We start from the raw sequence: 115343 nt of genomic DNA, 5'->3' as shown, positions 1-115343 counted from the left end.
GATTGCGCCGATAGCCATCTGTGCGCCCATATCGAGATCAAGCGCCTGCTTGAACGAGCGCCACATCTGCTTCATGGACGTTTCGGTGTGCGGTCTGCCGGTAGTCGGCTGCGTAAAAAGATAGCCGCTACTCTTTTCCTCGACCTTGTGCCAGAGATCGCGCGCGGTCTTTACCCGGACGGAGTACCGCTTGCCATTATAGCTAAACGTTTTGCGGAAACATCCGTCTAATGTGTTTGTTTTTATTGCAAAACATCTTTGGTTGTAAAATAAGAGGGTAGAATGCACTCGCTAACGCTCATCGGTTGCAGCCGGTGGACGTAATTTTTATATTTAGAACGCGCGTATCAGTACGCGCGGGATACCGATAATACGGTATCTTTCCGGGTCGGTGCCCTCGATCCGTCTGGGCGGGTAAGACGGGGTTCAGGGGTGCAAGCTCCAGCCAATCCTCGCTCTGAGCGTAGTTGATGCGTTTGATGGTCATTTCGTCATCGCCATAGCTGATGATTCCGATTTCGCCGCTGTGGTTCATGGTGTTCTGCTTGAGCACCAGCACGATATCACCATCACGGAAATCAGGATACATACTGTCACCGCGGACATGCATAGCGCAGAAATCCTCCGGCTTGCGGCCCTTGAGATAGGTGTCGGGAACTTCGACCATTTTCTCTTTTGATTCGTTCTCCTAATGTCAGAACAAACACCCTTACTTTATATCAAACATTCGATTGCTTGTGATTAGTGTACCACCTGTGTGATTATAAATCACACAAGGAGGTGTGAAACATAAACGCCTGAACCTATCAGAAACTCCGTCTTTCCCGACAAGCACAAAGCCAAGCGCATAATCGGCGCACCGAGAGCGTCCGGCGAGCATCGCGTGATGTACTATCTTGGCTACGCTGCGACCGACATCGTCAAGCGGCGTATTGGCATTGTACGATAAAATGCACAAGAAAGAAGATTCAATGTAAAACAACAACTTCGCAGCCAATCTGGCTGCAGTCGAGAAGCACAGCTGCGGCATCAAGCCGAGCAAGCGTCTTCACTTCTGCTGGACGGAGGAGCAGCTCGAGCAGCTGACCGCTCTGTGGGATACGGCGTGAAGAACCTGTGGAAGGGCAGCCGTCCGCAGATGCGTTATCCGGTCCTCTATGACGGCGATGGCACCCGCCCGTCCGGTGAGCCGTTCGGCCCGGAGTGCAAGGGTCACTGGGTCATCACCGCCTCCGGCAAGCAGAAGCCGCAGTGCGTGCATATTTCCAACGTCCATGCCGACCTGCTGCCGACCGACGTTTACTCCGGTATGTATGCCCACGTGACCGTCAACTTCTTCCCGTATGATGCTTCCGGCAACCGCGGCGTAGGCTTCGGTCTGGGCAACGTGTGCAAGTCCCGCGACGGCGAACCGCTCGGCGGCCGTGCAAATGCTATACGGCAGCGTACCCCGGTACGCTTTCACAGTTGGTGCGGACGGCACTGGTGCCCAAGTCCGGCTACAAATTCGTGGACGCGGACTTTTTCGCTATCGAGGCGCGTGTGGTTGCGTGGCTTGCGGGCGAGGAATGAGTCTTGCAGGTTTTCTGCACGCACGACAAGATCTGCGAGGCAACCGAAATCCCGTACACGCGAGTGCATTACCAAGAATGAGGTGAACTACATCAAACTGCGGTCGCTGGAACGGGCAGGCTTTATGATCGGGTATGACCCGATTCGCAAGCTGCTGAGCGTCACCGTGCAGGAGCTTGCCGGTCTGAAGGAGCTTGCCGGTCTGAAGGAGCAGACCATCGAGTACCTGCTGCGGTATCAGTACGGCGAGGAGCTCGTGAAGAAGCTGGCGAAGGCTATGGAGAAGTAAAGCGAAACCCCTATGGGAACTGGTTTTATACCGGCTCTCAGAGGGGCTGTTTTTATTCGGTTGGCTTCGGCGTATCTCCATCAAAGACTACATGAGCAAAGCGAAAACGCTGCGTAACATCAGGGTACTTCTCACGATCCACTTCGGAGGCGAACATATCATACGGTCGCGCATAAATTTTGAAATCGCCGTAGAGTGCCTGATAAATTACCAGCGATTCGCCGGTTTCTGTGTGCGTGGCGATGGCAAGAACCTGATATAGTTTGTTTTTGAAGTGCAGGTATTTCTCACTGACCAGAATTTTTCTGGAATCCATTCATATTTCCTCCAATCCTATGTTTTTATTATAACAGAGATGAGGGCAAAGAAAAAGAGCACACCCGCAATCAGGTGTGCTCTATTCTGATGGCTAACGCGAAAACATTCCGAACTACGAAAAAGAGTTCGTATCTTCGCATTATGGTGGACTTGAAGGGGATCGAACCCTCGACCTCTCGGATGCGAACCGAACGCTCTCCCAAACTGAGCTACAAGCCCGAATATATGTTGTCAAGAAAAGTGTTTTGACCAAACTCAACAGAACAGGGAAGACGGAGACTGCTTTCCGCACTGCTTGCAACTGAGCGAATCGCCCGAATGTCAGCTTTTCGCAAGCAATTTACCGATCAAACCAAACTCTATTCGTTTAATTAGCTAAACTACCCTTGACAATTATTAATTATAACGGTAGAATAATTTCATGTCAAGCACTTTTTTCGGGTGCAAAGCAAAAACAGCGTGCAGCAGCCAGCTGTGCCAAAAGGAGAATTTAACATGAAAAACAGCGAAAAAACAATGGAAAAGATCGTAGCGCTCTGCAAGGGCCGCGGCTTCGTATACTCCGGCTCGGAGATTTACGGCGGTCTTGCAAACACCTGGGACTACGGTCCGCTCGGCGTTGAGTTCAAGAACAACGTCAAGGCAGCATGGCGCAAGAAATTTGTGCAGGAGAGCCAGTACAATGTAGGTCTTGACTCCGCGATCCTGATGAACCCGATGACCTGGGTTGCTTCCGGTCACGTTGGCGGATTCTCTGACCCGCTGATGGACTGCAAGGAGTGCAAGGAGCGTTTCCGTGCCGATAAGGTAATTGAGGACTGGTGTGCTGAGAATAACTACGATCTCGGCAAGAGTGTTGACGCGCTCAGCCAGGCTGAGATGAAGGCATTCATTGATGAGCATGAGATCGCATGCCCGACCTGCGGCAAGCACAACTGGACCGACATCCGTCAGTTCAATCTGATGTTCAAGACCTTCCAGGGCGTTACCGAGAACGCGAAGAACGAGCTGTATCTGCGTCCGGAGACCGCACAGGGCATCTTCGTAAACTTCCAGAACATCCAGCGCACCACCCGTAAGAAGATTCCGTTCGGCGTTGGTCAGGTAGGCAAGTCCTTCCGCAACGAGATCACCCCGGGCAACTTCACCTTCCGTACCCGCGAGTTTGAGCAGATGGAACTGGAGTTCTTCTGCAAGCCGGGCACCGACCTTGAGTGGTTCAAGTACTGGAAGGATTACTGCCACAACTTCCTGCTGTCTCTCGGCATGAAGGACGAGAACCTGCGTCTGCGTGACCACGATCCGGAGGAGCTGTCTCATTACTCCAACGCTACCACCGATATTGAGTTTATGTTCCCGTTTGGCTGGGGCGAGCTGTGGGGCATTGCCGACCGCACTAATTTCGACCTGACCCAGCATCAGAATACCTCGGGTGTTTCGATGGAATACTTCGATCAGGAAGCAAACGAGAAGTATATTCCGTATGTTATCGAGCCTTCGCTTGGTGCTGACCGTGTTGCACTGGCCTTCCTGTGCGACGCTTACGACGAGGAAGTCGTAGGTCAGGACAAGAACGGCAAGGACGATGTTCGTACCGTTCTGCGTCTGCATCCGGCTCTGGCACCGTTCAAGGCTGCTGTACTGCCGCTGTCCAAGAAGCTGACCGACAAGGCTATGCCGATCTGGCAGGAGCTGGCTAAGCAGTTCTCTGTTGATTTTGACGATGCAGGCTCTATCGGTAAGCGCTATCGCCGTGAGGACGAGATCGGTACACCGTACTGCGTAACCGTCGATTTCGAGACCGAGCAGGACGGCTGCGTAACCGTTCGTGACCGCGACACTATGGAGCAGGAGCGCATCAAGATCGAGGACGTTGCTGCTTATATCGCAAAGAAGATCGAGTTCTGATTTTTTTCGCTGCTGAACATTGATCATCAAAACCGCTGCACAATCCCTGTGCGGCGGTTTTCTTTTATTTGGATGGAGAACAGAAAACACCACCAATAGCCTATCGAAAATGTAGGGATTGAGCTATCGGAAATTGGGCACTCTGCCGGAATGAAAAAAGTTTGTCGGAAAGGGTTGACAGAAGAGGGGGAGTTTAGTATAATCATAGCAATCCCAGCGAAATAATATGAATTTAGGAGACGCGGTTATGCGATACTACTTTGTAAAGCTGCTCCGCTCGAATTTCCGATTTGGGCGAATGTGATCCTTCTTTTTAGTACACGAAACGAATCAATCACTTCAAACATGTATATAAAAAGGAGATTATTATCATGGCAACTATCAAGAATACCGAAAACTGGTCCTTTGAAACCAAGCAGCTGCACATCGGTCAGGAGACCGCTGATCCGGTTACCGATTCTCGTGCAGTTCCGATCTACCAGACCACTTCTTATGTTTTCCATGACAGTCAGCACGCGGCAGACCGTTTCGGTCTGGCTGACGCAGGCAATATCTACGGTCGTCTGACCAATTCTACGCAGGATGTGTTCGAGAAGCGCATTGCAGCGCTCGAGGGCGGTGTTGCCGCTCTGGCTACCGCTTCCGGTGCCGCAGCGATCACTTACACCATTCAGGCACTTGCTCAGGCTGGCGACCACATCATAGCACAGAAGACCATCTACGGCGGCAGCTACAACCTGCTGGCACATACTCTGCCGCAGTTCGGCGTTGAGACCACCTTCGTTGATGCACACAATCTGGAAGAGCTGGAAGGCGCTATCAAGGACAACACTAAGGCTGTTTACATCGAGACTCTCGGCAACCCGAATTCCGATATTCCGGATATCGAGGCTATTGCAAAGATTGCGCACAAGCACGGTCTGCCGCTCGTAATTGACAACACCTTCGGCACTCCGTACCTCATCCGTCCGATTGAGTACGGCGCTGATATCGTTGTTCACTCTGCTACCAAGTTCATCGGCGGCCACGGCACGACCCTCGGCGGCATCATTGTTGATTCCGGCAAGTTCGACTGGAAGGCATCCGGCAAGTATGCACCGATTGCTGAGCCGAACCCGAGTTATCACGGCATCTCTTTTGCAGATGCAGTCGGTCCTGCTGCTTTCGTAACCTACATCCGCGCTATCCTGCTGCGTGATACTGGTGCTACCATTTCTCCGTTCAACGCATTTTTGCTGCTGCAGGGCACTGAGACTCTGTCTCTGCGTATCGAGCGTCACGTTGAGAACACCAAGAAGGTCGTTGAGTTCCTGACCAATCACCCGCAGGTTGAGCATGTGAACCATCCGTCTCTGCCGAACCACCCGGATCATGCTCTGTACGAGAAGTACTTCCCGAACGGCGGCGCATCTATCTTCACCTTCGATATCAAGGGCGGAAAGGAAGCAGCATTTAAGTTCATTGACAAGCTGCAGATCTTTTCTCTGTTGGCAAATGTTGCTGACGTTAAGAGCCTGGTCATCCATCCGGCAACCACCACTCACTCGCAGCTGACCGCAGAGGAACTGGAGGATCAGGGTATCCATCAGGGCACCATCCGTCTGTCCATTGGCACCGAGAATATCAATGATATTCTGGCTGACCTCGAGCAGGCATTCAACTAAGCTGAATATCGCGTATTCCTATTTTATCTCTTATTGACGAGAAAAGACCCGCTGAAAGCGGGTCTTTTCCTATCTGTACAGCAGTTTCATCCCTTGATGATGGCAAAAATGAGTGCAATTTTATCAATCGGCATAATACCCCCTTTTTCGGTTTGCAGTTTATATAACCGGAAAAGGGAGCTTTATTTTTACAGCTGCGAGAAAACCTCGCCGATTGGCGCGTGAATGACCAGATCAGCACGGCGATCCGCAGGAGTAGGGGACTTATTGACCAAAACCAGCTTATTGCCGCGGTAATAGTCGATCAGACCAGCGGCCGGATACACAGCCAGCGATGTGCCGCCGATAATCAGAATATCAGCCTTGGAGATGTAGTCTACGCTCTTGTTGATCGTGTAGCTGTCGAGTCCCTCCTCGTACAGCACGACATCTGGCTTGATAATGCCGCCGCAGGAGCATCGCGGAATGCCGGTGCCTTTGGCGATATCCTCAACCGGATATGGCTTGCGGCAGCGCATACAGTAGTTACGCAGTACTGAGCCGTGCAGCTCAAGCACTTCCTTCGAGCCTGCCTTCTGGTGCAGACCGTCGATGTTCTGCGTTACAACGGCACGGCACTTGCCCTCGCGTTCCCACTCGGCCAGCTTGAGGTGAGCCGCATTCGGCTTTGCATCAAGAGCCAGCATTTTCGCCCGATAGAAGCGATAAAACTCCTCGGTTTCGCTCAAAAAGAACGTGTGGCTGAGAATGGTCTCCGGCGGGTACTTGTACTGCTGGTTGTATAGACCGTCCACCGAGCGGAAATCCGGAATGCCGCTCTCGGTCGATACGCCTGCACCGCCGAAAAAGACAATGTTGTCGCTGCCGTCGATCCACTCTTTTAATTTAGCAATCTTCTCATCCATGATATTAGCTCCTTTCGTCGCTAATGAATTGAAAATTAAGGTATTTGGCACAGCCGAATGATTTAATGCACGCAAGAATAGCGGCATTTTCAATTCTCAATTTTCCATTGTTTCGATTATTCGGTAATCGAAACTAAGCCCTCATGACGCGGCTTTGCCGGCGTTTCCTTCTCGATGTAGCCGATGGCTGCGGAGCAGACAACAATGTGGTCCTCCGGTACGCCGTACTCGGTCAGCAGTGCACGAACCTCGGGTACGTCGCAGGTCTCGCGCAGCTGGTTGATCCAGCAGGAGCCGAGGCCAAGCTCGGTAGCCATCAGCAGCAGATTTTCCATTGCAGCAGCGCCGTCTACCAGAGCGTGGTGCTCATCCCGCTTGTAGGAAATGATGATGTTGACCGGTGCACCGTAGAAATTGTACTCCGGACCGCGATTGTCTGCCTCAGCAACGGCACGAGCCAGCTTGAGTGACTTCTCTGCATTATAAACCACGGTAAAGTGCCACAGGTACTTGCCCATGCCGGAAGGTGCCCATTCAGCAGCTTCAACAATCTGCATGATCTGATCCTTCGGCGGCAGCTCGGACTTGAACGCGCGCGTAGAGCGGCGGGACTTGATAACTTCCATCAGGTTAGACATAGGAAAAACCTCCTGAAACAAATAGGGATTGATATTTATAAATATAGTATATAGCATTCTGGGTGCTGTTTCAAGACAACATGAACAAAAATGCGGCTGCACCTGTAAATTATCTGTGAAAACAGCGGTTTGTGTGGTATACTGATTCTAATTGAAAAATAATGCGGGAGGAATCTCTTTCATGATCAATATCAGCGATCTTAGCTTAAACTTCAGCGGCGAGCCGCTGTTCAAAGATGTAAACCTGAAATTCACCCAGGGCAACTGCTACGGTGTTATCGGTGCAAACGGTGCAGGCAAGTCTACCTTCCTGCGCATTCTGTCCGGCGATCTGGACCCGTCCACCGGCACGGTTTCGATTGCGCCCAAGACCCGTATGAGCGTACTCAAGCAGGACCACTTTGCCTTCAACGAGGAGACTGTTCTCAACACGGTTCTCGGCGGCAACGAGCGTCTGCTTGAGGTCATGCACGAAAAGGATGCGCTCTACATGAAGGACCCGTTCACCGAGGAGGACGGCAACAGGGCTGCCGAGCTGGAGTCCGAGTTTGCTGAAATGGGCGGTTGGGACGCCGAGACTGAGGCCAGCCAGCTGCTGAACGGTCTGGGTCTGGATGCAGATGCCATCCTGTACACCGAAATGAAGAACCTCGGTGACGTCGAGAAGGTCAAGGTGCTGCTGGCGCGTGCGCTGTTCGGCAAGCCGGATATCCTGCTGCTGGACGAGCCTACCAACCATCTGGACATTCAGGCAGTCCGCTGGCTGGAGGACTTCCTTGCTGATTTCGAAGGCACCGTCCTCGTTGTATCGCATGACCGTCACTTCCTGAACAATGTATGTACCCATATCGTTGATATCGATTACGGCAAGATCAAGCTGTATGTCGGCAACTACGAGTTCTGGTATGAGTCCTCTCAGCTGGTTCAGCGCATGATCAAGGATCAGAACCGCAAGAACGAGGAAAAGATCAAGGAACTGCAGAACTTCATTCAGCGTTTTGCGGCAAACAAGTCCAAGTCCCGTCAGGCGACCAGCCGCCGCAAGCTGATCGACAAGCTGTCCGTCGAGGAAATGCCGGCTTCGTCCCGCCGTTACCCGTGGGTAGCGTTTGACGCGGACCGTGAGGCAGGCAAGGATATTCTCGAGGTGCGCGGCATCTCCAAGACCATCGACGGCGAGAAGGTGCTCGACAACGTATCCTTCATCGTTCGCCGCGGCGACAAAATTGCGTTCATCTCGGATAACGAGTTGGCAATGACTACGCTGTTCCAGATTCTTATGGGCGAGATGAAACCGGATGAGGGCAGCTTCAAGTGGGGCGTTACCACCTCGCAGAGCTATTTCCCGAAGGACAACAACGAGTTCTTCGAGGGCCACGAGGAAAACATGCTCGACTGGATCGCACCGTATTCCCGCACGGATACACTGGAATCCACGCTGCGCGGCTTCCTCGGCCGTATGCTGTTCTCCGGCGACGATGTTTACAAGCCGGTTCGCGTACTGTCCGGCGGTGAGAAGGTTCGCCTGATGCTGGCGCGCATGATGCTGTTCGGCTCGAACGTGCTTGTCATCGACCAGCCGACCAACCACCTCGATCTGGAATCCATCACCGCAGTCAACAACGGCGTTCGTGATTTCAAGGGCACGGTATTGTTTGCATCGCACGACCATGAGTTCGTGCAGACCATCGCGACCCGTATTATCGAAATTCGTGAAAAGGGTGTTCTGGACAAGGAATGCACCTACGACGAGTTCCTCGAGTTCCGCGAGACCTACAAGGGCTGATGCCGGAGCGCTTTCGGCGCGGTCTGAACGGTCTGCTCGTGCTGCTGATACTGGGTGCACTGGCATACGCCTCGGCGCTGTTGTTTGGCTGGAACTGTCCGATCAAATACTTGACCGGCGTGCCATGTCCCGGCTGCGGACTGAGCCGTGCACTTGCCGCTCTGCTCCGGCTGGATTTTCGTGCGGCACTGCGGTTTCACCCGATGGTTTTCGTGCTGCCGACAGTCGTTTTGTACGCACTGTTTGGCAAAAAGCCGCTTCTCGGCTCCAAAAAACTCGAACGCGTGCTGTTGTGGAGCGTTATTGTGCTGGATATTGCAATTTGGCTGATACGTATCGCGCTGCATGACCCGCTGATTTTTTGAAGATTTCCCGCTCGAACTGTACTGCACGGTTCGAGCGGATGTTGTTTTATTCGACATTTTGTGCAATATGCAAAAATTAACCGGAAATTTGATCGGGTTTTGCTGTACTTTTTCGTATGCACATGCTATACTGTTGCCAAGGGAGGGGATAGTTTATGATGTTTGGAATTGACAGCCTGTATATCTGGCTGGCTGTCATTATCATCAGTGTAGCGGTAGAGGCGTTTACACTCACGCTGTGCGGCATCTGGTTCGCTGCCGGCGGTGTCGCGGCACTCATTGCAGCCAGCCTTTCGGTCGGGCTGATGGGGCAGTGGATTGTGTTCATCGTGTTCTCCGCGCTGTTGCTTGTACTGGTGCGTCCGCTCTGCCGCCGTTTTCTCGGCAGTCGGCAGCAGGCGACCAACGCAGATCGTATCATCGGACAGACGGCTGTTGTTACCGAACCGATTGACAATATTCTGGAGACCGGTGCGGTGAAAATCAACGGAAAGATCTGGACAGCCCGCAGTGCGACTGACGCGCAAATTGCAATCGGGACAAGAGTCACGGTTGTGGAGATCCGCGGCGTCAAGGCGATTGTAAAACCGAACCAACTGTAAAGGAGCGTTATCATGGATTATATTATTGTACCCATCATCTGGATTGTGCTGATTATTCTGCTCATCGCGTTCATTGCAAGCAATATCGTGATCGTGCCGCAGGCGAAGGCATATGTTATCGAGCGTCTCGGTACCTACCGCGACACATGGAGCACCGGCCTGCATTTCAAGGTGCCGCTGTTTGAGCGCATTGCCCGCAAGGTAACCCTCAAGGAGCAGGTAGTCGATTTCCCGCCGCAGCCGGTTATCACCAAGGATAACGTAACCATGCAGATCGACACGGTCGTGTACTTCCAGATCACCGACCCGAAGCTGTTTGCATACGGTATCGAAAGCCCGATGGCGGCAATCGAAAATCTGACTGCAACCACACTGCGAAACATCATCGGTGATCTCGAGCTTGACCAGACGCTGACCAGCCGCGATATCATCAACACCAAAATGCGCTCCATCCTCGATGAAGCGACCGACGACTGGGGCATTAAGGTAAACCGCGTGGAGCTGAAGAACATCATTCCGCCGGCAGCTATTCAGGAATCTATGGAGAAGCAGATGAAGGCCGAGCGCGAACGCCGCGAGTCCATTCTGGTAGCGGAAGGTAAAAAGCAGTCCGCGATTCTGGTGGCTGAAGGTGAAAAGGAAGCAACCGTTCTTGCTGCAGAGGCAAATCGCCTTGCCAAGATCAAGGAGGCCGAAGGTGAAGCGGAAGCGCTGCTTACCGTGCAGAAGGCACTGGCAGACTCCATCAATCTGCTGAATGAAGCGGCACCGACTGAGCAGGTTATCAAGCTGAAATCCCTCGAGGCATTCAGCAGCGCCGCCGACGGCAAGGCCACCAAGATCATCATCCCGAGCGAGATTCAGAGCCTTGCGGGTCTGGCAACCTCGTTCAAGGAAGTTATGACCGATCCGAAGCGTGAACAGCCCGAAAAGTAAAAATTACGTTCAAGTCCTGCAGACCGTATCCGGCCTGCAGGACTTTTTTGCACGCAAAATTGTCATTTGTGTCCGACTCGATTCTTGACAGAAGTGGACTGGAATGTTATCATAAGTTGAATAGATATGCACATATTGCGGGAGGGATCAAATTGTCGGCAAAGCATACAGACGCAGAACTGGAGTGCTGCGAGGAGTATATCGTCCATACAGATGCAGTTATGGCAGCGCGCAGCGCAATGCCGGCAGAGGAGATCACTACAGCCGCATCAGATTTTTTCAAAGCGTTTTCCGACAAGACCCGCTTGCGGATACTGGCGGCGCTTGTGTCCGCGGAGCTGTGTGTCTGTGATATTGCATCGCTGCTGAACATGAGCCAGTCCGCGATATCGCATCAGCTTCGTTTTTTGAAGCAGGCGCGGCTGGTCAAGAGTCGGAAAAACGGAAAAACAGTATACTATGCGCTGTGCGATGATCATATTCAGACCATTTTGGCACAGGGAATCGCGCACGTGCAGGAGGGATAAACGGAATGAGCGAAAATAACCGCCCTGATTCGGAACAGAAGAAGGACCAGACAACGGCGGAAGATATTTTAGCACAGGTCGATTCGATTTTAGCGGATCTGGAAAATTCGGCAGTAGCGCAGCTGTTTGCCGCTCCGGAAAAGCCTAAACCCGAAGAGAACAAAAAACCGCCTGAAAAAGAAGAATCAGCGCCGCCCGGCGAGCCTGAGCCGCCGGACAAGAATGCGGAGCAGCCGGAGACTGAACCGGAAGCCGATACATCGCACCAAAGTGTAAGCGAATCTCCGGAGGCGGAAACGCCGCCCGAGGAAGCGGCGGCAGCTGAGCCTGCAAAGCCCTCGGAGGAATCAGACGCAGCTGAGGAATCGCCGGAAGATTCGGAAGACGAATTTGACGAAGAAGAAGATTCGCCGAATGAGGCTGAAGACGAGGGCGACTGGGATGAACCGGAATTTGACGACGAAGGTATAGAGGACGAGCTTCCTGAGGAAGAACAATCGCAGGAAGCGGAGTTCGAGCCTATCGTAGAGGAAAAGTCGGACAGGCTGCAGAAGCTAAAAGAAAAACTGAAAAACCATGAAAAGGACAAGGCGGAGAAAAAGGAACAGGCAAAATCCGCACCTAAGGAGAAGCCTAAACCAAAGGATGAAAAAAAGCCGGAGGAAAAGAAGCCGGAACCGTCAGTAATCGAAGCTCCGGAGGACGCGGACGATACCACCGGTATGAATTTCGTGCAGAAGGCACAGTACCGGGCGAAAATGCGTCGGCGTGAGCAGACCCGTCTGCGGCGAGAAAATGCACGCCGTATACAGGAAGGCGCTGAAGTGACCTATCAGCCGATGACACGGTTGGATATGCAGAGCACAGGCGCACGGCTGGCTGCCGCGGCAATTGTTCTTGTGGCCGGAATCGCGATGGGAGGTTCGAGCGCGGCATTGCCGCTCTGCCTGTTGGCGTTTTTGATCACAGCGCTGCCGATTGCAGCGCATGTGCTGACCAATCTGACACACGGTTCATTTTTCGATGAATATCTGCTCGTGCTAATGGCATCCATCGGCGCATTCGCGCTCGGCAGCCGTGCAGAAGCAACGATCGTGCTCATCCTGTTTGAGATTGGCAAAATTGCAGGTGATATCGTTCTATCATCCACCTATCAGGCATTGCCGCAGCAGCACGATTTCATGCCGGAAAAGGCAACGGTCGTCAACATGAAGGGCGAACAGCGTCAGGTTCCGCTGGCAGATATCCGTCTGGGCGAGCTGGTTCTGGTACACTCGGGTGAGCGCGTACCGATTGACGGCGTTGTACTTCGCGGAGACGGCACGGTAGATGACAGCGTGCTTACCGGTGAAAACGTGCCGATGGCAGTTGATAAGAACACGCGTGTGCTGGCAGGCAGCCGGTATAACGGCTCTCTGATGCTGATTCGTGTGATCTCGCGCTATGAAGACTGCGCGGTTCGTCAGATTCGCCGTGTACAGAATGCGGCCGCCGAACACAAGGCAGCGTTGGAAAACAGTGCGCAGCGTAATGCCAAGCGTCTGGTTCCGGTTGTGATCGTCATTGCCGTACTGGCAGCCGCACTTCCGCCGCTGTTCATGCCCGGTTCAGATATGACCGGCTGGGTGTATCGCGGACTGACGCTTCTCATCGCCTGCTGTCCAACCGCACTGGCGCTGGCTGTACCGCTTGCTTTTGTATGCGGCGGCGGCCGACTTGAGAGTGAAGGCGTTCACATGAAGGGCAGCGAAGCGATGGAACGGACTGCAGACCTGCGTCTGGTCGTGTTCAACAAGACCGGCACAGTGACCACCGGCAATCTGCAGATTAAAAAGATTTATCCCACACAAGAGTTTTCCGAAAAGAACTGTCTGGCACTTGCCGCAGCAGCCGAGCAGCTTTCACAGCATCCGATTGCGCGCGCAATCGCAAGTGCATGCCAGGAAAAACTGCCAAAGATCGAGGAATTTGAGGAATTCCCGGGCCGTGGCGTGCGCGCCCGTATCGGTGATCACGTTCTGCTGGTAGGCAACCGCAAGCTGATGGTCTCCCGCGGTGTCAAGGGCTTGCCGGATATCGACGGCACGGTTGTTTACATCGCCTGTGAAGGGGAGCACATCGGTGTGATTGAATTGGAGGATACGGTTCGTCCGTCCGCTGCTGACGCGATCAAAAAGATCAAGGATCAGGGTGTTGAGCGCACGGTGCTTATCACCGGTGACGCTGAGACACCAACTCAGCGAATTGCAAATGCCGCCGGCATCGACACCGTTCACTGCGGTTTGATGCCCGAGGAAAAGCAAGCGAAGCTGGACTTTATGATGCGCACGATTCCGACAGACGGCACGACCGCCTATGTCGGCGACGGCGTAAGCGATATCGAGCAGCTCAAGATGGCCGATGTCGGTGTGGCAATGGGCACGCGCGGCTCCCGCTATTCAGCGGATGCGGCGAATATACTGATTACCGCAAATGATCTGAGCGGTCTCGGCGAGGCTGTTCAGGTCTGCAAGACTACACACGGAGTTGCAATGCAGAATCTGACACTGCTGGCCGCCATCAAGCTGGTGCTTGCTGTACTGGCGCTGATCGGTCTGGCGCAGATGTGGATGGCAGTTATCGTCGATGCTGTACTCACGGTGCTGACCGTGTTCAATACGACTCGACTGCTCGGCAGCAAGCCGGAAATTCCGGAGGAATAAGCAAAACGCGAAGGAAGTGTAAAAGCTTTCTTCGCGTTTATTTTTTTGTTTCATGTACTTTCTGCGCGAAAACGGTCAAAAACGGTATGGTTTTTTTCGGAAGGATATGATACAATAATCTGTATGAATGAAAATGGAGGAATACGTCTTGCATAAAAAGATGGAAGCCATTTTGTCCCGTGTACAGAAGCCGGCACGCTACGTCGGCGGTGAATGGGGCTCGGTGATGAAAGATAAAAAGAACATCGATCTGCGATTTGCGTTCTGTTTTCCGGATACCTATGAGGTTGCCATGTCTCACCTCGGTTCGCGTATCCTGTACGGTCTGCTCAACGACCAGAAGGGCATCTGGTGCGAACGCGTCTGCGCGCCATGGATTGACATGGAGGCCGAAATGCGCGAGGCAGGGCTGCCGCTGTACGGTCTGGAGAGCGGTGACCCGTTGTCGGACTTTGATATTATCGCTTTTACGCTGCAGTATGAGCTGTCGTTTTCCAACATTCTGAATATGCTGGATCTCGGCGGTATTCCGGTGCTGGCAAAGGACCGCACCGAACTCAAGCATATTGTAGCCTGCGGCGGTCCGTGTGCCTACAATCCGGAGCCGCTCGCTGACTTTGTTGACCTGTTCATGATCGGCGACGGCGAGGAGATCATGTTGGAGTTTACCGATCTGTACCGCAAGGCCAAGCGCGAAGGCTGGTCTAAGCAGGAATTTCTGATTGCGGCAGCACAGATCGAGGGCATGTATGTACCTTCGCTGTACGAAGTCAAGTATCACGAGGACGGCACAATCGAGAGCGTCACACCGACGCACAGTGCACCGGCTCTCGTGCAGAAGCGCATCGTCAAGGATCTGGATACCATGTACTATCCGGAGTCCTTTGTTGTGCCTTCGACCGACATCGTGTTCGACCGTGCGATGATCGAGCTGTTCCGCGGCTGTCCACGCGGCTGCCGATTCTGTCAGGCCGGTCACACTTATCGTCCGCTGCGTACCAAGTCCAAGGAAGTGCTGCTCAAGCAGGCGCAGGCGGTGCTCAAGAACTCCGGTTACGAGGAAATCTCTCTGTCCTCGCTGTCTACGAGCGACTACGGTGAGCTGTCCGGTCTGACCGAGTGCATGCTCGACTATTGTGAGCCACGTCATATCAGTCTGTCACTGCCGTCTCTTCGTGCGGACAGCTTTTCCGCCGAACTGATGGAGCGCGTACAGAAAACCCGCAAAAGCGGCCTGACGTTCGCATGTGAAGCCGGTACGCAGCGCCTGCGCGATGTTATCAACAAGAACATCCGCGAGGAGGACGTGCTCCATGCCTGCGAGATTGCCTTTCAGGGCGGTTGGAATAATGTCAAGCTGTACTTTATGATGGGTCTGCCGACCGAGACCTACGAGGATCTGGACGGCATTTCCGACATTTGCAAAAAGGTCGCCTATTGCTGGCGTGAGAACACGCCCAACCGTGCGCGCGGCGTGCGTATCACAGCGTCGGCTTCGTGCTTTGTGCCCAAGCCGCAGACCCCGTTCCAGTGGGACGCGCAGGACACGCTCGAGCAGTTCCGCGAGAAGCAGGCGCATCTCAAGGTGGTCATGAAAACCAAGAATGTCACCTACAACTGGCATGACGCTGAGACCTCGGTACTCGAGGGCGTTATTGCACGCGGCGACCGCCGTCAGGGCAAGGCGATTCTGCTGGCGTGGCAGCGCGGCTGCAAGATGGATGGCTGGGATCAGTGCTTTGATTTCGACAAGTGGATGCAGGCGTTTCGCGACTGCGGACTGGATCCCGCGTTCTACGCATCCCGTCAGCGCCCGATGGACGAGATCTTTCCGTGGGATCACATCGGCTGCGGCACGCGCAAAGAGCACCTCAAGCGTGAGTGGGAGCGTTCCCGCGAAGCGGCTATCACGCCGGACTGTATGCACCAGTGTGCCGGCTGCGGTGCAAGCGCACTGCTGAAGGGAGGCAAGTGCCATGTTTAAGGCAAGAATGAAGTTTGCCAAGGAGGGACGCGCCAAGTATATCTCCCACCTTGATCTCATGCACGCCATGCAGCGCTCGATGGCGCGCTGTCAAATGCCGCTGTGGTTTACCGAGGGCTTCAACCAGCACGCCTACGTTTCGGTGGCGCTGCCGCTCTCGACCGGCTACTCCGGCGAGTGCGAATTTCTGGATTTCAATATAACGGCGGAAGCCGTACCGGAAAACGCGGTAGAAGCGCTCAATGACGTATTTCCCGAGGGCCTGCGTGCAATCGAGATTTACCCGCTTGCCGACGGCGGCATGAAGGTCGGTTCGATTGAATGGTCGCAGTACCGCATCACATGGGGTTTTGAGGATGGTACGCCCAAGGGCTTTGCCGACGATGCGCGCAATCTGTTCCGCCGCCCGGTGGTCGAGATCGTCAAGCGCTCCAAGCGCGGCGAAAAGACGGTCAATATGCGTGAGCTGATGCGCGATCTGACTGTCACCGACGGCCCGGACGAGGTGACAGCCGTTGTCACCACCGCGGCCGGCAACAACAACATGAGCCCGGAATACCTGACCCGTGCCATCCGGCAGTATCTGCCGCAGTACGAGATCCCGTTCAGCGCATACCACCGCATGAATGTGTTCACCGCTGACGGCACTCCATTTCGATAAAAGGAGAGTTTCATGGCAACCCAGAATGTTTCCGAAGAACAGCTGCAATCGCAGTTTACCTATATTGACGCAGTAGCCCGCCTGTTGGGGGACAAGCGCCCAAAAGCCTATACGCATACGTTCGGCTGCCAGCAGAACGAGGCGGATACCGAGCGTATCCGCGGCATGCTGTCCGAAATGGGCTACGAAATGACCGATACGCCCGACGAGGCAGATTTTATCCTGTTCAACACCTGTGCTGTGCGTGAGCATGCCGAGGATCGTGCGTTCGGCAACGTCGGCGCACTCCGCCATCTGAAAAAGGAGCGGCCGGGCATTGTTATTGCAATGTGCGGCTGCATGGCCCAGCAGGAGAAGAACGTCGAGAAGATCAAGAAAAGCTATCCGCAGGTCAACCTGCTGTTCGGCACGCATGCGCTCTGGCGGTTTCCGTCGTTGCTGTACCGCGTGCTGACCGAGAAAAAACGTGTATTTGACATCGGCGGCGAGGACGATATCGCCGAAGGCCTGCCGGTGCTGCGTGCCAAGGGCGCGAAGGCGTGGCTGTCCATCATGTATGGCTGCAACAACTTCTGCACCTACTGCATCGTGCCGTATGTGCGAGGCAGAGAGCGCAGCCGCCGACCGGAGGAAATCGAAAAGGAACTGCGCGAGCTGGTCGATGCAGGCTATAAGGAGATTACTCTGCTCGGGCAGAACGTCAACTCCTACGGCAAGGACCTTGGCATTGACGTGGATTTTGCCGATCTTCTGCGCCGTCTCAACGCCGTGCCCGGCGATTTCTGGCTACGGTTTATGACCAGCCATCCGAAGGATGCGTCTTCCAAACTGTTTTCTGCTATGGCAGAGTGCGATAAGGTTGCAAAGCAGCTGCATCTGCCGTTCCAGTCTGGCAGCGATGAGATCCTACACCGTATGAACCGCCGCTACACGGCAGAGCACTACAAATCGCTGATTGCGGACGCACGATCGAAAATGCCGGATATTACGCTGTCGAGCGATATTATCGTCGGTTTCCCGGGCGAAACGGAAGAGAATTTCGAGGACACCTTAAAGCTGGTGCAGGATACCCGGTTTGACCTGCTGTTTACGTTTCTGTATTCGCCCCGCGCGGGTACGCCCGCGGCCTCTTATGAGGATAACGCAACACAGCAGGACAAGCAGCGCCGCTTCGAGCGACTGCTCAAGGCGCAGGATGAAATCGTTGCTGAAAAGCAGGCGGCGTATCAGAGCAAAAAGCTGCGGCTGCTTGTAGACGGCAATGCCAAAGGACCGGAATATCCGTTTACTGCGCGTACCGAGGGCAACCTGCTTGTCTGCGTACGCGGTGACGATATCAAAATCGGTGAATTTATCGAGGCAGAGATCGAGAAAACCTCGCTTCGCTGTCTGTTTGCACACAAATTATAAGAAAGAGGTAAGAACATGGCTGAACTGACGCCCATGATGCAGCAGTATTTTGAGATCAAAAACAAAAATAAAGATTACATTCTGTTTTACCGTCTGGGCGATTTCTACGAAATGTTCTTTGACGATGCCAAGCTGGTCTCCCGCGAGCTGGAGCTGACGCTGACCGGCCGCGACTGTGGTCAGGGAGAACGTGCACCGATGTGCGGCGTACCGTATCACAGTGCGGAAGGCTATATTGCCAAGCTGGTGCAGAAGGGTTACAAAATTGCAATCTGTGAGCAGATGGAGGACCCGAAAAAGGCAAAAGGTCTGGTCAAGCGCGAGATCATCCGACGCGTGACACCGGGTACGGTCGTGGAAGCCTCCATGCTGGATGAAAATCGGAACAACTTTCTCGGCTGCGTATACGCAGCCGGTGGTTCTGTCGGCGTATGCTTTGCTGATATTACGACAGGTTCGGTGTACGCGACCGGATCGGATAACTGGAATGACATAACCAGTGAGTTCGGACGTTTTGTGCCGCGTGAGGTGTTGGTCGGCGGCGGAGCCATTTCGGCAGACAGCCTTCAGTCCTTTCTGAAGGAACGTCTGGAGGCGCTTATCGAGCCGATGCCGGAGGAGTGCTTTGAGGCACAGCGCAGTGCGGAACGCATTCAGGAGCACTTCAAGGTGCAGGACTTTGACGCTGTCGGTCTGACCGACCTGCCGTGCACTGTGCGGTGCCTCGGCGGTCTGTTGGATTACCTTGAACAGACGCAGAAGGCCAGCCTTTCCAGTCTGAATCAGCTGCAGGTGTACCATCAGGGTCAGTACATGGAGCTTGACCTGATCGCACGCCGCAATCTCGAGCTGTGCGAGACCATGCGGACCAAGGAAAAGAAGGGCACGCTGCTGTGGGTGCTTGACCACACGCGCACGGCAATGGGCTCGCGCCTGATTCGTCAGTGGATTGAAAAACCGTTGTATAATCCGCTGCATATTGCACGCCGTCAGCAGGCGGTAGGTGCATTGTGTGACGATGTAATTGCCCGCACGGCATTGACGGACGCACTCAAGCGGGTGTTCGATATGGAGCGCCTGATCGGGCGTGTAGCCTACGGCACTGCAAACTGCCGTGATCTGCGTGCGCTGTCGGCGGCAATTTCTTGTCTGCCGGAGATCAAAACGCAGGCTGCTCTGTTCGGCCAGTCTATGCTGCGCGAGCTGACCGGTAAGATTGATCTGCTCGAAGACATCCGCGCGCTGGTCGAGCAGGCCATTGTAGACGAGCCGCCGATTCTTCTTCGGGAAGGCGGCATGATCCGCAAGGGCTTCAACGAGGAGATTGACCGTCTGCGCGACCTTGCGTCCGGCGGCAAGGGCAAAATTGCCGAAATCGAGCAGGCGGAACGCGAGCGTACCGGCATCAGCAAGCTGAAAATCGGCTACAACCGTGTGTTCGGCTATTATATTGAGGTCAGCCGCTCCAATGCGGAGGCGGTTCCGGAGAACTATATTCGTAAGCAGACGCTTGCGAACAGCGAGCGCTATATCACCGAGGAGCTGAAACAGCTCGAGAGCACCGTGCTCGGTGCACAGGAGCGGCTGACCGCACTCGAATATGAGGTGTTCGTTTCTGTACGCGACCAGATTGCCGCTGAGGTACACCGCGTGCAGAAGACCGCGCAGGCTATCGCAGCGCTTGACGTTCTGTGTGCTCTGGCTGATGTGGCTTGTGATAACAACTATGTTTGTCCGGTGGTTGATTTTTCCGACCGCATTGACATCAAGGACGGCCGTCACCCGGTTGTTGAGAAAATGCTGTCCGACAGTCTGTTCATTCCGAACGACACCCTGCTCGACAGCAAGGAAAACCGCGTTGCTATCATCACCGGCCCGAATATGGCAGGCAAATCCACCTATATGCGGCAGGTGGCACTGATTACCATCATGGCACAGATTGGCTCGTATGTGCCGGCCTCGTCCGCGCATATCGGCGTGGCAGACCGCGTGTTTACACGTGTCGGCGCGTCGGATGATCTGGCAAGCGGTCAATCCACCTTCATGGTGGAGATGAGCGAGGTCGCGGACATTCTGCGGCACGCTACCAAGTCCAGCCTGATCATTTTGGATGAGATTGGCCGCGGAACCTCTACCTATGACGGCATGAGCATTGCCCGCGCAGTCGTAGAGTATGTAGCGGACAAGAAGCGCATCGGCGCACGCGCGCTGTTTGCAACGCATTATCACGAGCTGACGGTGCTTGAAGATCTGGTTAAGGGCGTCAAGAATTACAATATCGCAGTCAAAAAGCGCGGTGATGACATTACGTTCCTGCGCAAAATCGTGCGCGGCGGCGCGGATGACAGCTATGGCATTGAGGTTGCAAAGCTGGCCGGTGTGCCGAATCCGGTCATCAAGCGGGCAAAGGCTGTGCTGGCTGATCTGGAATCCACCATGCCGAAAATCGAGCTGCATGCCGTAGCCGAGGAACCGGAAGACGTTCCGCAGATTACGATGGATTCGCTCTCCGGCGATGCCGTAGCCGAACGTCTGCGTGCACTGCAGGTGGACACCATGACGCCGATCGAAGCGCTCAACGCACTGTATGAGCTGAAAAAGCTGGTTTAATCATTTATCAGGGCAGGAAAGACCAAGCATGATTTGTTCCGGAAAGGAAAACAAAGAAAAATGGCAGTGATTCATGAATTATCTCCGCATCTTGCGGATCTGATCGCGGCAGGAGAGGTTGTTGAACGGCCATCCTCTGTGGCGAAGGAGCTGGTCGAGAATGCGATCGACGCAGGTTCTACCCGCATTACAGTGGAGATTGAAAACGGCGGCATTACCTATCTGCGTATTGCGGATAACGGCTGCGGCATGTCGGCAGAAGACGCGCCCGTGGCTTTCCGCCGCCACGCGACCAGCAAGCTGCGCACCGAGGAAGATTTGAACGCCATCGGCACATTGGGTTTCCGCGGTGAAGCATTGGCTGCGATTTCGTCGGTTACGCGCATTGATCTGTTTACGCGTCAGGCAGGTTCGATTGCGGGTCTGCACCTGCATCTGGAAGCCGGTGAGATTCAGACACAGGAGGAAGCCGGCTGTCCGGAAGGCACAACAATCGTTGTGCGCGACCTGTTCTTCAACACACCGGCTCGCATGAAGTTTCTCAAAAAGGACTTCACCGAGGCGGGTTACATTCTCGGCGTAGTACAGCATGCGGCACTCTCACATCCAGAAATTGCGTTTACGCTTATTCGCGACGGCAAGCAGGTATTCTCGTCGGACGGCAAGGGCAAGCTAATTGCGCCGGTGTTCGGCGTATTCGGCAAGGAAATGACTGCCAATATGATTGAAGTGCCGATGACCGAGCGCAACGGTATGACCGTGCACGGCTACATTGTCAAGCCGCACGCCGGACGTGCCAACCGTTCCATGCAGCACTTTTTCGTCAATGGCCGCTATGTCAAGAGCCGTCTTATGCAGGCTGCAATGGAAGAGGCCTATCGCAATGCGATCATCACCGGCAAATATCCGTCTGGTGCGCTTTTCCTGGATTTGCCGCTGTCGGCGGTTGACGTCAACGTGCATCCTGCAAAAACCGAGGTCAAATTTTCGCAGGAAAAGCCGATTTTCGAGGTCGTGTATATTGCCTGCAAGAATGCACTTGCCGCAAACGACAATATGCCGCATCTGGAGCACAAGGAGAAGGAAGCGCCTGCCAAGCCGCGTGAAGATAATCTGACGCATGAGCAGCAGCGGTTTGCGATTCCAAAGCCGGTAGACCCTAAGCCGTTTGTCACGCCGAGTGTCAAGCCAACACCGATTGCACCGGTAAAGAACGACGAGGAAGCACCGGATTTAGAGGATTTCCTCGTGTCCATTCCGCCAAAGGCAGAGCGTCCGCGCAGTGCATCGAGTTATCTGTCCGCGCCGCGCATCCTGCAGGAGGAACCGCAGGAACCGATTCGTCCGCGAATGGCACAGCCGGTTAAGTCGTCGGTCGCAGAACCAACACCTGCCGTGCATACGCCGGAACCGGAGCCGGAAGATGAACCGATGGTTGTTGTGCCGCCTGTCAGCGCACCGGAGGTCAAGGATAAGCCGCAGATCCTGCAGCCGCTGGATGCCGGTGTGCGTGTAATCGGCGAATGCTTCCAGACGTACATTATTGCTGAGGACAAGGACGGCTTGATTCTCATCGACAAGCATGCCGCGCATGAACGTATTCTGTTTAACAAGCTGCGTGCGGAGACCGATATGCCGCAGCAGCAGCTTCTCACGCCTGTAATTGTAGAGCTGACCGGCGAGGAAGCCGCCGCTGTGCAGTCGCAGATCGAGGACATCCGTCAGGCAGGCTTTGCCATCGACAGCTTTGGCGAGAACAGCTTTGCCGTACGCAGCGTGCCCGCTTATCTGGATAGCGGCGATGTGCAGAGCGTCATCAGTGAATTGGCCGAAAAGGCGATGAACAGCCGTACCACCGTGCCGGATCGTCTGGACGATTTAATTCATACGGTAGCATGCAAGGCGGCTATCAAGGCAGGCAAACCGACCACGATGACCGAGCTGCAGGACCTGTGCGAGCGGGTGCTGAGCGATGACAACGTGCGTTCCTGCCCGCATGGCAGGCCGACGACCGTTCGTCTGACCAAATATGAGCTTGACAAGATGTTCAAGCGTGTAAATCAATAAAAAGTGAGGAAACAGCATGGAAAACCGTTTGATCTGCATCTGCGGACCGACTGCCAGCGGCAAAACCGCCTTATCGGTCGCATTGGCGCAACAACTGCATACCGAGATCATTTCTGCGGATTCCATGCAGCTTTATCGTGAAATGGATATCGGCACCGCCAAGCCGGATATGAGGGAACGACAGGACGTACCGCACCATCTGTTCGATGTATGCGAGCCCGGCGAAACGTTCTCAGTGGCGCGGTATGTCGAACTGGCAGACGCTGCTGCGCAGAATATTCTGTCGCGCGGGATGACACCGATCGTTGTCGGCGGCACAGGATTGTACATGGACGCATTCATCGAGTGCAGCGTATTCTCCGGCGACGAGACCGACCTGACCGTGCGTGAGAAATATCAGCGCATGGCCGCCGAGCAGGGCAATCAGGCGGTACATGACTGTCTGGCTAAGGTGGATCCGACCGGAGCGGAACGTCTGCACCCGAACAATCTCAAGCGCGTCATTCGTGCTCTTGAGGTGTATGAGCAGACCGGTATGACGATCGACGAATTTAATCGCAGGAACAAGCGCCCGGAGCCAAAGTATGATGCGCTCAAGATCGGTGTTTGCCCGTCTGACCGTGAAATTCTGTATGACCGCATCAACCGCAGAGTGGATCTTATGATGGAAAACGGTCTGCTGGAGGAGACGAAACGGCTGGTGGAGCGCGGTCTGCTGACCGGCACTGCTGCGCAGGCTATCGGCTACAAAGAGCTGCTCGGCTATCTGAGCGGCGAGCAAACATTGGAAGAATGTACCGAATTGCTCAAACGGCGCAGCAGAAATTATGCAAAACGTCAGCTTACCTGGCTGAAAAGGGATGACAGCATCCACTGGATATATTATAATAGTGGAGAAGAACTTCCTTTCGTCTTACAGGAAACGACAAAATATCTTCAAAACCACGGTGTACAATGATACCATAAATTGTAATTTCAACTGGAGGAATCATTGTGCGAAACGAAATCAACTTACAGGACAGAATGCTCAGTGCACTGCGTCAGCAGGCGCAGAACATCACCGTATTTTTAACGAACGGGTTTCAGATGCGCGGTATTGTCCGCGGATTCGACAGCTTCGTTGTGATTTTGGAGAGCGACGGAAAACAGCAAATGATCTATAAGCACGCAATCTCTACTCTGATCCCACAGCATAGAGTCGATCTCCATGCACCGAGAGGGGAGCGTGCGGAACAGTGAACATATACGAGGTCTTTACATGGGACAACAGACAAAAAGCACAAAATCCAAGCCGCGAAAACGGCGGAATGACGGCGGAAACCGCGTTGTATTTATCATTGCGGCGGTGCTGATGGTGATTTATCTGGGCGGCCGTCTTTCTAACGCTTTTTCGGCTGCACCGGAGACCACACCGGCTCTGCATGTCACAGTTAATGACAGCTTTACGAGCGATGGCTGGTTCTTCCGCGATGAAGAACCGATCGACAATGCCACGGGAAGCTCGGTCAAGCACATCGTGTACAGCGGTGAACGCGTACAGCAGGACGCACCGCTGGCGATCATCTATTCCGATCAGGAATCTATGGACCTGAGCCGACAGCTCGATCCGCTGGAGGAACGTATTTCTCTTCTGGATACGGCGCTGCAGTCCGCATCGGACAGCTCAAACATCGCAAAGCTGGATCAGGTCATCACGCTGACGATCGAGCAGCTGGCCGAGCAGGTGAAGGAAGGCAGCGGTTCTTCGGTCGCATCCGCCGCAAGTTCGCTGCGCACGCTGTCGCTGCGCCGAGAGGCAGGCAATGTGGATACCAACGAGGTATCTGCCGAACGTGACGCTTTGGTTTCTGAGCAGTCCTCGCTTGAGCATCAGCTTACCGGCCGGACCACGGAACTTACTGCATCTTCGTCCGGATATTTCTCCGAGGTAGTGGATGGATACGAGAGTATTCTCACACCATCCTCACTGGATGAGATGACCGTGGAGCAGTTTGACAAGACCGTTGCGCAGCAGCCGTCTGCTGAGAACAGCAATTCGCTCGGCAAGATTGTCAAGGGATTCAACTGGTATCTTGCAGCTAAGATTCCGGCCGAGCAGGCTGAGCGTCTGCAGGTCGGTCAGGAGTTGACGGTAAACTTTACACAGGCTTCGATGGAATCCAAAGTAACCGTACATTCCATCAACCATCAAGGTGACAGCGATACAGCTCTGCTGGTGATGGAAGGCACAGAATTCAGCAGTGAAATGGTTTCCATGCGCGAACAGCCAATCGAAATTATCATTGCGACCTACACCGGACTCAAGGTGCCGAAGAGTGCCGTCCGCGTGCAGGAACAAACAGACAGCGACGGAAAGACCACGCAAATCCCCGGCGTGTTCATCCTGAGCGGCTCGATACAGAAATTCAAAATGATTAACGAGCTGTTTGAGGCGGACGATTATTATGTCGTCAAACAGAGTGCGACCGACTCCGATATGCTGGTCGAGCGAGACCAGGTTATCGTTCAAGGTAAAAATCTGCAAAATAATATGGTGGTGAAAACATGACGGAGCAAGAAAAGAAAGAACTGCAGGAACGCGTAAAATCTGTGATCGAGCGCGTCAACAATGCCGCCGTGCAGGCAGGGCGCGATCCCAGTGAAATTACGCTGGTGGCTGCGACCAAAATGAATAACGCCGAGCGCGTGCAGGCAGCCATCGAAGCAGGCATCCGCGTGTGCGGCGAAAACCGTGTGCAGGAGCTGCAGGAAAAGTATGAACAGGACGCCTACGATGGCGCAGACCTTCAGTTTATCGGCACGCTTCAGACCAACAAGGTCAAGTACCTGATCGGCAAGGTTTCGCTGATTCAGTCAGTCGGCTCGGTTCATCTCGGCGAGGCTATCGCCAAGGAAGCCGAGAAGCGCGGTGTTTGTCAGGATATTCTTCTGGAGGTAAATATCGGCAGAGAAGCCGCGAAAAGCGGTCTTCCGCCCGAAGAACTGCACGATGCGATCGTGAAATTGAGCGCAAAAAAGTCACTTCATATCCGCGGATTGATGGCAATTCCTCCCGTTGCAGATGAAAAAACAAAAAATTCAAACTACTTTACCGAAATGCGTCAAGTATTTATTGACATTTTGACGAAAAAATACGATAATGTAGATATGGATTATTTGTCTATGGGAATGACGAATGATTTTGAAACGGCGATTGCGTGCGGAGCGAACATGGTTCGCGTGGGCACGGCGATCTTTGGCAAACGGCCGTATCAGATCGTTTCGCCTTAAAACATAAGGAGGAACTTGGCATGGGTTCGATCAAAGGCTTTATTGATTGGGTAAAGGGCAGTGAGTTGGAGGACGACTACGAAGACGAGATGCCCCGTCAGAGAAACGAAGAACCTGCGATGGATAGCGAGCCATCATCTTACAATAGAAGATCCTATGACCGTTCGTACGACAGTGATGCACAGGACGCGCCTCAGGTGCGCCGTCACGATCGCAGCGATAAGGTTGTAAACATCAATACTACTACACAGCTGGCTGTGGTTCTGGTCAAGCCGGATCGCTTTGAGGCGGCTGCAGAGATTGCAGATCATCTCAAGGACAAGCGTACGGTTGTCCTCAATCTGGAGCAGACCAACAAGGATATTGCCCGTCGCCTGGTGGACTTTCTCAGCGGTGTTGCATATGCAAACGAAGGCAAGATCAAGAAGGTTGCAAACAGCACCTATATTATCACACCCTACAATGTTGATATTATGGGCGATCTGATCGATGAACTGGAAAACAGCGGTATGTATTTCTAAGCGCAGATCGTGAGTACTATCGTGAACAGCTTGGTAATATATTTCGTAGGCAGCTTATTGCGCATTCTGCAGTTTATGTTTTTTGCACGGGCAATCATGAGTTGGTTCGTACAGGGCAGCGACTCGAAAATCTACGAGTTTCTGTGTCTTGTTACCGAGCCGCTCATTCAACCTTTTCGCAGTCTGCTGAGCCGCGTGAGTGCACTGCGGAATTGTCCGTTTGATTTTGCGTTTATGCTGGCATTTTTTGTTCTGATTGTTTTAGAACAAATGGTATATATGCTTTAAGCCTGCCGGACAAACGGCGCTGATTTTGGTCGGGCGCAGCCCGACCATTTTTCCGTGTCAGTACGGCAAATGATATAAAGACGGAGGAAAAACATATGACGGTGCAGGAAATACAAGAAATCGGCTTTGAAAAAGCAGTTTTCGGCGGATATGACATGAAGTCTGTCGATACTTTTCTCGAGCGTGTTGCAGAGGAATTTGCAGCGATGCAGAAGGAAAACGCTGCTATGAAGGCAAAAATGAAGGTGCTGGTCGATAAAATTGAAGAATACCGCGGTGTTGAAGAAGGAATGCACCGTACCCTACTGACCGCTCAGTCGATTGCACAGGAGACAATCGACAAGGCAAAGAAGGAAGCAGAGGAGATCATTGCTTCTGCGAAGGATGAAACCGCAAACAAGGTGAAAGACACCCAGGCGGAAATCAACACCGAGGAACAGAAACTGGAGACTGCCCGCAAGAACACTGCTGAGTTCATCGCTCATGTAGCAAAGCTGTATCAGTCGCAGGCAAGAGCACTGGCAGAGTTGGCGAAGGGCGAAAACCTCGCTCCGGTACAGCAGACTGAAGATGCAAAGAACACAAATGCGACTGGGAAGGGCGATGCACCAGTTGAAGATGCAACGCGTAAATTTGACTTCGGCGAACTGCAGTTTGGCACTGAATACGACCCGAAGGATGTTAAGTAAATAAGCGAAAGGACTGAACACTGCACAATGCAGCAGGATTACAACAATACGATCAATTTGCCCAAAACCGAATTCCCGATGCGTGCCGGTCTGCCGAAGCGCGAGCCGGGTTTTCTGGAAAACTGGGAGAAGAACGACCTCTACCATGAACTGATGAAGAAGAACGAAGGCAAGCCGCTTTTCGTTCTGCACGACGGCCCTCCGTATGCAAACGGCAATCTGCATATGGGTCATGCACTGAATAAGATCCTCAAGGATTTTATTCTGCGTTCGCGCAATATGATGGGTTATCAGGCTCCGTACATTCCGGGCTGGGATACCCATGGTCTTCCGATTGAGCGTCAGGCAATCAAGGCTTACGGCATGGATCGCAGCAAGGTTTCCACTGCGGAGTTCCGCTCCAAGTGTGAAGAGTTCGCACACAATCATGTCAATACCCAGCGTACCCAGTTTAAGCGTCTGGGCGTTATCGGCGACTGGGATCGTCCGTACCTGACCCTGACCCATGATTACGAGGCTGCTCAGATTGAGATTTTCGGCGAGATGGCTAAGAAGGGTTACATCTACAAGGGTCAGAAGCCGGTTTACTGGTGCCCGCACGACGAGACCGCACTGGCTGAGGCAGAGATTGAGTACAAGGATGTTCCGTGTAAGTCTATCTTTGTAAAGTTCGCTGTAACCGATGACAAGGGTGTTATCACCAAACTGCTTGGTACCAAAGAGAACGTATATTTCGTAATTTGGACCACCACTACCTGGACCATTCCGGGCAACCTTGCAATTTCTCTGAACCCAAACTTCGAGTATGATTTCGTTAAGGTCCCGAACGGCGAGGTTTATGTTCTGGCTAAGGAACTGGTTGCTTCTGTTATGAAGACTGCCGGTATTGACAGCTGGGAAGTTCTCGCAACCGTTCTTGGCTCTGATCTGGAGCTGATCAAGACCAAGCACCCGCTGTTCGACCGTGATTCTCTGGTTATCACCGGTGACCATGTAACGCTCGATGCCGGTACCGGCTGTGTTCATACCGCTCCGGGCTTCGGTGCTGATGACTTTATCGTTTGCCAGAGGTACAACATCCCGATCATCGTTCCGGTTGACGGCAAGGGACGCCATACCGCTGAATCCGGCAAGTACGAGGGTATGTTCGTGGATGATTCCAACGAGGTTATCCTCAAGGATCTGGATGACTGCGGTGCACTTCTCGCAACAGAGGACATCGTGCACAGCTATCCGCATTGCTGGCGCTGCAAAAATCCGATCATCTTCCGCACTACTGAGCAGTGGTTCTGCTCTGTTGATGCGCTCAAGGATGACGCAGTCAAGGCTTGTGAGGACATCAAGTGGATTCCCGGCTGGGGTCAGGAGCGCATGACCTCCATGATCCGTGAGCGTTCTGACTGGTGTATTTCCCGTCAGCGTGTTTGGGGTGTTCCGATTCCGATCTTCACCTGCAAGAAGTGTGGCAAGCCGCTGGTAAATGAGCAGACGATTAAGACCGTTGCTGATCTGTTCCGTGAAAAGGGCTCCAACGCATGGTTCGACATGACGGCTGCTGAGATTCTGCCGGCAGGCACCAAATGTGAGTGCGGCTGCAGCGAATTTGACAAGGAAACCGATACCATGGATGTATGGTTCGATTCCGGTTCCTCTTGGCGCGCTGTTATCGAGAACCGCGAAGGCCAGAAGACCCCGGTTGACGTATATCTGGAAGGCAACGACCAGTATCGCGGCTGGTTCCAGTCCTCGATGCTGACCTCTATCGCTACACAGGGCAAGGCTCCGTACAAGACGGTTATCACCCACGGTATGATTGTTGATGAGGAGCGCCAGAAGATGTCCAAGTCTCTGGGCAATGGTATTGCTCCGGAGGATATCCTCAAGCAGTATGGCGCAGACGTAATGCGTCTGTGGGTTGCTTCTTCTGACTACCGTCAGGATATGCGTATTTCCAAGGACATGCTCAAGCATCTGTCGCAGAACTACCTTAAGATCCGTAACACGGCTCGCTACATTCTGGGCAACCTGTTTGACTTTGATCCTAAGACCAACGCTGTTGCATACGCAGATATGCCGGAGCTGGATAAGTGGGCACTGATGAAGCTGAACGACCTTGCTGCAAAGGTTCGTGAGGGATATGATAGCTACGAATTCCACACCGTATTCCATGCAATTCATAATTTCTGTGTTGTTGATATGTCCAACTTCTACCTCGATGTGATCAAGGATCGTCTGTACTGCGATGAGACCGATGGTCTGAGCCGCCGCTCTGCACAGACTACGATCTATCGTATCCTGAGTGCGCTGGTTCGCATGCTGTCTCCGATTCTGTGCTTTACCGCAGACGAAATCTGGCAGGCTATGCCGCACGCTGCTGAGGATGATGCTCGCAACGTAGCATATAACGAGATGCCGCAGGCTGACGAGGCTTTGTCCTTCAGCGATGAGGATCGTGCTAAGTGGGACAAGCTGACCGCATTCCGCGATGACGTAAACAAGGCGCTCGAGGGTGCGCGTACTGCTAAGACCATCGGCAAGCCGTTGGAAGCATGCGTTACTGTTTACGCTGACGCTGAGCAGGCTGCATTCCTGAACGGCTGTGGTCAGGATCTGGCTGATCTGTGCATCGTTTCCGAACTTGATGTCGTTGCCGGTGACGGCGAGGGCGCTGTAAGCGAGAATCTGCCGGGTCTGAAGATTGCTGTTGCCCGCGCAGCAGGTGAGAAGTGCCTGCGCTGCTGGAAGCAGGCTAAGACCGTTGGTTCTGATGCAAAGCATCCGGGTCTGTGTGCTCGCTGTGCCAAGGTTGTAGGCTAAAAGAAGAATCCAAGGGGGAGCAGAGCAATTCTGTTCCTCCTTTTTGTTTTGGAGGTAGAAAATGCCGATTTATATTTGTGCAATCTTGCTGATGATCGCGGCAGATCAGGCAGTGAAATACTGGGCGTTTACATCCCTGCAGGCACAGCAGACCATTCCGTTGATCAATGGTGTGTTTCACTTGACCTATATTGAGAACCGCGGTGCAGCATTCAGCCTGTTCGCGCAGTTTGATTCACGTTGGATTTTTGTTGTATTGGCCATTGTGATTACAGTTGCCATTTTCACAGCGATTTACAGGAATATGCTGCAGACTCAGCTTGGCTGCTGGTCGCTGATTCTGGTAGCGGCAGGTGCACTCGGCAACGCCATTGATCGTGTAGCACGCGGTTTTGTTGTCGATATGTTTGACTTCCGTCTGATTCATTTCCCGGTATTTAATGTGGCAGATATCTTCATTTGTGTAGGTGGCGTACTGTTTGTGCTATATTTTATGTTTCAGCACAAGGAGACAAGCGAAGCGGAGAAGTAACCATGAGTGAATTACAATTTACAGTTTCGGCAGAGCAATCCGGCAAGCGTATCGACAGCTGGCTGGCAGAGCAGATTGAAGGACTGACTCGCTCTGCGGCGCAGAATCTTCTGTCGGAGCAGGCGGTAAGCTGTAACGGTCAGCCGCTCAAGAAAAATTACAAGCTGGTCGGCGGCGAGGCGGTTACGGTTCAACTTCCGGAGTTAAAGGAAGTTGATCTCAAGCCGGAGAATATTCCGCTGGATATCGTTTATGAGGATGCGGATATTGTGGTGGTCAACAAGCCGCGCGGCATGGTTGTGCATCCTGCGGCTGGCAACTGGGATGGTACGTTGGTTAATGCATTGATGTACCACTGTGGTGACAGCCTGTCTGGTATTAACGGTGAACATCGACCGGGCATTGTGCATCGTATAGATAAGGATACCAGTGGTCTGCTCGTTGTGGCGAAAAATGACGCCGCACATCAGAGTCTGGCGGCTCAGATTGCGGCGCATACGGCATATCGCGGCTATGAAGCGATTGTGGTTGGTTCTGTTAAGGATGATACAGGAACGGTGGATAAGCCGATTGCCCGTCACAAGACTGATCGAAAAAAAATGGCAATCGTGGAAGGCGGACGGGAGGCAATCACGCATTATACTGTCATCAAACGGTATAACGGCTACACACATATGGCGTTTCAGCTCGAGACTGGACGTACGCACCAGATTCGTGTACATATGGCGTCTATTGGTCATCCGATTATCGGTGATCCGGTGTACGGACTGAAAAAAGACCGGTTTTCCAATATCGGCGGTCAATGTCTGCATGCAGCGAAGCTGACGCTCACGCACCCGAGAACAGGGGAGCGGATGGATTTTTTGGCATCGCTGCCACAATATTTTACTGAAGTTCTTGATAAATTGGAGCGTATGCAATGAAAAAGTTTAAGGGTATGCTGTTGGCCTGCGATATGGATGGTACGCTGCTCGATGATTCAAAGCAAATTCCGGAAGAAAATCTGCGCGCATTACAATATTTTACGAAAAAGGGAGGACGGCTGTCGCTTGCGACCGGCCGTTCTCCTCATGCTATTGGCACATATATAGCTCAGTTGCCGGTCAATGCGCCATACAGTGTGATGAATGGTTCATTGATTTGCGATGAAAATCGCCAGATTTTGCATTGCTCCGGTATGCCGTACGAGACGAAGGAAATGATTGAGTATGTATTGTTAAATAATTCACAATTTGGATGCGAGATTTTTACCGCCGAAACAGCGCTGATTCGTCAAATGAGCGATCACACGCTGCAGCACATGCGCAAGCTGCATTTAGATTATCAGATGCTTTCTAATGAGCAGTTTGCAAAAAGCGCAACTGCGGATTGGTGTACGGTCAATTTTACCGGTGAACCAGCACCGATCACCGCACTGACGCAGGATTTACTGATTCGGTATCCGCATGTATTTGATGTGACATCCAGCATGCCGACATTCTGTGAAATCACAGCCGCTGGTGTGAATAAGGGTTCGGCTCTACGAAGTATTGTTGAATACTTACCGGATGTTGAACGTGTGTTTGCTATTGGCGACAGCTACAATGATGAATCCATGCTGCACGAAGCTCAGATTTCGTTTGCACCAGCCAATGCAGAGCCGGAAGTGCTGCGAAATGTAAATGTGATGGTAAGTTCTAATAATGATCGTGCTGTGGCTGATATGATAGAGTATCTGGAGAAAATAGGATGAAAACAGTTAATTACTAATTGTTATTAGATAGATGGTTTGCTAATTATACAAAATCTTTATTTTGTATAATTAGATTCCTATGTCTAAATTAGATTTTACACTACGAATGTCTACCTCGTCAACTGTTTTATACGGGTCATCGCTACGACATACTAGCCAATCACAAGTTATACCAAAAATGTACCCCAAATTCAACAGGACGCTGGACGAAAATAATGTTTCGCCACGTTCCCAGCGATAGACCGTATCACGGCAGATACCGAGCGCCGAAGCAATTTTAAGCGTTGAAACACCGGAACGTCGCCTTGCTTCACGAATACGATTAGGATTTCTTCTCTTTCTGCGGCACATAGACCAGAATATTCCGCATGAAATGCACCTTGCAGCGCTGCCATGAGGCGTCGGGAAAGGATTCACGAATTGCCGAAACCAGTTCGGCGTGTGCATCTGAAATGATAAGCCTGGGCGTGGACAGACTACGGTCCTCCAGATTCTGAAACAGCACTTCATAGGAGCTCCCGGATTCTTCGGCCATAGATTCAACGGCAATGATATCCCTATGACCGTTTTCATCCACACCGCACACGATAAGTACCACCATGCTGACAATGCGCTGACTTTTCTCTGCTCCTAGCTGCTGGTCCACCTCGACCTCCATGAGCTCTGTGCACAGCCATTCCAGCATACTCAGCATCGGATCCGGCTCCGTCACACATTTCCGTCACACATTGCAGTAGCAATGGAGTCCTAAGGACCTGTCTATTTTCTGTTGTATATGTGATAGAAACCTAGTTGCCGCTTAATGGGCAACTGGGTTTTTCGACAGACTGTAAGCGGCTCATACAGAGCCGCTTATTTTAGTTATCCTGCATTCTTCAACCGAAACTGCTCAACCATCCGAATGAAATGCTGATGCACCGTCAAATCCTTATCTAATTCCGGATGAAATGCGGTCACGAGCATATTATCCTGCTGCGCGGCAACAATATTACTGTCAACAATGGATAGCACCTCGACATTATTTCCTACGCTCTCAATATATGGTGCGCGAATGAATGTCATCGGTATTCTCTCGCTACCGCCAAACCGATCATCCGTGAAAAAACTGCCAAGCTGTCTGCCATAGGCATTACGTTTTACACGAATATCCATCACACTGAAGCATGGTATGCCGCCATCAATCTGCTTAGCCAACAGAATCAGACCGGCACAGGTTCCGAATACAGGAAGTCTGTTTTGAATCTGTTCACGCAGCGTATCATACAAATCCAGCTCGCGCAAGAGTTTATTCATTACTGTGCTTTCCCCACCCGGAATAATCAAACCATTCATCGGCTGATCCAAATCGCGCTTCTGACGAATTTCGAAGTGCGATACACCGAGTTTATCCAGCACTGCGGCATGCTCTGCAAAGGCGCCCTGCAGCGCCAGAATTCCAACTGCCATTTTACTTGCCTCGCTCTGCCATCAGCAATGCGATTTCGCTCTCGTTAATGCCAACCATTGCTTCACCCAGATCGGTAGACAGTTCTGCGATCAGCTTTGCATCGGTGTAGTTAGTAACCGCCTTTACGATTGCTGCAGCACGCTTTGCCGGATCGCCAGACTTGAAGATGCCCGAACCAACGAATACGCCTTCTGCGCCGAGCTGCATCATCAGTGCTGCGTCCGCCGGAGTTGCAACACCACCCGCCGCAAAGTTTACGACCGGCAGTCGGCCATTTTCATGCACACTTCTGAGCAGTTCAACCGGAACCTGCAGTTGCTTTGCGGCCTCAAACAACTCATCCTCACGCAGATTCTGCACACGGCGAATCTCTGCGTTCATAGCGCGCATGTGACGAACCGCTTGTACAACATCACCGGTGCCCGGCTCACCCTTGGTACGGATCATTGCAGCGCCTTCAGCGATGCGGCGCAGAGCTTCACCCAGATCACGCGCACCGCATACAAACGGAACCTTGAACTGTGTCTTATCAATGTGGTATACATCGTCCGCCGGAGACAGCACTTCACTCTCGTCGATATAGTCGATCTCGATTGCCTCCAACACCTGTGCCTCAACAAAGTGACCGATACGGCACTTTGCCATAACTGGAATGGAAACCGCTTCCTGAATACCGCGAATCATCTTCGGGTCGCTCATGCGGGAAACGCCGCCTGCTGCACGGATGTCAGCCGGAATGCGCTCCAGCGCCATAACTGCACATGCGCCCGCTGCTTCGGCAATCTTCGCCTGCTCCGGTGTGGTTACGTCCATAATGACGCCGCCCTTCAGCATCTGGGCCAGCTCCTTGTTCAGCTTATATTGTACGCTCATGTCGTTCAGACTCCTTTGTTGTTTGGTGTATGAACGCATTATACGCCTAATCTGAATATGTTAAAATACTCAGATTGCAATTATTTTGTAATGCCAGTTTGCAAGAGATAAAGAAAAGCACGATTTCTGTTCTAAAACAAAAGCCGTGCTTTATACTGCTTATCAGCTGTTATATGCTGTATTTTCCTCATCAGTTACCGCGTCTGATGTATTTGGTGTGGCATTCAGATAAACTGTTGCACCTTCATCGATGCCCCAGAAAATTTCGGTATTGTTCGCATCTGAAACGCCGGTTTCCACCGCTACCAGCTGATAACCTTCGGGTGCTTCCATGCCGTCCGGAATCGGCAGTGTATCATCGAACGGAATTTCGTTGCCGTCCTTGTCGATGAGCGTTTTGGTGAATACACCCGTACTGCCATCCGCCGTGTGAACGATAGCGGAAGTCGGTACCATCAGGCAGCTGTCCGATTCGGCAACTGCAATTTTGTAATCGACCATCATGCCGCTGGAAATCGCCTGACCTTCGATAGAATCAACCGTGATAATTGCCTTAAAAGTCGTCAGACTGCCCTGACTGCCCGTGTTCTGACTCGGCTCCGGCGAAACCGAGTCAACCACACCGGTGAGCGGCAGCTCGGAACCATCCATTGTGTACATGTTCATTGTCACCGTCTGACCAGGCTCGACAGACTGCACTTCATCTGTCGTCAGCTCGGCCGTAACAACGGTATCGTTCAGGTCGGAAACAACAACCAGAGGCTCGGTACCATCGGTCTCCTCCCCTTCTTCTGCGTTCAGTGAGGTGACAACGCCGTCAATTGAAGCCGTCATCGTAGCATCCAGAATCTCCTGCTGCAGCTTGAGAATGCGCGTCTGAATTTCGCTCACCTTGGCCTGTGCGGCTGCAGCCGTGCTCTGTGCAGCCGTGAGACTGTTTCGCGCGTCCGAAGTATCCGGCGCTGCAACATTGGAAATTGACATAATGGCTGCACTGCTGCTGTATGTGCGGTTCGAGCCGTTATAGGCCGTGATTTCACCGCTGATCGGTGCCGTGATAATCTGCTCCTTGCTGTAGTCCAACGTGCCCGAACCGGAAGAGAAAATCGTGCCGGCGCTGTCGCTGTTGATCGTTGCGGTAGCACTCGTTCCCTGCGCCAGTGAACCGGAGGGATTCTGCACGGTTAATACGACAAGGAACGTACCTTTGCCGGAAGTGGAATCAATCGACGAAACCACAGCGGAAACCTGTCCGGCAGAGGTAGAGATCGTAGCCGTCTGACCGGCCTTGATATCTTTGGCATATTCCGAACTAAACTGTACAGCAAGCTGCATCTGGCTGTCGTTGACCATACGGCCGATGGTCTGTCCTGCACTTACCTTCTGCCCTACCGCAAATGTGCTTGATGCGATAAACTTGCCGCTGAACGGTGCCGTAGCGCTGCTGTGGGTGTACTGGCTCTGTGCCGAGGCAATGCGGCTCTGTGCCTGCGTGATCGCTGCCTGTGCGTTGGTCAACTCACTCTGCGCGGCCGTGAATTCGGCCTGTGCCGCTGTCAGCTGTTCGCGGATTCCGGTCGGATCGACAACGACCAGCGGATCACCGGCATGCACCTCATCTCCCTCGGAAACCAGCACCTGAGAGATTTTGCCCTCAAGTCCCAGGCCAAGTTCTTCCGTGTTGCGTGCAGCTGTTTCGCCGCTGCCCTCGATATAAGTGCCAATATCGCCATAGGTAACGACCGCAGTCGTCGGAACTGTGTCCTCCATGCCGGTATTGCGCGACTGAATAACAGCAAATACCGAACCGCCGACCAGCAGAATAATCAATCCTGCTGCAATGATAACGCGGACGCACTTGCTTCGATTAAATCTTTTGCGAAAGGATTCAGCTAGCTGCTCTGCCTTCTCGTTTTTTTCGTCAGCATCAGCTTTTTCGGATGCTTCTTCCAGTGCAGTATTGTCCTCCGTCTGAACGATCTTGTCAGCAGTGTTTTCTGACATCGACGGAAGCGTCTGTGTCTGCTCAAGCTCCTGTTCATGCTTGTGTTTGCCGAAGAACTTCTTCTTGTTCTGGCTCATATTTTGATGTTCCTTTCTATGCGCTGTTCCTGTAAAACAGAGCCGTGCCCGATCTTGAAAGTTATCTCTCGATCAGAGCCTGTAAAAAGTCATGTACTTTTGCGGGCAGTTCTTCCAGCGAACCGTCGTTGAGGAATTCCGCATCATAGGCGTACGCTGCAACGCCGTCATCCGAGCGGTTGCCAAGCTGTCCGCGTGCCTGCTCAAGTGTCGGTCGACGCACGAGAATGGTCTTGCAGTTTACGCCTGCCGCCTGACGGAAGCGCTCGATCTCCTCCGGCTCTCGGATATGGACGAACAGCAGTTCTGCATCATTTTCAGCAAATATCTGCAGCTGTTCTGTGCAGTAGCGGAACGGAAGGTCGTTGAATTCTGTGCAGTCTGCCTTCAGCTGCGAAAGAAAACGGCGTGCCGCCGGTGTTTTGGTGCCGTCCCATCCGGCGGCTTTGGCCACCTGCAAAATGGGTGTGATGGACGAAATGTTCTGCACCTTCCAGCTTTGCGCGGCAGCACTGCATACGGTATCCTTGCCGACACCGCCGCTGCCGTTTATGATAAACACTTGTTTGGTCAAGTAAAAGTCTCCTTCAAATGCGCATTTCTATACACTATACATTTTAGCACAGCAAATCGACCTTTACAAGCGGACAGTCTTTACAATTCTGTTAAAAAAGCGTGCCTGTTTTTGGCAGGCACGCCTGATTTCACAGGATGATGCAGATGAGTCCTCCTGCGCTTTCGTTGATGATCTTTTCCAGTGTTTCACGGATTTTACCGCGAGCATCATCCGGCATACGGCTCAATTTGTGCGACAATTCCTCACGCACGAGTTCATTGAGCGACTTTCCGAAAATATTGGTCTCCCAAATCTTCTCCGGCTGTTCCTCAAACTCGCTGAGCAGATAGTGTACCAGTTCTTCCGACTGCTTTTCCGTGCCGACGATCGGATTGACCTCGGCTTTGATGTTGGCCCGCATCATATGGATGGATGGTGCAGAAGCCCGCAGACGCACGCCATACCGCCCTCCCTGCCGAACGATTTCCGGTTCCTCGAGCGACAACTCCTCCACCGACGGCATCACAATGCCGTAACCGGTCTGATATACCTGATCGAGCGCACCATGCAGCCGTTCGTACTGCTGTTTCACTGCAGCGAAATCCTCAAGCACATGAATCAAATCTGCGTCATCCCGCACCTGAATGCCGGTCTGCTCGCCGACAATGCCATAGAATACGGTTTCCGGTACGTCCACATGCACGACCGCCGAGCCGCTGCCGAGCGCCATATTGTCCACACTCGCCCGCTCGACGTATTCGTTCTCTTCGAGGGTACGGCATAGCTTCTGTACATCGCGCATTTTTTCTCCGCCCTCGGTGGCTGTGCGGATGCACTGGTAAATGCTGTTCTGCACCGGATGATACAGCGGCAGAGTACCGATATAACGCGGAAGGACAAAACCAATCTCGCAGACCGGAAATTCATACAGCACCTGCTGCAGAATATCTGCAATGCCGCTCTCATCCAGTTCAAGACAGTTCACCGTAATCGGTGCAATCCCGTACTGCGACTGCAGCTCGGCGCATACACACTGTGCTGCTTCGCCGTTCGGCTCTGACGAGTTTACCAGCACGAGAAACGGCTTGCCGAGTGACTGCAGTTCCTCGATTACGCGTTTTTCTGCCGGTATATAGGCTTCACGCGGCAGATCGGTAAAGCTGCCATCGGTCGTCACCACCAGTCCGATGGTAGAGTGTTCACCGATAACCTTGTGTGTGCCAATCTCTGCCGCTTCGGCCAGTGTCATGGGTTCCTCCTGCCACGGTGTAGATACCATGCGCGGTGTATCTCCCTCCATGCCGCCGAGTGCGCCCTCTACCAGATAGCCTACGCAGTCCACCAGCCGTACCCGGCATGCGCCGCCTTCCGGCAGAGCGATCTCCGCCGCTTCTTCCGGCACAAATTTGGGTTCGGCAGTCATAATTGTCCGTCCGGTGCCGGACTGCGGCAATTCATCCCGTGCGCGCTCCCGCTTGTAGGGATTCTCCATATCGGGCAGCACCATAGTCTCCATGAACCGCTTGATAAATGTGGATTTGCCCGTACGAACCGGACCGACAACACCAATATAAATATCACCGCCGGTACGGCTGCTGATTTGATCGTAAATCTGGTTTTCCATTCTCTTCCCGCCTTTCAGTCCTGAATCGGAATCAGCAGCATGGCATTCTGCACATACTCTGCCTCTGCCGGCAAGTCGTTCGCGCAGCGGATCGCCTGCTCGGTCGTATCGCAGTTTTTGGCAATGTCCCATAGCCGTTCTTCGCCGGTGATTTGCCTGAGCACCAGCGTTACGCCGTTATGTCTGCTCTCCTTTGGCTTGATCTCCAGCGCAGAGATATAGCAGAACGTCACGCGCTCCTGTGTTGCAGCAGTGCCGTTTGCGTTGACAGTCAAAAGCAATCCGCGCTCACCCGCCGCTGTGGTGCGTGCTGAAAGTGTAAGATCTTCCGGCTCTCCGACTTCACTATACGGCATGGTCAGCGGTACAATACGCTGCACTGCGCAAAGCTGCTGTTCATCACTCAAATACAGCACACGAACACCGGCTTTGACCTGCAGCTCGCTCTCCGATACGCGCTTTGCGCCGCAGCAGACCGCCTGCGCGGAAATCACATGAGAAACATGCTGTGCAGTCTGCAAAGTCTCACTGCCTTCGGCGGTAAACGGCTGCGCGGACGGCATATTCTGCAATACAGGATGTTCTGCCTGCGCAGCAAGTACCTTGCCGGGCAGATACATATCCTCGATGCAGCGCAGCTTACGCTCCTGCCGCAGCAGTACTATTGCTTGTGCGCTGATGGTGCAGGACAACATGCCATCGGATTCCAATCGGCAGTCTGCCTCGGATACGGTCATATGAACTGCGGTCAGGGCGCCTTCTTCTGCTTCCGGCAACTCGAGAATCTGCGTGAACGGCGTGCTGTTGTTCAGTACGCGCACAGCATCATCCTCCTGCATGGCAAGACAGTGCAGTATCGCTTCACCTTTCACGATGATTCTGCCATGCATGGCGCGGCACTCGGATACCTGCATCGTGCAGTCGGTGTGCAGAAGGGACAGCTCCGCTGCATCCGCAAGCTGTATGTCGTCCAGTATTGTCACCGGATAACTGCGCACCTGCTCCAGCAGCGTTATGCTCTGCAAATGGCTCAGGCATTCTATGCCGTCCAGTTCGACCGATTCTGTCACGTCGCACTCTGCTTTGCAGTAGCCTTCGGTTAAAAAGCAAAGCTGAACGCTGACGCATACCTTGCGGCTGTTCATAGCTTCGGCCTCTACCGCAGCAATGCGGCACACGGTGCTGCAGACAGATTCTGCCGAGACACCCTCGCATTCCTCAATATGCGCAAACGTGACCGGCACGGAGAGCCGACGCAGTTTACCGCCGTTTTCCGGTTCGTACAGTACAGTCGTCTGCACGGTGCCGGATACCAACAGGCGGCCATTCTGCGGAGTCTGGTCCTTGATGGTCGCCGTACCATACGCGCACACGATTCGTCCGATATCCGGAAATGTGTCCGGCACAATCGAATCCGCACTCTCTGTCGCCACAGAGATATGCGCTAATTTCTTTTCATAGTAGCAGATGCTTGTTTGATTCAGTTCCATTGATGCTGCCTCCTTTGGTTTCACCGCTGCTCCTGCATTACCATATGAAGCGCTTGTGTAAAATATGAGCAGATCGTTTTCGCTTTGCTGTCACATTTTCCATCCTCGCTGCTTATACTGGTAACAGGAGCGTGATGCGCTATGTTCTGCCGTGGTCAGGCGATCGGTCTTGCCGTATTTATGTTTGGAACAGGCTTGCTGCTGGGCAGTCTGCTCCCATCCTGTCTGCCGGTGTGGCTGATTGCACTGGCAGTGATCGCGGCAGGGCTGTTCCTGCTGCAGTGCTGAAGGAGGGTAAGGCATGATGAAGGTTGTTGTATGGAAAAGTCCCAAGTGCTTACGCGGGATCCTGTGCTGCCTGTTTCATGTAAACAGGGCATAAGAAAAAGCGCATTCGCAGATAAATCTCTGTGAATGCGCTTTTGGCTGTTTATGGAATTGTTACTTCTTTTCAGTCGTGCTGCCGAAGCCACCGGTGCGTTCACCGTCAGCCTCATCGTCCACGGTGATACCGAACGGCAGGAAAATACCCTGTGCAAAGCCGTCGCCTGCGGCAACCGAGAGGGTTTTGCCCTTGTGATCGTCGCTGGTCATCTTAATGAGAATGTGTCCTTCATTTTTAGCCTCAAAGTAGTCGCTGTCGATAATGCCAACCGTATTGTCAAGCTGCAGACGGTGACGGAAGCCCAGACCGGAACGCGGGTACAGGCTCAGCACCCAGCCGTCCTCGATCATAACGCGGATACCGGTCGGAATAAGGATGGTCTCATGCGGAACAAGCGTAAAGCTTTCCGGCGCAAAAAAATCATAGCCGGCAGAGCCTTTGGTCGCGCGGCGCGGCAGCCGGATGTTCTGATAGACCTTCTTGGCCTCATCCGCGCTGCGGCGGGTAGCCGCGCACCAGTCACGGACAAACTGTTCCTCGGATACCTTGAAAAACTGTGCGATCTGTTGCATAATTCAGCACTCCTTTTTACTTATCGTCATGCAGGACGATACTGTTAGCCGCAAGCGTGCGCGGAACATCGATCACGCGCTGGTTGGCACTGCCGCGCCAGTGAAGCTGCGGATCGGCCTGCACCTGTACAAAACGACCGTCGATCAGCACGTCAATCTGATCGAGAAACGGCAGCCACTTGATTTCCTCCCAGCGATAGCCGGTGTACAGCCAGATGGTCTTGTCCGGAAACTTCTGCCGAATCTCGCGGCACAGCTCGCTGACCTCCTCACGGTTGCCGGGGAAAAGCGGATCGCCGCCGGAAAACGTAATGCCGGAGATATAGTCCTTGCCGAGCTCGGTGAACAGCTCATTCTTTGCTGCCTGATCAAACAGCAGACCGCCTTCCGCATCCCATGTGATGGGGTTGTGACAGCCGGGACAGGCATGTCCGCAGCCGGCCACCCACAGCACAACACGCAGGCCGTCGCCGTTGAGCATATCGTCCTTGGTTATATTGTGATACTGCATTCGTGTTACATACTCTTTCTTTCAGCAATTTCGGCCATCTTGGCATCGTTCAGGCGCGTATCGCCCTTCACGCGAGAGTAGGAAAGATAGCCGTTCATTCTCTCGATTTTGGTAAGGTTGCGGCTGCCGCACTTCGGGCAGACATCCATAGACAGCTCCTCATGACCGCAGTCATCGCAGTACGCGAGTGACAGATTGACACCCTCATAGAAGCCCTTTGCCATGGCGCGGCGCACCAGAGAGCGAATCGCCTCATGGTTGTAGTCAATCGGGTACTTGACATACTGGATCTTGCCGCCGTTGCACAGATTCCAGAAACGCCCCTCAAGATCCTGCTTCTGAATCGGTGTCAGGTCCTCGGTAACGTGGCAGTGGAAGCTGTTGGAGACATACGGACGATCGGAAACGCCCTCGATGATGCCGTATTTCTTGCGGAACTGCTCGACCTGCAAACCGCACAGACTCTCTGCCGGTGTACCGTAGATAGCATACAGATTGCCGTCCTCGTTCTTGAACTGCTCGACCTTATCGTTGATATACTGCAGTGTTTCGAGGGCAAACTGACCGTCCTCGGCAAGCGATTTACCGTTGTACAGTTCCTGCAGCTCGTTGAGTGCAGTAATGCCGAACGACGCAGTAGCGGTTTTCATGATCGGCTTAATCTTGTCCGACGGCTTGAGATGCCCGCCGTAGAAGCCGCCCTCGCAGTACGCCAACGGATTGGTAGATGCACGCATCTCCCCCAGGTATGCATAGGTGCGGATGTGCAGCTTGCGGATAAGCTCCAGATAGTAGTCCAGCACCTCGCGGAACGGACGGCTCTCCTGCTGTGCCTTAGCGTAGATCATCGGCAGGTGCAGCGATACCGCGCCAATGTTCCAGCGGCCGACAAATACCGGCTTGTCGCTCTCATCAGCGGGCTTCATGCCTCCGCGCTCGTACCACGGAGACAGGAACGCGCGGCAGCCCATCGGACTGATGATCGCGCCGTACTTCTTATACATGCTCGGCACATAGCCTTCACCGGTCAGCGACAGCCAGTCCGGATACATTGCACGGGACGAGCACAGGATACCGGCTTCAAATACATCCTCAAGCAGCTTGCCGGGACCGTGCAGGTTCTCATCGTACAGGAATACGATCTTCGGGAACAGGACCGGCTTTTTCTGGCCTTTTTTGCCCTGCCCCTTGCGGCGTACATTCAGCATGGTAATGGAGGCCAGCTTGGCAAAACGACCAGTGCCGGTTCCCATTGTCATGGTGATGAACGGATAGTCGCCGCGGCTGGATGCTACCGTGTTGAACTTGTACTCCCAGCCCTGGAAGCCCTGCTCAAAGTCGTTGAGAATGTCCGCCATAACTTCCTTCTCGACCGTATCAGCATCCAGTCCCAGACGAGTATACTTCTCGGTCAGCATTTTGTAGCTGCGCTCGGCATACGGCTCGAGCAGCAGATCGACCGACGGCACGGTAAAGCCGCCGTACTGCTGACTTGCAGCGGAAAGCACGATATCACCGATCACGTCAAATGCAACATTAAGTGTTTTTGGCTCGTTGTACCACAGATTGCCCATCTCAAAGCCGTCCTTGAGGACACTCGCTACATCAAACAGGCAGCAGTTCATGGTATCGCGGCGTGCCGACATATCGTGGACGTAAATGTAGCCGTCCCGACAGGCCTGCAGTTCCTCGGTGTTCATAAAGAACTTCTGGTACAGCTCCTTGTTGAGCTGATTGAAGATCAGGCTGCGCTTAGTGGAGACCAGCGCGGAATCCGTGTTGGAATTTTCCTTATCGCCGATATACATGATGGACTGGCTTTTCTGGTATACGCTGTCCAGCATGCCGACAAAATCCTGCTTATAGTTGCGGTAGTCGCGGTAGCTTTTGGCAACCTCCGGCTGCACCGACTCAAGTGCAGACTCAACGATGTTGTGCATTTGCCAGATCTGAATCTCGGTCATGTGATGGTCACGGATATAACCCTCGACATGATTGCAGATCGACTTCAACTCATCCTCTGTAAAGTTGTAGAGGACACGGTTTGCCGACTTATTAACGGCGATAACAACCTTCTGGATGTTAAACGGTTCTTTGGTGTGATCCTTTTTGACAACTCGAACCATGTGTTGTTCTTCCTCTCTAAATTTCATATGTTCATCATTATATCATATTGTCCGATAAAAAGCGAACAAAAAAGCACTGCTGTTTACAGGCAAAGCGTAAAAGTGCATACCCATATATCATGTGCCGCTATTGCATTGTACCATACAAGATATAGATTTGGAAGGATAAAATTCGACAAAAATATCATACATATTTTTGCGAAAATAATTCTTTGCATAAAATCGTCGGTTTTGCTTGCGGGTCTGCCGACTATCCTCTATAATAGATGTAGCGATCCTGACAGTAAGCCTCTGCGTCCGCAGATTCTGCATGAAAGGAGCCGTCCATATCGTATTGCAGCGTTTCCTGCACGGAAGCGCCGTTTATATCTGTATCGGACTGCGTCTTTCAGAGGACGCAGTTATTTTTTGTTCCGAGGTGTTTTTATGCAAACAAGAGTTGCCGTAATGGGAATCGTGGTAGAGAACACGGATTCTGTGGAACGGCTCAATACCCTGCTGCATGAGTACGGCAGCTATATCATCGGGCGCATGGGTATTCCCTATCGAGCGCGCAATATCAACATTGTGTCCATCGCCATTGATGCGCCGCAGGATGTGATTTCGGCTTTGTCCGGCAAAATCGGCAATCTGGACGGCATCAGCGTCAAGACCGCGTACTCCAATGTGCAGAGCGATGAATAAGGCGAAGCAGCTCATTGACCGGCTGGAAGCGCAGCACAGCCTGTCAATAGAGGAATACGAATATCTAATCGAAAACCAGAGCGATGAACTGGCAGCCTATGCCGCAGAGAAAGCGGTTGCCTTACGAAAACAGGTATATGGTACGGATGTGTACATTCGAGGACTGATCGAAATCGGCAATATCTGCCGCAACGACTGCTATTACTGCGGTATCCGGCGTTCCAATCCTGCGTGTGACCGCTATCGACTGAGCGAGGCGCAGATACTGGACTGTGCCCGGGAAGGCTATGTGCTCGGCTTCCGCACTTTTGTCATGCAGGGCGGCGAGGACAGCGCATTCTCAGTCGATGTGGTTTGCCATCTGGTACGACAGATCAAAGCCGAGTTTCCGGACTGTGCAGTAACGCTGTCGCTCGGAGAGTTCCCTCGTGAAGCCTATCAGGCGATGTTCGATGCTGGCGCGGACCGTTATCTGCTCCGTCACGAAACCGCCGATAAGGCACATTATGAAAAGCTGCATCCGGCGCAGATGTCGTTTGACAACCGTATGCGCTGCCTTCGTGATTTGAAAGACATCGGCTACCAGACCGGCTGCGGCTTTATGGTCGGCTCGCCGTATCAGACGGCACGAACACTCGCTGAGGACTTAAAGTTCATCGAAAAATTTCGGCCGGAGATGTGCGGTATCGGCCCGTTTATTCCGCAGAAGGACACACCGTTCCGCGATTTTCCGGCCGGAACGTGTGAGCAGACAGTGTATCTGCTGTCACTGCTGCGGCTGATCCAACCGAATTTGCTGCTGCCCGCTACAACGGCGCTCGGCACCATCCGGCCGGACGGCCGCGAGCGCGGACTGCAGGCTGGTGCAAACGTAGTGATGCCCAATCTGTCTCCGCTTGGGGTGCGAAAAAAATATGCACTGTACGACGGCAAACTATGTACCGGTGAGGAGGCTGCACAGTGCATCGGCTGCCTGTCGCGCCGTGTGGCATCGGTCGGCTGCCGGATTGTTACCGCACGCGGAGATATTATCCGATAAGTGATACATTTTAAGGGACTCTGACGGAAAGAGTAATCCTCTGACCGCAAGATAAGAAAGGAAAACGAAAAAATGGCTCAGTACAACCCGAAATCACTCCATGCAGAGGAGTTTATCAACCATGAGGAAATCCTTGAAACGCTGAAATACGCCGAGGAGAACAAACACAACATCGAGCTGATCGACAGCATTCTGGAAAAGGCCCGTCCGCAGAAAACGGCTACCGGCGTACACTGTGCCGGTCTGACGCATCGCGAAGCCTCCGTGCTGCTGGCCTGCGATATCCCCGAGAAGATCGAGGAGATGTATCAGCTGGCCGAGGAGATCAAGCTGGCGTTCTACGGCAACCGTATTGTTATGTTTGCACCGCTGTATCTGTCGAATTACTGCGTAAACGGCTGTGTTTACTGTCCGTATCACGCAAAAAACCGCCATATCACCCGCAAAAAGCTGACGCAGGAAGAGGTTGCCCGCGAGGTTATCGCACTGCAGGATATGGGGCACAAGCGCCTTGCCATCGAGGCCGGTGAGGACCCGGTCAACAACCCGATCGAGTACATTCTCGAGTGCATCAACACCATCTACTCCATTAAGCATAAAAACGGTGCAATTCGACGTGTCAACGTCAACATTGCGGCGACCACAGTCGAGAATTACCGCAAGCTGAAGGACGCCGGCATCGGCACTTACATTCTGTTTCAGGAGACCTACCACAAGCAGAGCTACCTCAAGCTGCATCCGGCAGGTCCGAAGCACGATTACGACTACCACACCGAAGCAATGGATCGCGCGATGGACGGCGGCATTGATGACGTTGGTCTGGGTGTTCTGTTCGGTCTGGAAATGTACAAGTACGAGTTTGCCGGTCTGCTCATGCACGCCGAGCATCTGGAGGCTGTACACGGCGTTGGCCCGCATACTATCAGCGTACCGCGTATCAAGCGCGCGGACGATATCGATCCGAACGTATTCGACAACGGCCTGAGCGACGAGCTGTTTGCAAAGGTTATCGCGTGCATCCGCATTGCCGTGCCGTACACCGGCATGATCATCTCCACCCGCGAGAGCCAGCAGGTGCGTGAGAGGGCACTTGGTCTGGGCATTTCGCAGATCAGCGGTGCTTCCCGTACCTCGGTCGGCGGCTACGAGGAAGAGGAGCGTCCGCACGACTCTGAGCAGTTTGATGTATCCGATCAGCGCTCGCTCGATGAGGTTGTTCACTGGCTCATGCAGCTTGGGTTTATTCCGTCGTTCTGCACCGCCTGCTACCGTGAGGGGCGCACCGGCGACCGTTTCATGAGCCTGTGCAAGAGCGGCCAGATCCTCAACTGCTGCCACCCGAACGCATTGATGACACTCGCGGAGTATCTGGTCGATTACGCAAGCGAGGACACCAAGCGCGTCGGCATGGAGCTGATTCAGGAGGAACTTAAAAAAATCCCGCGCGATAAGGTACGCGAAATTGCAGCCGAGCATATCAAGGATATCTGCAGCTCCAACCGCCGTGATTTCCGCTTCTAAGGAGGGTTTCCTATGGGACTGAACGCACAGCCCTCCGGCGAGCGTGTACACATCGGCTTTTTCGGTCTGCGCAATGCGGGCAAATCCAGCGTGGTGAACCGTGTGACCGGACAAACGCTGTCCATCGTGTCCGATATTAAGGGCACTACGACTGATCCGGTGCAGAAAGCGATGGAACTCCTCCCTATCGGTCCGGTGGTTATCATCGACACGCCGGGCATTGATGATGAGGGCACGCTCGGTGAGGAACGTGTCCGCCGGGCGCTCCGCGTGCTGGAAAAGACGGATATTGCGGTTCTTGTCACGGACAGCACGCGTGGTTTGCAGCCTGCCGAGCAGGAGCTTATCGAGCTGTTCCGCAAGCGGGAGATTCCGTTTGTCATCGCGCACAACAAGGCGGATTTGACTTCGGTTCCTGTCGCTATGCCGGAAAACGAGATTTACGTCAGCGCAGCAGCCGACAGCAACATCCGTGAACTCAAGGAACTGATCGCACGAGCCGTCAAGCCGACCGAGCCGGAAAAACGTCTGGTTGCTGACCTGCTTGCGCCGAATGACACAGTCGTACTGGTCGTGCCGATCGACTCAGCTGCACCGAAAGGCCGGCTGATCCTGCCGCAGCAGCAGACCATCCGCGATATTCTGGAAGCAGGCGCAATTTCGCTTGTCACCCGTGAAACCGAGCTGACCCGCACGCTGGAATCCTTGCGTGAGCCGCCGCGGCTGGTTATCACGGACTCGCAGGCGTTCGGCATTGTGGACAAGCTGGTGCCGAAAAATGTCCGGCTGACCTCGTTCTCCATCCTGTTTGCCCGATACAAAGGCAATCTGCGGCAGGCGATTCTCGGTGCTGCACAGTTGAATTCTTTGCAGGATGGCGATACTGTGCTCATCTCCGAAGGCTGCACGCATCACCGCCAGTGCGGCGATATCGGCACGGAAAAACTGCCGAACTGGATTCGCAGATTTACCGGTAAGGATGTGCAGTTCTCGTTTACCGCGGGTAATGAGTTTCCTGAGGACGTGAGCAAGTACGCACTTGTCGTGCACTGCGGCGGCTGCATGCTGAACGAGCGGGAAATGCAGTATCGTCTGCGGCACAGCGCCGAGCGGAATGTGCCGATGACCAACTATGGCATTGCCATCGCTCATATGCACGGCATTCTCGATCGTGCACTTGCTCCGTTCCCTGATCTGCATCAGGCATGGAGCAGCACCGCAAACGGATAAAACATGGGGCGCGCTGAAAACAGCGCGCAAGAAAAGACGAGTAAGTTTCTCCGAATGGGGTTTGCTTACTCGCCTTTTTGCTTTAGATTAAGGTGTAAAACAACACCGGTGCAGTGTAAATGAGTGCAGGGACAAGAAGCCTTTTTCAGCCTTTTGTCCCTGTATTCTTTGCACTTTTTCCTGCTTACATTTTGAAAAATTGAAATGCTTGGCCTGCGTCGGGAATGCACCGCAGTTCACGCATGCCGGTTCTCCCAATCCGCAATGCGGTGCTGCAGCGGACCGGAACCGTGACCAAGATCCAGTTTGAAGTCAATGCAGGCGGTCAGATATCGCTTGGCTCGCTTGACGCTGCCGATGAGCGACACGCCCTGTGCCAGTCCGCATGCGATTGCACTGGATAGCGTGCAGCCGGTACCGTGTGTGTTCGGGTTGTCAATACGCGGCGCGGGAAGCCAGTGCATTTCTGTGCCGTCAAACAGCAGATCATCTGCGCAGTCTGCCAGATGACCGCCCTTGACCAGAACAGCGCCGCCGGTCTTGCCGACGATTTCGCGTGCCGCCTGCTCCATATCTTCACGGTTGGTGATGTTATGGCTGCAGACAGCGGCTGCCTCATGCAGATTAGGCGTTACCAAGGTACACAGCGGGAACAGCTCCTCCTGCAGAACCTTTGCCGCATCGTGATGCAGCAGCGCGGTACCGCTTGAGGACATCATCACCGGATCGAGTACGATATTTTGGGCGTGGTACGCCTTCAAGCGCTCCGCTACTGTGTGAATAATCTCTGCGTCATACAGCATGCCGACCTTGACGGCATCCGGGCAAATATCGTCAAACACACAGTCAATCTGTTTGCCAACCAGTTCAGCGGAAACCGGCTGCAGACCGAATACACCAGTGGTATTTTGTGCACACACGACAGTGATAACGGCCATGCCATACACGCCGAAGGCTTCAAAGGTTTTCAGGTCGGTCTGAATACCTGCGCCGCCGGTCGGGTCGGTGCCTGCAATGCTGAGAACGGTTTTCATGTTAGTTTTCCTCCAATCCTGTGCCGTCAAAGGCGGGAATAAAGCTCTCGCTGATGGATTCATCTTGCTGAAAAAAGCCGCCGAGTCCAAGCTCACCGAACAGCGTACAGGCATCTGCGTACTCCTCTGCGGTGATGGTGCGGTCAAGCTCGGGATAATCATGCATATCAAACGGCGTGTACTGCCGCATAAGACTGACAAGCACGCTGTCGCCCCATCGAGAGGCGATATCCCGAAGTACCTGCGCGGTGTCGCCGGCCAGTCCGGGCAGCATCAAATGCCGGATGACCGTGCCGCGCTTCAGCAGGCCATTTTTATCAAACTGCGGTGCACCTGTCTGGCGCACCATTTCATCAATAGCCGGAACGGCAAACTCACGGTAATCCTCCGCATGCGAGTACAGACCTGCGTAGTAGCTGCTGTAATACTTGTAATCCGGCAGATAGATGTCAATGTGACCATCGAGCAGCTGCAGCGTTTCCACTTGCTCATATCCGCTGGAATTGTATACAATAGGAAGCGAAAGTCCCTGTTTTCTGGCAATTTGCAGTGCTTCGATAATTTGCGGCACATAATGGGCGCCGGTAACAAGGTTGATGTTATGCGCACCTTTTTTCTCCAGAGAGAGAAAGGTTTTCGCCAGTGCATCTGCCGTAATGTTCTGTCCCTCGGCCTCTCTGCGGCTGATCTTGCGGTTTTGGCAGAACACACAGCCGAGCGAGCAATGAGAGAAAAACACCGTGCCCGAGCCATTTGTACCCGAAATCGGTGGCTCCTCCCACATATGCAGCGACGCGCGTGCGGCTTCGATTTCAACGCCTGCACCGCAGGCTCCGCGGTTCTTTGTACGGTCTGCGCCGCAGGCACGCGGACACAGCTGACAGTTCTTAAGCATATCGGTCAAAATAATCCCTCCGATACGGTATATTATATCGTATTTTTGTCTGGAAATAAAGTAGGGAAATGTGATATAATAAACACTACGGCTTTGGAACGTATAGAATTTTCGCGCGGATCAAAATCGTGTCTTTTATTAAACAGAAATACAAGTAGAAACATAGGAGATGCAATATGAAGGTTTCTCAACTTTTGAATCAGGACAAAGTAACCCTTTCTTTTGAGGTATTCCCGCCCAAGACCAACAGCAGCTATGAGTCTGTCGCACACGCAACGCAGGAAATTGCGGCATTGCGTCCGGACTTTATGAGCGTTACATACGGTGCAGGCGGCGGCACGAGCGAACACACTGTCAACATCGCGGCAGATCTCAAGAAGAAGTATGATGTTACCGTTCTGACCCATCTGACCTGTGTTTCGTCTACCCGTGAGCACGTTGCAGCGATGGTAAAAAAGTATAAGGATGCCGGTATCGAGAACATTCTTGCACTGCGCGGTGATATTCCGGAGGGCGGTGCTCCGCATTCTGACTACCACTATGCCGCTGAGCTGGTACGCGATATCAAGTCGCAGGGCGATTTCTGCGTCGGCGGCGCCTGCTACCCGGAGGGTCACGTTGAGGCAGCCAATAAAACCGAGGATATTCTGCACCTCAAGGAAAAAGTAGACGCAGGCTGTGAATTTCTGACTACGCAGATGTTCTTTGATAACAACATCATGTACAACTTCCTGTATCGCATTCGAGAAAAGGGTATTACGGTTCCGGTTGTTGCGGGCATTATGCCGGTGACGAATGTCAAGCAGATCAAGCGTATCACTTCCATGTCCGGCACCTACCTGCCCGAACGCTTCAAGGCCATCGTTGACCGTTTCGGCGACAATCCGGCGGCTATGAAGCAGGCAGGCGTTATCTACGCGACCGAGCAGATCATCGACCTGATTGCAAACGGCGTCAACCATATCCATGTTTACTCGATGAACAAGCCGGAAATTGCCGCAGGCATTCAGTCCAGCCTGTCGGAGATTCTCAAGTGATTGAACTGGACAGATCGGAAGCCATCCGCTACATGGGTTATCACGGCACGCAGCCGGATGAGGCTGTGCAGGCCAGCCTGACACGATGCGGTGAAGCACTGCAGCAGGCGGCGGAACCCAAGTCGATCTTCCGCGTGTTTCCGCTGCAGCATATTGACGCGCAAACGCTCGAGATCGCAGATGTACAAATTCACAGCAAAAATCTGGCACGTAATCTGCAGGGCTGCAGCGAGGTCTGTCTGATGGCAGCAACGCTCGGCATCGGACCGGATCGCCTGATTGCCCGCGCGTCTGCAGTCCGGATGAGCGACGCGGTGATCTATCAGGCGGCGGCAGCGGCCATGGTCGAGACCTATTGCGATGAGGTCAACGAATGCATCCGGCAGGAAGCCGCTCAGCGCGGCATGTACTGCCGCCCGCGGTTCAGTCCTGGCTACGGCGATTTTCCGATCGCACACCAGCGGGATTTCAGCCGCCTGCTGGATACGCCGCGCAAGATTGGCTTGACCGTGACCGAAAGCTGTCTTCTGGCACCTATCAAGTCGGTAACGGCGGTAATCGGTCTGTCTGAAACACCGCAGCCGTGTCACCGCAAGGGCTGTGAGGAATGCGGCAAGACGGATTGCGCTTACAGGAGATGAAAAGAATGAAACTGACCGAACGACTGGGAAAAGAATGGGTATTTTTCGATGGCGGCATGGGCACCATCCTGCAGGAGCACGGCTTAAAAGCCGGTGAACTGCCGGAAACATGGAATCTGTCCCATCCGGATGAGATTATTGCGCTGAACCGCAGCTACTTTGAAGCTGGCTGTGATGTGGTGAACACCAACACTTTCGGTGCAAATGCCCTTAAATATCCGGATAACCTGCAGGAAATCGTACAAGCTGCAGTTTCGCATGCAAAAACCGCGCGTCAGCAGGCAGGCCGAGAGGATGCCTATATCGCGCTTGACATCGGCCCGACCGGCAAGCTGCTCCAGCCGATGGGCGACCTGCCGTTTGAACGGGCGGTCGAGCTGTTCGGAGAAACCATTCGCATCGGTGCGGCGGCGGGCGCAGACCTCGTGCTCATCGAAACTATGAGCGACAGCTACGAGGCCAAGGCGGCTGTGCTGGCTGCCAAGGAAAACTGCGACCTGCCGGTGCTCGTAACGCTGATTTTCGATGAAAAAGGCAAGCTGCTGACAGGCGGCACGGTGGATTCCACGGTTTCCATGCTCGAGGGCTTGCGCGTAGACGCGCTCGGCGTTAACTGCGGTCTTGGTCCGAAGCAGATGCACCCGATCATCGAGCGTCTGACGCAGGTCAGCTCACTGCCGATCATCGTCAACCCGAATGCCGGTCTGCCGCGCAGCGAAAACGGCAAGACGGTATTCGATATCGCGCCTGCTGAGTTTTCCGACCTGATGGAAGAAATCGCAGGCATGGGCGTGCAGGCACTTGGCGGCTGCTGCGGCACTACGCCGGAGCATCTGCGGCTGACCATCGAAAAGTGCCGTAAGGTACCGTTCCGACCGCCGGTGGCCAAGCGCCGTACGGTGGTCTCCTCGTTCTCGCAGGCCGTGGAGATCGGTCCGAAGCCGGTTATCATTGGTGAGCGTATCAACCCGACCGGCAAGAGCAAATTCAAGGCAGCTCTGCGCGAGAATAACATCGAGTACATCCTCGGTGAAGGCATGGCGCAGGAGGACAGCGGCGCACATATTCTTGATGTCAACGTCGGTCTGCCCGAAATCGACGAACCCGTGATGATGGAGCGCGTTGTTACGCGCCTGCAGAGTGTTATCGCGCTGCCGCTGCAGATTGATACCTCGGATACCATCGCAATGGAGCGCGGCATGCGTCTGTACAACGGCAAGCCGATGATCAATTCGGTCAGCGGCAAGATGGAAAGCATGGAAGCCGTGTTCCCGCTTGTACGCAAGTACGGCGGTGTTGTTGTTGGTCTGGCACTGGATGAAAACGGCATTCCGTCCACGGCAGAGGGCCGCATCCGGATTGCAAAGAAGATTTACGATACAGCGGAGAAATACGGTATTCCGCATGAGGATATCGTGATTGACGGTCTGGCGATGACCATTTCGTCGGACAGCGGTTCGGCTCTCGTAACGCTTGAAACGCTGCGCCGCATTCGTGATGAGCTGCACGGTCACTCGATTCTCGGCGTATCGAACATTTCGTTCGGTCTGCCGCAGCGTGAGATTGTCAACTCGAACTTCTTCACAATGGCGATGCAGAGCGGTCTGTCCTGCGCGATCATCAACCCGAATAACGAGGCGATGATGAAATCGTATCGTTCCTATCTGGCGCTGGCCAACCTGGATGAGCAGTGCGCGGGCTACATTGCGGCCTACGGCAACCAGCCGGCAGCGGCTCCTGCGGCAGCAGGCGGCACGGCGATGCCGCTTGCGGAGAGCATTGAACGCGGCCTGCGTGAACGTGCGATCGACGCGGCAAAGGAAATGCTGCAGACGGTTCCGCCGCTCGAGGTTGTCAACAACGAGCTGATTCCGGCGCTTGACCGCGTCGGCAAGGGCTTCGAGAAGGGCACCGTGTTCCTGCCGCAGCTGCTCATGAGCGCAGAAGCAGCCAAGGCGGCTTTCGAGGTCGTAAAGGACGCGATGAAGGGCGAGAGCCAGCAGATCAAGGGCAAAATTATTCTTGCGACCGTCAAGGGAGATATTCACGATATCGGCAAGAATATTGTCAAGGTTCTGCTGGAAAACTACGCCTATCAGGTGCTCGACCTCGGCAAGGACGTTCCGCCCGAGGTGATCGTTGATACCGCTATCAAGGAAGATGTTCCAGTGGTCGGCCTGAGTGCGCTGATGACGACAACGGTTGTCAGCATGGAAGATACCATTAAACAGCTGCGTGAGAAAAAGCCGGGCACCAAGGTCGTTGTCGGCGGTGCCGTGCTCACACAGGAATACGCAGATTCCATCGGCGCGGACTGCTACGCGAAGGACGCTATGGCAACCGTGCATTATGCGGATTCCGTATTTGGCGTATAAGATAAGAAAAAGAGACTGTATCACCGATACAGTCTCTTTTTTACGAAATTAAGCGGCGTCTTCGAGTTCTTCAAGCGCCTCCTGCTTGGTGTCGGCAGAGAAAAGAAACGCGCCGGTTCCGTCATATACTTCAATGTGTCCGTTTACATATTCGAGAGTGCAGTTCATCTTGCGCATCCCCTTTCCTTTTGTTGTACATAGTATAACAAAAGGAAAGTACGTTAAACGGTACTTAGTCTATGAATTTGTGAATCTGCTTTTCAAACGCTTCGCAGACCTCCGGCGGGTTTACAATGCGCACATCGCCTTCCAGACTGAACACCCAGGAAAAAAACTGCGGACTGACGACAACATCCACATCCAGATAAAAATGTTCGTTATCCGCCGGAAACAGACGCAGACTGCTGCCGAAGCGGTCGAGCATGACACCGATAAAGCGGTTCAGGCATTTCAGCTTCACGGTTTTCTCCTCGCCGGAGAACATGCCGAACACCTTACGGGAGTAGGCTGCCGCGTCAAACCGATCATCGAACAGCTGTTTACCCTCACGAGGCAGGTCGGTCTGCACAAGTGAATCCATCTTATCTACGCGGTAGTGGCGGATTTCACCGGCATCGTGATCGAAGGCAATCAGATAGTAATTTTCATTGTCCCACGTCAGTGCCCACGGACTGACGCGGTAGCGCGCACCATCTCGGCGGTACTGCTTTTGAATGCGCGGACTGGCAGAGAAATTCAGCACCCAGTTGAAATAGTGAAACGTAATCTGGACATCGTTGGATATGGCCGCATGCAGCGCATCAATATTGTAGTAAATCTGCTCATTAAGCGTTTTCACACGTTCGGAAACATACACCTGACGCTGGAGCGTATGCGCTTCATGGTCACTGGTGAGGTGCTCGATTTTGCCGATGAGCTCGTTGGATTTTTTCTCGGTGATAAAGCGGGAGCACTGGATTGCATCCACGAGCAGCTTGAGCTCGGGCAGTTCAAATTCGCGTGACGCGACGTAATAGCCGCCGCCGGTACCTCTCTGACAAATTACATCCAGACCAAAATTCTGGAGTGCTTCGATGTCCGAATAAATACTTTTGCGCTCAGCGGTAATGCCGCAGCGCTCGAGCGCCGCACGCAGTTCATCTGTGGTAAGTTTATGGTTCTCATCCGTTCGCTGCAGCAGGATTTGGTATAAATACAGCAGCTTCAGCTTTTGATTCGGATTTTTAGACATGGTTAGCCTCCCGTTCAGAAAGCGCGTTTTGATACGCCGAAAGCGTGGTTCCATCAAAGCAGATCATGCTTACCTGCTCAATTTCTGCATGAGTTGAAAGATATTCCTCAATCGTACGGATAGCGATTTCAGCGGCACGATTCAGCGGAAAGCGATACACACCGGTGCTGATGGACGGAAACGCCACGGTTTTGCAATTTAATTCAGATGCAATGCGCAGGCAGTTTTGATAGCAGCCTGCCAGCAGTACCGCCTCACCCGCATGTCCACCGCGCCAGATCGGTCCCGGCGTATGAATGACATACCGACATGGCAGACGATATGCTCGTGTTGCTTTGGCTTCGCCAGTCCGACAGCCGCCGAGCGTGCGGCATTCCGCCAGCAGCTCCGGTCCTGCTGCACGATGAATGGCACCGTCCACACCGCCGCCGCCCAGCAGGGACGTGTTGGCAGCGTTTACGATCGCATCTGTCGTGCATTGGGTAATATCTCCGCGCTGAATAGAAATTCGGCTCATCAGCCATGCCCCTTCCATTAAGTTGTTGGCTTTATTATACGTTGTTTTTCCGAAAATTGCAAGTTTGACGCAAATTGCAGAATGCGTTATAATAAATACAGTATCACAGCAGGCGAGGAGAGCGCAGCAATGGACAAGCCGATGAACGAATACGCCGCAGACGCACCGCGCGTTTTGCGGGATTTTTTAACCTATATTTCCACAATACGCGGCAAATCCGCAAAAACCGCACACGAGTATTATCTTGATTTGCGGCTGTTTTTTCGCGTACTCAAGCACAACAAAGGCGCAGTCGATAAAAATCTTCCGCTTGATGAGATCGACATCAGCGACATTGATCTGGATTTTATCCGTGATATCACGCTGTCGGACACCTATGATTATCTGGAATACATGGCGCAGAGCCGCCCAACTCAGCAGAACAGCAACCACACCAATTACGGATTGAGTGTCAACTCGCGTGCACGCAAGGTCTCTGCGATACGCGCGTTTTTTCGGTATTTAACCGATAAACAGCATGTTTTAGAGGTCAATCCGGTCAGCGGACTGGAAGCGCCGACTGTCCGTAAATCTCTGCCGACTTATCTTACAACGGACGACAGCGTGCGGCTTCTGGAATCCGTCACCGGCCCGTATGCCGAGCGAGATTACTGCATCCTGACGTTTTTCCTTAACTGCGGCATGCGTGTTTCCGAACTGGTCGGACTGAATCTGACCGACTTCAAGGACGATACCGTGCGCGTGCTCGGTAAGGGCGGCAAGCAGAGGACGGTATTTCTCAATGATGCGTGTCTTGCCGCACTCGAGCAGTATCTGCCCAAACGCCTGGAGCCGAACGAGCAGGACGCGGACGCGCTGTTTGTCAGCAAAAAGCGCAACCGTATTAACGCACAGACAGTCAAGTGGCTGGTAAAGAAATATATCGGTCAGGCCGGTCTCGATCAGAAAAAATACTCTGCGCACAAGCTGCGTCACACAGCAGCAACGCTCATGTACCAGAACGGCGTGGATATCCGCACGCTGCAAAGCATTCTTGGTCACTCGAGTGTGGATACGACCATGATCTATACCCACATCGAGAATGAAAACATGCGTGAAGCTGCGGCAAGAAATCCGCTGGCGGAAATCCGGCCGAACGGTGAGCGTGTGCCTGTAAAACAGCCGAAAAACAGCGATAAGTAACAAAAGGGGCGCGCTGCAAAATAGTGCGTAAGAAAAGACGAGTAAGTTCCCTCGAAAGGGAGTGCTTACTCGTCTTTTTGCTTTATGATTAAGGTGTGAAACAAAATCAAACCACCCATTTCCGAAAACAGGCACAGGGACGAAATGCCTTATGCAGCCTTTCGTCCCTGCGCTCTTTGCGGACCTGTTCTGCAACAGCCCCTTTGTTTTTTATTACAGCTGCAGCTCTATCGCGGCATCGCAGTACGGACAGCGGTCACCGACCTTGCCGTGCAGCGGTACATACAGCTCGCTTCTTGTAATGCACTTGTGGTTGGAGCAGCGGATGCCAGGATCTGCACCGATTTCATGATGACCGGCACGCTCGAACGGCAGCTTGGACAGCGTCAGCAGCAGTGCCATACGGCCGAACATGCCGAATCGTGCCTGGCGGAAGTAGACCGCACGCGGATCATCATCCACGTCCTGTGCAATCTCATCAACACGCGGCAGCGGATGAAGCACCAGCATGTCCTTCTTGGCGCGCTTCATCTTCTCAGCAGTCAGCTGATAATTGCCTTCAAGGTTTGTGTACTCCTCTGCCGTGACAAAGCGCTCGCGCTGAATGCGGGTCATGTACAGCACATCCAACTCGGGAAGAACTTCATCAATGCTGTCTACCTCGCAGAACGGCATATTGTTGTCTTTCAGGAATTTTACCATATAGTCCGGCAGCTTGAGTGCATCAGGTGCAATCAGATAAAACTGTACATTATGATACCGCTGCAGAAAATGCAGCAGAGAATGCACGGTACGGCCGTACTTCAAATCACCGCACAGGCCAATCTTCATATCGTCAGCCGAGCCGCGCATACGCAGAATGGTAATCATATCGGCAAGCGTCTGGGTCGGGTGCAGATGACCGCCGTCGCCGGCATTGATGACCGGCACAGACGAGTACATTGAAGCTACCTTGGCTGCACCCTCTCGCGGGTTGCGCATGACGATCATATCCGCATAGCTGGATACCATGTTGATAGTATCCTTGAGCGTTTCGCCCTTAGACGCAGAAGTAGCGTTCGGATCGGAAAAACCGACAACACTGCCGCCCAGTCTCATCATCGCGGTGGAAAACGACAGGTTGGTACGGGTAGAAGGTTCATAAAACAGGCTGCCCAGCACCTTGCCGCGGCAGGCATCTACATAACCCTCCGGTCGGTCGATAATATTGCTGACCAGCTTGTACAGATCGGAAAATTCCTTTTCCGTTAAATCACATAAATCAATAATATGGCGCATGCAAACTCCATTCCTTTCTACGGTACAGTCGCCCTATTCGTTATTTGTCACTGTTAATGATAGCACAAATAAAGGCGAAAGAAAAGAGTTATTTGCATATTGCGTCGATTGGATCGAGAGCAGCCGCACGAACCGCCGGGAGCAGTCCGGCAGCGGCTCCGCTGAGTGTGGAAAGTATCAGCAATCCGGCAAACACACGGCCTTCCGGCAGGAGCAGTGCTGCTCCGAAGTGCAGGAGCGCACCTGCGGCTGCCAGACCGGCGGTTCCGCCGAACAGGCACAGCAGCACAGCCTGCAGGAGAAATGTCCGGCGAATATCATGCGGCTGTGCGCCGAGCGCCAGCAGAATGCCGATCTCCCCTGTTTTCTCGTGAGCGGCAGCCAGCATGCTTCCCATCACACCGATGAGCGCGACAAACAGTGTTACCGCACCGACGGCGGCAAACAGGCCGATTCCCATTTCGGCAAGCTGCTGTACGGTCTGCACCGCACCCGACATATTCTGTACATGCACGCCGCGCACCTGCTGTCGATCGGTCAGGTACTTTTCGATCTGAGAGCTGACCGAAGCAGTATCTGCCTGCGAAATGCACTGCACGAACACTTGATCCGTGCGTTCGGTTTGCGACGCGATACACACATACGGCACATAGACCAGATGCGGTGCAACCGCCGACAGCATTCCGCCGAATGCCCCCGTCTGTGCCCGCACAACACCGCATACCGTGAAATACCGGTCGGTGCCGTTTACCTTTAGCCGAATCTGCCGTCCGGTGATATTTGTCCGTCTGTACAGCGCCTGTGCCAGATCATCGCCGACCACGGCGACCGGCTCAGCGTTTGCACACTGCCATGCGTTCGGCAGTGTGCCTGCCAGCATCTCCATCTGCATGACTTCACCGAGCCGTTCGTCTGCACCGAGAAGTACCGCGTGCTCAGTTGTGTGTCCGACGCGCACGGTGCCGCTCTGCGCCTTGATCGGCATCAGCGTGCGAATGCCGTCCACATCCTGCTCTATCTCATCCGCCAGTGCTGCCGAGAGTATCGTTCCCGCGTGTCCGCTTTCCGTGTACACCGATAAACCGCTGACGCCGAGTGTCTGCAAACCGACGTCCACCTGTTTTCGCCCATACAGACCAATGGAAAGGATAAGCAGCAGTGCACCGCTTCCAACCGCAACAGAAAGCGCGCAAAGTGCCGTCCGCAGCGGACTTTCCCGCAGATTATGTGCCGCAAGTGACAGAATATCCCGCAGTCTCATGTCTGTACCTCCACCGGATCACCGTCAGTCAATTCATCGGGCGGCGACAGAATGACCGATACACCTGTTGGCAAGCCGTCTATAATTTCAACCGTATCCTCGAGCAGATAGCCGGTCTGTACCGCGCACTGCACGGCATGGCCGTCCTGCACGCAGAATACAAACTCTTGTTCTCCGCGCTGGCAAATTGCTTCATATGGTACAACCGCAGCATCGTCTCGATGGTCTGTGAGCACCTTAACGGTCGCGGAATAACCGGGGCGCAGATTTTCGGTTGAGCCGTTCAAATCGAGCAGCACCTCAACGGTTGCTTCGGCATCTTCGTTTGTCAGACTAAAGGTTTTCACAGCCGCAGGAGCAATTGCGGTTAATTCGGCGTGAAAGGTGCCGTCCACTGCCGAAAATGTGATGTTAGCGCGCTGCCCGACAGCAAGCTCTCCTACATATAGCTCGGGAGACTGCGCACGCACGCGCAGCTTATCCGGATTCGCAATTTGTATGCACGGCATATCGGCCGATACACTCTCGCCCGCCTGCGGAACGGTCAGCACAGTACCGTCCATCGGCGCATACAGCGCGTGAGCGTCCTCGGCGGTGACAGTGTTCACCGTGCCGGAAATTGCAAACACGCTCTGTGCGGTCTGCCAGTAATCCGCAGCTGTTTGCGATCTGCCGATATCAGTCAGCGTGCACAGAATATCACCCTTCTGCACGGTGTCGCCTGCCTCGGCATACACTGCACTTACTACACCATTTTTCGCCGGACAAACCGCTGTGCTCTCTGCGGACTCGACCGTACCGAAAATCGTCACACTATTGTAGATATCCTGCGTTTCGGCGGCCGCTGTGCGTACCAAAACCGCCTCCGGTGGACGGTGCTTCCACGACCAGAACAGCATTGCCGTCAGCACACCTGCCGTCGTAAGCAGCACCGCGCGGATCTTTTTCTCCAAATGCAAAACCTCCCCTGACGCAAACTGAGTTTAGTCTGCGGAGAGGAGGTGTAAATTATGCTCACAATACGGCACGAATCGCGTCACCGACGGTTTTCGCACGCACGATATTCATTTTCTGCAGCAGGTCCTCGTCCACATCCTGCATGGGCATGATGCAGGTGTGGAAACCAAGACGATATGCTTCATTGATACGCTGTCCCGGATTGGATACCGCGCGCAGCTCGCCGGTCAGACCGACCTCGCCGAAGCTCATGACGCCTTCCGGCAGCGGCTTGTCCCGAAAGCTGGATGCGATTGCCAGCACCATCGGCAAATCCACAGCAGGCTCGTCCAGCCGCATGCCGCCGACGACGTTGACGTACACATCGCTCGATGAGAGAAACAGCCCGCAGCGTTTTTCCAGAATGGCGAGCAGCAGCACCATGCGGTTGTAGTCCACGCCGGCAGCGGTGCGGCGGGGCACACCAAACTGCGTTTTCGCAGCAAGCGCCTGCACCTCGGCGAGCAGAGGACGGCTGCCCTCCATCACACAGGCAATGCAGTTACCTGACGCACCCTGCGGATGACCGGCCAGCATAGCCGCAGACGGATTCTGCACCTCGAGCAGACCGTGATCGCTCATCTCAAACACGCCGATTTCATTGGTCGAGCCGTAACGGTTTTTCGCCGCACGCAGACAGCGGAACGGACCGGCGGATTCCCCCTCGAAATACAGCACGCAGTCTACCATATGCTCGAGGATTTTGGGACCTGCCAGCGTACCCTCTTTGTTGACATGACCAACAATAAAAATCGTCACGTTGCGATTCTTCGCGTACTGCATCAGGCTCATCGCGCATTCCTTGATCTGCGTTGTACCGCCGGGAGCGGCAGTTAAATCACGCTTGTAGACCGTCTGGATAGAGTCCACGATCAGAATATCCGGCTCGAGCAGCTCGGTTTCGTTGATGATCTGCTCCATGTCGGTCTCTGCAAGGATGTACAGCTCGGGTGAAGAAATGTGCAGGCGTGCCGCACGAATTTTGATCTGCTTGAGCGATTCCTCGCCCGAAACATAGAGCACGCGTGCGTTTTTGCACATTTCCTGACACATCTGCAGCAGAAGCGTCGATTTGCCGATGCCCGGCTCACCGCCGACCAGCACAAACGAGCCGTGTACAGCGCCGCCGCCGAGAACGCGGTCAAGTTCACCGATGCCCGAATGGAACCGGCTCTCGTCTCCGGTATCAATATCCTTGAGCAGCGTCGGCCGCGATTCGCCGCGCTGAAATGTATTTGTGCCGCGTGCCGCCGAAACCGGCTTCTCCTTGAATTCGCTCATGGTGTTCCATGCGCCGCAGGACGGACATTTGCCGTACCATTTCGGACTTTCATATCCGCAGTCACCGCACAGAAAAACTGTCTTTTGCTTCATATTTCCTCCGTTACATTCCGCTCTGGCTGCGTAAATATCCGCAGATCACGGCGGCAGCAAGTTGTTTGTGATAGGCTTCGTCCCGCAGCCGCGCTTCTTCGGCCGGATTGGACAGAAAGCCGCATTCGATGATAACCGCCGGGCAGTCCAGCTTTTTCATCAGATAGATGGCGCTGTCTGCCTGTTTAGCCTTGCGATGATTCAATGGGTCGCAGCCGTCGATCAGGCACTGCTGTATCTGCTCGGCCAGCGGCTTGCTCTGCACATTCCCTGCCGAGTAGAACACCTGTGCGCCATGGTACTGTGCGTCACTGAATTTATTCAGGTGAATGCTCAAAAACACCGGTGACGGAATGCTGTTTACCAGCTTTTCTCTCGCCTTGATATCCGCGATTTTGTTCTCTCGCACCGTGCGGGAAGGGTCGTAATCAAGTGCATTTTCATCCGGCCGCGTCATAGCAGTCGGCACACCGAAGAAATTCGCCAGCACTTGCACCCGTTTTGCAATGCTCAAATTGATATCCTGCTCGGCGGTTCCATCCGCGCCGACCGCACCGCCGTCGAAGCCGCCGTGTCCGGCATCAATGACGAGCGTAACTTCGGTGTTCCCTGCCGTCTGCATTGCACGGGTTTTCTGCTCCATGCCAAAGCACAGCACCAGCGCGAGTGCCGCCGCGGCGCAAACGCCGCATTTCAGCCGTCTCTCCATCTCCGCACCTCCGTATCACACAAATATGCGAAAAAGGCGGAACTTATGCGTTTACTTGGGCGCGTTCAGCACAGCATCTGCACCGGTTTTATCCAGTGTGCTGATGATAACAGGCTCTGCCGTCATGCCGTCCAGCGTGAAGGCTGCGGAAACACTCTGCCTGCGAATCGTACCGCCGCTGACCGACTGTGTTACCGTGGTCGGCTGCAGCCGGACGGCTTCGTCTAAATCACCCAGTGCACTTTCGACCGACCAGAGCAGTTCGGTGTACGCATTCGGCGTATCGGCACAGGTAATGGTCCAGCTGCCTGCACGCTGGCTCAGCGAATCGACACATACCAGCGGTACGCGGCCATACATCGCGGCAAGGCCCTCCTGCTCAGCGGCAGTCACCAGCTCTGCCGACCATGAGCCGTTCAATTTGTGATACAGCGCACCGTCCGACAGATAACTCTGCGTCAGCAGCTGCTTATCCGATGTATTCGGCGCGGAAAGCGTCATTTTGCGGTCGGTGAGCAGTTCGTTCTTCTCACGGTCGAACACGGTGGTCTCGCTCGTCTGCACCTGCATGACCGTCCTGCCGTCATGGGTCACAGCCGCCGGAGACGCAAATTCGCTGTTGACCGAGTAATGCAGCAGAGCATCCATACCGGCGGTTGTCTCGCGGTACTGCGCGTAGGTCGAAAACAGATTCTGATACGATTTCGCGTTCGCTTCGGTTATCGCGTTTTCGCTGACAAGCTGATCGAGCAGCGTGCCTTCACTGTTCTTCGGTGAAACAGACAGCGCCGTGTAGCTTGCCGCTGCAGCATCGTCGCGCAGGAAATTCTGCACGTTGATGATACCGGTGTCGTAAATACCCTGCTCACGAGCAGTCTCTATCGCGTTCGCATAGCTGAAATCCGCCGTATCCGAGTAGCCGAGCGCACGCAGCAGGAACACCGCGTACATCTGCGCGGTGCACTTGCCGGTCGGATTGAAGGTCGTCCGGTTCGTGCCATTCGCCAGACCGTTGCTGTACAGATACTGCACATACGGCTTTTCCCATCCCTTGAGATCGGTAAACGGCGCGGTATAGGTCAGCGTCTTGGCTTCAGCCTCCTTGCCGAGCAGACGCACCAGCATGACAGACGCTTCCGCCCTGGTCGGCGTGCGGTCGAGGTCATAGCCGTTCTGCGTGCCCTGAAACAGCCCCATTTCGTGCAGTGAATCTGCACAATTCGTATAATTTGCCGCAAAGGCCGAAGCGGTCAGCATGGCAGCGGCAGCCGCGCCGACGCAGACAGCGCGTAACCATTTATTCATAGTCCTATCCTCCTGAACTGATATTGCCTATAAAAATACAGTATAAGTATAGCACAAAGCCATGTGTTTTCCAACAACAAAACGGATATACTACTCGCAGAAGGAGTGTATCCAATATGACGAATATTCAAAAATGCGGCGTGATCGGCGTGGGCTTTGTCGGCGCGACCTGCGCATACACATTGGCGGTTTCCGGACTGTTCTCCGATCTGGTACTCGTGGATATGAACCGCGACAAGGCTATCGGTGAAGCTGCGGACATCAATCATGGTGTGGCGTTCAGCAAGCCGTGCCGCGTCATGGCCGGAGACTATGCTGACCTCGCCGAATGCGGTCTTATCATCATTGCGGCAGGCGCAAACCAGAAGCCCGACGAAAGCCGTTTGGAGCTGCTCGGACGAAATAAAGGCATTCTGTCCTCCATCATAGCACGGCTTACGGCAGTCAATCGTGAGGCGATTCTGCTGGTTGTGTCCAATCCGGTCGATGTGCTGACCTGTCTGGCGCAGCAGCTGAGCGGCTTCCCTGCCGGACGTGTACTCGGTTCCGGTACCGTGCTGGATACCGCGCGGCTCAAGTATCTGCTCGGACAGCGGCTTGGCGTGGACAGCCGCAACGTGCATGCGTTCATCATTGGCGAGCACGGCGACAGCGAGCTGGCGGTATGGTCGAGCGCTAATATCTCCGGTGCCGATCTGGACGATTACTGCCGCATTGCCGGCATCACCAAGCCTGCAGATGAGCTTTCCCGCATTTACGAGCATGTGCGCGATGCAGCGTATCAGATTATCGACAGCAAAGGCGCAACCTATTACGGTATTGGCATGGCGGTGCGGCGCATCGCGGAGGCCATTGTACGCAATGAACATTCCGTGCTGCCGGTCACTTCGATGATTTACGGACACTACGGCGTGGACGGTATTTGTCTGGGTGTGCCGACTATCGTCGGACGAAACGGCGCGGAAGCTGTGCTGGATATTCCGCTCTCCGAGGAAGAACTGGCACAGCTGCAGCGTTCTGCGAACACAATGCGCGAGATGATCGACAAGCTGGACGGATAACACAAAAGGGACAGAGCCAATGCTCTGTCCCCTGTTCTATATGCGTATTTTTAGAAGTCGAGGTTTACCATAACGTCGGAAACATCCGGCTTCTCTGCGATCAGGCCCTGATCGTACATCCAGTCAATATTTTCCTGCCAGCACTGCTCGGTCTGAGAGAGGAACTTGGCGTCCTCGGTCTCCATGAGCGGCAGCAGCGTCTCACAGGACTTCTTCTCTACATCCGGGTCGAGTGCAAAGTTTGCCTCATCCTGATTGTCGAGCAGAACCTGCAGAACATCGTCGGTGTTGCTCTTGAAGTCCTCAAAGCCCTTGCTGCAAGCGCGCAGGAAGCCCTTCAGCGTATCGGAATTGTTCGCAATCATATCATCGCTTGCGAGGAAAATACCTTCGTAATACTTCGGCACACCGTAATCATCCGGGAAGAAGTAATTGACCTCGAAGCCTTCCTTCTCCATCTGCGGTACCTCGTGGTTGACCAGACAGCCGATGGTTGCATCGACGTTGCCGGTGGTCATCGAGCTCATCAGGTCGAAGCCAACGTCAACCATGTTCACGCTGTTCGGATCGGCGCCGTTGGACTGCATAATGCTGCGGACCAGTGCCTCGGAAAGCTCGGTGCCCGCGTAGCCGATAGTCTTGCCCTCGAGATCCTGCGGCTTGGTGATGTTCTTGTCCTTGAGCGACAGGATGATGTTCAGCGGACCCTGAACCACTGCACCGATGGACTTGATCGGCACATTCTGCTCTGCACGAGCCTGAATGACATCCTGCTGATAATACAGACCAATGTCTGCCTTGCCGGCGGCAACCATGCTCATAGCATCGTTTACGCCTGCCGGGGACTGGATATCCACATCCAGACCTTCCTCGGCGAAGTAACCCTTCTCCTGCGCTTCGTACAGAAATGCATGCAGGGCATTCGGATACCAGTCGAGCACAACGGTCAGGTGCTGCAGATCATCGCTGCCGCTGTTTGCCGCATCAGACTGTGCGGCGTTCTGTGCGCCGCAGCCGGTCAGCAGCATGGTGCCTGCTGCCAGAAGTGCAAGAATACGCTTTTTCATATATGTTTTTCTCCTTATGTTAGAACAAAAATTTCGTTTTTTCTTAAAATTGTGTTATCAAGTTTATAAGCTGCTGCGCCAGGTGATAATTTTCTTTTCCAACCAGCTTACAACGCCTACTGCGATCATCGCAACCACGCTCAGCAGTACGATCGGTGCAAACACGCCAGCGCCGTCCAGCTGCGTCATCATGCGGCGGCTGAAATAGCCGAGACCGGCCTGTGCGCCCAGCCACTCGCCGATCGCAGCTCCGATGATCGACATCGGGATCGCCATTTTGAGCGCCGAGAAAAAGTACGGCAGCGCTGCCGGAATCTTCAGCTTGAGGAAAATTTCCTTCTTGCCTGCACCGAAGGTCTTGAGCATATCGACCATATCGGTCTTCGCCGAGCGGAAGCCGTCAAACACGGTCATCGCGATCGGGAAGAACGTGATGAGCACGGTGACGAGCACCTTGCTCCAGATCGTGTAGCCGAACCAGAGCACAAACAGCGGCGCAAGTGCGGTTGTCGGAATGGTCTGTGAAGCGACGATGAGCGGGTACAGCATTTTCTCCGCCGACGGACTCGCGTCCATTACGATGGCGAGCAGCAGACCGAGCGCGATCGAAATCGCAAGGCCGACTCCGGTACACAGCATGGTGGCCGGCAGATGTGCGGTGAACAGCGGTTTGCGCAGCTCCCACAGGCGCACAAGCACCTGTGTCGGCGACGGCAGAATGTAGGCCGCATTCATGCCCATGGCTATGCACTGCCAGACGATGAGCAACGCGAACATAAAGATCAGTGCGGGCAGATTTGCATTCTTTTTCATGCCTGCACCTCTTTTCTGAGCAGAGAAATCAGATTTTCTCTCAACTCAAGCATCTTCGGGTCGGTCAGGCACGCACGCGTGCGCGGATACGGTGCAGGCACCTCAAACGAGTGCAGCTTGCGGATTGGTGTATCCTCCACGACCAGAACACGGCCAGACAGGAAAATAGCCTCCTCTACATCGTGAGTGATGAACAGGACGGTCTTGCTGTCCTGCTCCCACTGATCGAGCAGCCACTCCTGCATCGTGATGCGCGTGAGAAAGTCGAGCGCGGAAAAAGGTTCATCGAGCAGCAGCAGTTCCGAGCCGGTCAGCAGCGTACGCGCGAATGCCGCACGCTGACGCATGCCGCCGGAAAGCTCCTCCGGGCGCTTGTCGCCCCAGCCAGCCAGACCAACGTGCTCAAGCGTTTCCGCCACACGCTTGTCCATCTCCGCGCGGGAAATGCCGCCGCGAATCTCCATCGGCAGACGCAGGTTTTCGTTCACCGTGCGCCACGGAAACAGCAGGTCGCGCTGCGGCATGTAGCCGCAGTAGCCGCGCCGTCCGTCGATGCTCTTGCCGTCCACCAGAATTTCACCGCTCCTGCGCGGCAGAAGCTGGTTGGTCAGGCGAAAAATCGTGGATTTGCCGCAGCCGGACGGCCCGATGACCGACACAAATTCTCCCTTCTCAAGATGGAAGGACAGACCGTCAATGATGTTAAAATCCTCACTGTCGTACTGAAAAACGACGCTCTGAAACTCCAGCATGGCTTATATCGCCTCGTTCCAGGCCATGTCCCAGAACATGCTCTCGTAGCGCGAGCACGCGACGAAAATATCGGTCAGACGCGCAAGCTGCGACTCGGTATAGCCCTCACTCAGACGCTCCATATAAGCGACCAGCTTGCGGTTTTCTGCCGCATAGTCCTCGGATGCGTAGCCCTGTACCCACTCACCGTAGAACTCATGCTGATCGGCGTTCGGGTAGTTGGCGACGATCCACTTGGCGATGTATTCATAGCTGAGTGCACACGAAAGCACAGCCGCCATGATCTCCGCCGGACCTTCCTCGGCCGCAACAGCGCGCATGTATGAGGTGTAAGACTCGTTATTCAGCGATGGCTTGACGCGCTCTGCATCCTCCTCGGTGATGCCGAGACGGCCCATGTAGCCGCGGTGAATGTTCATCTCGCCGCCGAGAATATTCGCCACCGAGGTTGCGAACACGCGCATGATCTCGGGATCACGGGACTTGACAACGCCCTGCGCGAATACCTTTGCGTAATCAAACAGATAAACATAATCCTGCAGAAGATAAAAACGAAATTTTTGAATGTCGAGGCTGCCGTCGGCAATACCGTGGACAAACGGATGGTTCAGATAGCCTTCCCAGATGTCCTGCGTTGCGGCAAGCAGTCTTTCGGTGGTTTTGTTGTTCAAGGTGGTACCCCCAATGAAAGTATGTTGATGATTTTCCTAAGACTGACGGCAAAATTCTGCCGGCAGCACTTTTCCTGCTTACAGAATCTGCAAACAGAGGTTCGGCGTCAGCTCGTCCGCGTTCAGCAGACTTACCGCGTCGATCAGGCGCGTACGAAAGGAAGCGGTGCCCTCCATCTCTTTACGCACACGCGCCTCGGCTGTTTCTCCGCAATGCTTCATCACCTCCGATGCCGTGACTGCGGCTTCTAACAATGTATCTGGATTCGCACCGCAGTATACGCCGGTCAGCGAAGTGAGCATACAGCCCGCGCCGGTGATCCGCCGCAGATACGCACTGCCACCGCGCACCACTGCGGTACGGGTTCCATCGGTAATTACATCCATCGCGCCGGTGAGCATGACAACAGCTCCGGTCCGGCGGCTGAACGACCGCAGCCACGCTGCGGATTCCTGTAAATTGTCCTCGGTCACGCTGTCGAGCGCACTGGCTTCCACGCCGGTTTCCTGCTCGGCTCCTGCGGCGAGCGCCCGCACTTCGGATGCATTGCCGCGAATGACCGAAACAAGATTTTCACTTAACAGACGGGAACACATTTCACGCCGGAGCGTGCTGGCACCGGCGGCTACCGGATCGAGTACGACCGGATTGCCGTTTCGCCTGGCAATCTTGGCTGCACGCAGCATGGCCTCCTGCGCGCGGACAGCACCCATGTTGAGTACAAGCGCCTGCGCGTGCGAGGTAATCTCCTCGACCTCGCGCTCATCCTGCGCCATAATGGCCGTGCCGCCTGCCGCAAGGATGATATTCGCGCAATCGTTGATGGTAACATTATTGGTGATGGAATGCACCATCGGTGTGCGGTTCTGTGTATTTTCGAGAACGGTTTTAATGGTTTCGATCAATGCTTAGCACCTTCCAGTGTGCTGAGAACATGCGTGCGCTTGAGGGCACTCAGCACCAGAACAGAAATTGCGGCACCTACCGCAGTGGACACGAGGAAGGACGGCACAAAGGTGAACAGAGCTGCCTTGGTATTGCCCATCACGAATGCGGCAATCGGGTAGGAAGCCAGACCGCCGAGAATGCCGGTGCCGAATACCTCACCGATGTAAGCGACCGGCAGCTTCGGGCAGGCCTTGTAGGCCAGACCACACAGCAGCGCACCGATCATCGAACCCGGGAACGCCAGCAGACTTCCCAAGCCGAGCACATTGCGAATCAGTGCTGCTGCAAAGCCCATGCCAAGTGCGTACCACGGTCCAAGCAGAACAGCGCCGAGCACATTCACCATATGCTGCACCGGCGAGCACTTCGCGCCGAGCACCGGAATGGAAAACAGGCTGCCAACGACTGCTACCGCGACCAGAACACCTGCGATTGTCAGTTTACGGATAGAACTTTTCTTCATTTTCTCTTACTCCTCCGAAAAAATACGGCAAAAATGGCCCAGCGGACCGCAGCCATGTCCCAGACCGGGCGCATGGCGGATGGCATCGGTGACATACTCCTTAGCCAGCTTCACCGCCTCGGGTACACTGTGGCCGAGCGCCAGATTGGATGCGATCGCAGAGGACAGCGTGCAGCCCGTGCCATGCGTGCTGGTGGTGTCGATCTGCTCAATCTCAATGCGGTGACAGGTCTCGCCGTCAAACAGTACATCCACCGCGCCCGCGATGTTCTTGCCGCCCTTGACTAGCACGTTTCTGCAGCCCTTGGCATAGATGCGGCGTGCCGCCTCCTCCATGTCCTCCGGCGTGCGGATTTCCATATCTGCCAGATACTGCGCCTCCGGTACGTTCGGTGTCAGCACCTCGGCAAACGGCAGCACGGTCTCAATAAGTGCGCCGACAGACGCCGGATCCATCAGCGGATCACCGTTTTTAGCGAACATCACCGGATCAATCACAATGTGCGCCGGCTTGTACTGTGCCAGCTTGCCGGCTACCGCCTTCATGCACTCCGGCGAGGACAGCATGCCGATTTTAACCGCATCCGGCACGATGTCTTCAAACACCGCGTCAATCTGCTCCTCGATCATCCGGGGACTGATGTCCTGAATGTCGATCACGCGTGCGGTGTTTTCCGCTACGACTGATACGATAACGCTCATGCCGAACACGCCGTGTGCCGCCATGGTTTTCAGATCGGCCTGTACACCTGCACCGCCGGAGCAGTCCGAACCGGCAATAGTAAGCACTGTTTTCATTCCTGTTCCCTCCAATTTTATCATCGCTGCCGGGAAAATAAAAAAACGCCTCGTTTTCACCCTGCGGCAAAACCGAAGCACTCAATCCCAGCAATGCGACAGCTTCCCTACAATGGCATTAACCAACAGGTTCAAAAGGTTGGGTTTCTCGCCCTCTCAGCCGCTCATCACAGCACCCTTGCTTGTCTTTTACATAATATCAGTATAAGCCGTGTAAAATGCATTTGTCAAGTATAGAATCTTGCTGTATCTGATACGCCGTTAAAAAATAAACAAATTTTTATTTATCAATACTGCCTGATTTGCAGGTGTTGCCAAAATTGCATTTTTCGTCTCCTGTCCGGTTGACAAACGGCAAAAAGAGGTCTATCATACGAATCGTTCAGTAGCCAAATGCTTTGAACAGGACATGACGTATCCGTATCACCGCTCACAGAAAGCCGTCGGTCGTGCAAGACGGCAGCAAGGCACGGGTTCGCTATCCCCTGCGAGCAGCTTCGATCAAAGGCAATGCCGAGTAGTCGAGGCCGGATATCCACCGTTAACAGGAAAAGCCCTCCGGAAGAATGCGGTACCGGGCGGCAATGAGAGGTCGGCAGCGTACTGTCGGCAAGCAAAGTGGTAACGCGGAAGTAAATACAGCAATAGCAATGTATATGCCTTCGTCTTTGCAGGATCATCTTCGTGATCCTCCTGCATGGACGAAGGCTTTTTTGCGTCTTTGGCTGCGGAATCGCAAATCATTTCAAGAAAGAGACGAAAAAACATGAACACACTTGTAATCGTGCTGATCGCGGCTGTTGTTCTGTTCGGCGCGTACGTTTTCTACGGACGCTGGCTGGCGAACAAATGGGGTATCGACCCGAAAGCCAAGACGCCTGCCGTTGAATTTAATGACGGCAAGGACTTTGTGCCGACCAACGGCTGGACGGTATTCAGTCACCAGTTCTCCTCCATCGCGGGTGCAGGCCCTGTAACCGGCGCAATTCAGGCTGCGGCGTTCGGCTGGCTGCCGGTACTGCTGTGGGTGCTGATCGGCGGCGTATTCTTCGGCGCGGTAGCCGACTTCGGCGCGCTGTACGCTTCGGTTAAGAACAAGGGCAAGTCGATGGGTATGCTGATTGAGAAGTACATCGGCAAAACCGGCCGCAAGCTGTTCCTGATTTTCTCGTGGATTTTCTGCTGCATCGTTGTTGCGGCATTCGCAGATATGGTTGCGGGCACATTCAACGCCTACACTGTCACTGACGCAGGCGTTACCGAGCTGGCTGCTGCCGCAACCACCAACGGTGCGGCAGGCATGATCTCCATCATGTTTATGGTATTCGCGGTTGTGCTCGGCCTTATCCAGAAAAAGTTTAACCTGACCGGCTGGAAAGAAGCAGTTGTCGGCATTGTGTGCATCGTTGCCTCCTTTGCAATCGGCATGAACTGCCCGCTTATCTTCGGTAAGGCAGCATGGAGCTATATCACCTTCGTTTATATCTTCTTCGCCGCTGTCCTTCCGATGTGGCTGCTCAAGCAGCCGCGCGACTACATGACCACCTTCATGTTCATCTGCATGATCGCAGGCGCAGTTGTCGGTCTGGTTGTTGCACATCCGACTATGAACCTGCCGGTATTCACCGGTTTTACCAATGAGAAGCTTGGCACGATGTTCCCGATCCTGTTTGTAACCGTTGCATGCGGTGCGGTTTCCGGTTTCCACAGCCTGGTTTCCTCGGGTACGTCCTCCAAGACCATTGCGAACGAAAAGGACATGCCCAAGGTTGGCTACGGCGCGATGGTGTTGGAAAGCCTGCTGGCTGTTTTGGCACTGTGCGTTGCTGGTGCTGCTGCAGCAGCTGACGGTACGCCGGCAGCGGGCACGCCGTTTCAGGTATTCAGCAGCGGTGTCGCAGGCTTCTTCGAGATGTTCGGCGTTCCGGTTTATGTTGCCACTGCATTTATGACCATGTGCGTTTCTGCACTGGCGCTGACCAGTCTGGACGCGGTTGCGCGTATCGGCCGCATGAGTTTTCAGGAGCTGTTCTCCATCGATGACATGGAGCATGCCGAGGGCTGGCGCAAGCTGTTCTGCAACGTATATTTCTCCACGATTATCACGCTGGCATTTGGCTTTCTGCTTACCAAGATCGGCTACGCCAATATCTGGCCGCTGTTCGGTTCTGCCAACCAGCTGCTGAGCGCTCTGGTGCTTATCACGCTCTGCGTATTCCTCAAGGTTACCGGCCGCAGCAACAAGATGATCTTCCCGCCGCTGGTCATCATGCTGTGTGTTACCTTCACCGCGCTGGTGCAGCGTTTCCTTGCTATGGTAAAGGCGATCTCTGCTGCCGCCTCAACGGCTATTCCGGCCGGTGAGACCACTTGGGGAGCGGTATTCATCGCAAACGGTCTGCAGCTTATCCTTGCGGTACTGCTGATCGTACTCGGTCTGACGATCGTTATCCACTCGTTCAAGAGCTATGCCAAGAGCGAGAGAAACAGTGAGAACGCGTAAAGCCGATTCTCCATATAACAAAAACGGCTTCGAAAAACCGAAGCCGCGAGACTATCGAAAAACCCGGTTGCAGCCTAATCGCAACCGGGTTTCTTGATAGGAAAAATTCACGGAGTAATTACGGATTACTCATTCCTGATTATTCTTAAGGCAACACCGCACAATTAAAGCTGCTCGCGGATCAGTGCACCCATCTCGGAGGTGGACAGTACCTTCTCGCCCTTTGCGGCGATGTCCGCGGTGCGGTGGCCTGCGTTGAGGACATTCTCAACAGCGCTTTCGATGGCGTCTGCCTCGTCCTTCAGACCGAAGGAGTAGCGCAGCATCATCGCGCACGACAGGATGGTCGCGATCGGGTTTGCGATGCCCTTGCCCGCGATGTCCGGCGCGGAGCCGTGGATAGGCTCATACATACCCTTGCCGCTCTCATTCATCGAGGCGGATGGCAGCATACCAATGGAGCCGGTGATCATAGAAGCCTCGTCAGACAGAATATCACCGAACAGGTTGCCGGTTACGATAACATCGAACTGACCCGGATTGCGGACAAGCTGCATCGCGCAGTTGTCAACATACATATCGGTGTACTCGACCTCCGGGTACTCGTCCTTGATGCGGTGCATGGTTTCGCGCCATACGCGGCTGGTTTCGAGCACGTTTGCCTTGTCTACCGAGCAGACCTTCTTATTGCGCTTCATCGCCATCTCAAAAGCACGGCGGCCGATGCGCTCTACCTCATAAACCGAGTAGTTCATGTCGTCTGCACCGGTCTCGCCCCAGCCCTTGTCGCTCTCGCGGCGGTAGTGCTTGCCGAAGTAAACATCGCCGGTCAGCTCACGGCAAACGAGAATGTCGAAGCCGTCACCAATAATCTCAGGCTTGATCGGGCACGCATCCGCAAGTGCCTTGTGCATCTGCGCCGGGCGCAGGTTGACGAACAGACCCAGTGCGGCGCGCAGACCGAGCAGTGCCTTCTCCGGACGCTTTGCACTCGGCACATCGTCCCACTTCGGACCGCCGACTGCACCGAGCAGAACGGAATCCGCGTTCTTGCAGATCTCGATGGTCTCATCGGTCAGCGGGATGCCGTTCTTGTCGATCGAGCAGCCGCCTGCGAGGACCTCCTGAAAACCAAACTTGTGGCCGAACTTCTCGCCGACCTTATCGAGCACGAGCATAGCCTCGGATACGATCTCCGGGCCGATGCCGTCACCCTTGACAACAGCAATATTGTATTCCATGGGATTATGCCTCTCTCTCCTTGAGCGACTTGAGCAGGCCGCCTGCCTTGATGATGTTCTGGATAAACGGCGGGAATGCAGCTGCCTGCCAGCTCTCGCCCTTGGTAACGTCGGTGATCACGCCGGTGTCGAAGTTGACCTCTACCTCGTCGCCTGCGTCGATGCCGTTGGCCGCTGCCTCGCACTCGAGGATCGGCAGACCGATATTGATGGCGTTGCGGTAGAAGATACGCGCGAACGAGGACGCGATAACGCAGGAAACGCCGTTCTCGCGGAGAACGAGCGGTGCGTGCTCACGGGAGGAGCCGCAGCCGAAGTTGCGGGTTGCGACAACGATGTCGCCCGGGTGCATATTCTTTACGAAATCCGCGTCGATGTCCTCCATTGCGTGGGTGGACAGCTCCTTCGGGTCTGCGATATTCAGATAACGTGCGGGGATGATAACGTCGGTATCGACATTATCGCCGTACTTGAAAACCTTGCCTTTTGCGTTCATGGTATGTGTTTCCTCCCTTACTTCAGGTCGTCCGGTGCGCAGATATAGCCTGCTACCGCACTTGCGGCAGCGACGGCCGGGCTTGCCAGATAAATTTCCGAGGTGATATGACCCATACGGCCTACAAAGTTGCGGTTGGTGGTGGAAACCGCCTTCTCGCCGTGCGCCAGAATACCCATATGACCGCCGAGGCACGGGCCGCAGGTCGGCGTGGAAACGATAGCGCCGGCCTGAATGAAGATCTTGGTCAGACCCTCCTCGATGCACTGCAGGTAAACTTCCTGTGTTGCGGGGATGATGATGGTGCGCACATTCGGATTTACCTTGCGGCCCTTGAGAATTTCGGCTGCAACGCGCATATCGTCGATGCGGCCGTTGGTGCAGGAGCCGATGACCGACTGCTGAACCTCAATATGGCCGAGGTCGTCAATGGTCTTGGTGTTCTCCGGCAGGTGCGGGCACGCGATGGTCGGACGGAGTGCAGACAGGTCGATCTCGATGGTCTGCTCGTACTCGGCGTCAGCGTCGGCCTCGAATGCGGTAACCTCGCGGTTTACGCGGCCCTTGATGTAATTCATCGTCTTGTCGTCTACTGGGAAGATGCCGTTCTTTGCACCGGCCTCGATGGCCATGTTGCAGATGGTGAAGCGGTCGTCCATGGACAGCGCGTGTGCACCCTCGCCGACGAACTCCATCGACTTGTACAGAGCGCCGTCCACGCCGATCTTGCCGATGATGTGCAGGATGACGTCCTTGCCGGATACCCACGGGCTCAGCTTGCCGGTGAGCACAAACTTGATGGCGCTCGGCACCTTGAACCATGCCTTGCCGGTCGCCATGCCTGCGGCGAGATCGGTAGAACCGACGCCGGTGGAGAATGCGCCCAGTGCGCCGTAGGTGCAAGTGTGGCTGTCCGCGCCGATGATAAGCTCACCGGGAGCGGTCAGGCCTTTTTCCGGCAGCAGCGCGTGCTCGATACCCATTGCGCCAACGTCGAAAAAGTTTACGATGTTGTACTTCTTGGAGAACTCGCGGCACTCGAGGCACTGCTCTGCGGACTTAATATCCTTGTTCGGTGCAAAGTGGTCCATTACCAGTGCGATCTTGGTGTTGTCGAACACCTTATCGAAGCCCGCCTTCTCCATCTCTCGGATGGCAACCGGACCGGTGATATCGTTTGCCAGCGTGAGATCTACGTTTGCCTCGATCAGCTGACCTGCCGTTACGCTTTCCAGACCCGCATGCTTTGCGAGGATCTTCTGCGTCATTGTCATACCCATAACAGCGTTCCTCCTGCTGAATTAGTCGTTAAAATACTTGTTAATGCCGTTGATGTACGCCTTGATGGACGCCTCCATAACGTCAACCGATACGCCGCGGCCGGTAACAACCTCGTTGCTGCCGTCTACGCGGATCTTGACAATAGCCTCGCTCTGTGCGTCCTCGCCGTCGGTCAGTGCGCGCAGCGAGTAGTCCTCCAGAACGATTTCCTTGCCGATGATCTTGTCGATTGCATGGAACGATGCATTGATCGGGCCGTCGGAAGCGGCAGCACGCTCAAACATCTCGTCGCCCTTCTTGACGCGGATAACAGCGGTAGAGGTAATGGTGTTGCCAGAGTTGATGACAAAGCGGTCGAGCGTGTAGCGCTCCTCGCCGGAAACCGGAACAGCACCGATCAGACCCTCGAGGTCGCGATCCTTGATGACCTTCTTCTTGTCGGCCAGAACCTTGAACTTCTCGAATGCCTTCTCGAGCTTCTCGTGATCGAGCGTGTAGCCCAGCTCATGCAGGCGCTCCTCGAACGCATGGCGGCCGGAATGCTTGCCGAGCACGATCGCGTTCTTCGGGATGCCGACGGATTCCGGAGTCATGATCTCGTAGGTTTCCTTGTTGGCCATCACGCCGTGCTGGTGGATGCCCGCCTCGTGTGCGAACGCATTTGCACCGACGATCGGCTTAGTCGGTGCAACAGCAACGCCGGTAATGGTCTGGATCATGCGGCTTGCGCGGTAGATCTGGGTGGTTTCGATGTTGCAGCCGATGCCGAAGTGGTCGGCACGGGTCTTGAGCGCCATGACGCACTCCTCCATGGAGGCGTTGCCGGCACGCTCGCCGATGCCGTTGATGGTGCACTCGATCTGGTCAATACCGGCTTCAACGCCTGCCAGAGAGTTTGCAACTGCCATGCCGAGGTCGTTGTGCATATGGCAGGACAGGATGACGTTCTCGATACCCTCGGTGTGCTCACGCAGGTACTTGATGCGGGAGGCGTACTCCTGCGGGATCATGTAGCCGACGGTATCCGGAATGTTGATGGTAGTAGCACCGGCCTTGATGGCGGTTTCAACGACGCGGCACAGGAAGTCGAGGTCGGAGCGGGTTGCGTCCTCAGCGGAGAACTCGATGTCCGAGCAGAACTTCTTGGCGAAGGCCACGTTATGTGCTACGGATTCCAGCACCTCGTCCGGCGTCATCTTCAGCTTGTACTCCATGTGTACCGGACTGGTTGCCAGGAAGGTGTGAATGCGGGCAGACTCTGCACGGCGAATGGAGTTCCATGCCGCCTCGATGTCCTGCTCACGGCAGCGTGCCAGCGAGCAGATGGTAGCGCCGCGTACAGTATCAGCGATTGCTGCGATAGCAGCAGCATCGCCGGGCGAAGCAGCGGCAAAGCCTGCTTCAATGATATCAACCTTGAGGGCTTCGAGCTGCTTTGCGACCTCGATCTTCTCATTCAGGTTCATGCTGCAGCCGGGAGACTGCTCACCGTCACGCAGCGTCGTATCAAAAATCTTAACTGTTCTTCCCATGGTATCTTGTCCTCTCCTATTCAGAATTTTACCGGGCTTACAGGGACAAAAAAAGCTTCGTCCCTTAATCCAATCATTAAGAGACGAAGCGAAAGCTCCGCGGTACCACTCTTGTTGCCGCAGTATGGTGCGACCACTCTATGCACATCTGACAATGCGCTCCCCTGTAACGGTGGGTATCCGTTCCCTCCTACCGGTCCGAAGGACTTTCAGCGGACAGCTCCCGGGCGAGTTTCACTGCTTCCTGACGCTGCCTTACACCAACCGGCAACTCTCTGCGGACAGGGGTGACAATTACTTTACCCGTTCATCACCTTTATCAATATGTTTTATATTAGACCTCTGAGCCACTGTTGTCAAGACTTTTTTTACTTGAGGCTGCGACGACCGGCCTTGCTGCACCGTAAACAGATTTGACAAACCTTCCCCGATATAGTAAAATAACATTGTATACAGGAAAACGCTGTTTTCCTGAGCACATCTGTTAAAAGCAGTGAAGAGAAGAGTACGCAGTGAGGTACGTCAAAGCGAGTTCCGGGCGGTGAAAGCGGAGCGCAGAGGGCACTGCCGAACATGGTCTTGGAGCTTCGCACCGAACCTGCTTTATAATAGTAGGCAAGGCTGCGGCGGCAAGGTCCTGCCGTTATCGAGGACGATGGGTAGCATCCTACCCGCTGAGGCGCCTTTCCGCGAGGAAGGCGTAAAGCAAGGTGGTAACACGGAAGGTTTGTCCTCCGTCCTTGCAGTGGCAAAATACAGGCCATTGCAGGAACGGAGGATTTTTTGTTCCCTGTTCCCCGCTGTTACGCATAAAACATATTTATATATGTAAGGAGAGAATACACGAATGGACAAGAAACCCTATTATATCTCGACGGCGATCGCCTATACCTCGGCGAAGCCGCACATCGGCAACACCTACGAGATCGTGCTGGCCGACGCTATCGCACGCTACAAGCGCATGACCGGTTACGATGTTTACTTCCAGACCGGTACGGACGAGCATGGTCAGAAGATTCAGGAGAAGGCCGAGGCAGCCGGCATTACGCCGCAGCAGCACGTTGATAAGGTTGCCGGTGAGGTTAAGACCATCTGGGATCTGATGAACACCACCTATGACAAATTCATCCGCACCACCGACCCGATGCATGAGAAAAAAGTGCAGAAGATCTTCAAAAAGCTTTATGATCAGGGCGATATTTACAAGGGTGCGTACAAGGGCAAATACTGCAAGCCGTGTGAGTCCTTCTGGACCGAAAGCCAGCTGAAGGACGGCTGCTGCCCGGACTGCGGCCGCCCGTGTGTAGACGCTGAGGAGGAGGCATACTTCTTCCGCATGAGCAAGTACGCCGACCGCCTGATGAAGCACATCGAGGAGCACCCCGAGTTCATTCAGCCGGAGAGCCGCAAGAACGAGATGGTAAACAACTTCCTCAAGCCGGGACTTCAGGACCTGTGTGTTTCCCGCACCTCGTTCAGCTGGGGTATTCCGGTAGACTTTGACCCGGGCCATGTTGTTTACGTTTGGCTGGATGCGCTTACCAACTATATCACCTTCTGCGGCTACGATCCGGACGGCAACCACGATGAGCACTACAAGAAGTTCTGGCCGGCGGACGTGCACCTGATCGGCAAGGATATCATTCGCTTCCACACGATTTACTGGCCTATCTTCCTGATGGCGCTCGGCGAGCCGCTGCCCAAGCAGGTATTCGGTCATCCGTGGCTGCTGGTCGGCGACGGCAAGATGTCCAAATCGCTCGGCAACGTTATCTATGCGGACGATCTGGTTCGCCTGTTCGGTGTGGATGCCATCCGCTACTACGTTCTGCACGAGATGCCGTTCGCAAATGACGGTGTGCTCTCCTACGAGCTGATCTGCGAACGCATTAACTCTGATCTGGCAAATGTGCTCGGCAATCTGGTCAACCGCACGATTGCCATGACCAAGAAGTATTTCGGCGGCATTGTTCCGTCGCCGACCGCACCGGAAGCGCTTGATGACGAACTGAAGGCAGTCGCACTCGGTCTGCCGGCAGCTGTTGAGAAGAAGATGGACACCCTGCACGTTGCAGACGCCATCGACGAGGTATTTGCACTGCTGCGCCGCTCCAACAAGTATATCGACGAGACCATGCCGTGGGCGCTCGCCAAGGACGAGAGCAAGCAGGCGCGTCTGGGCACGGTGCTGTACAACCTGCTCGAAGCGATCCGCTTTGCCGCTGTTGAACTGAAGCCGTATCTGCCGGACACCGCCGACAAGATTTTCGCACAGCTGGGTGTTGAAAACAAGGGTGTCGAGAGCCTGACCTCGTTTGACGGCATGCAGCCGGGTCAGCCGGTCGGCGAAGCCTCCATCCTGTTCGAGCGCATCGACATTCCGAAGAAGCTCGCTGAGATCGAGGAGGAAAAGAAGACTGCCGAGGCAGAGCAGAAGCCTGCAGTTGAGTTCCTGCCGGATATCCCGTTTGACGATTTCTGCAAGGTCGATATGACGGTCTGCAAGGTACTCGCATGCGAGAACGTCAAAAAGAGCAGCAAGCTGCTCAAGTTCCAGCTGGATGACGGCTCGGGAACGCCGCGTCAGATTCTGTCCGGTATTGCCAAGTATTACAAGCCGGAGGAGCTGGTCGGCAAGACGGTCGTCGCCGTTACCAACCTGCCGCCGCGCAAGATGATGGGTCAGGAGTCCAACGGCATGCTGCTCTCCGCCGAAAAGGACGAAAAGCTCAACCTGCTCATGCTGGACGACAGCATTCCGGCTGGCGCTAAACTGTGCTAAAATAAACACACTTTACAACGGATTCCGCAGGGCGGGGTGCCCTCACCCCGCCGCACATAAACGGGAACACTCGGTTGCAACGGCGGGCTGAGGGCAGCCCGCCGTACGAATGGGTTAACAGATGTGTTATCCCATGTATAATTTCGCACACACTACAATCAACAATTTAGGAAGCGAAAATTATGACAAGAGGGCGAAATGCAATGTGGATCATTTATGCGCTGCTCTCTGCGGTATTTGCCGCACTGACAACGATTTTAGCCAAAATCGGCGTGGAAAACGTGGACAGCACGCTTGCTACTGCTATCCGAACCGCTGTGGTGCTCGTGATGGCATGGGGCATGGTCTTCCTGCTGGGAAAACAGGGCGGCGTAAGCGCAATCGGCACCAAAAGCTGGGTATTCCTTACCCTGTCCGGACTGGCGACCGGTGGCTCGTGGCTGTTTTACTACAAGGCACTGCAGATGGGAGAGGCTAGCCGTGTGGCTCCGATCGACAAGCTGAGCGTTGTTATCACGATGATTCTGGCGTTTGTTGTCCTGCACGAGACCGTAACGGTCAAGGGCGTGATCGGCGGCATTCTGATTGCGGCAGGCACGCTGTTTATGATTCTGTGATATATTTTAAGCAAAAGAGTTAAGGCAATACCGCATAATTGAACAAGAGTGATTTACGAGTAAATTTTGCGTACTGACGAGGCACAGTTTTGCGGTAATACTTGATGTATTACCGTGAAACTGCAACAAAGTCAGGACACAAAATTTCCGCACAGCACCGCCGCTTTAATTATGCGGTGTTGCCTTAAGAACAGAGTGGAGAGTGAAGAGTGGAGATTTATGTTCTCTGCACTCTCCACTCTTCACTCTGTTATTGAGGGTTTTACATGCACAAAAAATACTTCTTTTTTGATATTGATGGCACGCTTTCCACCGGCCTCACCACCATGATGCCGGAAAGCGCAGTAAAGGCACTGGCGCAGCTTCGTGCGAACGGCCACTTTACCGCCATTGCGACCGGACGGCTGCAGGCATCTGCAGCAGCCGTTGCCGCGCGCTACGGCTTCACGGACATTGTAGCGGACGGCGGCTGGAGCGTAACGCACAACGGCGAAATTGTCGAGATGGAGTCGCTGCCGGCGGCCGACTGCATTGCGCTGATCGAGCGGCTCGAGCAGGCCGGTATTCCGTGGGCGGTGTCGCCGGAGAATGAGAAACTATGCGTAACAACGGATAAAAATTATCTTCCGTATGCACCGGAGAACTACTTCCCTGTTCTGTGGGACCCGCATTTTGATTATCACAGGCTGGAGCATCTGTACAAGGTTTACTACGTCTGCACGCCTGATGAGGAGAATCATATTGACGCGGGCGGTCTGCCGCTTGTGCGGTACAATCCCCATGTGATTTTCGTTGAGCCGAAGGAAAAACAGCGAGGTATTCGCTATTTTCAGCAGCTTTTATCCATTCCGGATGAGGATATTGTGGTGTTTGGCGACGGCATGAACGACATCTGCATGTTCGGTCAGGGATGGCTGTCTATTGCGATGGGCAATGCCCGCGCCGCGCTCAAGGAGAAAGCGGATTACATCACAACCGACGTGGATAAGGATGGACTTTGGAACGCCTGCAGGCATTTCGGCTGGATTTGAGGAAGGTTTACTATGCTTTTTGATACACATGCACACTATGACGATGAACGGTTCGACGAGGACCGCGATACACTGCTGGCTTCCATGCCCGAGAACAATGTCGGCCTGATTCTCAATCCCGGCTGTGATGTGGAAAGCTCGCGCAAGGCAGTCAGCTACGCGAATAAATATCCATTTGTATATGCGGCGGTCGGCATTCACCCGGAGAACATCGAGGACGGCTGGGAGGCTGACCTGGAGACCATCCGCGCACTGGCACAGAATGAAAACAAGGTTCGCGCCATCGGCGAAATTGGTCTTGACTATTACTGGGAAAAAGACGAGCGTGCGCGTGCGCGGCAGCAGGTTGTATTTGCCCGCCAAATGGAGCTGGCGCGTGCACTGCACCTCCCTGTCATCGTGCATGACCGCGATGCGCACGCCGACAGCATGGAGATCACCCGTCGGTATACGGATGTGATCGGCGTGTACCACTGCTATGCCGGTCACGTCGAAATGGCACGCGAACTGCTGAAACTCGGCTATTATCTGTCATTCACCGGTGTTATCACATTCAAAAATGCCAAAAAGGCGAAGGAAGTCATTCGTGAAGTGCCGATTGAGCGACTGATGATCGAGACCGATTCGCCCTACATGGCACCCGAGCCGTTTCGCGGCCGCCGTAATTCCTCGCTGTATGTGCATCGCATGGCTGAAACTATCGCGGAAATCAAGGGCATAAGTGCCGCAGAGGTTGAACGGATTACAACCGAAAACGGCAGACAGCTGTTTGGTATTTCCGGGTAAGATAGAACAAAACAGGGACAAGAGGTAAAATCTCTTGTCCCTGTTTTGTATGGTGGAGACGGTGGGGATCGAACCCATGACCTCTTGACTGCCAGTCAAACGCTCTCCCAGCTGAGCTACGCCCCCGATTCGGCTAAAATAACTTCGTATAAAAATTATAACGCAACGGATCGGTTAATGTCAAGCACAGAGCATCTGGCAGTATCACCGAAATCGCAAAGTAAAAATTGGTAGTGCTGCCTAAAATTTAGGCGGAACTGCCAATTTTTATCCGCTGCTGTGACTCCATCCCAAACTTTGTGTAAACCTCCAACAAGGTGTAGAATAGAAGCAGGATGACGGAGGTAATCCCAATGGCAAGAAGGAAAAGAACCCCAGAAGAAAACACACGTCGCGAAAAAATTCGTGAGCTGCTGTAGTTGGCGAATGTAGGCAGCATGGATGACATTCAGGAACTGTTCAAGGACACTATCGCGGAGTTCATGGAAAACGGTTTGGAGGCCGAGCTGGACGATCAGCTGGGCTACAACCGGTATGACTACAAGAACAAGAACACGGATAACAGCCGGAACGGGCACAGCAGCAAAACCCTGCGCACCAGTTTTGGCGATATAGAGGTATCTGTGCCGCGGGATCGCAAGAGCGAATTTGACCCCAAGGTGCTGCGGAAAAATCAGACCAGCATCAGCCAGGACATCGAGGAGAAGATTCTGTCCATGTACGCCAAAGACATGACCACCGGTGACATTGAAGCGCATATTCAGGATATCTACGGCGTAGATGTCTCTGATACCACGGTAAGCCGTATCACAGATAAAATCCTTCCCGCAGCGAAAGAGTGGCAGCAGAGGCCGCTGGAGTCCATTGATGCAGTTGTTTTTCTGGATGCGATTCACTACCATGTCCGCAGCGAAGGCCAGATTGTAAAGAAGGCCGTTTATATCGCGATCGGCATTGATCTGGACGGGCACAAGGATGTTCTCGGTATGTGGGTTGGTGAGAACGAAAGTGCGAAATTCTGGGCTACCGTACTGAACAGCCTGAAAAATCGGGGTATCGAGGATATTTTCATTGCCTGTACGGATAATTTGACCGGTTTTTCTGCAGCGATCGAGGCGGTCTATCCCAAGACGGAAATCCAGAACTGCATCATCCATCAGCTTCGAAATTCCAGCAAATATGTCTCCTACAAGAATCAGTACTTATTTTAAGTTTCCTCAAGAACTTCGGCGGCTGATCTATACGACCAACACGATTGAAGGCTTTAACCGTCAGCTCAGGAAGGTAACCAAGTCGAAATCCGTGTTTCCGACCGATGACAGCCTTTTCAAAATGCTGTATCTGGCGATGATCGACATCACGAAAAAGTGGAGCGGCCGCAAACAGGACTGGAGCATGATTCATGCCCAGCTGGCAATCTACTTCGAGGATCGGATGCCCAATTGACAATCCGGCTCGGAGGTCAAGGAGCGCTGCGCCGTCGACGAGACTCCAATGGACGAGGGTGCCCCTTGACTTTCGCCCCCGTTGGCGTTATGTTGTAAACAAGGCGGGCGCAGCCAACGCCGCTCCCGCCTTGAAATATAAGTTCTATTTTACACCGCTTTTTGGTGGTTACACAGAATTCGGGATAGGCCCGCTGTTAGCTTTGCAAACTGCTGTACTTTTTCTTCAATATATATATTGCATTCTCATAACAGCATAGTGCAGCAATCCCAGCCTGGATGACCGCGTCACACATTGCAGTAGCAATTCTGTCAGATTTGTGGTATTCTTTTTGTGAGCCATTAGGGTTTCTCCTTTACATCATGATTTTTTCGACAACTATCATTTTACAGGAGCCCTGATGGCTTGGCTATTGCCTATTTGCTTTTGCGAACTTGATATACGCTATCTTTTTAGTTTGCGCAACTTATTGTACCTTATCGAGTCTGCAAATAATTTTGCGCATAAATCTTGACGGGATCTCACTCGTCTGTATAATAATTTGACTGTGTGTATACACATTAACACAAAAAGAAGCCGCCAACTCGGAATGGGCAAGCGAGTTGGCGGCCAATTTTTTAGGATGTTTCGTATTCGAAAATTACTAACGTGTTGCAAAAATTTTTTTGCGTTTTCAAGGTGTTAGCCAGAGAAGATTATTCCCACTCGCTCCTGTCAGAAGTTTTCTAAACAGATTTGCTTATGGGATTTAGCTCAGATTATTGGTATTCTTTTCATTATTCAGATAGTAGAGGCTATCTGATCTTTTGTTGCCATAGTGTTGCCAGAAAAACGGATTCATTCATCCTCAGAATCTGCACTTTCAATATTATCGCGCAAATCACTGAGGGTGACTCCATCTTTTGTAAAATACCGCCATCCATTCACATGGACATTATCGGACCAACCATATCGCTCTGTAAGAAGCTTACCAGCAAGCCCAGTGACAGAATATCTTTCCCCCTCAAACTCTACCTGATTTTTCCTGTCAAGCACCCGTGCAATGATGGACTCATCGTAAAGAAAGGAAATTTCCTCACCCACATTGATGTGCAGTAAAGTGAAAGAATTATTTGAACGCTTTGTTCTTCTCTCAGCAAGTTCTTGCTCCTGCGCCTGTCCCTCGGTAGGCACATACAGCTTCAACTTGTCCTGATCACCTCTCAGAGCCGCTATATTCTTAAAAATACGATAAGCCCTTTCAGGGGAAATCTTGAAAAATTCCCGCTCACGCATTCTACCGTTGTCGAGCTGCTCCCGGGCATGGAGAGAGTCATCCACTTGGTCAATAATGCTATGTATATTTTCTTCAACCATTGCCGGGTTCTCCACCTCATAAACGGCGTAGCACCGAAATGAAAGCGGAATATTGGTCGGCGCATTGAGTTCCTGTAATCTTCTCTCGATGTCGTTACGTCCCGTCATGCCAATCTTAACCCATCCTTCAAGGCATGGGTTAGTAAGAATGTAAACAAGGCCTTCTGACATAGCACAATCTCTCCTCTACATCTATATCAAATATCAAGTCTGTTTCTTGAGCAAAAATTCATCAAAGTGACTTATTGTATGTCGACTTATTGTATTCATTATTGTACCATTTATGTTGGAGGTTTGCAAGTATGGATATTGTAAAGGTTTTTGGAGACAACGTGAAGCGTTATCGGCAGACCCTGGGGATCTCCCAAGAGGCCTTTGCAGAGAAATGTGGTCTTCACCGAACATATATTAGCGCAATCGAGTGCCATCGTAGAAGTATATCACTTGAAAACATTCAACGTATAGCTGATGCACTTGAAATTGAAACATATAAGCTATTTCTGGAGGAATAAGCATGGCACGAAGGAAAATATATAGCAACTTAAATAAAATAGGTCAGTATCGCCCACATCATGTTGATGGACAAACTCTTTATAAAGTATTTCAATGTCTCAATCCCGATTGTACGGAGATGATCACTGTCAAAAAAGATGATATCGACGAAGATTATTCTATTATTTGCCCCAAATGTGGATATGAACATTATTCTGGTGGAGAGCAACACTTGTTTGATTTTTCTATGGATGTTAATAATGATAATGGAGAGGCTGTTTCTGTGCAAGAAGGAGAGTTTGTCGTCTCTCATGATGAATACATAGAAAATGCTCCACTGTATAAGTACTGTTTAATTTGCAATACCCTTAAACCTATTGAGTGCTTCCACAAACACGCTGTCCTGAAATCTGGAAGACAGGGTGAGTGTATAATGTGCAAAACAAATTATAACGCTATTAAAAACGGAACCAGAACTTCTGATCAGCACTTTGAATCTTCTCAGAAACGCCGTCTCTTAATTGAGGTTGCTGGCACAACTCGTGTGAGCCGCAAGGCAATTGAACGAAAATATGGTCTTAGATGTTTCAATTGCGGAGAGGATTTGAGTGGCGTAACTTCCAACAAGGAAAAACCGATAGATCATACATTGCCAGTCTACTATTTGTGGCCTGCAACAACTGACTCTGGAACCTTGCTCTGTCGTGTTTGCAATGGCAATAAGACCGGCAAATGGCCTTCTGAATTTTATACTGATGCTAAACTGCACCAATTAGCTGTACATACTGGCTTTGACTATCATTTGCTGGCCGGAGAACCACAATATAATCCAGAAGCTCTTAGGAGATTGCAAAATCCAGCTGATGTCGATGCACTGCTTGTGAAAAATTCTGGACATATGGACGAAGTATGCAAATTGAGAAATCGCATCCTTGCTGATACAGGAATCGATTTCTTCAAGTATGCGACTGCTCTATCAGAGTCCTGGATTACCTATGCAAATTCACTCATAAAATGAACTCTACAAATGAGGCGGGCATTAATCCCACCTCATTTTTTTTGTAGGAACAAATACTGATGCTCTACAGTTACTCCTTTATCTTTGATACCGTGCTTTTCGATCGTTCTGACATCTTCTCCAGCCAGATAAACAAGATCAAACCAAGATCCTGCACGCTTTGAAAGCTCAGCACCCATATCTGTGGTTTTAGTTTTACCAAGATGCAAAATTACCTTTGCATTGTCATTTAAAACATCAGCACACATTTCAAAGAAACTGTAATAAAGATCGAAGTTTTTTTCTTGTAGCTTATCTAAGAATTTTTCGTCAGCTTTTTTATAATCTTTCGGCTCCCATCCACAAAGCCAAAGCCGCATCCAATTTTGCATATAAAACCGAATAGAGTCTGCAAAAGGAGGTGAACAGATTATAAAATCTGCTTTGATATTTTTAGCTGCTAGATCTTTGTAATCACCATATACAGCACGGCCTCGCGTTATTTGAGACTGTTCAAGTTTTGCATAGCTAGCATTAACTTTCTGAACAACCTTTTCAATTACACTTTTATACTCGAATTCCCCCGTAGGCGCATACGGTGTTAATGGATGTGAATGCCGTGAAAGCGCATAGGGCCTATTTCCATGTAACACGTGTAAAAGCGCGGAAAAAACCATTGCTTCTTCGGGCGAAATTGAAGAAAATCTGTTAAGGAAAAAATCCCTTGCGCACAAAATTTCTTTATATGTCTCATGCTCGAAATATTGTGGAAGTTTCCCGTTGAATCCGAAATCCTCATATTCTGTGATAGATTTGCTACCTTTGTTGTTTTTAATGTAATCATCTAGTTGACATATAACATCTTCCACACCACTATAATTAGGCTTTTCAACTTTGGCTTTGGTAACAACATACGCCAACTCGCTTAAATCATTTCCTATCCCAACTCGCCCTTGCAGACAAGCTTCAAAAGGAATAGTACCCACTCCACATAAAGGATCTAAAACCACATCACCTTCGCTTGTAAATTCAGAAATAAGCCAATGGGCTATCGCTGGTTTCAATTTCCCGTGATAAGAACAAAGTGAGTGCCAGGGGTGTCCCCAGTTTCTATTCCCGTAGGGAGTTTGCTTATATGGCAGACAGGAAACGAATTCTTCTGCTTTTTTTCTAAACGCTATATCCATCATTTCTCCAATCTGTATCTCAACAATCTTTGTGTTAAGATCATGCCATTCTTGGAACGTCTTTTACGTAATATTTCTTCATCATATAAGGAGAACCCATACTGGACGCAAATGTTTGAAAGGATCTGATGCGTCGGAATGTGTACCCCGGCAAATTGAGAATCCCCAATATCCATTGTAAATAGGCCACCAGGCTTGACGGATTTGCTTAGTTTTTGAATAACCGTATCCATATCTCTGAAATATCCTGCAACCATTTTGGGAATTCGATCATCGTAAGAAACCGGTTGTAACTGTTCCAAATATGGCTCTACTACTGGCAAAATCGTATCTATTACTGTTCGTTTTGAAACGTTGTTGATTCCTGCTATGATACCTTTTGAATGAAAGCGGGGTAAATCACTTTCGCTCGTTATAAAATCATTCAATTTAAGTTCCAACTTTGTGTTGCGAATGTAATTTGTTCCATTAAGATATGGGGGCGAGGTGATAACGCAATCAAAAGCATTAACATAGTCATTATCACGGGCATCATCGCTAACTTTTACTGTTCCACATTTGATAATAGATTTATGATGTTGAATATCAAAAATTATTTCATTTACCTTATCAGCAAAACACTCCAACACATTTTCTTCACGGTATTCCTTTTCTGTAGCATAGCGAAGATCGCCTCGTCTGATCATTTTTGAAACTTTAACAACGATGGAACTCAACGCTAAAGCAAGGATGTTTTTTACTGATTCATTATCTTCTTTGAAAATGAGTCCTTTTATGGTCAACAATTCATTTAACTGCTTTTCTCCAAAGAATTTTTCAAAGCCGTTCCAAGATGAGTGATTTTCAACCCTGATGGTATTGATTAAAGTAAGATATTCAATCAATTTAGGGATTACAGTATCTTGATCAAGATTTCGCACACAATTGATTTTTGTCTCAATGACTGATTGCATGAAAGGATTTGATTCGCTATAAAAAGATTTTATACCGTGAGTTGCTGCAACAAGAGAAGTCGTACCTGTCCCGCAAAAAGGATCATAAATGGTTTTGATATCTGGTTGCAATGAAAGAAGCATCTTAAGTTCTTCAGCAATTAAACAGGATGAGTATCCTTCTATATAAGAATACCATCTATGTATAGGTTCATTTTTGTTCAGCGAAAAAGTTCCGCCTTTTTCTCTAATTAAAGCATTCATTTTGATTCTCCTTTGGATGATTCGACCGTGAATGTCATGATATCTTCTATGGAACAAGACAAAGCACAGCAAATCTTCTCCAAAGTATCAAGTGAAACTGATTCATTTCTTCCTAATTTAGCAATTGCGTTTGTGCTGATTTTCGCCGCTTCCCGCAACTGAGATTTATTCATATGTTTATCAATTAACAACTTCCAAAGATTAGAGTAATCTACAGCCATAACGCTCCCTCCTTGTATGCATAAGTTATTGTAACACATATATCTTCTAAAATCCAACATATTCTTGATATATATCAAGAATATGTTGATAATCAAGTAGCACTCCCGCGCTTATAGCGTATATCTGACAATAAAAGTCAGTCTATTGCCGACTTATGGATCGTTATGTTTTTCAGGTATTTGCTCAGCTCACCATTCAAAATCAGTTCGGCATAGGACAGCGGATCATTATAGATCAGCCAGTCCAGTTCTGACCGCTGGTACATACTGTTCGCTACCTCGTTCTCCACGGCGGTGCAGTCGATGGACAACAGGGTTCCATCTTCCATGCACAGCTCCACGCAGGCAGTGTCCGGGTTGAACTCACAGGACAAAATCTTTCTCATACTCGTTACCTCCCAATACTTGAATTTCAGTTGATTTTCCGCAGCGGCACAAGGGCCGTTTCGGTTGTTTTAGATACAGGCAAGCAATGCGTGTGGATAGCCACACACAAATCCGGCAAGCAATGCGTGTGGATAGCCACACACAAATCCGGCAAGCAATGCGAGTGTTAATACACACTCACATTTCCTGCCGTCTGCTTGTTGAGGGCAGCGCCCCCAAGCCCCTTCTGAACACAGAATTTCATTCTGTGGCTGCGCGTTCTCCGAACGCTTTTTGCCCCTGTACCCGGTGCCCTGTTTCGGGGCATAGGGTGTCGTGAATCGCGACATTCTCTGATACTTTTAGGGTGCCCTAAAATGGGGCATCCTCCTTGAAGATGGGGTGGCAAAATACCACCCCATCTTTTTCTTTCCGCGACGGTTGCGACGGTCGCAACGGTGCTGGGAGTACACCTCAAAACACCGTCGCGACCGTTGCGAGCGTCGCGCTTTACTCGATTACTTCAAACGCAGCTGCTTCCACCACCATGTAAGTCAGTCGGATACGCCGCCCGGCGTGCTTGGTTTTGTTCTCGTACTTTACCTGATGTTCTTCCAATAGGCGGCTGGCATTCACATTCAGATGCTTGGTAAGCCGATTCACCGCCATATCCGTTTGAATCGCTTGGGCCAGCTCGGTGGGGCTGCCTTCCCATTCCCGGTTGTCAGCAGATACGATCTTCGCCACAGCCTCCAGTACCGGGTCCGGAGGCTGCTTCCAAAGCTCATTCTCTGCATGGTCGAGATCCCAAACCAGGTTCTCTTGGTCTTTGCTCAGATACAGCCGCTGATCCGGCTGGTCTCTGCCTACCACCTCCAAGGTTGCCCTGCTATCCGTCCGCTTCTCCTTCTGCATCAGAAGCGCCCCATCCGCACAGCCCAGCAGGCCGGTTGTACCGGAAATCATCTCAAAGCTGTCTCCCGCAGGCTGCTTTCTGGTGTGGTGGACGATCAGAACGCAGACGCCATACCGATCAGCAAATTGCTTCAGCTTGCCGATTACCTCATAATCGCTGGAGTAGCTGTAACTATCGCTCACTGCCTCCCGGACTTTTTGCAGGGTATCTACAATAATGAGTCTGGTGTCACTGTGTTCCCGGACGAACTTTTCCAGCTGTTCATCCAGGCCACCGCCGATCATCTTAGCGTTGGTGGCGAAGTGAAGGGAGCTTGTCCCCTCCACTCCGAACATTCGGAACATCCGGCGCTGCAAACGGCTCTCGTCATCTTCCAGAGCAAGATAAAGGACGGTTCCCTGGTGGACTTTGTAGCCCCACAGGTCTTGCCCGGTACTGACATGGTGGGCGATCTGTGCCACCAGGAAGGACTTGCCGATTTTGGGCGCTCCGGCAAGGATGTACGCTCCTGTATAAAGCAGGTTCTCAATCACCGCAGACTTACCCTCGAACACATTGTCCATCAGCTCGTCCAGGGTCACAGTATGCAGGTAAGCCGGGTCGCTCATGCGGCGCATCTTCCGGTAAAGTTCCTCCAAATCTCTTTCCGGGGAATTGCTTTTTTCGTCCGAGTCTGGTATAGTGGTCTTGGAATTTTGAGAGATTGACTGCCCATCATCTGCGCCAATAGATGAGCCCTGGGCGGTCATTTTCTTTTTCTCATCGATCATAGGCAAAGTCCTCCTGCATCCCGTTCATAATGGTAGCAATCATCTGGATGGTGTCCAGCAGCTCATCGTTTACGCCCTGCCCGGCCTCGATCCGCCGCAGCTCGTCCAGTACAGCGGCCAGCTGGTCCCGCAGTGCTTTATAGACCCTGGGGTTGCCCTGGACCACCACATCCCGGCAAAGCAGCCGCCGGATGATATAATCCTGCTTAGTCAAACCGGTGAGCTTCACCGCCGTTTCGATCTGAGCATCCTCCTCCGGGGAGACCCGAAAAGCCACGGTCTTGTTCCTCCAACGGTTGTGCTTGTCCATATTCTTTGCTGACATTTTTAATTACCCCTTTCCATGTTCAGTTTATCTGCCATTTCCGCCTGCTTGGACGGAAACAGGTGCGCATAGTTATAGGTGATGTCAATGCTCTCGTGGCCCACCCGGTCTGCGATGGCCGTGGCGGAGAAGCCCATGTCGATCAGAAGTGAAACCGCACTGTGACGAATATCGTGGATTCTGATGCGCGGTACCCCGGCTTCTTTGGCTCCCCGGTCCATCTCCCGGTGGAGATAGCTCTTGGTGACGGTGAACATCCGGTCATCCGGCCCGATCCCGTAGAGCATCTTGATGTAATCCTGGATTTCCTCGGCCAGGAACTGCGGCATGGTGATGACCCGATTGCTCTTTTCCGTCTTAGGGGTGGTAATCAGGTCCTCACCGTTCAGACGCTGATAGGACTTGTTGATGGACACAGTGCGCTTCTCAAAGTCAAAATCCGCTGGGGTCAGGGCAAGCAGTTCCCCCTCCCGGATACCGCACCAGTAGAGCATCTCAAAGGCGTAGAAGGACAGTGGCTTGTCCATCATCACCTCGGCAAATTTCAGGTACTGCTCCTTGGTCCAGAACATCATCTCCCGGTTTTTCTTCTTGCCCATGCTGCCTGCCTTCTTGCAGGGATTTTCCCGAAGGTTGTAGTACCGAACCGCGTGGTTGAAGATGGCACTGAGCTGATTGTGGACCGTTTTTAGGTACACCGGCGAGTAGGGCTTGCCGTTCTCGTCCTTATGGTTCAGCATCTCGTTTTGCCAGGTAATGATCTGCTGGGCGGTGATGTTACACATTTTCAGCCTGCCGAAGTAGGGCAGCAGCTTGGTACGGATGATGTGGTCCTTGGTGGCCCAGGTGTTTTCCTTAAGCCGGGTTTTCATATCCGCCGTGTAGAGGTCCACGAAGCTCTTAAAGGTCATATCCAGATCGGCGCTGGTCTTGTTGAGCTGTTCCCGCTCCCAGGCCTGCGCCTCTCGCTTGGTCTTGAAGCCCCGCTTCTGGGTCTGCTTGCGCTCGCCGTTCCAGTCAGTATAGCGGTAGACCGCCCGCCAGGTGTTTGTCTTTTCTTCCTTATAGACTGCCATGATTAGCCCTCCTTTCCCGTCTTGCCGTAGCAAAACTTCTCCATGAAAAAGTTACGATTGACCCGCCCGGAAATGGTCAGATAGCCCTTCTCCCGGAGCTCAGCGTTGAGCTTATGGATCACCTTGTAGGCGTGGGACTTGGAGATGCCCAGCTCCTGGGCCACTTCCTCCACGCGCATAAAGTTTTGTGCCTGCATTGAAAATACCTTCCTTTCCTCGTTGATGGCTGCTGCGGCTGGATATTGTGTTCCATAAATGCCTCCTCACTTTCGTCCGTCACTTTTTTCCCGGATGTATAATCAGGGGTTGCGGCAGTTCTTTTTTATTTATTGATTCTAAGCTATTATGCTTAGTCTATTGCCATTATACTAAGCAAAATAGCTTGTGTCAATTGGAGTACGCAAAATAAATTAAATAAAATTGTTTAGGATTCTCTTGACTTTACTAAGCATTTCTGCTACGCTTTTCCTAAGGACAAGCAACGATTGGAGTTGATGATATGGCGATTGGCGAACGGATTCACTTTTTCCGTCTCCTGCGGGGGATGACGCAGAAATATCTCGGTATGGCGCTGGGCTTCCCGGAGAAGTCCGCTGATGTGCGCCTGGCGCAGTATGAAACAGGATCAAGAACCCCAAAGGCAGACCTGACTGCTGCCCTGGCCCAGGTACTGGATGTCTCGCCCCATGCGCTCTCCGTCCCGGACATAGACTCCTATGTGGGGCTGATGCACACCCTGTTTACCCTGGAGGACAACTATGGGCTCAAGATCAGCGAGATGGATGGAGAAGTCTGCCTGAAAGTTGATGTACGGAAGAACAAGGACGCCGCCCAGCTGCACGAGATGCTCTGTTCCTGGCAGCAGGCCGCTGCCATGCTGGAGGCGGGCGAAATCTCCAAAGAGGATTACGATAAGTGGCGCTACCACTATCCGGAGTTTGACAAGACCCAGAACTATGTGAAGACGCCGCCCCAGGATCTCGCTTGACCCTCTCACTTGTAGGCCACGGGAGAGGGCGTTTGTTGCACAGGACAATAATAAAAAGAAAAAGAGAGCTAACTGACTAATCAAAATCAGTTAGCTCTCTTTTTATGAATAATGAAAAATGTTGCCAAATCGTTGCCACGAAGGGCTTTAACCCCTCAAAAGCCCAGTCATATCAGGCTTTTCCGGGCCTCTGAAATTATTCCCACTCAATCGTAGCCGGCGGCTTACTGGTAATATCATACACAATACGGTTTACGCCGACAACCTCGTTTACGATACGGCTGGAAGCCTTATCAAGCACCTCGTACGGGATGCGCGCCCAGTCAGCGGTCATGAAGTCGCTGGTGGTTACGCCGCGCAGCGCGAGTGCGTAATCATAGGTGCGGCTGTCGCCCATAACACCTACGGTGCGGGTGTTGGTCAGAACTGCAAAATACTGGTTGATCTCCTTGTCCAGACCTGCATTTGCGATCTCCTCGCGAAAGATTGCGTCTGCCTCACGCAGAATGTCGCACTTCTCCTTGGTGATCTCGCCGGTAATACGAATGCCGAGACCCGGCCCCGGGAACGGCTGACGCATAACCAGCTGCTCGGACAGACCAAGCTCAAAGCCGAGCTGACGAACCTCGTCCTTGAACAGCATGCGCAGCGGCTCGATGATCTCCTTGAAGTCCACAAAATCCGGCAGACCGCCTACGTTGTGGTGGCTCTTGATGACAGCGGCATCGTCCTTGCCGGACTCGATCACGTCCGGATAAATGGTGCCCTGTGCCAGATAGTCGATCTTGCCGACCTGCTCACCGATCTGCTTGCCCATCTTTTCAAACGTGCGGATGAACTGTGCGCCGATGGCCTTGCGCTTGTCCTCCGGATCGGTCAGACCCTTGAGAGCGCCGAGGAATGCGTCCTCCTCGTTCATGCGGATCAGGTTGATGTCCCACTTGGAGAAAGCTGCCTCAACCTCATCACCCTCGTTCTTGCGCATCAGACCATGGTCTACGAATACGCAGGTCAGCTGATTGCCGACTGCCTCAGCCAGCAGGGCCGCTGCAACCGAGGAGTCAACGCCGCCGGACAGCGCCAGCAGAACCTTGCCGTCACCGACCTTCTCGCGGATGGCCTTGATGGAGCTGTTCTTGTAGTCACCCATGGTCCAGTCGCCCTTTGCATGGCAGACTTCATACAGGAAGTTCTTCAGCATGAGCGAACCGTTCTCGGTGTGGTTTACCTCCGGATGATACTGTACGCCGTAGAAGCCGCGCTTCTCGTCAGCGATGGCAGCGGTCGGACACATATCGGTGTGAGCGACCAGCTCGAAGCCCTCCGGCACCTTTGCCATGTAGTCGCCGTGGCTCATCCAGGAAATACCCTGCTCCGGCAGACCCTTAAACAGCTTGCAGTCCGTGTTGTAGAAGGTCTCGGTCTTGCCGTACTCGCGCGCGGTGTCCTCCTGCGCTGCAGTTACCTCGCCGCCGAGGGTATGCGCCATAAGCTGGCAGCCGTAGCAGATGCCCAGAACCGGTACGCCCAGCTCGAACAGAGCCGGATCACACTTCGGGGACTTTTCCTCGTAAACGCTGTTCGGACCGCCGGTAAAGATGATGCCGATCGGATTGAGCGCCTTGATCTCCTCAATCGAGGTCTTATAGGGCTTGACCTCACAGTAAACATTATGTTCGCGGACGCGTCGTGCAATCAGCTGATTGTACTGACCGCCGAAGTCGAGCACCAGAACAAGCTGATGATTTTCCATCGCCAATCTCCTTTCTGTTTTCCCAATGTATATATAATAGAATTATGCCACATTTCTGCGTTTTCGGCAAGGGCTTTTGCGGAATTTTCCGTTTCCCGACTGGAAGAAAACATACACGAACCGGAATTCTTCCGATCCGGTATAAAATTTAACAGCCGCGTGCATACTTTCCGATAGAAGAAACGACCGGAAAGGGTGAAGGATTTTGAAAAACAGACAGATTCGCATCATTGCGGTGCTGCTCGCAACCGTGCTCGCCTATGCGGGACTGATCGGCGCTGCCGCAGTAACTGCACAGGCGGCGGACAATGCACCAGTGGTGCAGCCGGTCACGGCGCAGACTTGCGTGGATATTGCCGTGGAGGCCAGACTGTCCGCGACCGACGCGGATAACGACGTAGTGCTCTATCAACTGACCGAAAAGCCGCGGCTGGGCACAGCGAAGATCGAGGGCAGTACCTTATATTACACACCGGGCCGCAAAGCCGGACGCGACAGCTTTCGCTATACCGCCGTGGACGCCGAGGGCAATACAGCGCAGCCTGCCGCTATCACGATTGAAATTAAAAAGAATAAGACCGGACTCACCTACTCGGACATGGACGGTGATCCGGCGCATTACGCGGCGATCTATCTATCGCAAAAGGGTGTAATGACCGGAGAAACCATCGGCAGCTGTGCGTTTTTCCATCCCAACCGACCGGTAACACGCAGTGAGTTCATCGCCATGACAGCCGCCGCGGCAGACCTGTCCGTTGAACCGACAGACCAGACCGACTTTGCGGATGACAGCGGACTTTCCGCGTGGGCCAAGCCATATATCAGCGCCGCAGCCGCAAACGGACTGGTCAGCGGCTACGCGACCGTCTCCGGCGTGAGTGAGATTCGCGGCGAGAAAACCATCACAACGGCCGAGGCAGGCGTGGTGCTCGACCACCTGCTTGACGGCACGCTGAGCGGTGTGCAGTACGCTTGGTCGATGTCCGACCATTCTCCGCAGGATTGGGCACAGCCGGCAATCGCTCGGCTGGAACGCGCCTCCGTACTCACCGCTGCACAGGCACAGAACCCAGAACACCCGCTCGACCGCCGAACAGCGTGCGAAATGCTGTACCGCGCACTGATTTTGCTGGATTCTTGACGAAAATCAGCAGCAGTGATACAATAAAGCAGGGAGAAGCTTGGACTTCTCCCTGCTTTTTCTGATTTTGAAAGGACTGTATTCGTTTGCAGCAAATCGACTTTTCTCAGGGCAGCATCCGCCGCAGGATACTTGCGGTGGCCACACCGATGCTGATCGCGCAGCTGCTCAATCTGCTGTATAATATTGTAGACCGTATTTATATCGGCAAGATCCCCGGCGAGGGCACGCTTGCGCTGGCGAGTATCGGCTTGTGCTTCCCTTTTGTGACGCTCATTACCGCGTTTGCCAATCTGTTCGGACTGGGCGGTGCTCCGCTCTGCGCGATGGCGCGCGGCAAAGGCAACCGTGAAGGCGCACAAGGCATCATGGTCAACGCCGGCTTTATGTTGCTGCTGAGCGGTGCCGTGCTGACCGTGCTCGGCATCGCGTTCCATCGCCCGCTGCTGTACCTGTTCGGCGCCAGTGAGGTAACGTACCCGTATGCGTCCTCGTACATCGTGATTTACTTGCTCGGTACGCTGTGCGTCATGCTGTCGCTCGGTCTCAATCCATACATTAACTGTCAGGGCTTTGCCCGAACCGGCATGCTCACCGTGGCGCTCGGCGCGGCAGCCAACATCGTGCTCGACCCGATTTTCATTTTCGCACTGCACCTCGGCGTGCGCGGCGCTGCTATCGCAACCGTACTGTCGCAGTTTCTGTCTGCTGCATGGGTTGTCAAGTTTTTAACCGGCAAAAAAGCCGAGTTAAAGCTGGATTTCCGCGGTTTCTGTCCGGACTGGCACTGTATCCAGCGCATTACCGTGCTCGGCATCGCCAGCTTTGTCATGTCGTTTACGGATATGCTCGTGCAGGTGGCGTGCAATTCCATGCTGCGCGGTTTCGGCGGAGACCTGTACATCAGCGTCATGACCGTACTTAACTCCGTGCGCCAGATCGCACAGACGCCGGTGCTCGCCATCGCGGATGGTGCATCTACCGCCATCAGCTACAACTACGGCGCCGGTCTGTACAAGCGCACCCGGGACGCTATCCGGTTTATGACGCAGATTGCTATCGGGTACACCATGCTTGTCTGGATGCTGGTCTCTCTCTTTCCTGCCCTGTTCATCCGCATTTTCAATCAGGACGCGGAACTGGTCGCGGCGGCTGTTCCGGCGCTGCACATTTACTTTTTCGGCTTTGTGATGATGGCGTTCCAGTATGCCGGTCAGAGTACGTTCCGCGCGCTGGGCCGGGCGAAATACGCGGTGTTCTTTTCGCTTTTGCGCAAGGCGTTCATTGTTGTGCCCCTGACTTTGCTGTTGCCGTACTGCTGGAATCTCGGTGTGAGCGGCGTATTTGCGGCAGAGCCGGTGTCCAACTGCATCGGCGGTCTGGCGTGCTACTTGACCATGCGGCATGTGGTGATGCCCGAACTTAAAATGGAGAATTGAAGATAGAGGATGGAGCATGAACTTCAAATTGAATCTCATGCTTATTCCATTTACCGTCCCTCGGACGGTATTCAATTATCTCCCTTCGTGCGATACCATAATTCTCGATTTTCCATTCCGACTCGCTAAGAGCCGCCTGCGGCGGTTGCTCGCTGGACGCCCACTGCGGTGGGTGTCTCCATTCTCAATTATTATATAAGTACACTCGAAAAGGGAGTCGGACAAATCCGGCTCCCTTTTCGGCATTGCGAGGGGAAATCAGCAGCACTTTCGCTGGAAGGACTTACAGTCGGTGCACTGATCCACCGTTGGATTAGCCTCGTGCGTGCCAACGGTAATGCTGTCCAGCGCACAGTAAGAAGCGGTCGGACAATGGTTTGCGCACTGCTCCACCGTGCAGTGGATAGACTTGTTGCAGCGATCGTTACTCATAGAGAATGACCTCCTTTTGTGATTTCGGTAATATTATCTCACTCGTTTCCACAAATTATACTTTGGAATTGCGGAAATGCTTTCCGTTGTGCTATACTAAAACAAAAACATTACAATAAAGGTTGTGACATCCATGCAAAAGGGAGATTCCGCGAAGCTCAAGCTGCTGCTGGTAGGCATTTCAGCGCGGCTGACCAAAAACCGCGATTTTTTTGTGCAGGCAGACTGTACTCTGGTTTCCGGCAAAAAGAAATTTGACGCAAAGCTGTCCCGCGCGGACGAGGACTACACGCTGCATTTTCAGGGCAGCGACCGCCGCGTAGACGCGGCTGAATTCTGTACCTTCTTTGCCGAGCAGGCCGAGAAATACGACGAGAGCGTGCTCACCTACACCGAGCGCAGCACGGTTGTTACGCTGTCCGTGACGGCACGCGGCGTGCAGATGAAGCAGGCCGAGCGCGAAGCGACCGCCGAGGAAAAGGCGGCTGCCGCCAATCCGCTGCTCGACAGCGGCCGGCAGTACCTCATTCGTGTCGATCAGGCGGCGGCGCTGCTGCGCGAGATCGGCATCCTAACCGCAGACGGCAAGCTGAAAAACGACATGATCCGCAAGTACAATCAGATCGACCACTACGTCGAACTGGTTGCGCCGATGTTCGAGCAGGATGACAGCGACGAAATTGTGCTGCTGGACTGCGCCTGCGGCAAGTCCTACCTCAGCTTTGTCATGAATTACTATATCCACGAGGTGCTGCATCGTCGCTGCCGCGTTATCGGCGTGGATATCAAGGAGCACGTTATTGACGAGAGCCGTGCGATGGCGAAGCGTCTTGGCTACCACAACATGACATTCATCTGTGCGGATCTGCGGACGTATCAGCCGCCGAAAAACGTTACTGCTGTGATTTCGCTGCACGCGTGCGATATTGCGACCGACCTCGCGCTCGGTACGGCAATCCGCGCCAAGGCGAAATACATCGCGTGCGTGCCGTGCTGCCACAAGGAACTGCTCGATCAGTACACCATGCCCGGACTCGAGCCGCTGACCAAATTCGGCGTATTCAAGGCGCGCTTTAACGATGTGCTGACCGACAGCATGCGTGCGCTCAAACTGGAAGCCGAAGGCTACAAGGTGTCTGTCGTTGAGTATATTTCGCCGCTCGATACCCCGAAAAACCTGCTCATCCGCGCAACGCGAACCGGCAAGGTAAACAACCGCGCGAAAGCCGAGTACGATGCCGTGCGCCGCACGCTCGGCACGACCTCTGAGCTAGACCGCCGGTGCGCGGAACTCGACAACGAGTTTTTCGTCACCGATGAGGATTTGATGGGTTAATTTCCCTGTTTTGTTTTCCATGTACATTTCAGGCAATCTGCCGGATAGGCTCTTACTCTTTGAGCAAATCCACATTATAATTTTTGTATACTCTCATGAAGGTGATGCCTGTGAAACCACCCGACAAAGGCCTGCTGCTCTCGTCGCGTGTGGACTTTACCATTCCATCTCCGTTTGCGCGGGAGCATCTGTAGTACCTTATCCAGTACGGACGCTACCATAGACTGCCGCCTTCCCCACCGGTATTACGTCACCGGGTCGACCGAACTCCTCTGGTTTCACTTTTCCAGCGGCGAAAGCGCGGCTTATGTCCGGCTGCTGACCGGCGGCACCGGCATCTGCTTTGATGGGAATCATGAGATTCTCCCGTATTTTGAGCAGATTTTCTACTACGGTGACAAGCAGGTGTACAATGAGCACCGCATTTCGGTCGGCGTCCAATCCGTGCTGTGCTGTCTTGCCGCGCCGGACACCAAGCCGGATATTCCCGAGGTGATTCGTCCGGCGGTCGAGTATATCGCTGAGCACTTCTAGGAAGAGGTCACGCTCGAAACACTTGCCGATTTGTGCCATGTAAGTGTCACGCATCTCATTCGCTGTTTTGCCAGGTACATCGGCTTCCGTCCGCATGATTATCTGCAGGAGCAGCGTCTGCGTCACGCAAAGGTGCTGCTGACCGGTTCGGCGCTCTCCATCGAGCAGATCGCCGAGCAGAGCGGCTTCAACAGCGCAAGCCACTTTTCCCGCGTATTCCGCAGCCGCGAGAAAATGACGCCGAGTAAATTCCGCTCCATAAACTTCTGATGTTAATTTCTGCACAGAATAGGTTAATTTCCTGACGTGACTCTGTGTAATTTTGTTCTATAATAGAGGCATAAAGAGCGCCACGAAGAACAAAAAGGAGGCACGGATCATGGAGAAGAAAACGATTTCGGCAGGTATCATCAGTGCGGGCGGCTTTATCGGTCAGGAGCACCTCAAGCATCGCATCACAGACCTCAGGAACGGTAGAGGTCGTAAACTTTGATATGTAAAATGTAAGGAGTAATTATTTATGCTGAAATTTGGTATGATTGGCGGCGGGCTTGGTTCATACATCGGCAAATTCCACCGCTGGGGCGCTATGCTGGACGATTCCGCCGAGCTGGTCTGCGGCTGCTTCTCCCGCAGCATGGATAAGAACCGCGCGACCGCTGAGGCGTATCACCTGCCTGACACCAGCCGCGTGTATGCGGATTTTCACGAAATGGCAGACAAGGAGTCCGCGCGTGAGGACGGTATTGATTTTGTCTCCATCATGACGGCAAACGATACGCATTACGAGATTGCAAAGTGCTTTCTTGAGCATGACATCCACGTTATATGCGACAAGCCGCTTGCGCTCCGCACTGAGGAAGCCGAGGAACTTGCCCGCCTTGCAGAGGAGCGCGGTCTTCTGTTCGGCATAACGTATTCGTACACCGGCTATGCGCTCATCCGTCAGGCGCGTGAGATGATTCGCGCAGGTGTAATCGGCGATATTCTGCACGTCCGCGTGCAGCATCCGGAGGACTGGGTCATTTCCGGTGCGGTTGACGGCAAGGTGGACACCTCGGCATGGCGTTTTCAGCCGAAAAAGGTCGGTTCCTCGCTGTGTGCAAACGATCTCGGCACACATGCAGAGCAGATGGTAACGCAGTTTACCGGTCTGCACGTCAAGCGCGTGCTGGCGATGATGGATACCTATCCGCGTGATCTGCCGCTCGATACCAATGTAAACGTGCTGATGGATTTCGAGGGCGGCGTAACCGGTACGCTCTGGGCATCCCAGATTGCGATTGGACACGAGTGTGACAGCGGCATCTACGTCATCGGCACCGAAGGCTCGCTTGAATGGACCGCGACCGACTGCGACCACCTGATCTATACGCCGCGCAGCCAGCCGAGTCATCGGCTGTCCGCTGGTGCAGACTATCTGCTCGATGCCAGCACGCGGCTTTCCCGTGTTGCGGCAGGCCACAACGAAGGCTTTATCGAGACGTTCTCGAATGTTTACCGTTCGTTCTGTAATGTGCTCTCCGACCGCAAGGCAGGTCGTGAGAACACGACCGACACCTTCCCGACCGTGGAGGACGGCGTGCTCGGCGTTCGCTTTGTCGAGGCCTGTGTGCGCAGCCATACGGCCGGAGGCGTCTGGATGGACGTATAAAGCAGCCCCATCCCTCTTTGACGGAAGTCCCCCTGTATTGAAGGTACAGAGGGACTTCTTAATGTAACACCCCGGAAAATCTCCGAATAGATTGATACTGAAGTTGCTTCAATTTTTGTTTGGAGGTAATATACATGGCTGAAAAAGTTTGCTGCCCGGGTCCGATCGGCGGCAATAACGGCAACAGTGCAGGCGGCTTCCGCGAAGCGGTCTGCGTTCACACCAAAAAGGTTTATGACTCCTGCCGCAGTAAGGAGTGCCTGCGTGACATTCGCGTGTATCTCACCCGCGATGCGCAGGAGCTGATCAATGCCGGTGGCATTGCATCTGTGAAGCCGCGTGAAGCGGAACTGCTCTGTGTTTCCATTGATGTTGAGCGGATTCAGTTTAATCGAGGTTTCTACAGCGTTGATATCCGCTTTTTCTATCGCATTGAATGTGAAATCAGCTGCGTAATCGGTCGTCCGCGTATTGTGGACGGTCTGGCGGTATTTGACAAACGCGTTGTACTGTTCGGCGGTGAAGGCGGCGCGCGCATCTTTTCCTCGCAGTATATCGAGGACGGCCGCGATGTGCAGCTGCGGCCTGACAGCAACAAGCCGACTGCAGTCGTAGAAGTCGTTGATCCGATCATGCTGGACGCGCGTGTGGTAGCGCCGGAAACCAGCTGCAACTGCTGCTGTCAAAGCATAAAATGTTATAGGTTTACGAAACGACAAAAAAGCGCCGTCAATCGACGGCGCTTTCTCATTTTCTTATCAGAATCCCAATCCTTTCAAACCGCTAAGTCCCTTAAGCTGCTTAAGTCCGCCGGAACTGCTTCCTCCCGACTTCCTCGAACCTCCGGAACTGCTCTTTTTGCCAGCCGCCGAGGACAGCTGCGTGTACACCGGCGAGCCTTCGTAAACATACCCCGTCTTTGCGTTCTTGTAATCGCCAATCAGCGACGCAGGATCCACCGGCGTGCCGTCCTTAGTGATCGTCAGATCGAGGTGCGGACCGGTCGAGTTGCCGGTGCTGCCGACATTGCCGATCGTCTGCCCCTGTTTTACTTCCGTGCCGACCGCAACGCTGCTCTGGTTCTGCATGTGGTGGTACATGCTCACATAGCCATTGCCATGTGTTACCTCAATCGTCCAGCCGTAACCGGAGACCCAGCCGTTTGCGGTTACCTTGCCGCCCTGAACCGACTTGATCGCCGTACCGGCAGGCGCGGCAATGTCAATGGACTTGTGCCACTTAGACGATGTTGCGCCATTGCTTGTTGTAAACGCCTTACGTGGACCAAATGCACCACCGTCTGGGATCGTGCCGCCCTCAACCGGGTTTGCGAACTCGCCGCCCGAGTAGTGGTACTCGGAAACCGTTGCTGAACCGAACGGGTTCTTCTTCCATTTGCGGTTCGAGCTTTGCCAGAGGTACGCCTTCTGTGCCTGCGTCAGTCCGTCAATGGATTCCACGGCCGCCTTGGCCTTTGCCTGGCTTACGCCCTTGCCGTCCGTGTCTGCCGCCTTGAGGGCCATCTGGAACAGCGCATACACACCCGGCGAAATACCGGCCTCCTTGGCAACTGCCGCCTTGGCCTCCCAGCCGGACAGCTTGTCGTTGTCCGCAACGTGTTGCTCGTAGCTGTTGAGCATGGAGCGCAGCTCCTTTTTGCCGGCGTCCTTGAGGTAGCCGTAGAACTTGCGGTCCTTAATCGCTTCCTCGAACACGGAGATATGGAACGCATTGCCGGACGCGCTGTCGCTGTACGCGCCGAACAGCGCGTCCTTCTGCGTGTCGGACAGATTGCCATAGCCATTGAGAATGGCCTGCATCGCGTCGCTCTTGCTCATGCCGGAACCCTTGAACTCCTTGTTGTACGTTGCCATGTCGCCCGCAAACTGTACAAAGTCAGTTGCATTTACCGTACCCTTTACCGCATCCCAACGCTCCTTGTCGCTCTCGCCCATGGCGGAAACGAGCACATAGTCCGCAAACGCGTTCTTTTCCGCATTCGTGTGTTCGCCGTCCTTGGCATACTCGTCGAGGATGTTCTGCAGCACAGCGTTTTTCGCGTAAAGCTGGTTGTTCTCTCCGTCCTCGTAGTCCTTGGCGTCAACATAGTTGTCCGCCAGTGTCTGCTCGATCACGCTGTCCCACTTGACAAAATCATCGACAGAAATGCCGTGCTTGATTGCCTCGGCCGCGTCGTCCTGTCTGGACTCGCGCACATACTGGCTAATATCAAACGCATCCTGAGAGGTGTAGTCTGCGGAATCACCGGCTGTGATCAGTTCGCGGTCGAGCGTTTTCTTCTGCATCGGCGTAAGGTCGTTGTTTTCCAGCAGCATTTTGCGGATGGACGCCGCCGCAATCTCCTTGTAATTCTCTCTGCCGTATTTCTTCTTGGCGTCTGCAGTGGTTGCCTTCATCGCCTTAATGGCGGCAAATACCGCCTCGGAATTGTCGATAGTGTTGCCATTCTCGTCCTTGTTCCAGCTCATGCGCTGCCGCAGCTCCTCGAATACCTTCGTCTCGTCTGCGTTCAGGCTGTTGTAATCATCGTCAGCCCACTCCTGCGCGCCCTGCAGCGAGGACTTGCCGAACAGCATCGCCTGCGCCCAGTCGCGCGGGCTCTGGCCGTACTGCGGGAACTGCAGGATCTTCTCGCCGTTCTTGTCCAGACTGTAGCTGCCGCCCGCATATACGGTTGCCGCGCCCTCAAGCGCCTTCTTTACAGCACCGCCGCCGAACGGCAGCAGCAGGTACGCCGCCGAGTTGGCAGCGCTCTTTGCCGCGTCAAGCGCAATGCGCTTACCGTCGTAGCCGTTCTCGTATTCCTTGGTCAGCTTATCAAACTCCGGAACCGCCGAGAATAATGGCACACGGCCGCCGCCGATTAAGCCGCCCACAAACGGAATCTGCTCTGCCACGTTCTCGCCGAGGTCGAGCGCAATGTCCACACCGGACTTTTTCTTCTTGTCCTTGTCGTCATCGTCACCCAGACCGAATGCCTCCGCGATCAGCTCCAACGGGTCAATGTCGAACGCATCACCAACTATGCTGATGGGGTCAAACGCCGAATCACGGCCGGTCAGCTGATGGTAAACCGCGTTGAACAGGTACGCGCCGGTAAACACCTTCGTGTACGCCCACGCCAGTTTTGGTACGCTCTGCTTTGCCCGCGGCAGATCCTTGAAGAGATAGGAAAGCTGGTTGTTCACCTCAAGCTGGAACATGGTAAACACCTTACGGACAGGATTCACGCTGTTGAACGCGGTCGGCTGCGCGCCCTTGGAGCGGTCTGCCATCAAGTTTGCCGCGAACGTGTCTGCATTGTCGAACGCCTCCTGCACGTCCATGCCGTCCTGAATATTCTGCAGATACTTCGCACGCGTTACCACATTGCTGGTAAAGTGGTCGATTGCCTCCATCGGCATGCCGGCAATATCGGAGATTTTGCGCGTCAGTGTCCGGTCGAGGAACTGCGTGCCCTCGCGGTTGGTCAGGAAAACCGAGCCGTCCGTGAATCCGTCGTCCTTCACGGCGCTTTTCACCGTGTCGCGCATGGCTTTGATGAGGTTTGCCGTGCTCACCTCGCCGCTCGCCTGCGTGATCGGGATAAAGTTCGTGATCCACGAGCCGGGATTCATTGCGATCATGTTCGCCGCCACACGTCCCTCAACGTTCTTTGCCACCGTGTAAATCTGTCGGCCGATCATTTCCTCCCAGCCGCGATCCGCGCGTGCCTTCTTGCCCGCAAGGTTGTTGATATACTCATGTAAGTTGGAAACATAGCCGCCCATGCCCAGCTTCTTCTGGTTGTACAGCTTCTGGATATTGTCCTGATTGGGGTTGTACGCCTCATCAATCTTCTGGTGCCGTTCCAGTGCATTCAGATTGCGGTCGTTGCGGATCTGGTTTACCATCTCGCGCGTGCCCTCGTCCGAAAGCCGGTACCGCAGCGCGTCCTCAAGCGAGCGCAGCTGCTGCACGCTGTCCGTCAGAAAGATAATGTCACCAGCAGTCTCAATGTACCGGTCAAAGCCCGCCACCGCGTCATAATCGGTGAGTTCACCTTCACGCTGCAGCAGGTTGCCGAACCACTTCTTTCCGGGTGAAAAATCATCTGTAATGCCCGCAAGGTCAGTGCCGATATTTACCGAACTGTCCTTGCCCCAGCCAAAGCTGTAGCGAATACGCGAAAGCAGCGTGTCCGGCTTGTCCTTCACAAAATGCGGTGCATAGTTCTTGCGGGCTCGTACCGGCTTCATGCCGTTGGAGAGCAGCGTTTCGTTGAGTGAGTCATACAGTTCCTTGTAAATCGCCTGAAACGTTGCCACGCCGTCCGCCACATTCTTCTGCAGCTTGCTTGTCACCTTGATCTTGTTGTTCTTGATGTACTCGGCAGCAACGTCATTCCGTCCCTCAAGCGCCATCTGCACCAGTGCGGATTCGTGCTTGCTCAGGTGCAGGTCTGCCACCTGCTGACGCATGGTGTTCACATAGTTCGTGCGGTCTGCAACCGCCTTGTGGACGGGCGCAAAATACTCGTCATTCAGCTGTTCGGCCTTGTCGCGGTTGTTCTTTCCGAAAATGTCGTAGCTGTTGCGCTCCATCGTCTCACGGCTGTACGCACCGGGAATCTTCTTATCCTTGGCAAACTCCGCAATGGTGTCCGCCATTTCCTCGGCATTCAGCGCCATGGTCTCACCGCGCGTCCGCTGATAGTCCTTGATTGGCTGCATCCGGCGGTTCAATTCTTGCTGCAGCTGATACCGGTGCATGACGGCTGCCGGATCGTCGCACTGGCTGAACGTGTTTGTTGCGCCGTTCACCATAGCGGCCTGCAGCAGCTGCTCATCCTTGGCGGAAAGCGGGTGGTTCTTCTGGAACTTCTCGATCTGCTCGTGTACCGGTCGCGCCTGCTCCCACGTCTCGCGCAGCTCGGCGGACTGTACCGCGCGCACCTGTTTGTAATCATCGTCATGTAGGAACGAGCGCTTTTCCGTCAGCTTGTTCTGCAGCTCCCGCATCGCCTGTTCCCTGCTCTTGCCGTACATCTCATAGTTGCCGAGCGGCTTCGCCTGCTCCTTCTGGTTCTGCCCAAACCGATATTCTGAGTCGTCCAGTGACGGATTCAGCGCTTCCTCAGCGGCGGCCGCACGCTGCTGTTCCGTAGCCACCTCATAGGTGCCCGGTTCTGCGATCCGCTGTGCGTTCTCGGCTTCGACGCGGTGAATACCTTCCTCGCCGGTCTCGTTGTTTCGGAAAAACGCATTGTAACTGCCGTCCGGATTCTGGTTCAGCACCTCGCCCATGTTTCCGCGGTCTGCCGTGCGGATCATGTCATTCTGCTGGATTTCCGGCATAACAGCGCCGGTCTTCACTCCCTGCTCATTCAGCTGTGCGTTCAACTGACGGATTTCGTCCATCAGTTGATTACGGCGCTGCATTTCGGCCACCGAGAGCCGCCCGTCTCCCTGATCGAGCTCCTGCAGTTCCGTCCAAGCATTGTTCAGCCGGTCCTGCAGGTCGATAAAATTATTCTGCGTCTGAGTATCCATCTGCTGCATCGCCTGTACCGCCGCACGCTGATTGAGCGCTCTGTTTTCCTGCTCCTGCAGGTACTGTGCTGTCTCGGCCTTTTCCTGCAGATCAAGATGATTCTGCAGATCCGCGTCATAATTCGCAGTCAGCTCAGCACTCCGTGCCGCATTCTGCCGCTGCATATCGGTCAGCGCGTTTACCATCTTGTTCTGCGCGGTCTGCACCGCACGTTCTCTGATCGGTCCTTCCGGCAGCTTACGCGCCGCCTGCAGCTCGCTGTCGAGCTGTACAAGCTGCTGCACCTGATTGTAATCGTATGCATCAGCAGCATTCATACGCTCCGTATCTGTTGCCGCTCTCGAACCGACCGCACCCGCCGTACCAAACACTAAGCCGCCGAACGCGCCGCCTGCGGCGCTCTGGGTCAGCTCCGCAAGAGAGAACTTTGCGTCCGGATCGTTTGCCGCCAGATCCGCAACATAGTTCATGAAATAGCTTGCGCTTTCCTCTGTCGCCTCCTCACCCATCTGGATGAGGATATTTTTTACGGCATTCACGCCGCCGGAGTGCAAAATCTTGCTCATCTGACCGAGCGGCAGTCTTTCGGTTGCCGCCTCAATCGCACCCGAGGTCAACCCTCGCGTCAGCGACTCCCGCGCACCCTTGCCCTGCTCATTCAGTTCAAACGAGCGCTGGCCTGCAGCCTGGCCGCCCATCATGATCGAGCCGACCGCCGGACCCACGACCGGAATCGCACTTGCCGCCATCAACGGCGCATTGCCCGCAAGGGAAATGCCCTGTTCGGTCAGCCAGCGCGGCGCAGGCGCTAAACCGGCCTCGGCGTTTGCCTGTGCCTCGGCTGCCTCGCGCAGCATACGCTGTGACCATTTGTTGGGGTCTACGCCCTTGTTTACGGTCAGCTCGTTCTTGCGTTTTTTAACCTCCTGCAGTTGATCGTAAACAGCCTGATAATCTGCCGGAACCGAGCCGTCTGCCGCCGTGCTGTTCATGCCCTGCAGGGTGAGTTCAAGTGTCTGCTCCTGCTCCTCAAGCTGGCGGTATTCCTCACTCTGGCGGCTTTCTTCCATGTTCGCGCTTACCTGCCGCGAGGTATCCACGAGGGACGGCAGCGAAGCGATCCACCGCTTGCCGACTGCCTCCAGGCTGTTGCCGAGACGGTCCGCCGCGTGCCGCAGGTCAATGTTTTCCTGCACATACGCAAGCGTCTGCTCGTCCGCACCGGCGGCTTTCAGCCGGTTCATGATATCGTTCGCGTTGTCGCGCGGCTGATAGGTAAGGCCGTACCGCTTCATAATGCGGCCCATCTCATCGGTAAGCTCCTGACGTGCCCTGTCGCGGCTCTGCGTGTCCTCGCTGCTCCACGTCTCATCCGAGCGGTTAAACAGGTCATGCATCGTCTTGTGTGCATTATAGCCTGTCTGGCCGCTGAAATAGTCCTCATCCAGTCCCTGCGCCGCCTGCATGGCGGTCGGGTAGACAGTTGCCTTGTCTGTCTTACCCATCACGCCGGAAGTATGCAGCAACTGTGTTGCCTGATTCAGCCGTTCGGTCGGCGTGCTGCCGTAGGCCATGCGCACACCGGCGGTCATTTCGTGGCCGTACTTATCAAAAGAGGCGCCGGTCTGCGGGTTGTACTCATAACCCAGCTTGCGCCGCAAGGCATCGTTCTGCGCGTGCAGCTGTGCCCTCTTGTCCGGGTCACTGGTTTTGTGCCACTCCATAGAGTTTTTGAGCAACTGCGTCAGCGTCGGGTTGCCGACGCCGCTGCTCTTGTTCGCAGTAGATACGTTCTGCCGCGGATTGCGCCGCTGCTCTGCCGCCTTTCTTGCCGAAAAAAGCTGATCCTGCTGACTTGCCGCATACGGCTGACTTCTTGTCACGCTGCCGCCGGTCAGATAGGTGCTTGCGGGCTGCCGCACATTGTTCTGCTGCGTGCTCCGGCTGCCTGTACCGGAAAGGCTCTGCCGCGTGTTCCCGCGCTGCTGAAAAACCGTGTTCCGCTGCTGAGAAGCCGCATACGGCTGACTTCTTGTTGTGCCGCCGCCGGTCAGATAAGTGCTTGCAGGCCGATGTGCATTCTGGTGCGCCTGCACGCGCTGCTGTTCTCCGCTGCGCGCCGCCGTTGCACGGCGGCTGTTGTCCTGATGTGCCGGCTTCTGCGGAACAACCTGCGGCACCTTCAGCAGCGCGGACGTTTTGTTCTTGTTTTTCTTCTTCTCGTAATCGCTGTAAAAACTCATATGAACCTCCTAAAGAGAGAAGGCGGCGAAAATCGCCGCCTTCTGGCGTAGTTAAAGCTGGTTAAGCTGCCACTGAGAATACTTGTTGGAAAGGTTCTGACCGGTAGTCTGAGCCTGCATGTACGCAATCTGCGCATTGATATACTCAATCTGCTTAAGCGCCGTCTGACGGTCAACCTTGCCGTTCTCAATGTCCTCCTGCAGCTGACGCTTCTGCATTTCAAGCTGCTGTGCCGCGAGCGTCGCCTGACCATTGTACGTGCCAGTCTGCTCAGCCTGAGAAAGACCAAACTGCTGTCCCCACTGGTTTGCCGAAACGATGTTCTGCGTATTCTCGTAGCGCTTGGCGGCAATCTCCTTATAGAGATTGGCAAGCGCGTTTGCCGCCTCAATATCGCCGGTAAGCTGCGCCTGTGTAATAGCCTGCTCGATCTTGGCGAGCGTCTCGGTCTGCGTGGTGGCGTTGCTGTTCAGTGCGTTCTGGTAGGCGTTGCCTGCGCTGATCTGGCTGGATTCGGTAAGTCCGCTTGTCAGCAAACCATTTGCCGCAAGGTTTTCCGCGTTCGAGCCGCCGGGCTTAATGCTCTGCATATACGCCTTTTCCGCAGCGGCGTTGTTGGCCTCGGTCTGCTTCATCACGTCGTATTTCTGACCGTTCAGACTGGCAACCGCGCTGTCCACCTTGGCCTTGAGTGCCGCCTGCTGCTGTGCCGCAGCGTCCTCCATGTACTTCTTGTAGGCGTCAAAGCCGCTATTGAGCTGATTGCTCATCTGCTTGCCCAGTACATTGCCGCTCACATAGCCCTTGCCGATGTAGTCCGAGCCGTCCGAGCCGCCGGAATAGCCGTACTGCGCACGCAGCGCCTCGGCGTCCGCATGGGCGGATTTCATAGCCGCAGTGTCACCGCGCGCCTGTGCTTCCGCATAGCGCTTTTTGATCGCCGCCATCTGGGCGGAATCCTCCACGCTCGTGTCCTTAATGGTCTGGTCGTTATGTGAGCCGAGTGGCGTATAAGTACCGCTGCCAGACGAACCGCCGCCCGAGCCGCCGGTGCCGGAAGCGCCGCCGTAAGTGAACGTCTGGCCGCCCTTGCTGATGGTGGTCGTGCCGTCGCTGTTCTTCTTCCAGGTCGAGCCGTCCGAGCCGGTCATGGTCGAGCCTGCAGCCGCACTCGAAACAAAATTCTTGCCCTTGTCCGAGCCGATAGAGTACGAGCCGCCCTTGCCGGTTGCCGCCATCGAAGCGCCGGACGAGCCGGAGGACGAGGATCCGCTCGAACCGGAAGAACCCGAGAAACTGCCCGAGGACGATCCGCCGGAGCTGCTCTTGCTTGCCTTTGCCGCTGCAGCTGCCGCCTTAACAGCGCCCGCCAGCATAGAACCCAGTCCCATTTACTTCACGCCCTTTCCGAGCAGACCTAAACGCTGTAAAATCACCGCAAGCTGTTCGCGCGTCAGCGAACTCTGCGGCTTGGTACCGTCCATAATGCCGGCGTCTGTCGCCGCCTGCCAGGCCTCGGCAGCATACGGATGCGGCTTCTGGTTGGCCTTTTCCGCCTGATAACGGTTGAGATATGCGGTAAACTCTTTATCAGTCATAGGTTTTTCCTCCTTTGGAGTTTCTTTGGCCGTCAGTCGTGCCTTGAACGACTTCCACTGGCTCTCATCACGCACCCACGGTTCCGGGCAGTCTTTACCGGTTACGTCGTAGTGGCGTACAACGTGGTCTGCGTCAATGTTGTACTTTGCCATAAGCATTTTTACAAGCTCGACCGTACGATCCACAGTCTGTGCAGTGAAAATAAACTTACCGTTCACCTTGTCGCTACACATTTCCACGCCCAGAGAATTTCTGTTCATACAGATACCATGCAGAGGATGGTGCGAGCTTTCAAACGATCCGCCGCAGTGCCACGCACCGTCCGAATCGCGGACGCTCTGCACAACACTGTTCTCGTCCACAAAATAGTGCGCCGACGCCTGTACGCTGTTATTATGGAAATACTGTGCATTATTCATTGCAGTGTCACCGTTGTTCGCCGTGTAATGCATCACAATGTATTTAATGCTGTTTCCGCCTCGGCCTGAGTAAAAGTTGCTCGAATTCGCCTGTAAGAACGGAATATTCATACTTACTTCTCCTTGTTCGGCCTGTCGTAGCCGAGTGCCGTCTTGCTGTCTCCCACGCCTGCCGTAGTCGGGTCAATAAATACCGACAGGATAGCAAGCGCCATCGTGCACAGCTGCACCGGATTACTCAGTACCGCCTTGATGCCGTCCAGCACCGCCGCCCACGAGGTAAACGTCATCGGATCCACGCCGATGGCGGTAATGGCAACGGAAACAACGCCAACCCAGAACCACGGATTGCGAAAGCGTACCGGAATATTAACTTTCATGTTCTAAATCCTCCAAATCGTCAATACGGTGGTTTGCCACTTTCACTTTCTCATCCATCACGGCAAACTCCTGTTCGAGCTTATACGTGCGCGTGATGAGATTGTTGTGCTTCTCCACCTTCTTCTCCAGCTGCTCAATGCGGTAATTCGTGAGATTGCTCGACAGCGCAATACCGCCGAGCGTTCCCACGAGCGTTCCCATCAGCGACAGCGCCGCTGTAATTACTTCCGCCGGCACATCAAGCCTCCATCGTACCGCCGAACTCGGACGGTACCAGTTCCGGCAGACCGCTGTCGAGCAGGATCTCCGCCACCTTGGCCTTGAGTGCCTTGGGCACCTCGTCGAACTTCGTCTTGCCGAGAATCACTCTCTGTGCGAAAAACATTGCCATCATAATTACCAACCTTTCTAAATAATGTAGAAAATTAAACTTCATCGTTGTAGACCTGAACGGCCATTTCAGCGATGCAGTCCTCGATAAAGTCGCTGCGTTCGGTTGCGGCGCTGACCTGCGCCTTAAGCAGCTTGTTCTCCTTCTCGCTCTCGACCAGCCGGGCAGAGATCGTGTCCAGCGCAGCCGCTGTTCCGTCCACCGCGCGGGTGTACACGGCGGTGACACTCGTCGGATCGGCGGCTGCGACCGTGGCCGTCTTGAGCGCGTACCCTGCCAGCACCTCAACCGGATCACCGGCATCGGTCTTGACTGTGAGCACAGCGGAATCCAGTGCAAGCACGGCCTCGACCGACGTTTCCGCAAAGGGGATCGTCAGCAGGTCGCCGTCGGTCTGGTAGTCCAGAGCCTTGATTTCGTTGATTTTCATTTGTCCTTCCTTTCTGTGGTCAGTTCGCCACATACTTATTGTATTGATGCCTTACGCCTTCCTCATTCAGCTCGGCGTAGATCTGCGTCGTTGCAATGTCTTCGTGACCGAGCAGGCGCTGGATAACGGTTACGTCCATGCCTCCGTTTAACGCATGGGTCGCAAACGTGTGCCGGAGCAGATGCGGGTGTACCCTGCCCTCCAGTCCGGCGCGCTCACTCAGGCTGTGGACGATACGCTGAATGGCACGCGGCTTGAGCGGCTCGAAGGGCGATTTGCTGGACACAAACAGGCCGTCGCCGCCCTTGCGGGATACCATATACTCCTCAATCATCAGCCGCGCACGAACCGAGAAGTACACCACACGGTCCTTGTCACCCTTGCCGGTGACCTGCACCGACCGGTCTGCGAGATTGAGATCTGCCGCACGCAGCTGCGCGACTTCGCTCAAACGGCAGCCAGTAGATACAAGGAACTCAATCAGCGCTTTCTCCCGGTACGTCTTGCAGGCATCGCGCAGACGTTCCAGTTCCTCAACCGTGAGGGCCTGACGAGCACCCTTCTTGTCCAGCTTGAGCGACTTGATCTTGCTCATCGGGTTCTTCTTAATGCGTTCCTCGGTGTGAAGCCATCCAAAGAACGCACGCAGTGTGTTGATGTGCGTTTGCAGCGACGTGTCTTTCAGGTGACGCGTTTCATCGAGGTACGAAATGTAGCCGCGAATGTCGTCGGTCGTAACCTTGGCAGCGCTCTTGTTCACCCTGGCGGCAAACATTTCGAGGTTGCAGCGGTAGTTCCCCAGGGTCTTGTCGGACAAGCCGTCAATGCGCTTTGCGCCCAGATAATACTTGATTCTCCGGTTCAAATCGCTGCGCTGCTCGTCCGATTCTTTCGTGATAGAATAGTCCTTTAAGATCGCGGCGAGCGCTTCGACGGTCACAGGCATACCTCCGGAAAAAGTTTCGGAAAGCCGCTTTGCGAGTTCTGTTTTTGCGTTCATAACGTGTTTCCCCTTTCGGATTTGGTGTATCTTCCATTATACACGAAACCCGAAAATAAGGGCGTTTTTGTGCGCATTAGACCGCTATG

General features: G+C 53.6%; 103 protein-coding genes, 2 tRNA genes, 2 pseudogenes and 1 other annotated feature. Of the genes and pseudogenes, 50 read left to right on the top strand and 57 right to left on the bottom strand.

The annotated features are described in order from the left end of the window. Window positions 1–298: 298 nt before the first annotated feature. Complete coding sequence (locus DWZ82_RS08315) at window positions 299–667, bottom strand: S24 family peptidase (protein WP_118480118.1); 369 nt, start codon at window positions 665–667, stop codon at window positions 299–301. 471 nt (window positions 668–1138) lie between these two features. On the opposite strand from DWZ82_RS08315, the pseudogene DWZ82_RS15620 reads away from it, so the two are divergent. Further along, a pseudogene (locus tag DWZ82_RS15620) lies at window positions 1139–1375 on the top strand (ssDNA-binding protein); the annotation flags it as partial. A 538-nt stretch (window positions 1376–1913) separates the two neighbouring features. Here the strand turns inward: DWZ82_RS15620 and DWZ82_RS08305 are convergent. Further along, window positions 1914–2177: a DUF1653 domain-containing protein gene (locus tag DWZ82_RS08305; protein WP_118480116.1), complete on the bottom strand. Its 264-nt coding sequence runs from the start codon at window positions 2175–2177 to the stop codon at window positions 1914–1916. A gap of 144 nt (window positions 2178–2321) precedes the next feature. Beyond that, window positions 2322–2398 (bottom strand) — tRNA-Ala (locus DWZ82_RS08300). A 276-nt stretch (window positions 2399–2674) separates the two neighbouring features. Here DWZ82_RS08300 and DWZ82_RS08295 point away from each other — a divergent pair. Next, on the top strand, window positions 2675–4087 hold the full coding sequence (locus DWZ82_RS08295) for a glycine--tRNA ligase (protein ID WP_118480114.1): 1413 nt from the start codon (window positions 2675–2677) through the stop codon (window positions 4085–4087). A 371-nt stretch (window positions 4088–4458) separates the two neighbouring features. Then, the gene (locus tag DWZ82_RS08290; protein ID WP_118480112.1) at window positions 4459–5751 is read left to right on the top strand and encodes an O-acetylhomoserine aminocarboxypropyltransferase/cysteine synthase family protein; all 1293 of its coding nucleotides are present in this window, start codon (window positions 4459–4461) and stop codon (window positions 5749–5751) included. A 188-nt stretch (window positions 5752–5939) separates the two neighbouring features. Here DWZ82_RS08290 and DWZ82_RS08285 read toward each other — a convergent pair whose 3' ends face one another. Further along, window positions 5940–6656, bottom strand: a complete 717-nt coding sequence (locus DWZ82_RS08285; protein WP_110436758.1) for an NAD-dependent protein deacylase — start codon at window positions 6654–6656, stop codon at window positions 5940–5942. 116 nt (window positions 6657–6772) lie between these two features. Then, entirely contained in the window at window positions 6773–7294 is a 522-nt protein-coding gene (locus tag DWZ82_RS08280) for a nitroreductase family protein (RefSeq protein ID WP_158575143.1), read from the bottom strand. A 181-nt stretch (window positions 7295–7475) separates the two neighbouring features. On the opposite strand from DWZ82_RS08280, the gene DWZ82_RS08275 reads away from it, so the two are divergent. The 22 genes from DWZ82_RS08275 (at window position 7476) to DWZ82_RS08170 (ending at window position 32793) form a co-directional block, all read left to right on the top strand. Further along, window positions 7476–9080, top strand: a complete 1605-nt coding sequence (locus DWZ82_RS08275) for an ABC-F family ATP-binding cassette domain-containing protein (RefSeq protein ID WP_118480109.1) — start codon at window positions 7476–7478, stop codon at window positions 9078–9080. Further along, window positions 9080–9445, top strand: coding sequence for a DUF2752 domain-containing protein (locus tag DWZ82_RS08270; protein WP_158575142.1), 366 nt, complete (start codon window positions 9080–9082; stop codon window positions 9443–9445). Before DWZ82_RS08275 ends, DWZ82_RS08270 begins: the two co-directional genes overlap by 1 nt. Window positions 9446–9600: 155 nt before the next feature. Continuing rightward, window positions 9601–10047 (top strand): NfeD family protein, encoded by a 447-nt coding sequence (locus tag DWZ82_RS08265; protein ID WP_118359429.1) that lies wholly within the window; start codon window positions 9601–9603, stop codon window positions 10045–10047. Window positions 10048–10059: 12 nt separating this feature from the next. Then, on the top strand, window positions 10060–10983 hold the full coding sequence (locus tag DWZ82_RS08260; protein ID WP_118480105.1) for an SPFH domain-containing protein: 924 nt from the start codon (window positions 10060–10062) through the stop codon (window positions 10981–10983). A 152-nt stretch (window positions 10984–11135) separates the two neighbouring features. Further along, a complete protein-coding gene (locus DWZ82_RS08255) occupies window positions 11136–11510 on the top strand; it encodes an ArsR/SmtB family transcription factor (RefSeq protein ID WP_442861226.1) in 375 nt (124 codons plus the stop codon). Between the two features lie 5 nt (window positions 11511–11515). Then, window positions 11516–14212, top strand: coding sequence for a heavy metal translocating P-type ATPase (locus DWZ82_RS08250; protein WP_118480103.1), 2697 nt, complete (start codon window positions 11516–11518; stop codon window positions 14210–14212). A 133-nt stretch (window positions 14213–14345) separates the two neighbouring features. After that, entirely contained in the window at window positions 14346–16196 is a 1851-nt protein-coding gene (locus DWZ82_RS08245; RefSeq protein ID WP_118480267.1) for a TIGR03960 family B12-binding radical SAM protein, read from the top strand. Continuing rightward, the gene (locus DWZ82_RS08240; protein ID WP_118480101.1) at window positions 16189–16857 is read left to right on the top strand and encodes a TIGR03936 family radical SAM-associated protein; all 669 of its coding nucleotides are present in this window, start codon (window positions 16189–16191) and stop codon (window positions 16855–16857) included. The genes DWZ82_RS08245 and DWZ82_RS08240 overlap by 8 nt, the downstream gene beginning before the upstream one ends. 12 nt (window positions 16858–16869) lie before the next feature. Further along, window positions 16870–18267: a tRNA (N6-isopentenyl adenosine(37)-C2)-methylthiotransferase MiaB gene (gene miaB, locus DWZ82_RS08235; protein WP_118480099.1), complete on the top strand. Its 1398-nt coding sequence runs from the start codon at window positions 16870–16872 to the stop codon at window positions 18265–18267. 15 nt (window positions 18268–18282) lie between these two features. Next, window positions 18283–20877: a DNA mismatch repair protein MutS gene (mutS, locus tag DWZ82_RS08230; RefSeq protein ID WP_118480097.1), complete on the top strand. Its 2595-nt coding sequence runs from the start codon at window positions 18283–18285 to the stop codon at window positions 20875–20877. 60 nt (window positions 20878–20937) lie between these two features. Then, the gene (mutL, locus tag DWZ82_RS08225; RefSeq protein ID WP_118480095.1) at window positions 20938–22944 is read left to right on the top strand and encodes a DNA mismatch repair endonuclease MutL; all 2007 of its coding nucleotides are present in this window, start codon (window positions 20938–20940) and stop codon (window positions 22942–22944) included. Window positions 22945–22960: 16 nt separating this feature from the next. Further along, window positions 22961–23902 carry a tRNA (adenosine(37)-N6)-dimethylallyltransferase MiaA gene (gene miaA, locus DWZ82_RS08220; protein WP_118480093.1) on the top strand — a complete coding sequence of 314 codons (942 nt, stop codon included), beginning with the start codon at window positions 22961–22963 and terminating at the stop codon, window positions 23900–23902. 32 nt (window positions 23903–23934) lie between these two features. Then, entirely contained in the window at window positions 23935–24183 is a 249-nt protein-coding gene (gene hfq / locus DWZ82_RS08215; protein ID WP_199667438.1) for an RNA chaperone Hfq, read from the top strand. A 19-nt stretch (window positions 24184–24202) separates the two neighbouring features. Then, window positions 24203–25492, top strand: a complete 1290-nt coding sequence (locus DWZ82_RS08210) for an HlyD family efflux transporter periplasmic adaptor subunit (protein ID WP_118480091.1) — start codon at window positions 24203–24205, stop codon at window positions 25490–25492. After that, window positions 25489–26214, top strand: a complete 726-nt coding sequence (locus DWZ82_RS08205) for a YggS family pyridoxal phosphate-dependent enzyme (RefSeq protein ID WP_118480089.1) — start codon at window positions 25489–25491, stop codon at window positions 26212–26214. Before DWZ82_RS08210 ends, DWZ82_RS08205 begins: the two co-directional genes overlap by 4 nt. A 20-nt stretch (window positions 26215–26234) precedes the next feature. Further along, the gene (locus DWZ82_RS08200; protein ID WP_243022707.1) at window positions 26235–26735 is read left to right on the top strand and encodes a cell division protein SepF; all 501 of its coding nucleotides are present in this window, start codon (window positions 26235–26237) and stop codon (window positions 26733–26735) included. 9 nt (window positions 26736–26744) lie between these two features. Continuing rightward, entirely contained in the window at window positions 26745–27023 is a 279-nt protein-coding gene (locus DWZ82_RS16050; RefSeq protein ID WP_147358098.1) for a YggT family protein, read from the top strand. Window positions 27024–27118: 95 nt separating this feature from the next. Then, on the top strand, window positions 27119–27712 hold the full coding sequence (locus DWZ82_RS08190; RefSeq protein ID WP_117488033.1) for a DivIVA domain-containing protein: 594 nt from the start codon (window positions 27119–27121) through the stop codon (window positions 27710–27712). A 27-nt stretch (window positions 27713–27739) separates the two neighbouring features. After that, window positions 27740–30529, top strand: coding sequence for an isoleucine--tRNA ligase (gene ileS / locus DWZ82_RS08185; RefSeq protein WP_118480087.1), 2790 nt, complete (start codon window positions 27740–27742; stop codon window positions 30527–30529). A 61-nt stretch (window positions 30530–30590) separates the two neighbouring features. Beyond that, window positions 30591–31061 carry a signal peptidase II gene (gene lspA, locus DWZ82_RS08180; protein WP_118480085.1) on the top strand — a complete coding sequence of 157 codons (471 nt, stop codon included), beginning with the start codon at window positions 30591–30593 and terminating at the stop codon, window positions 31059–31061. A 2-nt stretch (window positions 31062–31063) separates the two neighbouring features. Beyond that, window positions 31064–31984, top strand: a complete 921-nt coding sequence (locus tag DWZ82_RS08175) for an RluA family pseudouridine synthase (RefSeq protein ID WP_118480083.1) — start codon at window positions 31064–31066, stop codon at window positions 31982–31984. Next, window positions 31981–32793 (top strand): HAD family hydrolase, encoded by an 813-nt coding sequence (locus tag DWZ82_RS08170; protein WP_118480081.1) that lies wholly within the window; start codon window positions 31981–31983, stop codon window positions 32791–32793. The genes DWZ82_RS08175 and DWZ82_RS08170 overlap by 4 nt, the downstream gene beginning before the upstream one ends. Before the next feature lie 69 nt (window positions 32794–32862). Here the strand turns inward: DWZ82_RS08170 and DWZ82_RS16045 are convergent, their stop codons facing one another. The 8 genes from DWZ82_RS16045 to DWZ82_RS08135 form a co-directional block, all read right to left on the bottom strand. Further along, entirely contained in the window at window positions 32863–33144 is a 282-nt protein-coding gene (locus DWZ82_RS16045) for a helix-turn-helix domain-containing protein (RefSeq protein ID WP_442861225.1), read from the bottom strand. Beyond that, entirely contained in the window at window positions 33116–33487 is a 372-nt protein-coding gene (locus tag DWZ82_RS08165) for a transposase (RefSeq protein WP_118480079.1), read from the bottom strand. The genes DWZ82_RS16045 and DWZ82_RS08165 overlap by 29 nt, the downstream gene beginning before the upstream one ends. A gap of 167 nt (window positions 33488–33654) precedes the next feature. Further along, window positions 33655–34239 carry a pyridoxal 5'-phosphate synthase glutaminase subunit PdxT gene (gene pdxT, locus DWZ82_RS08160; RefSeq protein ID WP_118480077.1) on the bottom strand — a complete coding sequence of 195 codons (585 nt, stop codon included), beginning with the start codon at window positions 34237–34239 and terminating at the stop codon, window positions 33655–33657. Window position 34240: 1 nt separating this feature from the next. Then, entirely contained in the window at window positions 34241–35113 is an 873-nt protein-coding gene (gene pdxS, locus DWZ82_RS08155; RefSeq protein WP_118480075.1) for a pyridoxal 5'-phosphate synthase lyase subunit PdxS, read from the bottom strand. A 162-nt stretch (window positions 35114–35275) separates the two neighbouring features. Then, on the bottom strand, window positions 35276–37195 hold the full coding sequence (locus DWZ82_RS08150; protein ID WP_118480073.1) for an HlyD family secretion protein: 1920 nt from the start codon (window positions 37193–37195) through the stop codon (window positions 35276–35278). A gap of 61 nt (window positions 37196–37256) precedes the next feature. Then, window positions 37257–37769, bottom strand: a complete 513-nt coding sequence (locus DWZ82_RS08145; RefSeq protein WP_118359391.1) for a hypothetical protein — start codon at window positions 37767–37769, stop codon at window positions 37257–37259. A gap of 130 nt (window positions 37770–37899) precedes the next feature. Beyond that, window positions 37900–39375: a stage IV sporulation protein A gene (gene spoIVA / locus DWZ82_RS08140; protein ID WP_118480071.1), complete on the bottom strand. Its 1476-nt coding sequence runs from the start codon at window positions 39373–39375 to the stop codon at window positions 37900–37902. Between the two features lie 14 nt (window positions 39376–39389). Next, window positions 39390–40865 (bottom strand): DUF3794 domain-containing protein, encoded by a 1476-nt coding sequence (locus tag DWZ82_RS08135; RefSeq protein ID WP_118480069.1) that lies wholly within the window; start codon window positions 40863–40865, stop codon window positions 39390–39392. Between the two features lie 141 nt (window positions 40866–41006). Here DWZ82_RS08135 and DWZ82_RS15155 point away from each other — a divergent pair, with 141 nt between their 5' ends. Continuing rightward, window positions 41007–41153, top strand: a complete 147-nt coding sequence (locus DWZ82_RS15155; RefSeq protein WP_158557213.1) for a hypothetical protein — start codon at window positions 41007–41009, stop codon at window positions 41151–41153. Window positions 41154–41306: 153 nt separating this feature from the next. Here DWZ82_RS15155 and DWZ82_RS08130 read toward each other — a convergent pair whose 3' ends face one another. From DWZ82_RS08130 to nrdD, 3 genes are read right to left on the bottom strand one after another with little or no spacing between them, the layout of a single operon-like run. Then, entirely contained in the window at window positions 41307–41822 is a 516-nt protein-coding gene (locus DWZ82_RS08130; RefSeq protein WP_118285774.1) for a deoxyuridine 5'-triphosphate nucleotidohydrolase, read from the bottom strand. A gap of 16 nt (window positions 41823–41838) precedes the next feature. Continuing rightward, complete coding sequence (gene nrdG / locus DWZ82_RS08125) at window positions 41839–42333, bottom strand: anaerobic ribonucleoside-triphosphate reductase activating protein (RefSeq protein ID WP_118480067.1); 495 nt, start codon at window positions 42331–42333, stop codon at window positions 41839–41841. Window positions 42334–42338: 5 nt separating this feature from the next. After that, window positions 42339–44459 (bottom strand): anaerobic ribonucleoside-triphosphate reductase, encoded by a 2121-nt coding sequence (nrdD, locus tag DWZ82_RS08120; protein WP_118480065.1) that lies wholly within the window; start codon window positions 44457–44459, stop codon window positions 42339–42341. A 426-nt stretch (window positions 44460–44885) separates the two neighbouring features. Here nrdD and DWZ82_RS08115 point away from each other — a divergent pair, with 426 nt between their 5' ends. The 4 genes from DWZ82_RS08115 (at window position 44886) to hydF (ending at window position 48933) form a co-directional block, all read left to right on the top strand. After that, the gene (locus tag DWZ82_RS08115) at window positions 44886–45143 is read left to right on the top strand and encodes a TM1266 family iron-only hydrogenase system putative regulator (protein WP_110436788.1); all 258 of its coding nucleotides are present in this window, start codon (window positions 44886–44888) and stop codon (window positions 45141–45143) included. Next, window positions 45136–46182 (top strand): [FeFe] hydrogenase H-cluster radical SAM maturase HydE, encoded by a 1047-nt coding sequence (gene hydE / locus DWZ82_RS08110; RefSeq protein WP_118480063.1) that lies wholly within the window; start codon window positions 45136–45138, stop codon window positions 46180–46182. Before DWZ82_RS08115 ends, hydE begins: the two co-directional genes overlap by 8 nt. A 72-nt stretch (window positions 46183–46254) precedes the next feature. Then, window positions 46255–47703, top strand: coding sequence for a [FeFe] hydrogenase H-cluster radical SAM maturase HydG (gene hydG, locus DWZ82_RS08105; RefSeq protein WP_118480061.1), 1449 nt, complete (start codon window positions 46255–46257; stop codon window positions 47701–47703). Window positions 47704–47715: 12 nt separating this feature from the next. Then, window positions 47716–48933 (top strand): [FeFe] hydrogenase H-cluster maturation GTPase HydF, encoded by a 1218-nt coding sequence (gene hydF, locus DWZ82_RS08100; RefSeq protein ID WP_118480059.1) that lies wholly within the window; start codon window positions 47716–47718, stop codon window positions 48931–48933. A 236-nt stretch (window positions 48934–49169) separates the two neighbouring features. Here hydF and thiD (DWZ82_RS08095) read toward each other — a convergent pair whose 3' ends face one another. Then, a complete protein-coding gene (thiD, locus tag DWZ82_RS08095) occupies window positions 49170–49967 on the bottom strand; it encodes a bifunctional hydroxymethylpyrimidine kinase/phosphomethylpyrimidine kinase (RefSeq protein ID WP_118480057.1) in 798 nt (265 codons plus the stop codon). Between the two features lies 1 nt (window position 49968). Beyond that, entirely contained in the window at window positions 49969–50862 is an 894-nt protein-coding gene (locus DWZ82_RS08090) for a radical SAM protein (protein ID WP_199667436.1), read from the bottom strand. A 176-nt stretch (window positions 50863–51038) separates the two neighbouring features. On the opposite strand from DWZ82_RS08090, the gene metF reads away from it, so the two are divergent. Genes metF through DWZ82_RS08075 form a run of 3 tightly spaced genes read left to right on the top strand, consistent with a single transcriptional unit; the run spans window position 51039 to window position 54915 of the window. Beyond that, window positions 51039–51899 (top strand): methylenetetrahydrofolate reductase [NAD(P)H], encoded by an 861-nt coding sequence (metF, locus tag DWZ82_RS08085; protein WP_118359370.1) that lies wholly within the window; start codon window positions 51039–51041, stop codon window positions 51897–51899. Next, a complete protein-coding gene (locus DWZ82_RS08080; RefSeq protein WP_118480053.1) occupies window positions 51896–52540 on the top strand; it encodes a vitamin B12 dependent-methionine synthase activation domain-containing protein in 645 nt (214 codons plus the stop codon). Before metF ends, DWZ82_RS08080 begins: the two co-directional genes overlap by 4 nt. Window positions 52541–52545: 5 nt before the next feature. After that, window positions 52546–54915 (top strand): homocysteine S-methyltransferase family protein, encoded by a 2370-nt coding sequence (locus DWZ82_RS08075; protein ID WP_118480051.1) that lies wholly within the window; start codon window positions 52546–52548, stop codon window positions 54913–54915. Between the two features lie 232 nt (window positions 54916–55147). Here DWZ82_RS08075 and DWZ82_RS08070 read toward each other — a convergent pair whose 3' ends face one another. Together DWZ82_RS08070 and DWZ82_RS08065 are read right to left on the bottom strand one after the other, a co-directional pair. After that, window positions 55148–56146, bottom strand: a complete 999-nt coding sequence (locus tag DWZ82_RS08070) for a helix-turn-helix transcriptional regulator (RefSeq protein ID WP_118480049.1) — start codon at window positions 56144–56146, stop codon at window positions 55148–55150. Then, window positions 56139–56663, bottom strand: coding sequence for an O-acetyl-ADP-ribose deacetylase (locus tag DWZ82_RS08065; protein WP_116704923.1), 525 nt, complete (start codon window positions 56661–56663; stop codon window positions 56139–56141). The genes DWZ82_RS08070 and DWZ82_RS08065 overlap by 8 nt, the downstream gene beginning before the upstream one ends. 129 nt (window positions 56664–56792) lie before the next feature. On the opposite strand from DWZ82_RS08065, the gene DWZ82_RS08060 reads away from it, so the two are divergent. Next, window positions 56793–57845 carry a tyrosine recombinase XerC gene (locus tag DWZ82_RS08060; RefSeq protein WP_117488071.1) on the top strand — a complete coding sequence of 351 codons (1053 nt, stop codon included), beginning with the start codon at window positions 56793–56795 and terminating at the stop codon, window positions 57843–57845. 213 nt (window positions 57846–58058) lie between these two features. On the opposite strand, the gene pyrB is transcribed toward DWZ82_RS08060, so the two are convergent. The 6 genes from pyrB to DWZ82_RS08030 all read right to left on the bottom strand — a co-directional run bounded on the left by pyrB (window position 58059) and on the right by DWZ82_RS08030 (window position 64768). Continuing rightward, window positions 58059–59123 carry an aspartate carbamoyltransferase gene (gene pyrB, locus DWZ82_RS08055; protein ID WP_118359360.1) on the bottom strand — a complete coding sequence of 355 codons (1065 nt, stop codon included), beginning with the start codon at window positions 59121–59123 and terminating at the stop codon, window positions 58059–58061. Window positions 59124–59211: 88 nt separating this feature from the next. Next, the gene (locus tag DWZ82_RS08050) at window positions 59212–60384 is read right to left on the bottom strand and encodes an ABC transporter permease (protein WP_118480047.1); all 1173 of its coding nucleotides are present in this window, start codon (window positions 60382–60384) and stop codon (window positions 59212–59214) included. Further along, window positions 60381–61337 (bottom strand): efflux RND transporter periplasmic adaptor subunit, encoded by a 957-nt coding sequence (locus tag DWZ82_RS08045; protein WP_118480045.1) that lies wholly within the window; start codon window positions 61335–61337, stop codon window positions 60381–60383. Before DWZ82_RS08045 ends, DWZ82_RS08050 begins: the two co-directional genes overlap by 4 nt. 61 nt (window positions 61338–61398) lie before the next feature. Next, window positions 61399–62754, bottom strand: coding sequence for a DNA repair protein RadA (gene radA / locus DWZ82_RS08040; protein WP_110436803.1), 1356 nt, complete (start codon window positions 62752–62754; stop codon window positions 61399–61401). A gap of 10 nt (window positions 62755–62764) precedes the next feature. Beyond that, a complete protein-coding gene (locus tag DWZ82_RS08035; RefSeq protein ID WP_118480043.1) occupies window positions 62765–63463 on the bottom strand; it encodes an N-acetylmuramoyl-L-alanine amidase in 699 nt (232 codons plus the stop codon). Window positions 63464–63514: 51 nt separating this feature from the next. Further along, on the bottom strand, window positions 63515–64768 hold the full coding sequence (locus DWZ82_RS08030) for an S-layer homology domain-containing protein (protein ID WP_118480041.1): 1254 nt from the start codon (window positions 64766–64768) through the stop codon (window positions 63515–63517). A 116-nt stretch (window positions 64769–64884) separates the two neighbouring features. On the opposite strand from DWZ82_RS08030, the gene DWZ82_RS08025 reads away from it, so the two are divergent. After that, window positions 64885–65829 carry an L-lactate dehydrogenase gene (locus tag DWZ82_RS08025; RefSeq protein WP_118480039.1) on the top strand — a complete coding sequence of 315 codons (945 nt, stop codon included), beginning with the start codon at window positions 64885–64887 and terminating at the stop codon, window positions 65827–65829. A gap of 50 nt (window positions 65830–65879) precedes the next feature. Here the strand turns inward: DWZ82_RS08025 and DWZ82_RS08020 are convergent, their stop codons facing one another. From DWZ82_RS08020 to thiD (DWZ82_RS07990), 7 genes are all read right to left on the bottom strand, one after another. Further along, window positions 65880–66896, bottom strand: coding sequence for an ABC transporter substrate-binding protein (locus tag DWZ82_RS08020; RefSeq protein WP_118285760.1), 1017 nt, complete (start codon window positions 66894–66896; stop codon window positions 65880–65882). Window positions 66897–66959: 63 nt separating this feature from the next. Next, window positions 66960–67709: an ABC transporter permease gene (locus DWZ82_RS08015; RefSeq protein ID WP_118480037.1), complete on the bottom strand. Its 750-nt coding sequence runs from the start codon at window positions 67707–67709 to the stop codon at window positions 66960–66962. Next, window positions 67706–68461: an ABC transporter ATP-binding protein gene (locus DWZ82_RS08010; protein WP_118480035.1), complete on the bottom strand. Its 756-nt coding sequence runs from the start codon at window positions 68459–68461 to the stop codon at window positions 67706–67708. The genes DWZ82_RS08015 and DWZ82_RS08010 overlap by 4 nt, the downstream gene beginning before the upstream one ends. A 3-nt stretch (window positions 68462–68464) precedes the next feature. Further along, complete coding sequence (gene tenA, locus DWZ82_RS08005) at window positions 68465–69133, bottom strand: thiaminase II (protein WP_118480033.1); 669 nt, start codon at window positions 69131–69133, stop codon at window positions 68465–68467. A 78-nt stretch (window positions 69134–69211) separates the two neighbouring features. Further along, the gene (gene thiM, locus DWZ82_RS08000) at window positions 69212–70039 is read right to left on the bottom strand and encodes a hydroxyethylthiazole kinase (protein WP_243022916.1); all 828 of its coding nucleotides are present in this window, start codon (window positions 70037–70039) and stop codon (window positions 69212–69214) included. Next, window positions 70036–70545, bottom strand: a complete 510-nt coding sequence (gene thiW / locus DWZ82_RS07995; RefSeq protein ID WP_118480031.1) for an energy coupling factor transporter S component ThiW — start codon at window positions 70543–70545, stop codon at window positions 70036–70038. The genes thiM and thiW overlap by 4 nt, the downstream gene beginning before the upstream one ends. 6 nt (window positions 70546–70551) lie before the next feature. After that, entirely contained in the window at window positions 70552–71343 is a 792-nt protein-coding gene (gene thiD / locus DWZ82_RS07990; RefSeq protein ID WP_118480029.1) for a bifunctional hydroxymethylpyrimidine kinase/phosphomethylpyrimidine kinase, read from the bottom strand. Window positions 71344–72109: 766 nt separating this feature from the next. On the opposite strand from thiD (DWZ82_RS07990), the gene DWZ82_RS07985 reads away from it, so the two are divergent. Continuing rightward, window positions 72110–73846 (top strand): carbon starvation CstA family protein, encoded by a 1737-nt coding sequence (locus DWZ82_RS07985; protein ID WP_118480027.1) that lies wholly within the window; start codon window positions 72110–72112, stop codon window positions 73844–73846. A gap of 164 nt (window positions 73847–74010) precedes the next feature. Here DWZ82_RS07985 and leuB read toward each other — a convergent pair whose 3' ends face one another. From leuB to DWZ82_RS07965, 4 genes are read right to left on the bottom strand one after another with little or no spacing between them, the layout of a single operon-like run. Next, complete coding sequence (gene leuB, locus DWZ82_RS07980; RefSeq protein ID WP_118480025.1) at window positions 74011–75087, bottom strand: 3-isopropylmalate dehydrogenase; 1077 nt, start codon at window positions 75085–75087, stop codon at window positions 74011–74013. 4 nt (window positions 75088–75091) lie between these two features. Continuing rightward, window positions 75092–75583 (bottom strand): 3-isopropylmalate dehydratase small subunit, encoded by a 492-nt coding sequence (locus DWZ82_RS07975; protein WP_117488093.1) that lies wholly within the window; start codon window positions 75581–75583, stop codon window positions 75092–75094. A gap of 17 nt (window positions 75584–75600) precedes the next feature. Next, window positions 75601–76863, bottom strand: a complete 1263-nt coding sequence (gene leuC, locus DWZ82_RS07970; protein ID WP_181967635.1) for a 3-isopropylmalate dehydratase large subunit — start codon at window positions 76861–76863, stop codon at window positions 75601–75603. Between the two features lie 21 nt (window positions 76864–76884). Beyond that, a complete protein-coding gene (locus DWZ82_RS07965) occupies window positions 76885–78396 on the bottom strand; it encodes a 2-isopropylmalate synthase (protein WP_118480023.1) in 1512 nt (503 codons plus the stop codon). A gap of 76 nt (window positions 78397–78472) precedes the next feature. Continuing rightward, window positions 78473–78716 (bottom strand) — a binding site (T-box leader). Between the two features lie 527 nt (window positions 78717–79243). Between DWZ82_RS07965 and metG the strand changes: the two genes are divergently transcribed. From metG to DWZ82_RS07945, 4 genes are all read left to right on the top strand, one after another. Continuing rightward, window positions 79244–81178: a methionine--tRNA ligase gene (metG, locus tag DWZ82_RS07960; RefSeq protein ID WP_118480021.1), complete on the top strand. Its 1935-nt coding sequence runs from the start codon at window positions 79244–79246 to the stop codon at window positions 81176–81178. Between the two features lie 203 nt (window positions 81179–81381). After that, a complete protein-coding gene (locus DWZ82_RS07955) occupies window positions 81382–81795 on the top strand; it encodes an EamA family transporter (RefSeq protein ID WP_118480019.1) in 414 nt (137 codons plus the stop codon). Window positions 81796–82061: 266 nt separating this feature from the next. Then, on the top strand, window positions 82062–82826 hold the full coding sequence (locus DWZ82_RS07950) for an HAD hydrolase family protein (protein ID WP_117488101.1): 765 nt from the start codon (window positions 82062–82064) through the stop codon (window positions 82824–82826). A gap of 12 nt (window positions 82827–82838) precedes the next feature. Then, complete coding sequence (locus DWZ82_RS07945) at window positions 82839–83612, top strand: TatD family hydrolase (protein ID WP_118480017.1); 774 nt, start codon at window positions 82839–82841, stop codon at window positions 83610–83612. Between the two features lie 50 nt (window positions 83613–83662). Here DWZ82_RS07945 and DWZ82_RS07940 read toward each other — a convergent pair. Beyond that, a tRNA-Ala gene (locus DWZ82_RS07940) sits at window positions 83663–83738 on the bottom strand. Between the two features lie 311 nt (window positions 83739–84049). Here DWZ82_RS07940 and DWZ82_RS07935 point away from each other — a divergent pair. Further along, window positions 84050–85058: pseudogene (locus DWZ82_RS07935) on the top strand (IS256 family transposase). A gap of 837 nt (window positions 85059–85895) precedes the next feature. Here the strand turns inward: DWZ82_RS07935 and DWZ82_RS07930 are convergent. Continuing rightward, window positions 85896–86585 carry a GIY-YIG nuclease family protein gene (locus DWZ82_RS07930; RefSeq protein WP_118480015.1) on the bottom strand — a complete coding sequence of 230 codons (690 nt, stop codon included), beginning with the start codon at window positions 86583–86585 and terminating at the stop codon, window positions 85896–85898. A gap of 131 nt (window positions 86586–86716) precedes the next feature. Here DWZ82_RS07930 and DWZ82_RS07925 point away from each other — a divergent pair, with 131 nt between their 5' ends. Continuing rightward, window positions 86717–86926 (top strand): helix-turn-helix domain-containing protein, encoded by a 210-nt coding sequence (locus DWZ82_RS07925; RefSeq protein WP_118480013.1) that lies wholly within the window; start codon window positions 86717–86719, stop codon window positions 86924–86926. A gap of 2 nt (window positions 86927–86928) precedes the next feature. Continuing rightward, window positions 86929–87924: a hypothetical protein gene (locus DWZ82_RS14980; RefSeq protein ID WP_147356919.1), complete on the top strand. Its 996-nt coding sequence runs from the start codon at window positions 86929–86931 to the stop codon at window positions 87922–87924. A 32-nt stretch (window positions 87925–87956) separates the two neighbouring features. Here the strand turns inward: DWZ82_RS14980 and DWZ82_RS07915 are convergent, their stop codons facing one another. The 8 genes from DWZ82_RS07915 to DWZ82_RS07880 form a co-directional block, all read right to left on the bottom strand. Beyond that, complete coding sequence (locus tag DWZ82_RS07915; protein WP_118480009.1) at window positions 87957–89093, bottom strand: SAM-dependent methyltransferase; 1137 nt, start codon at window positions 89091–89093, stop codon at window positions 87957–87959. Continuing rightward, window positions 89090–90286, bottom strand: coding sequence for a hypothetical protein (locus tag DWZ82_RS07910; RefSeq protein WP_118480007.1), 1197 nt, complete (start codon window positions 90284–90286; stop codon window positions 89090–89092). Before DWZ82_RS07910 ends, DWZ82_RS07915 begins: the two co-directional genes overlap by 4 nt. Continuing rightward, entirely contained in the window at window positions 90283–90507 is a 225-nt protein-coding gene (locus DWZ82_RS07905; RefSeq protein WP_118480005.1) for a helix-turn-helix domain-containing protein, read from the bottom strand. The genes DWZ82_RS07910 and DWZ82_RS07905 overlap by 4 nt, the downstream gene beginning before the upstream one ends. Window positions 90508–90644: 137 nt before the next feature. After that, window positions 90645–90893: a DUF6061 family protein gene (locus DWZ82_RS07900; protein ID WP_118480003.1), complete on the bottom strand. Its 249-nt coding sequence runs from the start codon at window positions 90891–90893 to the stop codon at window positions 90645–90647. 490 nt (window positions 90894–91383) lie between these two features. Continuing rightward, window positions 91384–92559 (bottom strand): AAA family ATPase, encoded by a 1176-nt coding sequence (locus DWZ82_RS07895; protein WP_118480001.1) that lies wholly within the window; start codon window positions 92557–92559, stop codon window positions 91384–91386. Continuing rightward, a complete protein-coding gene (locus tag DWZ82_RS07890; protein ID WP_118479999.1) occupies window positions 92549–92884 on the bottom strand; it encodes a plasmid mobilization protein in 336 nt (111 codons plus the stop codon). The genes DWZ82_RS07895 and DWZ82_RS07890 overlap by 11 nt, the downstream gene beginning before the upstream one ends. 2 nt (window positions 92885–92886) lie before the next feature. Then, window positions 92887–93960, bottom strand: a complete 1074-nt coding sequence (locus DWZ82_RS07885; RefSeq protein WP_118479997.1) for a site-specific integrase — start codon at window positions 93958–93960, stop codon at window positions 92887–92889. A 2-nt stretch (window positions 93961–93962) separates the two neighbouring features. Next, complete coding sequence (locus DWZ82_RS07880; protein WP_006571508.1) at window positions 93963–94157, bottom strand: helix-turn-helix domain-containing protein; 195 nt, start codon at window positions 94155–94157, stop codon at window positions 93963–93965. A gap of 302 nt (window positions 94158–94459) precedes the next feature. On the opposite strand from DWZ82_RS07880, the gene DWZ82_RS07875 reads away from it, so the two are divergent. Further along, a complete protein-coding gene (locus DWZ82_RS07875) occupies window positions 94460–94948 on the top strand; it encodes a helix-turn-helix domain-containing protein (RefSeq protein WP_118479994.1) in 489 nt (162 codons plus the stop codon). A gap of 196 nt (window positions 94949–95144) precedes the next feature. Here the strand turns inward: DWZ82_RS07875 and guaA are convergent, their stop codons facing one another. Beyond that, the gene (gene guaA / locus DWZ82_RS07870) at window positions 95145–96701 is read right to left on the bottom strand and encodes a glutamine-hydrolyzing GMP synthase (protein ID WP_117491254.1); all 1557 of its coding nucleotides are present in this window, start codon (window positions 96699–96701) and stop codon (window positions 95145–95147) included. Between the two features lie 205 nt (window positions 96702–96906). Here guaA and DWZ82_RS07865 point away from each other — a divergent pair, with 205 nt between their 5' ends. Together DWZ82_RS07865 and DWZ82_RS07860 are read left to right on the top strand one after the other, a co-directional pair. Continuing rightward, the gene (locus tag DWZ82_RS07865) at window positions 96907–97842 is read left to right on the top strand and encodes an S-layer homology domain-containing protein (RefSeq protein WP_118479992.1); all 936 of its coding nucleotides are present in this window, start codon (window positions 96907–96909) and stop codon (window positions 97840–97842) included. An 86-nt stretch (window positions 97843–97928) separates the two neighbouring features. Beyond that, the gene (locus DWZ82_RS07860) at window positions 97929–99281 is read left to right on the top strand and encodes an MATE family efflux transporter (protein ID WP_442861224.1); all 1353 of its coding nucleotides are present in this window, start codon (window positions 97929–97931) and stop codon (window positions 99279–99281) included. Window positions 99282–99539: 258 nt separating this feature from the next. Here the strand turns inward: DWZ82_RS07860 and DWZ82_RS07855 are convergent, their stop codons facing one another. Further along, entirely contained in the window at window positions 99540–99713 is a 174-nt protein-coding gene (locus DWZ82_RS07855) for a DUF1540 domain-containing protein (RefSeq protein ID WP_118285538.1), read from the bottom strand. Between the two features lie 133 nt (window positions 99714–99846). On the opposite strand from DWZ82_RS07855, the gene DWZ82_RS07850 reads away from it, so the two are divergent. The 4 genes from DWZ82_RS07850 to DWZ82_RS07835 all read left to right on the top strand — a co-directional run bounded on the left by DWZ82_RS07850 (window position 99847) and on the right by DWZ82_RS07835 (window position 103237). Further along, complete coding sequence (locus DWZ82_RS07850) at window positions 99847–101049, top strand: class I SAM-dependent methyltransferase (protein WP_118479988.1); 1203 nt, start codon at window positions 99847–99849, stop codon at window positions 101047–101049. A gap of 147 nt (window positions 101050–101196) precedes the next feature. After that, window positions 101197–101583, top strand: a complete 387-nt coding sequence (locus tag DWZ82_RS07845) for a hypothetical protein (protein WP_147356918.1) — start codon at window positions 101197–101199, stop codon at window positions 101581–101583. Window positions 101584–101613: 30 nt separating this feature from the next. Continuing rightward, window positions 101614–101853 (top strand): helix-turn-helix domain-containing protein, encoded by a 240-nt coding sequence (locus DWZ82_RS07840; RefSeq protein WP_118479984.1) that lies wholly within the window; start codon window positions 101614–101616, stop codon window positions 101851–101853. Between the two features lie 250 nt (window positions 101854–102103). After that, entirely contained in the window at window positions 102104–103237 is a 1134-nt protein-coding gene (locus DWZ82_RS07835; protein ID WP_118479982.1) for a Gfo/Idh/MocA family protein, read from the top strand. A 758-nt stretch (window positions 103238–103995) separates the two neighbouring features. On the opposite strand, the gene DWZ82_RS07830 is transcribed toward DWZ82_RS07835, so the two are convergent. Genes DWZ82_RS07830 through xerA form a run of 8 tightly spaced genes read right to left on the bottom strand, consistent with a single transcriptional unit; the run spans window position 103996 to window position 115254 of the window. Then, window positions 103996–111033 (bottom strand): M23 family metallopeptidase, encoded by a 7038-nt coding sequence (locus tag DWZ82_RS07830; RefSeq protein ID WP_118479979.1) that lies wholly within the window; start codon window positions 111031–111033, stop codon window positions 103996–103998. A gap of 51 nt (window positions 111034–111084) precedes the next feature. Further along, window positions 111085–112425: a hypothetical protein gene (locus tag DWZ82_RS07825; protein ID WP_118479977.1), complete on the bottom strand. Its 1341-nt coding sequence runs from the start codon at window positions 112423–112425 to the stop codon at window positions 111085–111087. After that, window positions 112426–113163 carry a peptidoglycan recognition protein family protein gene (locus tag DWZ82_RS07820; RefSeq protein WP_118479975.1) on the bottom strand — a complete coding sequence of 246 codons (738 nt, stop codon included), beginning with the start codon at window positions 113161–113163 and terminating at the stop codon, window positions 112426–112428. It lies immediately after the preceding gene. Between the two features lie 2 nt (window positions 113164–113165). Next, window positions 113166–113432 carry a phage holin gene (locus DWZ82_RS07815; protein ID WP_118479973.1) on the bottom strand — a complete coding sequence of 89 codons (267 nt, stop codon included), beginning with the start codon at window positions 113430–113432 and terminating at the stop codon, window positions 113166–113168. Further along, a complete protein-coding gene (locus DWZ82_RS07810) occupies window positions 113422–113670 on the bottom strand; it encodes a hypothetical protein (protein ID WP_118479971.1) in 249 nt (82 codons plus the stop codon). Before DWZ82_RS07810 ends, DWZ82_RS07815 begins: the two co-directional genes overlap by 11 nt. Window position 113671: 1 nt before the next feature. Continuing rightward, complete coding sequence (locus DWZ82_RS15375) at window positions 113672–113827, bottom strand: hypothetical protein (RefSeq protein WP_199667426.1); 156 nt, start codon at window positions 113825–113827, stop codon at window positions 113672–113674. Between the two features lie 31 nt (window positions 113828–113858). Then, window positions 113859–114254, bottom strand: a complete 396-nt coding sequence (locus tag DWZ82_RS07805; protein ID WP_118479969.1) for a hypothetical protein — start codon at window positions 114252–114254, stop codon at window positions 113859–113861. Between the two features lie 19 nt (window positions 114255–114273). After that, the gene (gene xerA, locus DWZ82_RS07800; protein ID WP_118479967.1) at window positions 114274–115254 is read right to left on the bottom strand and encodes a site-specific tyrosine recombinase/integron integrase; all 981 of its coding nucleotides are present in this window, start codon (window positions 115252–115254) and stop codon (window positions 114274–114276) included. Window positions 115255–115343: the final 89 nt, after the last annotated feature.

This window comes from Butyricicoccus sp. AF35-5AC, assembly GCF_003477715.1.
Lineage (GTDB): Bacteria > Bacillota > Clostridia > Oscillospirales > Butyricicoccaceae > Agathobaculum > Agathobaculum butyriciproducens.
The sequence above is the reverse complement of the archived record's forward strand: the minus strand, read 5'-3'. Positions and strand labels throughout refer to the sequence as shown.

What these genes read in the sequence shown, in the direction of transcription:
- pdxT (WP_118480077.1), bottom strand. Translation starts at nt 34,239, where the DNA reads ATGGCAGTTGGAATTCTGGCGCTGCAGGGCGCCTTTGCAGAGCATGCC.
- DWZ82_RS08265 (WP_118359429.1), top strand. Translation starts at nt 9,601, where the DNA reads ATGATGTTTGGAATTGACAGCCTGTATATCTGGCTGGCTGTCATTATC.
- lspA (WP_118480085.1), top strand. Translation starts at nt 30,591, where the DNA reads ATGCCGATTTATATTTGTGCAATCTTGCTGATGATCGCGGCAGATCAG.
- DWZ82_RS08200 (WP_243022707.1), top strand. Translation starts at nt 26,235, where the DNA reads ATGGGTTCGATCAAAGGCTTTATTGATTGGGTAAAGGGCAGTGAGTTG.
- DWZ82_RS08245 (WP_118480267.1), top strand. Translation starts at nt 14,346, where the DNA reads ATGGAGGAATACGTCTTGCATAAAAAGATGGAAGCCATTTTGTCCCGT.
- DWZ82_RS07930 (WP_118480015.1), bottom strand. Translation starts at nt 86,585, where the DNA reads ATGTCAGAAGGCCTTGTTTACATTCTTACTAACCCATGCCTTGAAGGA.
- DWZ82_RS07820 (WP_118479975.1), bottom strand. Translation starts at nt 113,163, where the DNA reads ATGAATATTCCGTTCTTACAGGCGAATTCGAGCAACTTTTACTCAGGC.
- DWZ82_RS08135 (WP_118480069.1), bottom strand. Translation starts at nt 40,865, where the DNA reads ATGGAACTGAATCAAACAAGCATCTGCTACTATGAAAAGAAATTAGCG.
- spoIVA (WP_118480071.1), bottom strand. Translation starts at nt 39,375, where the DNA reads ATGGAAAACCAGATTTACGATCAAATCAGCAGCCGTACCGGCGGTGAT.
- DWZ82_RS08295 (WP_118480114.1), top strand. Translation starts at nt 2,675, where the DNA reads ATGAAAAACAGCGAAAAAACAATGGAAAAGATCGTAGCGCTCTGCAAG.
- DWZ82_RS08065 (WP_116704923.1), bottom strand. Translation starts at nt 56,663, where the DNA reads ATGAGCCGAATTTCTATTCAGCGCGGAGATATTACCCAATGCACGACA.
- DWZ82_RS08035 (WP_118480043.1), bottom strand. Translation starts at nt 63,463, where the DNA reads ATGGAGAGACGGCTGAAATGCGGCGTTTGCGCCGCGGCGGCACTCGCG.
- miaA (WP_118480093.1), top strand. Translation starts at nt 22,961, where the DNA reads ATGGAAAACCGTTTGATCTGCATCTGCGGACCGACTGCCAGCGGCAAA.
- DWZ82_RS07910 (WP_118480007.1), bottom strand. Translation starts at nt 90,286, where the DNA reads ATGAATGCTTTAATTAGAGAAAAAGGCGGAACTTTTTCGCTGAACAAA.
- leuB (WP_118480025.1), bottom strand. Translation starts at nt 75,087, where the DNA reads ATGGAATACAATATTGCTGTTGTCAAGGGTGACGGCATCGGCCCGGAG.
- metG (WP_118480021.1), top strand. Translation starts at nt 79,244, where the DNA reads ATGGACAAGAAACCCTATTATATCTCGACGGCGATCGCCTATACCTCG.
- pyrB (WP_118359360.1), bottom strand. Translation starts at nt 59,123, where the DNA reads ATGCGCCATATTATTGATTTATGTGATTTAACGGAAAAGGAATTTTCC.
- DWZ82_RS07850 (WP_118479988.1), top strand. Translation starts at nt 99,847, where the DNA reads ATGCAAAAGGGAGATTCCGCGAAGCTCAAGCTGCTGCTGGTAGGCATT.
- DWZ82_RS15155 (WP_158557213.1), top strand. Translation starts at nt 41,007, where the DNA reads ATGTTCTGCCGTGGTCAGGCGATCGGTCTTGCCGTATTTATGTTTGGA.
- DWZ82_RS07985 (WP_118480027.1), top strand. Translation starts at nt 72,110, where the DNA reads ATGAACACACTTGTAATCGTGCTGATCGCGGCTGTTGTTCTGTTCGGC.
- DWZ82_RS08315 (WP_118480118.1), bottom strand. Translation starts at nt 667, where the DNA reads ATGGTCGAAGTTCCCGACACCTATCTCAAGGGCCGCAAGCCGGAGGAT.
- DWZ82_RS14980 (WP_147356919.1), top strand. Translation starts at nt 86,929, where the DNA reads ATGGCACGAAGGAAAATATATAGCAACTTAAATAAAATAGGTCAGTAT.
- DWZ82_RS07955 (WP_118480019.1), top strand. Translation starts at nt 81,382, where the DNA reads ATGTGGATCATTTATGCGCTGCTCTCTGCGGTATTTGCCGCACTGACA.
- DWZ82_RS08170 (WP_118480081.1), top strand. Translation starts at nt 31,981, where the DNA reads ATGAAAAAGTTTAAGGGTATGCTGTTGGCCTGCGATATGGATGGTACG.
- DWZ82_RS08270 (WP_158575142.1), top strand. Translation starts at nt 9,080, where the DNA reads ATGCCGGAGCGCTTTCGGCGCGGTCTGAACGGTCTGCTCGTGCTGCTG.
- DWZ82_RS08010 (WP_118480035.1), bottom strand. Translation starts at nt 68,461, where the DNA reads ATGCTGGAGTTTCAGAGCGTCGTTTTTCAGTACGACAGTGAGGATTTT.
- DWZ82_RS07825 (WP_118479977.1), bottom strand. Translation starts at nt 112,425, where the DNA reads ATGGGACTGGGTTCTATGCTGGCGGGCGCTGTTAAGGCGGCAGCTGCA.
- DWZ82_RS08030 (WP_118480041.1), bottom strand. Translation starts at nt 64,768, where the DNA reads ATGAATAAATGGTTACGCGCTGTCTGCGTCGGCGCGGCTGCCGCTGCC.
- DWZ82_RS07975 (WP_117488093.1), bottom strand. Translation starts at nt 75,583, where the DNA reads ATGAACGCAAAAGGCAAGGTTTTCAAGTACGGCGATAATGTCGATACC.
- DWZ82_RS08130 (WP_118285774.1), bottom strand. Translation starts at nt 41,822, where the DNA reads ATGCAACAGATCGCACAGTTTTTCAAGGTATCCGAGGAACAGTTTGTC.
- metF (WP_118359370.1), top strand. Translation starts at nt 51,039, where the DNA reads ATGAAGGTTTCTCAACTTTTGAATCAGGACAAAGTAACCCTTTCTTTT.
- DWZ82_RS08165 (WP_118480079.1), bottom strand. Translation starts at nt 33,487, where the DNA reads ATGCTGAGTATGCTGGAATGGCTGTGCACAGAGCTCATGGAGGTCGAG.
- DWZ82_RS07830 (WP_118479979.1), bottom strand. Translation starts at nt 111,033, where the DNA reads ATGAGTTTTTACAGCGATTACGAGAAGAAGAAAAACAAGAACAAAACG.
- xerA (WP_118479967.1), bottom strand. Translation starts at nt 115,254, where the DNA reads ATGAACGCAAAAACAGAACTCGCAAAGCGGCTTTCCGAAACTTTTTCC.
- pdxS (WP_118480075.1), bottom strand. Translation starts at nt 35,113, where the DNA reads ATGAGCGTACAATATAAGCTGAACAAGGAGCTGGCCCAGATGCTGAAG.
- DWZ82_RS08210 (WP_118480091.1), top strand. Translation starts at nt 24,203, where the DNA reads ATGGGACAACAGACAAAAAGCACAAAATCCAAGCCGCGAAAACGGCGG.
- DWZ82_RS07915 (WP_118480009.1), bottom strand. Translation starts at nt 89,093, where the DNA reads ATGATGGATATAGCGTTTAGAAAAAAAGCAGAAGAATTCGTTTCCTGT.
- DWZ82_RS08020 (WP_118285760.1), bottom strand. Translation starts at nt 66,896, where the DNA reads ATGAAAAAGCGTATTCTTGCACTTCTGGCAGCAGGCACCATGCTGCTG.
- mutS (WP_118480097.1), top strand. Translation starts at nt 18,283, where the DNA reads ATGGCTGAACTGACGCCCATGATGCAGCAGTATTTTGAGATCAAAAAC.
- thiD (WP_118480057.1), bottom strand. Translation starts at nt 49,967, where the DNA reads ATGAAAACCGTTCTCAGCATTGCAGGCACCGACCCGACCGGCGGCGCA.
- DWZ82_RS07965 (WP_118480023.1), bottom strand. Translation starts at nt 78,396, where the DNA reads ATGGGAAGAACAGTTAAGATTTTTGATACGACGCTGCGTGACGGTGAG.
- DWZ82_RS08050 (WP_118480047.1), bottom strand. Translation starts at nt 60,384, where the DNA reads ATGAGACTGCGGGATATTCTGTCACTTGCGGCACATAATCTGCGGGAA.
- DWZ82_RS07945 (WP_118480017.1), top strand. Translation starts at nt 82,839, where the DNA reads ATGCTTTTTGATACACATGCACACTATGACGATGAACGGTTCGACGAG.
- DWZ82_RS08190 (WP_117488033.1), top strand. Translation starts at nt 27,119, where the DNA reads ATGACGGTGCAGGAAATACAAGAAATCGGCTTTGAAAAAGCAGTTTTC.
- DWZ82_RS08250 (WP_118480103.1), top strand. Translation starts at nt 11,516, where the DNA reads ATGAGCGAAAATAACCGCCCTGATTCGGAACAGAAGAAGGACCAGACA.
- DWZ82_RS16045 (WP_442861225.1), bottom strand. Translation starts at nt 33,144, where the DNA reads ATGTGCCGCAGAAAGAGAAGAAATCCTAATCGTATTCGTGAAGCAAGG.
- DWZ82_RS08240 (WP_118480101.1), top strand. Translation starts at nt 16,189, where the DNA reads ATGTTTAAGGCAAGAATGAAGTTTGCCAAGGAGGGACGCGCCAAGTAT.
- DWZ82_RS08090 (WP_199667436.1), bottom strand. Translation starts at nt 50,862, where the DNA reads ATGCTTAAGAACTGTCAGCTGTGTCCGCGTGCCTGCGGCGCAGACCGT.
- leuC (WP_181967635.1), bottom strand. Translation starts at nt 76,863, where the DNA reads ATGGGTATGACAATGACGCAGAAGATCCTCGCAAAGCATGCGGGTCTG.
- DWZ82_RS08260 (WP_118480105.1), top strand. Translation starts at nt 10,060, where the DNA reads ATGGATTATATTATTGTACCCATCATCTGGATTGTGCTGATTATTCTG.
- guaA (WP_117491254.1), bottom strand. Translation starts at nt 96,701, where the DNA reads ATGGAAAATCATCAGCTTGTTCTGGTGCTCGACTTCGGCGGTCAGTAC.
- ileS (WP_118480087.1), top strand. Translation starts at nt 27,740, where the DNA reads ATGCAGCAGGATTACAACAATACGATCAATTTGCCCAAAACCGAATTC.
- thiW (WP_118480031.1), bottom strand. Translation starts at nt 70,545, where the DNA reads ATGAAGAAAAGTTCTATCCGTAAACTGACAATCGCAGGTGTTCTGGTC.
- DWZ82_RS07925 (WP_118480013.1), top strand. Translation starts at nt 86,717, where the DNA reads ATGGATATTGTAAAGGTTTTTGGAGACAACGTGAAGCGTTATCGGCAG.
- DWZ82_RS07835 (WP_118479982.1), top strand. Translation starts at nt 102,104, where the DNA reads ATGCTGAAATTTGGTATGATTGGCGGCGGGCTTGGTTCATACATCGGC.
- nrdD (WP_118480065.1), bottom strand. Translation starts at nt 44,459, where the DNA reads ATGGTTCGAGTTGTCAAAAAGGATCACACCAAAGAACCGTTTAACATC.
- thiD (WP_118480029.1), bottom strand. Translation starts at nt 71,343, where the DNA reads ATGAAAACAGTGCTTACTATTGCCGGTTCGGACTGCTCCGGCGGTGCA.
- DWZ82_RS08285 (WP_110436758.1), bottom strand. Translation starts at nt 6,656, where the DNA reads ATGGATGAGAAGATTGCTAAATTAAAAGAGTGGATCGACGGCAGCGAC.
- DWZ82_RS08275 (WP_118480109.1), top strand. Translation starts at nt 7,476, where the DNA reads ATGATCAATATCAGCGATCTTAGCTTAAACTTCAGCGGCGAGCCGCTG.
- DWZ82_RS08115 (WP_110436788.1), top strand. Translation starts at nt 44,886, where the DNA reads ATGCAAACAAGAGTTGCCGTAATGGGAATCGTGGTAGAGAACACGGAT.
- nrdG (WP_118480067.1), bottom strand. Translation starts at nt 42,333, where the DNA reads ATGCAGTATCACAATATAACCAAGGACGATATGCTCAACGGCGACGGC.
- hydF (WP_118480059.1), top strand. Translation starts at nt 47,716, where the DNA reads ATGGGACTGAACGCACAGCCCTCCGGCGAGCGTGTACACATCGGCTTT.
- DWZ82_RS07855 (WP_118285538.1), bottom strand. Translation starts at nt 99,713, where the DNA reads ATGAGTAACGATCGCTGCAACAAGTCTATCCACTGCACGGTGGAGCAG.
- DWZ82_RS07815 (WP_118479973.1), bottom strand. Translation starts at nt 113,432, where the DNA reads ATGAAAGTTAATATTCCGGTACGCTTTCGCAATCCGTGGTTCTGGGTT.
- DWZ82_RS07880 (WP_006571508.1), bottom strand. Translation starts at nt 94,157, where the DNA reads ATGCAGGCACAAAACTTTATGCGCGTGGAGGAAGTGGCCCAGGAGCTG.
- hydG (WP_118480061.1), top strand. Translation starts at nt 46,255, where the DNA reads ATGGCTCAGTACAACCCGAAATCACTCCATGCAGAGGAGTTTATCAAC.
- radA (WP_110436803.1), bottom strand. Translation starts at nt 62,754, where the DNA reads ATGAAGCAAAAGACAGTTTTTCTGTGCGGTGACTGCGGATATGAAAGT.
- DWZ82_RS07950 (WP_117488101.1), top strand. Translation starts at nt 82,062, where the DNA reads ATGCACAAAAAATACTTCTTTTTTGATATTGATGGCACGCTTTCCACC.
- DWZ82_RS07875 (WP_118479994.1), top strand. Translation starts at nt 94,460, where the DNA reads ATGGCGATTGGCGAACGGATTCACTTTTTCCGTCTCCTGCGGGGGATG.
- DWZ82_RS08205 (WP_118480089.1), top strand. Translation starts at nt 25,489, where the DNA reads ATGACGGAGCAAGAAAAGAAAGAACTGCAGGAACGCGTAAAATCTGTG.
- DWZ82_RS07895 (WP_118480001.1), bottom strand. Translation starts at nt 92,559, where the DNA reads ATGATCGATGAGAAAAAGAAAATGACCGCCCAGGGCTCATCTATTGGC.
- DWZ82_RS07900 (WP_118480003.1), bottom strand. Translation starts at nt 90,893, where the DNA reads ATGAGAAAGATTTTGTCCTGTGAGTTCAACCCGGACACTGCCTGCGTG.
- DWZ82_RS08015 (WP_118480037.1), bottom strand. Translation starts at nt 67,709, where the DNA reads ATGAAAAAGAATGCAAATCTGCCCGCACTGATCTTTATGTTCGCGTTG.
- mutL (WP_118480095.1), top strand. Translation starts at nt 20,938, where the DNA reads ATGGCAGTGATTCATGAATTATCTCCGCATCTTGCGGATCTGATCGCG.
- miaB (WP_118480099.1), top strand. Translation starts at nt 16,870, where the DNA reads ATGGCAACCCAGAATGTTTCCGAAGAACAGCTGCAATCGCAGTTTACC.
- DWZ82_RS08305 (WP_118480116.1), bottom strand. Translation starts at nt 2,177, where the DNA reads ATGGATTCCAGAAAAATTCTGGTCAGTGAGAAATACCTGCACTTCAAA.
- DWZ82_RS08175 (WP_118480083.1), top strand. Translation starts at nt 31,064, where the DNA reads ATGAGTGAATTACAATTTACAGTTTCGGCAGAGCAATCCGGCAAGCGT.
- DWZ82_RS08075 (WP_118480051.1), top strand. Translation starts at nt 52,546, where the DNA reads ATGAAACTGACCGAACGACTGGGAAAAGAATGGGTATTTTTCGATGGC.
- DWZ82_RS08280 (WP_158575143.1), bottom strand. Translation starts at nt 7,294, where the DNA reads ATGTCTAACCTGATGGAAGTTATCAAGTCCCGCCGCTCTACGCGCGCG.
- DWZ82_RS15375 (WP_199667426.1), bottom strand. Translation starts at nt 113,827, where the DNA reads ATGATGGCAATGTTTTTCGCACAGAGAGTGATTCTCGGCAAGACGAAG.
- DWZ82_RS08070 (WP_118480049.1), bottom strand. Translation starts at nt 56,146, where the DNA reads ATGTCTAAAAATCCGAATCAAAAGCTGAAGCTGCTGTATTTATACCAA.
- DWZ82_RS08290 (WP_118480112.1), top strand. Translation starts at nt 4,459, where the DNA reads ATGGCAACTATCAAGAATACCGAAAACTGGTCCTTTGAAACCAAGCAG.
- DWZ82_RS08025 (WP_118480039.1), top strand. Translation starts at nt 64,885, where the DNA reads ATGACGAATATTCAAAAATGCGGCGTGATCGGCGTGGGCTTTGTCGGC.
- DWZ82_RS07905 (WP_118480005.1), bottom strand. Translation starts at nt 90,507, where the DNA reads ATGGCTGTAGATTACTCTAATCTTTGGAAGTTGTTAATTGATAAACAT.
- DWZ82_RS07885 (WP_118479997.1), bottom strand. Translation starts at nt 93,960, where the DNA reads ATGGCAGTCTATAAGGAAGAAAAGACAAACACCTGGCGGGCGGTCTAC.
- DWZ82_RS07805 (WP_118479969.1), bottom strand. Translation starts at nt 114,254, where the DNA reads ATGAAAATCAACGAAATCAAGGCTCTGGACTACCAGACCGACGGCGAC.
- DWZ82_RS08060 (WP_117488071.1), top strand. Translation starts at nt 56,793, where the DNA reads ATGGACAAGCCGATGAACGAATACGCCGCAGACGCACCGCGCGTTTTG.
- DWZ82_RS08150 (WP_118480073.1), bottom strand. Translation starts at nt 37,195, where the DNA reads ATGAGCCAGAACAAGAAGAAGTTCTTCGGCAAACACAAGCATGAACAG.
- DWZ82_RS07890 (WP_118479999.1), bottom strand. Translation starts at nt 92,884, where the DNA reads ATGTCAGCAAAGAATATGGACAAGCACAACCGTTGGAGGAACAAGACC.
- hydE (WP_118480063.1), top strand. Translation starts at nt 45,136, where the DNA reads ATGAATAAGGCGAAGCAGCTCATTGACCGGCTGGAAGCGCAGCACAGC.